Origin of the sequence: Microbacterium murale (genome assembly GCF_014635185.1) — a bacterium.
Taxonomy (GTDB): domain Bacteria; phylum Actinomycetota; class Actinomycetes; order Actinomycetales; family Microbacteriaceae; genus Microbacterium; species Microbacterium murale.
The window spans coordinates 110,017-225,359 of the sequence record NZ_BMCM01000001.1; the positions used below are offsets into that span (position 1 = coordinate 110,017).

Annotated in this window: 92 protein-coding genes (2 of these 92 only partly in view); 34 read left to right on the plus strand and 58 right to left on the minus strand. The window is 67.5% G+C overall.

Going from position 1 to position 115,343, the window contains the following annotated elements:
- From IEV67_RS00600 to IEV67_RS00625, 6 genes are all read right to left on the minus strand, one after another.
- Window positions 1-279 carry the start of a sugar phosphate isomerase/epimerase family protein gene (locus tag IEV67_RS00600; RefSeq protein WP_188434596.1) on the minus strand. The gene continues 669 nt to the left of window position 1, outside the view, so the window shows 279 of its 948 coding nt (coding positions 1-279); its start codon is at window positions 277-279; its stop codon lies off the left edge, out of view.
- A 106-nt stretch (window positions 280-385) separates the two neighbouring features.
- Window positions 386-1,108: a GntR family transcriptional regulator gene (locus IEV67_RS00605; RefSeq protein WP_188434597.1), complete on the minus strand. Its 723-nt coding sequence runs from the start codon at window positions 1,106-1,108 to the stop codon at window positions 386-388.
- A gap of 27 nt (window positions 1,109-1,135) precedes the next feature.
- Window positions 1,136-1,876: a triose-phosphate isomerase family protein gene (locus IEV67_RS00610; protein WP_188434598.1), complete on the minus strand. Its 741-nt coding sequence runs from the start codon at window positions 1,874-1,876 to the stop codon at window positions 1,136-1,138.
- A gap of 14 nt (window positions 1,877-1,890) precedes the next feature.
- Window positions 1,891-2,346, minus strand: a complete 456-nt coding sequence (locus IEV67_RS00615; protein ID WP_188435692.1) for a ribose-5-phosphate isomerase — start codon at window positions 2,344-2,346, stop codon at window positions 1,891-1,893.
- Window position 2,347: 1 nt separating this feature from the next.
- Complete coding sequence (locus tag IEV67_RS00620; RefSeq protein ID WP_188434599.1) at window positions 2,348-4,069, minus strand: dihydroxyacetone kinase family protein; 1,722 nt, start codon at window positions 4,067-4,069, stop codon at window positions 2,348-2,350.
- A 134-nt stretch (window positions 4,070-4,203) separates the two neighbouring features.
- A complete protein-coding gene (locus tag IEV67_RS00625; RefSeq protein ID WP_188434600.1) occupies window positions 4,204-4,803 on the minus strand; it encodes an NUDIX hydrolase family protein in 600 nt (199 codons plus the stop codon).
- A 77-nt stretch (window positions 4,804-4,880) separates the two neighbouring features.
- Between IEV67_RS00625 and IEV67_RS00630 the strand changes: the two genes are divergently transcribed.
- Window positions 4,881-5,534, plus strand: a complete 654-nt coding sequence (locus IEV67_RS00630) for an alpha/beta hydrolase (protein ID WP_373284402.1) — start codon at window positions 4,881-4,883, stop codon at window positions 5,532-5,534.
- On the opposite strand, the gene IEV67_RS00635 is transcribed toward IEV67_RS00630, so the two are convergent.
- Entirely contained in the window at window positions 5,523-5,810 is a 288-nt protein-coding gene (locus tag IEV67_RS00635; RefSeq protein ID WP_188435787.1) for a glycine zipper domain-containing protein, read from the minus strand. The genes IEV67_RS00630 and IEV67_RS00635 overlap by 12 nt on opposite strands.
- 70 nt (window positions 5,811-5,880) lie before the next feature.
- Entirely contained in the window at window positions 5,881-7,137 is a 1,257-nt protein-coding gene (locus IEV67_RS00640; RefSeq protein ID WP_188434602.1) for an endonuclease/exonuclease/phosphatase family protein, read from the minus strand.
- A 291-nt stretch (window positions 7,138-7,428) separates the two neighbouring features.
- Here IEV67_RS00640 and IEV67_RS00645 point away from each other — a divergent pair, with 291 nt between their 5' ends.
- Window positions 7,429-9,039 (plus strand): ABC-F family ATP-binding cassette domain-containing protein, encoded by a 1,611-nt coding sequence (locus IEV67_RS00645; protein ID WP_188434603.1) that lies wholly within the window; start codon window positions 7,429-7,431, stop codon window positions 9,037-9,039.
- 38 nt (window positions 9,040-9,077) lie between these two features.
- Here the strand turns inward: IEV67_RS00645 and IEV67_RS00650 are convergent, their stop codons facing one another.
- Complete coding sequence (locus IEV67_RS00650; protein ID WP_188434604.1) at window positions 9,078-9,722, minus strand: nucleotidyltransferase domain-containing protein; 645 nt, start codon at window positions 9,720-9,722, stop codon at window positions 9,078-9,080.
- 45 nt (window positions 9,723-9,767) lie between these two features.
- Complete coding sequence (locus IEV67_RS00655) at window positions 9,768-11,084, minus strand: HNH endonuclease signature motif containing protein (RefSeq protein WP_229702589.1); 1,317 nt, start codon at window positions 11,082-11,084, stop codon at window positions 9,768-9,770.
- A gap of 168 nt (window positions 11,085-11,252) precedes the next feature.
- On the opposite strand from IEV67_RS00655, the gene IEV67_RS00660 reads away from it, so the two are divergent.
- Both IEV67_RS00660 and IEV67_RS00665 read left to right on the plus strand, forming a co-directional pair.
- Window positions 11,253-11,627: a hypothetical protein gene (locus IEV67_RS00660; protein WP_188434606.1), complete on the plus strand. Its 375-nt coding sequence runs from the start codon at window positions 11,253-11,255 to the stop codon at window positions 11,625-11,627.
- A 103-nt stretch (window positions 11,628-11,730) separates the two neighbouring features.
- On the plus strand, window positions 11,731-16,308 hold the full coding sequence (locus IEV67_RS00665) for an ATP-dependent helicase (RefSeq protein ID WP_188434607.1): 4,578 nt from the start codon (window positions 11,731-11,733) through the stop codon (window positions 16,306-16,308).
- A gap of 16 nt (window positions 16,309-16,324) precedes the next feature.
- On the opposite strand, the gene IEV67_RS00670 is transcribed toward IEV67_RS00665, so the two are convergent.
- The gene (locus IEV67_RS00670; RefSeq protein WP_188435693.1) at window positions 16,325-17,143 is read right to left on the minus strand and encodes an alpha/beta hydrolase; all 819 of its coding nucleotides are present in this window, start codon (window positions 17,141-17,143) and stop codon (window positions 16,325-16,327) included.
- A gap of 173 nt (window positions 17,144-17,316) precedes the next feature.
- Here IEV67_RS00670 and IEV67_RS00675 point away from each other — a divergent pair, with 173 nt between their 5' ends.
- On the plus strand, window positions 17,317-18,297 hold the full coding sequence (locus tag IEV67_RS00675; RefSeq protein ID WP_229702590.1) for a LacI family DNA-binding transcriptional regulator: 981 nt from the start codon (window positions 17,317-17,319) through the stop codon (window positions 18,295-18,297).
- Window positions 18,298-18,305: 8 nt separating this feature from the next.
- On the opposite strand, the gene IEV67_RS00680 is transcribed toward IEV67_RS00675, so the two are convergent.
- Entirely contained in the window at window positions 18,306-21,551 is a 3,246-nt protein-coding gene (locus tag IEV67_RS00680; protein ID WP_188434609.1) for an alpha-L-rhamnosidase, read from the minus strand.
- Between the two features lie 176 nt (window positions 21,552-21,727).
- On the opposite strand from IEV67_RS00680, the gene IEV67_RS00685 reads away from it, so the two are divergent.
- The 6 genes from IEV67_RS00685 to IEV67_RS00710 all read left to right on the plus strand — a co-directional run bounded on the left by IEV67_RS00685 (window position 21,728) and on the right by IEV67_RS00710 (window position 31,648).
- The gene (locus IEV67_RS00685) at window positions 21,728-23,080 is read left to right on the plus strand and encodes an ABC transporter substrate-binding protein (RefSeq protein ID WP_229702592.1); all 1,353 of its coding nucleotides are present in this window, start codon (window positions 21,728-21,730) and stop codon (window positions 23,078-23,080) included.
- A gap of 166 nt (window positions 23,081-23,246) precedes the next feature.
- Entirely contained in the window at window positions 23,247-24,098 is an 852-nt protein-coding gene (locus tag IEV67_RS00690) for a carbohydrate ABC transporter permease (RefSeq protein ID WP_188434611.1), read from the plus strand.
- Window positions 24,098-24,925, plus strand: a complete 828-nt coding sequence (locus tag IEV67_RS00695) for a carbohydrate ABC transporter permease (RefSeq protein ID WP_188434612.1) — start codon at window positions 24,098-24,100, stop codon at window positions 24,923-24,925. The genes IEV67_RS00690 and IEV67_RS00695 overlap by 1 nt, the downstream gene beginning before the upstream one ends.
- Before the next feature lie 56 nt (window positions 24,926-24,981).
- Window positions 24,982-27,525, plus strand: coding sequence for a family 78 glycoside hydrolase catalytic domain (locus IEV67_RS00700; RefSeq protein ID WP_188434613.1), 2,544 nt, complete (start codon window positions 24,982-24,984; stop codon window positions 27,523-27,525).
- Window positions 27,522-30,305, plus strand: coding sequence for a glycosyl hydrolase (locus tag IEV67_RS00705; RefSeq protein WP_188434614.1), 2,784 nt, complete (start codon window positions 27,522-27,524; stop codon window positions 30,303-30,305). The genes IEV67_RS00700 and IEV67_RS00705 overlap by 4 nt, the downstream gene beginning before the upstream one ends.
- On the plus strand, window positions 30,302-31,648 hold the full coding sequence (locus tag IEV67_RS00710; protein WP_188434615.1) for a GH1 family beta-glucosidase: 1,347 nt from the start codon (window positions 30,302-30,304) through the stop codon (window positions 31,646-31,648). Before IEV67_RS00705 ends, IEV67_RS00710 begins: the two co-directional genes overlap by 4 nt.
- A 45-nt stretch (window positions 31,649-31,693) precedes the next feature.
- Here the strand turns inward: IEV67_RS00710 and IEV67_RS00715 are convergent, their stop codons facing one another.
- The 6 genes from IEV67_RS00715 to IEV67_RS00740 all read right to left on the minus strand — a co-directional run bounded on the left by IEV67_RS00715 (window position 31,694) and on the right by IEV67_RS00740 (window position 41,703).
- Window positions 31,694-34,696 (minus strand): DUF5722 domain-containing protein, encoded by a 3,003-nt coding sequence (locus IEV67_RS00715; RefSeq protein WP_188434616.1) that lies wholly within the window; start codon window positions 34,694-34,696, stop codon window positions 31,694-31,696.
- 95 nt (window positions 34,697-34,791) lie between these two features.
- Window positions 34,792-36,258, minus strand: coding sequence for an ABC transporter substrate-binding protein (locus IEV67_RS00720; protein WP_188434617.1), 1,467 nt, complete (start codon window positions 36,256-36,258; stop codon window positions 34,792-34,794).
- A 109-nt stretch (window positions 36,259-36,367) separates the two neighbouring features.
- Entirely contained in the window at window positions 36,368-37,240 is an 873-nt protein-coding gene (locus IEV67_RS00725; protein ID WP_229702595.1) for a carbohydrate ABC transporter permease, read from the minus strand.
- Complete coding sequence (locus tag IEV67_RS00730; RefSeq protein ID WP_229702807.1) at window positions 37,237-38,199, minus strand: carbohydrate ABC transporter permease; 963 nt, start codon at window positions 38,197-38,199, stop codon at window positions 37,237-37,239. Before IEV67_RS00730 ends, IEV67_RS00725 begins: the two co-directional genes overlap by 4 nt.
- A 151-nt stretch (window positions 38,200-38,350) precedes the next feature.
- Window positions 38,351-41,551 (minus strand): family 78 glycoside hydrolase catalytic domain, encoded by a 3,201-nt coding sequence (locus IEV67_RS00735; protein WP_188434618.1) that lies wholly within the window; start codon window positions 41,549-41,551, stop codon window positions 38,351-38,353.
- On the minus strand, window positions 41,548-41,703 hold the full coding sequence (locus IEV67_RS00740) for a hypothetical protein (protein WP_188434619.1): 156 nt from the start codon (window positions 41,701-41,703) through the stop codon (window positions 41,548-41,550). The genes IEV67_RS00735 and IEV67_RS00740 overlap by 4 nt, the downstream gene beginning before the upstream one ends.
- A 59-nt stretch (window positions 41,704-41,762) precedes the next feature.
- Between IEV67_RS00740 and IEV67_RS00745 the strand changes: the two genes are divergently transcribed.
- On the plus strand, window positions 41,763-42,752 hold the full coding sequence (locus IEV67_RS00745) for a LacI family DNA-binding transcriptional regulator (protein ID WP_229702598.1): 990 nt from the start codon (window positions 41,763-41,765) through the stop codon (window positions 42,750-42,752).
- 8 nt (window positions 42,753-42,760) lie between these two features.
- Here IEV67_RS00745 and IEV67_RS00750 read toward each other — a convergent pair whose 3' ends face one another.
- Window positions 42,761-45,772, minus strand: a complete 3,012-nt coding sequence (locus IEV67_RS00750; protein ID WP_188434621.1) for an MGH1-like glycoside hydrolase domain-containing protein — start codon at window positions 45,770-45,772, stop codon at window positions 42,761-42,763.
- 142 nt (window positions 45,773-45,914) lie between these two features.
- Here IEV67_RS00750 and IEV67_RS00755 point away from each other — a divergent pair, with 142 nt between their 5' ends.
- From IEV67_RS00755 to IEV67_RS00765, 3 genes are all read left to right on the plus strand, one after another.
- Complete coding sequence (locus IEV67_RS00755) at window positions 45,915-46,661, plus strand: EI24 domain-containing protein (RefSeq protein WP_188434622.1); 747 nt, start codon at window positions 45,915-45,917, stop codon at window positions 46,659-46,661.
- Window positions 46,654-47,427 (plus strand): DNA-formamidopyrimidine glycosylase family protein, encoded by a 774-nt coding sequence (locus IEV67_RS00760; protein WP_188434623.1) that lies wholly within the window; start codon window positions 46,654-46,656, stop codon window positions 47,425-47,427. The genes IEV67_RS00755 and IEV67_RS00760 overlap by 8 nt, the downstream gene beginning before the upstream one ends.
- A gap of 80 nt (window positions 47,428-47,507) precedes the next feature.
- Window positions 47,508-47,915, plus strand: coding sequence for a transferase (locus tag IEV67_RS00765; RefSeq protein ID WP_188434624.1), 408 nt, complete (start codon window positions 47,508-47,510; stop codon window positions 47,913-47,915).
- Between the two features lie 37 nt (window positions 47,916-47,952).
- Here the strand turns inward: IEV67_RS00765 and IEV67_RS00770 are convergent, their stop codons facing one another.
- Genes IEV67_RS00770 through IEV67_RS00780 form a run of 3 tightly spaced genes read right to left on the minus strand, consistent with a single transcriptional unit; the run spans window position 47,953 to window position 51,659 of the window.
- Window positions 47,953-49,782 carry a PhnE/PtxC family ABC transporter permease gene (locus IEV67_RS00770; RefSeq protein ID WP_188434625.1) on the minus strand — a complete coding sequence of 610 codons (1,830 nt, stop codon included), beginning with the start codon at window positions 49,780-49,782 and terminating at the stop codon, window positions 47,953-47,955.
- A complete protein-coding gene (phnC, locus tag IEV67_RS00775) occupies window positions 49,779-50,675 on the minus strand; it encodes a phosphonate ABC transporter ATP-binding protein (protein WP_188434626.1) in 897 nt (298 codons plus the stop codon). The genes IEV67_RS00770 and phnC overlap by 4 nt, the downstream gene beginning before the upstream one ends.
- 39 nt (window positions 50,676-50,714) lie before the next feature.
- A complete protein-coding gene (locus IEV67_RS00780; RefSeq protein WP_188434627.1) occupies window positions 50,715-51,659 on the minus strand; it encodes a PhnD/SsuA/transferrin family substrate-binding protein in 945 nt (314 codons plus the stop codon).
- A 168-nt stretch (window positions 51,660-51,827) separates the two neighbouring features.
- Here IEV67_RS00780 and IEV67_RS00785 point away from each other — a divergent pair, with 168 nt between their 5' ends.
- A complete protein-coding gene (locus IEV67_RS00785) occupies window positions 51,828-52,559 on the plus strand; it encodes a substrate-binding domain-containing protein (protein ID WP_188434628.1) in 732 nt (243 codons plus the stop codon).
- Between the two features lie 20 nt (window positions 52,560-52,579).
- The gene (locus IEV67_RS00790; RefSeq protein ID WP_188434629.1) at window positions 52,580-53,296 is read left to right on the plus strand and encodes a glutamine amidotransferase-related protein; all 717 of its coding nucleotides are present in this window, start codon (window positions 52,580-52,582) and stop codon (window positions 53,294-53,296) included.
- A gap of 10 nt (window positions 53,297-53,306) precedes the next feature.
- Here IEV67_RS00790 and IEV67_RS00795 read toward each other — a convergent pair whose 3' ends face one another.
- Window positions 53,307-55,847, minus strand: coding sequence for an ATP-dependent Clp protease ATP-binding subunit (locus IEV67_RS00795; protein WP_188434630.1), 2,541 nt, complete (start codon window positions 55,845-55,847; stop codon window positions 53,307-53,309).
- A 70-nt stretch (window positions 55,848-55,917) separates the two neighbouring features.
- Window positions 55,918-56,379 (minus strand): glutaminase, encoded by a 462-nt coding sequence (locus tag IEV67_RS00800; RefSeq protein WP_188434631.1) that lies wholly within the window; start codon window positions 56,377-56,379, stop codon window positions 55,918-55,920.
- 83 nt (window positions 56,380-56,462) lie between these two features.
- Here IEV67_RS00800 and purU point away from each other — a divergent pair, with 83 nt between their 5' ends.
- Window positions 56,463-57,308, plus strand: coding sequence for a formyltetrahydrofolate deformylase (gene purU / locus IEV67_RS00805; RefSeq protein WP_188434632.1), 846 nt, complete (start codon window positions 56,463-56,465; stop codon window positions 57,306-57,308).
- Between the two features lie 27 nt (window positions 57,309-57,335).
- Here purU and IEV67_RS00810 read toward each other — a convergent pair whose 3' ends face one another.
- From IEV67_RS00810 to IEV67_RS00820, 3 genes are read right to left on the minus strand one after another with little or no spacing between them, the layout of a single operon-like run.
- A complete protein-coding gene (locus IEV67_RS00810; RefSeq protein ID WP_188434633.1) occupies window positions 57,336-58,064 on the minus strand; it encodes an amino acid ABC transporter ATP-binding protein in 729 nt (242 codons plus the stop codon).
- A complete protein-coding gene (locus tag IEV67_RS00815) occupies window positions 58,061-59,539 on the minus strand; it encodes an amino acid ABC transporter substrate-binding protein/permease (RefSeq protein WP_188434634.1) in 1,479 nt (492 codons plus the stop codon). Before IEV67_RS00815 ends, IEV67_RS00810 begins: the two co-directional genes overlap by 4 nt.
- A 53-nt stretch (window positions 59,540-59,592) precedes the next feature.
- Entirely contained in the window at window positions 59,593-60,663 is a 1,071-nt protein-coding gene (locus IEV67_RS00820) for an NAD(P)H-dependent flavin oxidoreductase (RefSeq protein ID WP_188434635.1), read from the minus strand.
- A 45-nt stretch (window positions 60,664-60,708) separates the two neighbouring features.
- Here IEV67_RS00820 and IEV67_RS00825 point away from each other — a divergent pair, with 45 nt between their 5' ends.
- On the plus strand, window positions 60,709-60,996 hold the full coding sequence (locus tag IEV67_RS00825; RefSeq protein WP_188434636.1) for a DUF6412 domain-containing protein: 288 nt from the start codon (window positions 60,709-60,711) through the stop codon (window positions 60,994-60,996).
- A gap of 65 nt (window positions 60,997-61,061) precedes the next feature.
- Window positions 61,062-61,811: a YidC/Oxa1 family membrane protein insertase gene (locus IEV67_RS00830; RefSeq protein WP_188434637.1), complete on the plus strand. Its 750-nt coding sequence runs from the start codon at window positions 61,062-61,064 to the stop codon at window positions 61,809-61,811.
- A gap of 1 nt (window position 61,812) precedes the next feature.
- Here the strand turns inward: IEV67_RS00830 and IEV67_RS00835 are convergent, their stop codons facing one another.
- From IEV67_RS00835 to IEV67_RS00850, 4 genes are all read right to left on the minus strand, one after another.
- Window positions 61,813-62,901: an alcohol dehydrogenase catalytic domain-containing protein gene (locus tag IEV67_RS00835; protein ID WP_188434638.1), complete on the minus strand. Its 1,089-nt coding sequence runs from the start codon at window positions 62,899-62,901 to the stop codon at window positions 61,813-61,815.
- Between the two features lies 1 nt (window position 62,902).
- On the minus strand, window positions 62,903-63,613 hold the full coding sequence (locus IEV67_RS00840) for a phosphonatase-like hydrolase (RefSeq protein WP_188434639.1): 711 nt from the start codon (window positions 63,611-63,613) through the stop codon (window positions 62,903-62,905).
- Complete coding sequence (locus tag IEV67_RS00845) at window positions 63,610-64,776, minus strand: TIGR03364 family FAD-dependent oxidoreductase (RefSeq protein WP_188434640.1); 1,167 nt, start codon at window positions 64,774-64,776, stop codon at window positions 63,610-63,612. The genes IEV67_RS00840 and IEV67_RS00845 overlap by 4 nt, the downstream gene beginning before the upstream one ends.
- Window positions 64,777-65,251: 475 nt before the next feature.
- Window positions 65,252-66,394: a sensor histidine kinase gene (locus IEV67_RS00850; protein WP_188434641.1), complete on the minus strand. Its 1,143-nt coding sequence runs from the start codon at window positions 66,392-66,394 to the stop codon at window positions 65,252-65,254.
- A gap of 227 nt (window positions 66,395-66,621) precedes the next feature.
- Between IEV67_RS00850 and IEV67_RS00855 the strand changes: the two genes are divergently transcribed.
- The 4 genes from IEV67_RS00855 to IEV67_RS00870 are packed head-to-tail and all read left to right on the plus strand — an operon-like array spanning window position 66,622 to window position 70,671.
- Window positions 66,622-67,281 (plus strand): response regulator, encoded by a 660-nt coding sequence (locus IEV67_RS00855; protein ID WP_033105982.1) that lies wholly within the window; start codon window positions 66,622-66,624, stop codon window positions 67,279-67,281.
- 53 nt (window positions 67,282-67,334) lie between these two features.
- Entirely contained in the window at window positions 67,335-68,618 is a 1,284-nt protein-coding gene (locus IEV67_RS00860) for a M18 family aminopeptidase (RefSeq protein ID WP_188434642.1), read from the plus strand.
- A 35-nt stretch (window positions 68,619-68,653) separates the two neighbouring features.
- Window positions 68,654-70,105, plus strand: a complete 1,452-nt coding sequence (locus IEV67_RS00865) for a purine-cytosine permease family protein (protein ID WP_188434643.1) — start codon at window positions 68,654-68,656, stop codon at window positions 70,103-70,105.
- The gene (locus tag IEV67_RS00870; RefSeq protein WP_188434644.1) at window positions 70,102-70,671 is read left to right on the plus strand and encodes a cysteine hydrolase family protein; all 570 of its coding nucleotides are present in this window, start codon (window positions 70,102-70,104) and stop codon (window positions 70,669-70,671) included. Before IEV67_RS00865 ends, IEV67_RS00870 begins: the two co-directional genes overlap by 4 nt.
- A 19-nt stretch (window positions 70,672-70,690) precedes the next feature.
- On the opposite strand, the gene IEV67_RS00875 is transcribed toward IEV67_RS00870, so the two are convergent.
- Window positions 70,691-71,401, minus strand: coding sequence for an MBL fold metallo-hydrolase (locus IEV67_RS00875; protein WP_188434645.1), 711 nt, complete (start codon window positions 71,399-71,401; stop codon window positions 70,691-70,693).
- A 101-nt stretch (window positions 71,402-71,502) separates the two neighbouring features.
- On the opposite strand from IEV67_RS00875, the gene IEV67_RS00880 reads away from it, so the two are divergent.
- Genes IEV67_RS00880 through IEV67_RS00900 form a run of 5 tightly spaced genes read left to right on the plus strand, consistent with a single transcriptional unit; the run spans window position 71,503 to window position 76,321 of the window.
- Complete coding sequence (locus IEV67_RS00880; RefSeq protein ID WP_188434646.1) at window positions 71,503-72,057, plus strand: TetR/AcrR family transcriptional regulator; 555 nt, start codon at window positions 71,503-71,505, stop codon at window positions 72,055-72,057.
- Between the two features lie 51 nt (window positions 72,058-72,108).
- On the plus strand, window positions 72,109-73,194 hold the full coding sequence (locus IEV67_RS00885) for an alpha/beta hydrolase (protein ID WP_188434647.1): 1,086 nt from the start codon (window positions 72,109-72,111) through the stop codon (window positions 73,192-73,194).
- Window positions 73,195-73,246: 52 nt separating this feature from the next.
- On the plus strand, window positions 73,247-74,134 hold the full coding sequence (locus IEV67_RS00890; protein ID WP_188434648.1) for a tryptophan 2,3-dioxygenase: 888 nt from the start codon (window positions 73,247-73,249) through the stop codon (window positions 74,132-74,134).
- Complete coding sequence (locus IEV67_RS00895; RefSeq protein ID WP_188434649.1) at window positions 74,134-75,093, plus strand: amidohydrolase family protein; 960 nt, start codon at window positions 74,134-74,136, stop codon at window positions 75,091-75,093. The genes IEV67_RS00890 and IEV67_RS00895 overlap by 1 nt, the downstream gene beginning before the upstream one ends.
- A 1-nt stretch (window position 75,094) precedes the next feature.
- Window positions 75,095-76,321 (plus strand): kynureninase, encoded by a 1,227-nt coding sequence (locus IEV67_RS00900; protein ID WP_188434650.1) that lies wholly within the window; start codon window positions 75,095-75,097, stop codon window positions 76,319-76,321.
- Here the strand turns inward: IEV67_RS00900 and IEV67_RS00905 are convergent, their stop codons facing one another.
- The 10 genes from IEV67_RS00905 to IEV67_RS00950 form a co-directional block, all read right to left on the minus strand.
- Complete coding sequence (locus tag IEV67_RS00905) at window positions 76,322-76,807, minus strand: FBP domain-containing protein (protein WP_188434651.1); 486 nt, start codon at window positions 76,805-76,807, stop codon at window positions 76,322-76,324. It abuts the gene before it with no gap.
- A 189-nt stretch (window positions 76,808-76,996) separates the two neighbouring features.
- Window positions 76,997-78,088, minus strand: a complete 1,092-nt coding sequence (locus IEV67_RS00910) for a histidinol-phosphate transaminase (RefSeq protein ID WP_188434652.1) — start codon at window positions 78,086-78,088, stop codon at window positions 76,997-76,999.
- A complete protein-coding gene (locus IEV67_RS00915) occupies window positions 78,088-79,269 on the minus strand; it encodes a M20 metallopeptidase family protein (RefSeq protein WP_188434653.1) in 1,182 nt (393 codons plus the stop codon). The genes IEV67_RS00910 and IEV67_RS00915 overlap by 1 nt, the downstream gene beginning before the upstream one ends.
- A 182-nt stretch (window positions 79,270-79,451) precedes the next feature.
- Window positions 79,452-81,224, minus strand: coding sequence for an MOSC domain-containing protein (locus IEV67_RS00920; RefSeq protein ID WP_188434654.1), 1,773 nt, complete (start codon window positions 81,222-81,224; stop codon window positions 79,452-79,454).
- A 24-nt stretch (window positions 81,225-81,248) separates the two neighbouring features.
- On the minus strand, window positions 81,249-82,025 hold the full coding sequence (locus IEV67_RS00925) for an ABC transporter ATP-binding protein (protein WP_188434655.1): 777 nt from the start codon (window positions 82,023-82,025) through the stop codon (window positions 81,249-81,251).
- Window positions 82,022-83,848, minus strand: coding sequence for a dipeptide/oligopeptide/nickel ABC transporter permease/ATP-binding protein (locus IEV67_RS00930; RefSeq protein WP_188434656.1), 1,827 nt, complete (start codon window positions 83,846-83,848; stop codon window positions 82,022-82,024). The genes IEV67_RS00925 and IEV67_RS00930 overlap by 4 nt, the downstream gene beginning before the upstream one ends.
- Before the next feature lie 8 nt (window positions 83,849-83,856).
- Window positions 83,857-84,879: an ABC transporter permease gene (locus IEV67_RS00935; RefSeq protein WP_188434657.1), complete on the minus strand. Its 1,023-nt coding sequence runs from the start codon at window positions 84,877-84,879 to the stop codon at window positions 83,857-83,859.
- A gap of 10 nt (window positions 84,880-84,889) precedes the next feature.
- The gene (locus IEV67_RS00940) at window positions 84,890-86,482 is read right to left on the minus strand and encodes an ABC transporter substrate-binding protein (RefSeq protein ID WP_188434658.1); all 1,593 of its coding nucleotides are present in this window, start codon (window positions 86,480-86,482) and stop codon (window positions 84,890-84,892) included.
- Window positions 86,483-86,538: 56 nt separating this feature from the next.
- Window positions 86,539-88,113, minus strand: a complete 1,575-nt coding sequence (locus IEV67_RS00945; RefSeq protein ID WP_188434659.1) for a hydantoinase/oxoprolinase N-terminal domain-containing protein — start codon at window positions 88,111-88,113, stop codon at window positions 86,539-86,541.
- Window positions 88,110-89,216, minus strand: a complete 1,107-nt coding sequence (locus IEV67_RS00950; RefSeq protein ID WP_188434660.1) for an S-methyl thiohydantoin desulfurase family protein — start codon at window positions 89,214-89,216, stop codon at window positions 88,110-88,112. Before IEV67_RS00950 ends, IEV67_RS00945 begins: the two co-directional genes overlap by 4 nt.
- A 73-nt stretch (window positions 89,217-89,289) precedes the next feature.
- Between IEV67_RS00950 and IEV67_RS00955 the strand changes: the two genes are divergently transcribed.
- Window positions 89,290-90,765 carry a PucR family transcriptional regulator gene (locus IEV67_RS00955; protein WP_188434661.1) on the plus strand — a complete coding sequence of 492 codons (1,476 nt, stop codon included), beginning with the start codon at window positions 89,290-89,292 and terminating at the stop codon, window positions 90,763-90,765.
- 95 nt (window positions 90,766-90,860) lie between these two features.
- Window positions 90,861-92,000, plus strand: a complete 1,140-nt coding sequence (locus IEV67_RS00960) for a CaiB/BaiF CoA transferase family protein (RefSeq protein ID WP_188434662.1) — start codon at window positions 90,861-90,863, stop codon at window positions 91,998-92,000.
- 19 nt (window positions 92,001-92,019) lie between these two features.
- On the opposite strand, the gene IEV67_RS00965 is transcribed toward IEV67_RS00960, so the two are convergent.
- Genes IEV67_RS00965 through IEV67_RS00985 form a run of 5 tightly spaced genes read right to left on the minus strand, consistent with a single transcriptional unit; the run spans window position 92,020 to window position 100,274 of the window.
- The gene (locus IEV67_RS00965; protein ID WP_229702600.1) at window positions 92,020-93,600 is read right to left on the minus strand and encodes an amidohydrolase; all 1,581 of its coding nucleotides are present in this window, start codon (window positions 93,598-93,600) and stop codon (window positions 92,020-92,022) included.
- A gap of 13 nt (window positions 93,601-93,613) precedes the next feature.
- Window positions 93,614-95,086, minus strand: a complete 1,473-nt coding sequence (locus IEV67_RS00970) for an amidohydrolase (protein ID WP_188434664.1) — start codon at window positions 95,084-95,086, stop codon at window positions 93,614-93,616.
- A gap of 45 nt (window positions 95,087-95,131) precedes the next feature.
- Window positions 95,132-96,160 carry an ornithine cyclodeaminase gene (gene ocd, locus IEV67_RS00975; RefSeq protein ID WP_188434665.1) on the minus strand — a complete coding sequence of 343 codons (1,029 nt, stop codon included), beginning with the start codon at window positions 96,158-96,160 and terminating at the stop codon, window positions 95,132-95,134.
- Entirely contained in the window at window positions 96,157-96,789 is a 633-nt protein-coding gene (locus tag IEV67_RS00980) for an FMN-binding negative transcriptional regulator (protein ID WP_188434666.1), read from the minus strand. Before IEV67_RS00980 ends, ocd begins: the two co-directional genes overlap by 4 nt.
- An 11-nt stretch (window positions 96,790-96,800) precedes the next feature.
- Window positions 96,801-100,274 (minus strand): bifunctional proline dehydrogenase/L-glutamate gamma-semialdehyde dehydrogenase, encoded by a 3,474-nt coding sequence (locus IEV67_RS00985; protein WP_188434667.1) that lies wholly within the window; start codon window positions 100,272-100,274, stop codon window positions 96,801-96,803.
- Between the two features lie 131 nt (window positions 100,275-100,405).
- On the opposite strand from IEV67_RS00985, the gene IEV67_RS00990 reads away from it, so the two are divergent.
- Window positions 100,406-101,296, plus strand: a complete 891-nt coding sequence (locus IEV67_RS00990; RefSeq protein ID WP_188434668.1) for a LysR family transcriptional regulator — start codon at window positions 100,406-100,408, stop codon at window positions 101,294-101,296.
- Window positions 101,297-101,325: 29 nt separating this feature from the next.
- Here IEV67_RS00990 and IEV67_RS00995 read toward each other — a convergent pair whose 3' ends face one another.
- From IEV67_RS00995 to IEV67_RS01010, 4 genes are read right to left on the minus strand one after another with little or no spacing between them, the layout of a single operon-like run.
- Complete coding sequence (locus IEV67_RS00995; protein WP_188434669.1) at window positions 101,326-102,144, minus strand: FAS1-like dehydratase domain-containing protein; 819 nt, start codon at window positions 102,142-102,144, stop codon at window positions 101,326-101,328.
- Window positions 102,141-103,370 (minus strand): CaiB/BaiF CoA transferase family protein, encoded by a 1,230-nt coding sequence (locus IEV67_RS01000; protein WP_188434670.1) that lies wholly within the window; start codon window positions 103,368-103,370, stop codon window positions 102,141-102,143. The genes IEV67_RS00995 and IEV67_RS01000 overlap by 4 nt, the downstream gene beginning before the upstream one ends.
- The gene (locus tag IEV67_RS01005) at window positions 103,367-104,362 is read right to left on the minus strand and encodes a hydroxymethylglutaryl-CoA lyase (RefSeq protein ID WP_188434671.1); all 996 of its coding nucleotides are present in this window, start codon (window positions 104,360-104,362) and stop codon (window positions 103,367-103,369) included. The genes IEV67_RS01000 and IEV67_RS01005 overlap by 4 nt, the downstream gene beginning before the upstream one ends.
- A complete protein-coding gene (locus tag IEV67_RS01010; protein ID WP_188434672.1) occupies window positions 104,359-105,630 on the minus strand; it encodes a hydroxymethylglutaryl-CoA reductase, degradative in 1,272 nt (423 codons plus the stop codon). Before IEV67_RS01010 ends, IEV67_RS01005 begins: the two co-directional genes overlap by 4 nt.
- A 193-nt stretch (window positions 105,631-105,823) precedes the next feature.
- On the opposite strand from IEV67_RS01010, the gene IEV67_RS01015 reads away from it, so the two are divergent.
- On the plus strand, window positions 105,824-106,687 hold the full coding sequence (locus tag IEV67_RS01015; protein WP_188434673.1) for an alpha/beta fold hydrolase: 864 nt from the start codon (window positions 105,824-105,826) through the stop codon (window positions 106,685-106,687).
- A gap of 33 nt (window positions 106,688-106,720) precedes the next feature.
- Entirely contained in the window at window positions 106,721-108,688 is a 1,968-nt protein-coding gene (locus IEV67_RS01020; RefSeq protein WP_188434674.1) for a helix-turn-helix domain-containing protein, read from the plus strand.
- A 5-nt stretch (window positions 108,689-108,693) separates the two neighbouring features.
- Here IEV67_RS01020 and IEV67_RS01025 read toward each other — a convergent pair whose 3' ends face one another.
- The 7 genes from IEV67_RS01025 to solA all read right to left on the minus strand — a co-directional run.
- Complete coding sequence (locus IEV67_RS01025) at window positions 108,694-109,119, minus strand: cupin domain-containing protein (RefSeq protein ID WP_188434675.1); 426 nt, start codon at window positions 109,117-109,119, stop codon at window positions 108,694-108,696.
- A 9-nt stretch (window positions 109,120-109,128) separates the two neighbouring features.
- Window positions 109,129-109,902, minus strand: a complete 774-nt coding sequence (locus IEV67_RS01030) for an ATP-binding cassette domain-containing protein (RefSeq protein WP_188434676.1) — start codon at window positions 109,900-109,902, stop codon at window positions 109,129-109,131.
- On the minus strand, window positions 109,899-110,768 hold the full coding sequence (locus IEV67_RS01035; protein ID WP_188434677.1) for an ABC transporter ATP-binding protein: 870 nt from the start codon (window positions 110,766-110,768) through the stop codon (window positions 109,899-109,901). The genes IEV67_RS01030 and IEV67_RS01035 overlap by 4 nt, the downstream gene beginning before the upstream one ends.
- Window positions 110,769-110,852: 84 nt before the next feature.
- Complete coding sequence (locus IEV67_RS01040) at window positions 110,853-112,430, minus strand: ABC transporter substrate-binding protein (RefSeq protein ID WP_188434678.1); 1,578 nt, start codon at window positions 112,428-112,430, stop codon at window positions 110,853-110,855.
- On the minus strand, window positions 112,427-113,410 hold the full coding sequence (locus IEV67_RS01045) for an ABC transporter permease (protein WP_188434679.1): 984 nt from the start codon (window positions 113,408-113,410) through the stop codon (window positions 112,427-112,429). Before IEV67_RS01045 ends, IEV67_RS01040 begins: the two co-directional genes overlap by 4 nt.
- Window positions 113,407-114,354: an ABC transporter permease gene (locus IEV67_RS01050; protein WP_188434680.1), complete on the minus strand. Its 948-nt coding sequence runs from the start codon at window positions 114,352-114,354 to the stop codon at window positions 113,407-113,409. The genes IEV67_RS01045 and IEV67_RS01050 overlap by 4 nt, the downstream gene beginning before the upstream one ends.
- A 146-nt stretch (window positions 114,355-114,500) precedes the next feature.
- Window positions 114,501-115,343, minus strand: the 3' portion of a protein-coding gene (gene solA / locus IEV67_RS01055) for an N-methyl-L-tryptophan oxidase (protein WP_188434681.1). It continues 288 nt past the right edge of the window; 843 of the gene's 1,131 nt are visible here — the last part of the coding sequence; its start codon lies beyond the right edge, outside the window; the stop codon is at window positions 114,501-114,503.

The window sequence follows — 115,343 nt, forward strand, 5'->3', positions numbered from 1 at the left end:
GCGCTGCACGTGCACCGAGACGAGCTGCACCTGGTGTGATGCGGCGATCGCCTTGAGCTCGTCCCGCCGCTCGGGCGTGAGGTCGGACGGTCGGATGTGGCTGTCAGCGATCTCGATCGCGGTGAAGCCGAGTCGGGACACCCGGCGGAAGACGCCGTCCCATGTTTCGGCCGATGCGTCGTGCAGGCGGGTGCCATCGGCGGCGACGGGAGCGATCCCGTGCATGCAGGCGGCGATGGGCCAGTTCTCGCTGGTGAGAGGGTGCGGCGTTGCGGTCATGACGACTCCGTTGACGTGTTCATCCCGGGAAAGGGATCGAATCTTCATAGATCCTATAGGAAATAGGAGAAGAGTCAAGGCCGCCTCATGGCCGGCGAAGAGGGCGTCAGCCGCGTTCGAGATCCAGCGAACGCGCGCGCACCTGCTCGATGTGACGTCGCATCAGACGCTCCGGAGCATCCGCATCGCCACTGGCGAAGGCGTCCGCGATCGCCTCGTGCTCGGCGATGGCTTCGCGTACATCGGTCACGCCGTGCAGCACGGATTGCCGCATCCGGTGCAGCTGCGCACCGAGAGAATCCGACATGTCGATCAGATAGCGATTGCCGCAGTGCCGCAGCACCACGCGGTGGAAGTCCGCGTCGGCGGCGAAGTACGCCGTGGTCGCCTCGAGATCCGTGCTTCCCGATCGCATCGCCGTGATCACCCGCTCGCCGATGCGGCGGTGCTCCTCCTCGGCTGCGCTGAGTTCAGCGAGCATCACGGGGGTCGCCGGGGTCGCGAGACGGGCCGCGTGAGATTCCAGCATGATGCGTGCGTCGAACAGTTCGCGCAGCTGCTCGGCGCCGATCGGCGGTGCCACCCGGTAGCCCTTCAGCGCCTCACGGGTCACGAGCCCGGTGCGCTCGAGCTGCACCATCGCCTCACGCACGGGGGTGGGCGAGACGGAGAGCTGTCGGGCGATGGTGTCGATCGAGAGTCGCGACCCTGGAGCCGCCTCACCGCTGAGCAGGAGCTGCAGGATGCGGTCGTAGACGTGATCGCGCAGGCCTCGGCGTTCGATCGTCGAGTCCAGCCCGCGCAGGCCGCCATCAAGGTCTGTGACCATGTCTTCTCTCCCTCGCGCGTCGGCGCGTCACGCCGACAGTGCGCCCACTTCATCGAGGATGTCACGAACAGCGGAACTCTCGTGCACGAAGCGCCCGAGGAACAGCCCGTCGACGCTGTCCGCGATCTGCGTCAGCAGCCCTGGCCTCGCGCTTCCCCCGTAGATCACAGACGTCTGTCCTGGCACGTCCGTCAGGTGTCGGCGTAGTACGGCGCACACGCCGCGGATGTGATCCGGATGCGCCGGCTCTGGCGCACCGATCGCCCAGAGCGGTTCGTACGCGATGACGAGATCCCCCACGATGCCCGCCGCGGATGCCGCGCTGAGACCCGAGCGGATCTGACGGATGCAGACCTCCGCGGCGTCGGCCGGCTCGAGCCGCTCTTCCTCGCCGACGCACAGGATCGGGGTGATGCCGTTGCGCACGGCCGCATGGACTTTGGCCGCCACCACCTCATCCGTGTCGCCGAACATCCGGCGCCGTTCGGCGTGGCCCACTTCGACGAACCGGCATCCCAGCTCCGCCAGCACCGCGGCCGACACCTCGCCGGTGAACGCCCCGGCATCGTCGGTCGCGACATCCTGCGCGCCGACGGCGAGATCGCCGGCAGCATCCAGGCATGCCGGAATCGACGGGAACTGCGGGATGACGAGGGCGGTGACCGCTTCTCTCACCGGGTGCCCTGCGAGGATCGCCGCGACTTCCTCCACCCATGCCACCGTCCTGGCATGGGAGAAGTACATCTTCAGGCTCACTCCGACGATCATGCGGTGATCGATCCTCAGGAGCCTTCGTAGGCGCAGATCTCCTGCACCTTCTCGGCGGAGGCGCTGGTCGGGTCGAAGGTGTAGGTCAGCCACTCTGATGCCAGGCGCCGCGCCAGCTCGATGCCGATGACCCGCTGGCCCATGCAGAGCACCTGCGCGTCGTTGGAGAGCACTGAGCGCTCGACGCTGAAGGAGTCGTGCGCGGTGACCGCGCGGATGCCGCTGACCTTGTTCGCCGCGATCGCGACGCCGAGGCCGGTGCCGCAGATCAGGATCGCGCGATCGGCATCGCCGGCGGCGACCTTCTCGGCCGCGCTCGTCGCGATCCGCGGGTAGTTGGTGTGCCCGTCCGCGTCGACGCCGACATCCACGACGGACTCGACGAGCGGGTTGGCGACCAGATCAGCCTTGATGCGTTCCTTGTAGTCGTAGCCCGCGTCGTCCGAGCCGATAACCAGTCGAAGTGCCATGTCAGTCATTCCCCTTCAGGGTGTCGAGAACCGTGCGTGCGATGAGTGCGAACGAGACCGCGCCGGGGTCGGGTGTGCCGATGCTCTTGTCGCCGTGCGCGCGGGCGCGGCCGAGCTTCGCCGTGAGGTCGGACGTGGCCTTGGCAGCCGCGTCGGCGGTGCCGGCGGCGTCGGTCCAGGCATCGACGAGCTCGGCGCCAGCGTCGACCAGCTCCGCGAGCCGATCGGCGAACGGGACGATCGCGTCGATCATGGTCTTGTCGCCGACCGTGGCCTTGCCGAAGGACATCACGGCGTCCTTCATGGCGGTGATGCCGGCGGCGACGCGCGCGGTGTCGACGTCGTCGTCATCGCCCAGCGTGGCGCCGAGTGCGACGAGCATCTCGCCCCAGATCGCCCCGGATGTGCCGCCGCCCTTGTCGGCCCAGGCGTCACCGGCCTGCTGCAGAGTCGTGCGGGCGCCCGCTCCGTCGGCCACGACTCCGGATGCTGCGGCAGAGGCCGCGCAGCTTCCACGCTGCATCCCGATCCCGTGATCGCCGTCACCGGCGATGCGGTCGATTCTCCCGAGCTCGTCCGCTTCGGCATCCAGCATCGCGGCCATCGCGCTCAGCGCGCGATCGATCACGGCCGCCGCCCGCTGGGAACTGTCGCTCGCCGGGCCGATGACGACCTCTTCCTCGACGACCTCGACCGCGTCGACGGCGATGCGCCCCTCGACCGCACCGCGCCGGAAGGCCGCCGTGTCGCACGATGCATGCCAGAGCGGCTCGAGCTCGTCGTCGAGCCACAGCAGCGTGAGCGAGACGCCCGCCATGTCGAAGCTCGTGCAGAACTCCCCCACCTCGGGCGAGACCACGACGAGGCCGGCCTCGGCGAGAAGCCGATCGACTTCTGCGTAGACGACGTACAGCTCCTCGTACTTGACGCTGCCGAGTCCGTTCAGGATCGGCACGACCCGCGCGCCTTCCTGGTCGATCCCGTCCGGGATCTCCGCCAGGAGCGAGGTCACGAACAGCTCGGCCAGACCCGCTGCCGTCGGCACGTCGATCTCGTCGATGCCCGGTTCGCCGTGGATGCCCAGGCCGACCGCCATCCGCCCCTCCGGCACGGTGAACAGCGGCTCGTCTGCCCCCGGCAGCGTGCAGCCGCCAAAGGCCACGCCGAGAGAGCGCGTGCGCGAGTTGGAGAGCGCGGCGAGCCGCTCGACGTCGTCGAGATCGAGGCCGGCCTCGGCCGCTGCCCCAGCGACCTTGAACACGACGAGGTCCCCGGCGATGCCGCGGCGCTTCTCATGCTCGCCCGCCGGAGCACTGGAGATGTCGTCGGTCACGACGACGGTCCGGCAGTCGATACCCGAGGCACGCATGCGCTCCTGCGCCTGGGTGAAGTGCAGCACGTCGCCCGCGTAGTTGCCGTAGCTCAGCAGTACGCCTCGTCCTTCATGCGCCGCGGTGGCGACGGTGTGCACCTGGTGCGCGGAGGGCGAGGCGAACAGGTTGCCCATCGCCGCGCCGTGCGCGAGTCCTGGACCGACGAGTCCCGCGAACGCGGGATAGTGTCCGCTCCCGCCACCGATCACGACCGATACGGTCGGCTCAGCACCGCGGGTGGAACGCACGACGCCTCCGTTCACCGGGCGCACCCACCGGGCGGATGCCGCGGCGAAGCCGGCGGCAGACTCGGCGGCGAAGTCATCCGGATCGTTGAACAAGCGCGTCATTGCGGTCTCCTCTAGGCGAAAAGGGGCACACGTGCGACCCACTCATTAATCCTATAGGAAATTGGATCAAAGAGGACATCGAAGTCCGCACACCGCAATCCGTCGCCGTCTCGCGAAGGATGCAGCGGGTTGCCTCAGCGCAACAGGCCGAGGCTCGCGAGGGCCATCCGCACGAGGGTGCCGCGGCCGCCCTCCATCTCGGCGGCCACCGCGTCCGATGCCGCCTCCTCCGGAGAGAACCAGGTGATCTCGAGGGCGTCCTGACGGGGTTCGCACGTGCCGGTGACCGGAACCACGAAGGCGAGCGAGACCGCGTGCTGGCGGTCATCGTGATAGGCGCTGACACCGGGAAGCGGGAAGTACTCGGCCACAGTGAAGGGCAGCGGCTGCGGCGGCAGCAGCGGGAAGGCCATCGGGCCGAGGTCGTTCTCGATGTGCCGGAACAGGGCATCGCGCACGGTCTCGCCGTAGCGCACTCGTCCGGACACGATCGTGCGCGTCATCTCACCGATCGGTGTGGAGCGCAGCAGGATGCCGAGTTCGGCGACCTGTCCTGTGCCGTCAGTGCGCACCGGAATCGCCTCGACGTAGAGCATCGGCAGGCGACGTCTGGCCTCGGCGAGTTCGAACTCGCTCAGCCATGCCGGATTGTTCGCGTCTGCGGGCAGCTCGCTGAACCGGGAGAGGTCGTCGTCGCCCCCCTCGGGGTCAGGATCAGGTGTGCGCACCGACATGCCTCATTTCTACCAGTGTCTGCGCCTGCGCAGTTCTGCGCCTGTGCATGTCGGTGCCGACTGGCAGGATGGATGGTGTGAGCGAGGAACTCAGAATCGACGCCGCTGCCACGCGCTGGGCACCCGAAGAGCGCGCCGGTCTGCCGTTGCTCGTGCTGCTGCACGGGTACGGTGCCGACGAGCACGACCTGTTCGGGCTCGCGCCGTTCCTTCCCGACGGCGTCGCCGTGGCCTCTGTCGCCGCTCCCCTGGCTCCGCCGTGGCCTATGCCGGGCCGGTCGTGGTACGCGATCGATGGTCTGGACGGGCGAGATCCGGATGCTGTCACCGTCGCCGCGCGCACTTTTCTGCGGTGGCTCGACGCCGCGGCAGGAGACGCGCCGGCTGTGGCGCTGCTCGGGTTCTCGCAGGGCGCCGCAGTCGCGCTGCAGGCGCTGCGCCTCGACCCCGACCGTTTCGGGGCCGTGGTCGCGCTCAGCGGCTACGCGTCACCCGGCGACCTGCCGGAAGACGAGGCGCTGCGCGAGGCACGGCCCCGCGTGTTCTGGGGCCGCGGCACCAACGATGATGTGATTCCGGCGGCGCTGGTCGCCCACACGGCGCAGTGGCTGCCAGATCATTCGGAGCTCACCGGGCGCGTCTACCCCGGGCTGACCCACAGCATCTCCGAGGACGAGCTTCTCGACGTGCGCGTCTTCCTGGAGAAGTGGCGAGACGCCTCAGCGGGCTGAATCGGCGTCGCCACCGGCATCCTCATCGTCTTCGCCTTCTTCGCCTGGCTCTGCTGCGACGTCGTCTTCTTCGTCCTCTGCCGGACGCTTGCGGCGCCCCACCGCCCCCAGCGCGATCGCGAACACCACCCCGATGGCGACTCCGAAGGTGATGCCGAGGCCCATGTCGTCGAGTGCGGATCCCAGGGCGACGCCGACGCCCATGCCGAGGGCGATGCCGACGCCCCAGCTCATCCGCTGCCGGGCCTCGTGTCCGCTCATTCGATCGTCAGGCATAGCTCCACGTTAACCAGCGCCGATGCCCGCGGCATCCCCCGTGGGACGGATGCCGCAGCGCCTCAGCGCCTCAACGCTTACCACCAGGGACGTCGACGTCGGCCCAGACGAGCCTGTGGTCGCTGGAGGGGAACGGGTAGACGCCGGTGAGGCGGGAGAGCGGGTCGTCGGATGCCGGCCAGAAGACTCCCGAGTCGAGAATTCGGATCTGGCGACTGGGCAGCACGTAGTCGACGCGAATGTTCCCGGGAGGCTCGGAGAAGTCGGCGGTGTCCTGTGCGGGGTCGCCCGCGTGCTCGAGGTTGACGCCGCCCTGCAACTCGGTCGCCTCGACTGCGCCGGGGCTGGTCGGCACGGATGCCGTGTTGACGCGAGGGCTCTCGAGGAGCTGGTGGATCGCACCCTCGGTGGAGTCGCCGTCGTTCGGGTCGGCGTTCTGGTCGCCGGCGATCACGAAGAGCTCATTGCGACCGAGCCCTCCGCTCTCGCCCTGATCGTCGACGATGTACGAGGCCGTCTTGCCGCCCGCGATGTAGTCGGCCCACAGGCGGATCTCGTCGTGGTTGCGTCGGCCATTGCGATCCTCTGCACCGTCGAAGGTCGGCGGAGTCGGATGCGAGACCAGGAAGTGCACGGTCTTGTTCTTCGAGACCTCGATCGGCACGTCCCAGTGCGATTTGCTCGAGAGCGGGAACTGGGCGAGCTCCTCCGCGGAGTAGAAGTCGGCGGGCTCCGCCGTTGCGGGGTCGTCAGGGAGAAGCGCGCCCGGCATGTCCGCCCAGACGAGGTTCTGGAAGGTGCGGATGGCTTCCTGATCGATCGGATACTTCGAGTAGACCGCCATCCCGTACTGGCCGGGGAAGAGTCCGAAGCCCCAGGCGTCGTCACCACCGGAGACGGTGCCGTCGTTGTTCAGGTCGAACCCGCTGGGCACCCCCGTGTTGACCGGGGCGGAGTATCGGTAGGCGTATTCGACTGGCTTCGCGTCGCCGTGCGGCACCGACAGATAGTTCTCCTGGAACAGTCGCAGCGCCTCGCCGCCGGCGTCATAGTCGAACTCGTTGATCAGCAGCACGTCGGGGTGCGAGTGCTGGATGATCTCGGCGACGGCATCCGCCTGTGCGTTGCCGGGCGCCGAGAGATCGGCGACGAGCGCTCCTTCGGTGCCGCGATTGAGCGAGGCGTTGAACGTGGCGAAGCGCACGTCGGAACCACGCTGCGCGTGATCTGGCGGAGCGGCGATGGCCGGAGCCGCGGTCGTGGCGCCGACTCCGACGACCAGGAGGGCTGCGAGAGCTGCGGCGCGGACGCGCTGATGCGTGATCATGCGCGCCAGGCTAGCCCGGAACCGTGACGTTCTGAAGACCGATCGGTGAACGGATGACGGCCGCGACACGCCCGGAGGTTGCGCCCTTCGACACGCCCGGGTATCGTCGTGACGTCCTGTCCGCCGTGTTTGGAAGTTCATTGATCTGATCCGTCGCCTCCGCGCTCTTCTTTCAGCGCGCTGCCACGGATCCTTCCTACGGTTCATCTCCGCCTTTCGTCGTCGGCCGTCGATGGGCTCAGCGACCGGCGACCCGTGTCAGTGCATCCGCACATCCTCGGGAGACACCCCATGTCATTGCAGAACACCCATGCATCGGTCATTCTTGACCGCCTCACCTTCACCTGGCCTGACGGCTCGAACGCCCTCGACGGCGTCACCGGCTCGTTCGGGACCGGCCGTACCGGCCTCGTCGGTCGCAACGGCTCAGGTAAATCGACGCTGCTGCGCCTCATCGCCAACGAGCTGACTCCTACGTCGGGTGCGATCCACACCACCGGTGACGTCGCCTACCTACCTCAGCGGTTGACGCTCGACGTCGATCGCCGCGTCGTCGAGCTGCTCGGGGTCGCACGGGCGCTGGACGCTGTCCGCGCGATCGCCGCGGGTGACGTCGACGCTGCGCACTTCGAGGCAGTTGGTGACGACTGGGACATCGAGGCGCGCGCGGAGGTGTCTCTGGCCGAGGCCGGGCTCGATCCGTCGTTCCTGGATCGCACCGTCGGCGAGCTGTCCGGAGGCGAGGCGGTGCTCGTGGCGATCGCCGGCATCCGCCTCCGTCGCGCGCCGATCACGCTCCTCGACGAGCCGACCAACAATCTCGATCGCGACGCCAGGTCGCGCCTCGCCGATATGGTGCGCTCCTGGAAGGGCACGCTCGTCGTGGTCAGTCACGACGTGTCGCTGCTCGAGTTGATGGACGACACGGCCGAGTTGTATGCGCACGCGCTGAGCGTGTTCGGCGGTCCGTACTCGCAATGGCGGGCGTGGCTGGACGGCGAGCAGGATGCTGCGCGGCAGGCAGAGCGCGATGCCAAGCAGTCGCTCAAGAAGGAGAAACGACAGCGCATAGAGGCCGAGACCAAGCTGGCGGGCCGAGCGCGCATGGCGAACAAGGCGTTCGTCGAGAAGCGGGTGCCGAAGATCATCGCGAACGGCCGGAAGATGGCGGCCCAGGTCTCGGCCGGGAGGCTGCGCACCGAGGTCGCCGAGAAGGAGAGCGAGGCGAGGGCCGTGCTCGACGAAGCAGGCCGGAGAGTGCGCGGAGACGCCTCGATGAAGATCGAGCTTCCGGATCCTGATGTGTCGAGCTCGCGCCGCATCGCCACGATCGGCGACGAGGAACGCTCCTGGATCATCCAGGGGCCGGAGCGCGTGGCGCTGATCGGCCGCAACGGCGTCGGCAAGACGACGCTGCTGGAGCGACTGGTGGCGGGCACCACGGATGGCACACCCACCGCGACCGGGCACACCGATCGCATCGGATACCTGCCGCAGCGCATCGACGGGCTCGACGAGTCGCGTTCCGTGCTGGACAACATCGCAGAGGCGGCTCCGACGATCCAGGAGAAGGAACTGCGCAACAGGCTCGCACGGTTCCTCATCCGCGGGGACACGACGGATCGCGCCGTAGGGACGCTGTCTGGCGGCGAGCGCTTCCGCGTGGCGCTCGCCAAGGTGCTGCTCGCAGATCCGGCACCGCACCTCGTGGTGCTGGACGAGCCGACGAACAACCTCGACCTTGACACGGTCGACCAGCTCGTCGAGGCGCTGCGCGCCTACCGCGGCGCCGTGCTCGTCGTGAGCCACGATGATGCGTTCCTGGAACGGCTCGAGCTGGATCTGACGCTGGAGATAGACGCGGAGGGAGCGTTCACCGAGGTGACGATCGGCGTGTCGTAGGGATGCTGTCTGGCGAGGTCGCTGTCTGGGCAGGAGTTTCAGCCCGGCAGGTGATCGATCCAGTCGTGTCCTGGAATCGTCCGGATGAGCGCATGGCGCAGCCACGCGCAACGCTCGTCGTCGAGGAAAGGCAACGTCGCTGCGAAGTCGGCGTCGTCCTTCGGGCGTTGTCCCTTCGCCTTGTACAGCAGTTGGATCTCGGGTTGCAGATACCGGATGCCGTCGCGCTCCCAAAGGGCGTCCGCGAGCGGCATCCGCAGCGCCGCGTCTCGCTTGTACACCCATTCGTGGGCTGTTCCCGGGCTCAGCAGAATGTCGTACTCCCACGGCTGCGCGGCTCCGACTCGCGTCCAGAGCTGCCCGCACCCGCTCGGCAGGATGTCGTCAGCGAGGGCGTCGGGCCGATCATCGGGACGCAGTGGGCGAAGTGCTCCCGAGAACGCGGACCATGCGTCGAGTCGGCCCGCGAGGTGGCGGCGCAGCAGAGGCAGCTCTTCGCGGAGCACTGCGGGGTCGATGTCTTCGTGGTGACGCTGCACGCCGGTGAACGCCTCGAGCGCCCAGCCGCCGGCGATCCACCAGGTGCCGGGATAACCACGGAACAGCTGCGTCGCGTCAGCCGGGGTACGAGGACGCCACGCCCCGTAGAGCCTCTCGAACTCGGCATCCTCATCACTGCTCATGATCGAACAGGCTATCGGTCGCCATGATCGGACAGGCCGCAGCGATCAGAAAGGCGCCTCGGACGGCATCCGGTCGGCGACGTCTTCGAAGGTGACATATGTGGCGACGCCCGGCGGGCGATCGACGTAGATTCTGCCGGTGGGACTGGTCCATTCCAGCACTCCACCGCCGAGTTGTCGCACTTTCCATGGTGTCTCGTGCTTGGTCACGTGATGTCGTCGGCAGAAGTCGGCCAAGTTGGCGAGCGTGGTCGCGCCTCCGCGCGCATGGTCGATCGTGTGGTCTCCATCGCACAGCCTCGCCAGGAGTCTGCACCCTGGGAACCTGCAGCGCCGGTCTCTCGCCTTCAGATACCGGCGCATCTCGGCCGACGGACGGTATCTGTCCACCCCGAGCACCATTCCTGACGCCGGATGTGTGAAGACCCGATCGAAACCCGGTGCATTACCGGTCAGGATCCGAGCCGTCGCGGGGTCGACCGGCCCGACTCCCTCGAGATGCGCAGGAGAGGCGATCTCGTCGGGGTCAGTAAGGCTCAGCGCCGGGACCGTGATATCGATGTGCGCGCGGATCTCCCCGAGCAGCCCGTCTTCGGTCTGATGGCCGGTGGGCGTTCCGGTAAGCACGAGATCGGCGAGCAGATCGAATCGCAGTTGATTCAACGTACGCTCATCCGCGAAGTCATCTGCCGAGGCATCCGACGCAACGCCACCGGCCAGTTTTGCGGCCCGAGCGTTCTCCGCCTTCACCTTCAAACCCATCTGCGTCGCTCTGTCGTGCATGCCGTTGACGATCGCGCTCGGTCCGAAGAGCGTGAGCTCGCTCATGCCGTCGTCGCGTCCTCTCACCCACGTCCCGCGCTTCTCGCGCGCCTCGCGGTGCCGCTCGGTGAACGACGTCGCTCGAAAGCGTTCCGCCGTCTGCGCGGCGAACGGACGCAGCCGGTTCGGGGATTCAGCCTCGGCACGCGCGACGACGATCGCTTCGTAGCCGGCCCTGTCCTCAGCATCCTCGATCTGATCCCCAGCATCCATGATGACGCGCACATGCGCCTGTGAGATGCGACCGGCACCGTACGACGCCGCCGTCGCAGGGAAGCGCTCCGCGAGTCGTGCTGCCGTACCCATGTGCGATTCGATCGTCCGATCACTCAACCGCAGCGCCGCGCCGATCTCAGTCGCGATCGCGCGCTGTGACATCTCCCGCGATTCGACCGAGTCGAACGGCTCATCATCGGCGATGCGCGAGGCAGTCGCCAACAGCGCGGACTTCGTCGCCATCAACTGATTGATCGTCTGATCCACCGACGAGAGCGTGGTGACGACATCTTCGAGCAGCGCGTTCAGCGCCGGAGAAGTCATCGTCGAAATGTTCATATCTTCATTGAACTACTACCCTCAGACATTCACTCATATGTCTTCCGACGCCAGCTCTTCTCCCGCTGCCCCGTCGAGAACTGAGCTGCGAACACGCGACTCGCCGCAGACGCCCGGGACGTAAGCGCGCGCGTCACCCGCCAGTATGGGTCTGTGCGGATCATCGGCGGTGTTTCCCTGGTCATCGCAGCGACGCTTCTTGGCCTGTTCGGCGTTCTCATGCTCGGGGTGTCCGGGCTCAGTTGGGCGGGCCCTGGGTTCACCATCATCCAGTACTCCGATTCGGATGACACCGAGCGGTCCATCGGTATAGGGATGGGCATCATCGCCCTCGTGGCGTGGTTCCTGCTGCTGTTGTCCGCTTCGCTTGTGGGGCTGCGTGGCGGACGTCCTACGCGCGCGCGACGCGTCGCGGTCTGGATTGTCGTAGGGATGAGCGCCGTCCTCGTGCTGGGGCTGACGATCGTGGTGCTGTCCACGCCGCCGCCCCCGAGCGAGTATCCGCTGCCGGAGTGGAACCGCGCGTGACCGGGCTCCACAGCCCGCCCGGTGCCCGACCTCACGTTTAAGACCGCACCCACCAAAGCTGGGAGACAGCCCCGATGTCCGATCCACCGGCGATGATGGAGTGATGAGCGATGTGCTCGAACGCTTCACCCCTGCCACACAGGACTGGTTCCGGGGTGCGTTCAGCGCGCCCACGCCGGCACAGGCGGGCGCATGGGATGCGATCTCTGCCGGCAGGCATGCGCTCGTCGTCGCCCCGACCGGCTCGGGCAAGACCCTCTCGGCCTTCCTCTGGGCGATCGACCGCGTCTTCCGCGAGAGAACGGATGCCGGCGATGCCGCCCCCGCGAAGGGCACAGCGCGCACGCGCATCCTCTACATCTCACCCCTGAAGGCGCTGGGCGTCGACGTCGAGCGCAACCTCCGCTCCCCGCTGGTCGGCATCGGGCAGTCCGCCCGCCGGCTGGGGATGGCAGCCCCGTCGGTGAGCGTCGGCGTCCGCTCCGGCGACACCACCTCCAGCGACCGCCGCAAGCTCGTGTCTGACCCGCCCGACATCCTCATCACCACCCCCGAGTCGCTCTACCTGATGCTCACCAGCCGCGCCGGCGAAACGCTGCGCGACGTGCACACCGTGATCATCGACGAGGTGCACGCGGTCGCTGCGACCAAACGCGGCGCACACCTCGCGGTGAGCCTCGAGCGCTTGGATGCCCTCCGGCGCACCGGCGGTACGGAAAAGCCCGCACAGCGCATCGGCCTCTCCGCCACCGTGCGCCCCATCGACGAGGTCGCACGCTTTCTCGGCGGATCAGAGCTCGTCGAGATCGTCGCCCCGAAAGCATCCAAGACATTCGACCTCTCGGTCGTCGTGCCGATGGACGACATGACCAACCCGCCTCCCCCACCCGGCGCACCGCCAGCGAGCGACGACCCCGCCGAGTACACCGAGGTCACCGGATCGGTCTGGCCGCACGTCGAAGAGGCGATCGTCGACCGCATCCTCGAGAACAAGTCCACGATCGTCTTCTCCAACTCCCGACGTCTCGCCGAGCGCCTCACCGGCCGACTCAACGAGATCTACGCCGAGCGCATCGGTGTACCCGTCCCGGAACCGGCGGGGCCGCCTGCCGCGATGATGGCGCAGGCCGGATCCACCGCGGGCGCAGAAGCCGTGCTCGCCAAGGCGCACCACGGCTCGGTCTCGAAGGAGCAGCGGGCACTCGTCGAGGAAGAGCTGAAATCCGGCATCCTGCGCTGCGTCGTCGCGACGAGCAGCCTCGAACTCGGCATCGACATGGGCGCGGTCGACCTCGTCATCCAGGTCGAGGCTCCGCCGTCCGCGGCATCCGGTCTGCAACGCGTCGGTCGCGCCGGTCACCAGGTCGGCGAGATCAGCCGCGCCGCGCTCTTCCCCAAGCACCGCGGCGACGTGCTCCACACCGCGATCGTCACCGAGCGGATGCTGGCGGGCAAGATCGAGGCGATCGCCGTGCCGCGCAATCCACTCGACATCCTCGCGCAGCAGACCGTCGCCGCATGCGCGCTGGCACCGATCAGCGTCGAGGAATGGTTCGAGACCGTGCGGCGCAGCGCGCCGTTCCAGTCGCTCCCCCGGTCCGCCTACGAGGCGACGCTCGACCTGCTCGCGGGCCGGTTCCCGTCGGACGAGTTCGCCGAGCTCCGTCCGCGCCTCATCTGGGATCGAGATGCCGGCACGCTCACCGGACGCCCTGGCGCACAGCGGATCGCCGTCACCAGCGGTGGCACAATCCCCGACCGCGGACTGTTCGGCGTCTTCGTCGCCGGTGAAGGCGCCGGCCGACGCGTCGGCGAGCTCGACGAGGAGATGGTCTACGAGTCACGAGTGGGCGACGTGTTCACGCTCGGCACGACGAGCTGGCGGATCGCGGAGATCACCCACGACCGCGTCAATGTGCTGCCCGCGTACGGGCAGCCGGGCAAGGTGCCGTTCTGGCACGGCGACGGCATCGGCCGTCCCTTCGAGCTGGGCGAGGCGCTGGGGAAGTTCTCCCGCGAGGTGTCGGCCGCCACCCCGGAGAAGGCGGCGCAGCGCCTGATCGAGGCGGGCCTCGACGAGCAGGCGCGCACCAATCTGATGGCGCATCTCAGCGAGCAGCGCGAAGCCACCGGCACCCTCCCGACCGACCGCACGCTGACGGTCGAGCGCGGCCGCGACGAGGTCGGCGACTGGCGCGTCATCCTGCATTCCCCATACGGCATGAAAGTGCACGCGCCGTGGGCGCTCGCGATCAATGCGCGGATCAGAGAGCGCCTCGGCGTCGAGGGTTCGGCGGTCGCGAGCGACGACGGGATCATCGTCCGGGTTCCGGATGCCGACGCCGAGCCGCCCGGCGCCGAACTGTTCGTCTTCGACCCCGACGAACTCGAGCACGTGGTCACCGAGGAGGTCGGCGGCTCCGCCCTGTTCGCCTCGAGGTTCCGCGAGTGCGCCGCACGTGCCCTCCTGATGCCGCGCATGAACCCGAACAAGCGCACCCCGCTGTGGCAGCAGCGCCAGCGTTCAGCGCAACTGCTCGAGGTCGCACGGCGCCACCCCACGTTCCCGGTGATCCTCGAGACTCTGCGCGAGGTGCTGCAGGACGTCTACGATCTGCCATCGCTGAGGCGGCTCACGAACGCCATCGCCGAGCGCAAGGTGCGCCTCGTCGAGACGGAGCCGGCGCAACCGTCGCCGTACGCCCGAGACCTGCTGTTCGGCTACGTCGGCGCATTCATGTACGAGGGCGACTCTCCGCTCGCCGAGCGTCGCGCCGCCGCACTGTCGGTCGATCCGGCTCTGCTCGGCGAGCTCCTCGGCACGGTCGAACTGCGCGAGCTGCTCGACCCCGACGTGCTGGCCCAGTGGGAGCAGGAGGCGCAGCGCCTCGACCCCGAGCGCCGCGTACGGGGCCTGGAAGGCGTCGCCGATCTGCTGCGGATGCTCGGACCCCTTGATGCCGCTGAGGTCGCCGCCCGACTGGATGGCGAGAGCGGTACCGCGCAGGAACATCTCGACGCCCTGATCACCACCCGCAGGGCGATCCCCGTCACGATCGCCGGCATCCCTCGCGTCGCCGCCATAGAAGACGCGGGTCGCCTTCGCGACGCGCTGGGCGTCGCGCTGCCCACCGGCATTCCGGTCGCGTTCCTCGAGCCGTTCGCCGACCCCCTCGGCGATCTGGTCGCCCGTTTCGCGCGCACACACGGCCCTTTCACGACGGATGCCGTGTCGCTCCGCTTCGGCCTCGGCTCTGCCGTCGCCCGTCACACGCTGCAGCGGCTGGAGAACGCCGGCCGCCTCACCAGCGGATACTTCCTGCCGGAGGCGGCAGGAAGCGGATCCGAGATCGAATGGTGCGACGCCGAGGTGCTGCGCCGGCTACGGATGCGCTCGCTCGCCGCCATCCGCGGCAGCGTCGAGCCGGTCTCCCCCGAGGCGTACGCCCGGTTCCTGCCCGAATGGCAGCACCTCGGGCGCCCGCTCGAGGGACTCGACGGCGTCGTGTCGGTGATCGAACAGTTCGCCGGCGTACCGATCCCGGCGAGCGCATGGGAATCGCTCATCCTGCCCTCCAGGGTCCGCGGCTACACGCCTGCGCTGCTGGATGAGCTCACGGCCAGCGGCGAAGTCATCTGGTCCGGACACGGCACGCTTCCCGGCCGCGACGGATGGGTGTCGCTGCATCCTGCCGACCTCGCGCCCTTCACGCTGCCCGAGCCCGAGGACGAGCTCGCACCCGACTCCCTCGAATCGCAGCTGGTGAGCGCGCTGAGCGCCGGTGGCGCCTACTTCGCCGCACAGCTGCGTGAGATGACCGGAGCCGAGAACGAGCAGTCGGTGCTCGAGGCACTGTGGAACCTCACCTGGTCGAGCAGAGTCACCAACGACACGTTCGCTCCCATCCGGTCGCTGCTCGCCGGCGGCTCGCAGGCGCACCGGGTGACCCGCCGTGCGCCTCGCACGCGCACGTACCGCGGCATGTCTCTGGCGCGCACCCCCGCCAGGCCGGCAGCGGTCGGCGGGCGCTGGTCGCTGCTACCCGCGGCGGAGACGGATGCTGCGCGTCGCGCCACCGTGAACGCCGGTCTGCTGCTCGACCGCTACGGCGTCGTGACCCGCGGCGCCGTGCAGGCCGAGGGGACCCCCGGCGGGTTCGCCCAGGCATACCGGGTGCTGGCCGGGTTCGAAGAGGCCGGGCACTGCCGACGCGGGTACGTCATCGAGAAGCTCGGGGCCGCGCAGTTCGCGGCATCCGCCACCGTCGATCGCCTGCGCACCTTCGTAGCCGTCGCCGATCCGCCGCCGCGCAAGGCCGTCACGCTCGCCGCGACCGACCCTGCGAACCCTTACGGTGCGGCGCTCGCATGGCCGCGGCGCGAGGGTGTGTCGCATCGACCGGGACGAAAGGCAGGCGGCCTCGTCGTACTCGTCGACGGGTCGCTCGTGCTCTACCTCGAACGAGGCGGACGCACAGTGCTGGCGTTCGACGATGATCCGGAACTGCTGCGTGCCGCGGCATCCGATCTCGTCTCGACCTCACGCGCACGCAGGCTCGAGACGCTCACCGTGGAGAAGATCAACGGCGAGGCGATCTACGGCACCGACTTCGCGATGGCGCTGCAGGAGGCCGGATTCGTGGCGACTCCGCGCGGCTTCGCGCTCCGCAAGGCCATCTAGCGGCGAGAACGCACCATCACTGCGGCAAAAAGCCGCGTTCGATCCAGCGCGCGACACGTTCGACGGAGTCCGTAGCCGCCTGCTCCTCCGGCCGATTCAGATGACCGTGCAGGACCGCGGGCTCGGTCGCGAGCTCGAGCGGGATGCCGGCGGCGGCGAGTGTCTGGGCGAACACCTCCCCGGAGAGCCGCAGAAGGTCGATCTCGGAGTTGATCATCAGCACCGGCGGGAACCCGGCGAGATCGGATGCCGCGGCCCGCCCGGGCACGACGGCCAAAGGCGCATCGTCGACGGGGCCGCCGAAGAAGTTGCGGTACATGTCGGGCACATAGCCGGGCGGGTGGAGCGCCGAAGGGTTCGCGTCGAGCAGCGCCAGCAACGCGGCATCCGGCGCCGGCTGATCGGCGAGGAGCGTCGGGTAGGCGAGGAAGACACCCGCCGGCAGCGGCAGAGGGCTCACGTCGCCGGCGAGCAGGCGCAGCACAGCACCCGTCACAAGGTTGCCACCCGCACTCGCGCCGCCGATCGCCGTGCGCCCGATGTCGATGCCGAGCTCCTCGGCGTGCTCGACCGTCCAGGCCCACGCGGTGATGATGTCGTCGGACGGCGCCGGGTAGTGAAAGCCTCCGCCGAGGTGCCGATAGTCGACGGAGATGACGGTGACACCGCGTGCGGCGAGCGCGCCGGAGGTCCAATGCGCCTCCGGCATGTCCAGGTCACCGCCGCGAAAGCCTCCGCCGTGCGCCCAGACCAGCGCCGGCGCGGGGCCTTCGATCCCTGACGACGCCGGATACACGCGCAGCAATCCATCGGCCGCGCCATAGGGCTCTGTCATGCTCATGGCCTCCTTGGCCTGTCGTCGCGTGCATCCGCAGTCTGCGCGTTACGATACATGAATCGTTTCAAGACGCGCAAGGCGGCGACCGTGATCCATATGATGGATCTCACCGCGCGCCGCGCGACCAGCCAGATGAGGTGCATGTGACCGGGCCAGTAGGAATTCGTGAAGTGGCCGAGCGCGCGAACGTGTCCGTCGGCACCGTCTCCAACGTGCTGAACAAGCCCGAGCTCGTCTCGGCCCGCACCCTGGCGCTCGTGCAATCCACGATGGACGAACTCGGCTTCGTGCGGAACGACCTCGCCCGCCAGTTGCGGATGGGTGGCGGCACCACGCTCGGCATGATCGTGCTCAACGTGGCGAACCCGTTCTGGGCCGAGCTCGCCCACGCGTGCGAGGCCGCCGCCGAGGCACAGGGGCACACGGTGATCTTCGGCAGCAGCGATCAGCTCGACGGACGCGAGGACCGCTACATCGACCTCTTCGAGGAGCAGCGGGTCCGCGGAATGCTGATCGCCCCGCTCGATGGTGCGACCGAACGCATGAACCGGCTCACCCGGCGCGGCATGCCGCTCGTCCTCTTCGACATCCACGCCGCCGGCGGCGACGTCTGCTCGGTCGCCCTCGACGGCAACGTCGGTGGCCACCTCGCCGTGAAGCATCTCCTGGACACCGGCCGCCGCCGGGTCGCGTTCCTCGGCGGACCGCTGCACCAGGTCGAGGACCGGTGGGAAGGTGCACAGCGCGCCATCTCCGAGGTGGCTGACGCGACACTCACCCACTTCGACACCGCCGACCAGACGATCGCCGACGGGCGAGCGATGGGCGAGCTGATCGCCGCCCTTCCCGAGCAATCACGCCCGGACGCGATATTCGGCGCAAACGACCTGCTGGCGCTCGGCGCCATGCAGTCCCTCGTGCTCGCCGACGACGTGCAGGTGCCCCGCGACATCGCCATCGTCGGCTACGACGACATCGACTACGCGGCGTCGGCGATCGTGCCGCTCACCACCATCCACCAGCCGCGACAGGCGCTTGCGACCGAGGCGGTGCGGCTGGTGCTCGACCACGCCGCGACCGGCGGAGCCCACGAGCACGAGCACCTGTTGCTGCCACCCCGACTCGTCGTGCGGGAGAGCACCGCCCGCTGATCAGCCGATCACCACGTCGGGCGCCGGATGCTGTACCCCACCTCGCCGAGATGGAAAGCGAGCGGTGTGACATCGGCGGCGTCGTACGGCCCGGCATTGGATGCGTCGGCACCAGAAGCTCGCACACGGATGCCGACCTCCACCCCGATGATCGCGGTGCGTGCGACCAGGTCGGCGACGTCGACCGTCACGCGGTTCCAGCCCGCGGGCCAGAGGACTCCGGCGTGCTGCACGCTCGTGCCGTCCGCTCCGTGGACGATCATGATGCTCTCGAGCGCACGAGGCGGGTTCGGGGTGCAGAGATCCAGGAGCGCATAGATGAAGCGCGCCTGTGGCAGGGCGCGGCCCGCCCCGGGATCCAGGTCGCCCGGTGGCACCCGCAGCGTGAGGGCGCTTCGCCCATCAGAATCGGATGCTGCGACGGTCGGCGCACGCACCAGGACAACGGGACCCATCGGCTGCTCATGCGGCACAGGCATACAGCGGATGCCGTCACTCAGCACCTCGATCGTCTCGGCCGCTGTACCAGCCGCTGTCTCGGCGATCGTTCCCGCTGCGATGCTCCTCGCGAGCCAATCGCGCTCGCCGTGGACATCGGGCGAAGGCATCGGCCGGAACGGCGGCGTCCACGCCTTCTCGTCCGGCGTCGTCGACCGACGCTGCGCGTGGCGAACCGATGAGACAGGGAGCGTGCGCTGGTGCACGCCCGACCCGAGCGTCTCCTCATCGCGCCCGGGCAGACGCACCGCACCGAGAGCGCCGACCGGCACGGTGAGAGTGAGGGTCAGCGTCTCGCCTTGCACCCGGTAGCTCAGTGCGACGACGCCGCGTATCGTGCGCGAAGACAGAGTCAGCGAGTCCACGCCGTCGACGAACTGAGGCTCGGCGACGAAGGTCGACCAGCCCGCGCCGGTCGGGCGGACACCTGCGAGCCACTGCCATGCCCAGCCGGCGAACGGCCCTCCGAGTCCGATGTGATCGAGGGAACCGGTGCCCGTGTTGAGCGGGTCGATCCACCAGCACTCCCAGAACGTGCCAGGACCATGATCGAGCATCGCGCCGATGCCCGGTTCGGCGGGCTGATGAAGCGCGTCGAACACGGTCTGCGAACGGCCGGAGCGCGCCAGCGCGCGCACGACCGTCCGCGTTGTGGCGAAACCCGATGTCACGCGGTTCCCGTGGGCTCGCACATCGCCCGCGATGCGCTCGGCCGCCCGTTCGCTCTCGGCAGGGAACAGGATCTCCCCCTCGATACCGATCGCGTCGGCAGCCTCGGTGCCGTTACCGAACACGTCGCGCTCGTCATCGAAGAAGGCGGCACGTGCGGCGGCGCGAAGCTCATCCGCCGCCGCGCGACGCAGCGCCGCAGCATCCGCCTGCCCGACTGAATCCTCAAGAATCGCCAACGATTCGAGACAGTCGATGGTCGCCAGCGTGTGATGCAACTGCGGGGGCGTCTGCACGAGCGCGAGCCAGTCCGACCCGTAACTGATCGGCGCGAGGCCGATCACACCATCCGCCGTGCGCAGCGTCAACTGATAATCGGCCCATCGTCGCAGCGCGGGAAGCGTGTCGCTCACGACGCGTGCATCGCCATAGTGCAGCCAGTGGCCGAGCAGCACCCTCTGGAGGGCTGCACCCCACACCGGGTCGGGAACGATCCTGGGCTCGCGGAGGTCGGGCGAGATCGCCGGAATGCTTCCGTCCGGCAACTGGCTGGTGCGCAGATCGCCGAGCCACTTCGTGAAGAAGCCCTGCATGTCGAAGGCCGAGAAGTCGAACTCTGCGGCGGACGCGGTGTCACCGGTCCACCCGGACTGCTCACGAGTGGGGCAGTCCTCGGGAATGCCGTGCACGTTGTTGAGCAGGGTGCGCCTGGCGACGCGGACCAGCGCGTTCACCTGCGCGTCGTCGGTCTCCAGGTCACTGTTCGGCTCCAGATCGGAGTGAAGGCTCCACGCCTCGAGTTCGACCTCGGCGTCGACGGGCAGGCCGAGCACTTCGACGTAGCGGAACCCGTGATAGCAGAACCATGGCGTGAGAGCCGAATCGCTCTGCCCGTCGACGACGTACTCCACGGCCTGGCGCACGCGTCCGCGGTCGTACGGCATCGTGAGGTTGGTGGTGTCGATGCGACCGTCTGCGCCGAGATGCTCGCCGTGGACGAGGCGCACCACGCTGCCGGCCGGCAACCGGGTCTTCACCGTGAGTCCGGTTCGCCCCGCGATGTTGGTGCCGACGTCGTACACGCGATAGTCGCCCGTGCGCGCAAGGAGCGTAGCGCTGTGCGCAGCCACCCGGTGCACCGCCGGCGACGGATCAGGGGCGACGTCGAGCGGCGGCGACTGCGGCGATGACGGCGAGGCGGCCGGATCGAGCACCCGAGCGGAGGATGCCGGACGGAAGTCGGGAGGCGTCGACGCGAGCTCGTGCCGCTCGAGATAGAACGGCTCTTCCACCGTCACAGGGCTTGCAGCACTGAGCATCCCCGCGCCCGTGCCGGCGCGCAGCACGCTGCCGTCCTCCAACTGCACCACCACTTCGGCGAGCACCCGCGGATCCAGCCCTGTTCTGCCCCACTCCCCCGACGCGAGGACGAGATCGAGTGCGTTCGAACCGGCCTCGCCGTCGCCGAAGCGAAGCAGATCGGTCACGTCATAGCTGCGGTACAGCGCGCGCGCGATATCGGTGCGCGACGGGTCGGACGAGGCCGGGTTGACCGCGACGCCGTTCACGGACGCCCGAACCAGTCCCTGCGCCGTGAGGTGGAGCCGGGCGGAGCGGATCGGCGTGCCGACGTGGAACTCACGTCGAAGGATCGACAGCGGCGGATGCGACACCCACTGCGCCGTCCAGTCGGAGTGTTCCCACGGCCCTGTCTCCATGCGGGAGGGGATTGACCAGTCCGACCAGTCTCCGAATTCGTCACGCACTCGAACGACCCAGGCGTACGTGGAGTCGGGATCGAGCGGGGTCTCCAGCTCGACGAACGGATCGCCACCGGCGACATCCTCAACCGCCTCCACCGCGAACCGTGCGGCATCCGGACGCCGGGGATCTGCATCGCCCCGCGACACCCGCACCTCGAACGCCGCCTGCGCCTGTCCCGACCGCAGCAGCGGCACTGTCCATGAAAGTCTCGGACGACGAAGTGAAGCGAGCCGCACGAAGCGATGATCGCCCAGGCCCCGGTCGGTCTCCGCGGTCGGCGAGTGCCCGTCGACACGCAACGCGCTGGGTACCGGACTCGTCACTTCGCTCCTCCTTCGTCCATCTTCGGCCGCCTGAAGAGTTGAAACGTATCATAATCGTGACCAGCGATTCGATGCCTCACGCTTGACAAGCGGAATCGTGTCGCACATCATGATCTGAAAGGTTTCAATACCCTGCTCCATCCACGTGCACGGCAATCACATCCATGAAAGGAACGATGACAATGATGTCTCAACAGGCGAGGAAGACTCGCAAGGCCCTCTTCGGGCTCGCGGTCGTCGCCACACTCCCGCTGTTCGCGGCCTGCGGTGGCTCTGCCGGCACCGGCGAAGGCGCCGCGGGCGAGGTCGAGGACAGCTCGATCATCCTCAACACCATCACCGGCCTCGAGCCCCAGTTCCAGCAGTACGCCGACGCGTATATGGAGGCATTCCCCGATCGCAAGGTCGAAGTGCGCAGCACCACGGACGATGCTGCGGAGTACGCCCAGGGACTGGCCACCGCCCGGCTCAGCGGCGAGTTGCCCGACGTCTTCTTCAACGTCGACTTCCTCGCAGACACGCTCGCGACGAACAACGTCACGCTCGACTTGACCGAAGGACTGAAGGACGGAAAGCTCGGCGACCTCGACGCGGATTCCTTCCTCCCGCAGTTCGTCGGCCAGTACCGTCCCATCGACAACCCCGACGCCATCACAGGGCTCCCGGTCAGCGCCGATTCCGTGGGTCTCTACTACAACAAGACCGCATTCGAGAAGGCCGGCGTCACCGAGTACCCCGAGGCCGACTGGACCTGGGACGACATGTACCGGGTCGCCGAGGAGATCCAGACGAACAGCGGCGGCAGCATCACCGGTCTCGCCGCACCGCTCAAGGACGGTTCGGAACAGATCGTCTTCGGACCGGTCATCGAGGCGTTCGGCGGCAGCGTGTACGACCCGGAGACGAACAAGTCCGGCATCGGGCAGCCCGAAGCCCTGAAGGCGTGGGAGTTGCTCCTGAGCGCTTATGGCACGGCGTCCGGCCCGTACACGACGACCACGGACGACCCGTCGCTCAAGTTCGACTCCGGCAATGTCGCCATGGCGATCGCGTCACGCGGTGCCGCGCCAGGACTCAAGGAGACCATGCCCGACGACAACTGGGACGTTCAGGTGCTTCCCACGATCGACGGCAACTCGACGGCCGGCGGCGGTTCGTACGGTCTCTCCATCGCGCAGACCAGCGAGAATCAGGATGCCGCCTGGGCGTTCCTGAGCTGGTTCTACGACACCGACGCCGGCATGAAGGTGGCGCAGGAAGTCGGCGGCGTCATCCCGCCGACCGACGACGGCATCGACAACGGCACGTGGAAGGACGGCACCCCGCCGCCGGCCAACATCGAGATCTTCGGCGAGTCCGCACGCACCGCCGTGCTCCTCACTCAGATGCCGGGTTCTTCCTCCTCGACTCTGACCGAGGCGACGAAGAAGGCGACGCAGGAGGTCCTGCTGAACGGGAAGTCCATCGAAGAGGCCTTCGGTGAGGCGGAGCAGACCGTCAACGACGCCATCGAGAAGCAGAGCAAGTAATAGGAAGTCCGGGGTGGGACGCCGCGCGTCCCACCCCGGGTCCCGATCATCGGAGATCGCAGTGTCCACCCCCATCGTTGATTTGCCATTACCCAGACAGGGCGAGGAGAAGCGGCCCATCCCGGCCGAGAGACCGGGAAGTCGGCGGGCCAAACGCGCCGACGCGTTGACGGCCGCTGCCTTCCTCACGCCGGGGATGCTCGCATTCGTGGCGTTCGTCATCCTCCCGGCTGTCGGAGGGCTTGTCCTGACGTTCTTCGACTGGGATCTCTTCGGCACGCCGCAGTGGGTAGGGCTCGACAACATCATCCGCCTGTTCGGCGACGCGGCCATGTGGCAGGCTCTCGGAGTCACCGCCATGTTCGTCGTGATGGGTGTCATCCCGACGATCCTGATCGGCTTCGTCCTGGCCGTCCTCGTCAACACGAAGCTGCCCGGGATCGGCGCGATCCGGGTCTTCTACTTCGCGCCGATGATCGCCTCGGCGGCTGTCGCGTCGCTGATCTGGGTCAACCTCTACGGCCAGAAGGGCCTCATCAATCAGGCGCTCTCGTGGTTCGGAGTCGATGGGCCGATCTGGCTCTCAGACCTCGTCTGGGCGCGGCCGGCTCTCGTCATCATGATGATCTGGGGCGGCCTCCCGATCGTCATCATCCTGTACATGGCGGGACTCCAGCGGGTGTCCGACGACATCTACGCCGCGGCATCACTCGACGGCGCGAGCAAGTGGCGTCAGATCTGGTCGATGACCTGGCCGAACGTGTGGGGCACCACGATCCTCATCGCCGTCCTCCAGGCCGTCAGCTTCGTGAGCGGTTCGTTCGAGATCGCGCTCATCATGACCGACGGAGGCCCGCTCGGCACGACGCAGTCGATCGCCCTCTACTCCTACAAGGTCGCATTCTCCGAGCGCGACATCGGCTATGCGAGCGCGCTCTCGCTGTTCCAACTGGTCCTCATGATCGTCATCGTCCTGCTCGTGCGCGTGATCGTGCGAATCCGAAAGGAGCGCAGCTGATGCGTACCTCTCCTCTGCACGCCACGCTCCGCTACGCGGCGATCGTGCTCTGCGGTCTCATCATGGCCGCACCGTTGCTGTATATGATCTCCGGATCGCTCCAGTCCGCGGCGGAGGTATCGGCGTTTCCCAAGCCGCTCCTTCCTGAGACGCCGATCTGGCAGAACTTCGTCGATGCCTGGAACTTCCTCACCCCTCAAGTGATCGCCAACACGTTCATCTTCAGCCTCGGCATCGTCGGTCTTCAGCTGCTGCTCTCCCTGCCCGCGGCGTTCGCACTCGCGAAGATCCCGTTCAAATGGTCTGCGGCCGTGATGGCGACGCTGATCGTGCCGATGTTCATCCCCGGCAACCTCACGCTCATTCCGCTCTTCATCGTCACCTTCCAGCTGGGGTGGCTGAACACCTACGCCGGACTCATCATCCCGATGGCCGCCCAGTGCGCCTTCGCGATCCTGCTCTTCCGGCAGTTCTTTGCGACGATGCCGGCTGGTCTCATCGAGGCAGCCCGCATCGACGGGGCGAGCTGGGGCCGCGTACTCACCTCCATCGCCCTCCCCCTGGCGAAGCCGGCGCTCGCGACCTTCTGCTCGATCAGCTTCCTGACCGCGTGGAACATGTACATCTGGCCGCAGGTCATCGCGCCGAACCCCGCGAACCGGGTCATCAACGTCGCACTGGCCCCGCTCGCCGGCGGCGAGAACTCCATGATCTCGCCCGCGGTCGGTCTCGCCGGTGCGGTGATCTCGATGCTGCCCGTGCTCATCGTGTTCATCGTGTTCCAGAAGTGGTACCTCAAGGGCATCGCCGGAACGGGGCTCGAGTGATCCAGCGGCTGGAAGAGTCGGCTGACGCTTCACCACGGGCACGGGAATCCCCGGCTGTGCAGAGCACCACCGTCACACGATTGCGCGCCGAGTATCAGGATGATGCGTTCGGAATCGGCACGGCGACTCCTCGTCTGTCGTGGAGAGTCGAGGATGCCGGCCCCGAATGGCACTCGGATCGATACGAGCTGACCCTCGAACGCTCCAGCGGTGTCGATTCGGTCGTCGTCCACTCCCCCGAGCAGCTCTTCGTTCCTTGGCCGTTCGCCCCGCTGGAATCGCGCGAGCGCGTTCGGCTGCGCGTGCGGTCGGGAAGCGGACCCGACTGGTCGGCACCGAGCGAGTGGCTGGACATCGAAGCCGGCCTGCTCGAGCAGGGCGATTGGGTGCGCGATCTCATCAGCCCTGCGACGATCGGCGGACTCTCCGACGGCGCCCCCCTGCTCTTCGGCGAGGCCGACCTCGCGGCTGCGCCCGTCTCCGCGCGCCTGTACCTCACGGCACACGGGATCGTGGAGTTCACCATCAACGGACAGCGCGTCGGCGACGACGTCTTCGCCCCAGGCTGGACCGCGTATGAGAAGCGGCTGCGCTATCGCAGCTACGACATCGCCGAGCACCTGCACGCCGGCCCCAATCGTCTGCAGGCGCTGCTGGGCAACGGCTGGTACCGCGGGCAACTCGTGTGGCCGCAGAACCGCTCGAGTTACGGCGACCGCCTGGCGCTCCTCGCGCAGATCGAGGTGACGTACGCCGACGGCACCCGCGCGATCTTCGGAACGGACGCCGGATGGGGAGCCGTCAGCAGCAGCATCCTGTTCGACGACTTCTATGACGGCCAGCGCCGTGACATGCGCATCACCGACTCCCCCGTCGGGAAGACGATTGACGGCGTCGAGGTGCGCGGCGCAGCATCCGAGCGAATAGTCGCACCCTCCGGCCCGCCGGTGCGCGTCACCCAGACGCTGCCCGCCGTCCAGCTGATCACCTCGCCCTCGGGCAGGACGATCGTCGACTTCGGCCAGAACCTTGTCGGGTGGGTGCGCCTGCGTGTCAGCGGCACCGCCGGCGGCGAGGTGACGGTGCGGCACGCCGAGGTCCTGGAGCACGGCGAGCTCGGCGTCAGGCCGCTGCGCAGTGCACTGGCGACCAGCACGTACTTCCTGTCCGGTCGACCGGACGAGATCCTGCAGCCCACGTTGACCTTCAACGGCTTCCGCTATGCCGAGATCAGCGGGGTGCCTGACCTGTCACTCCCCGACGTCGACGCGCTCGTTCTCGGCACCGATCTGGAGCGTACCGGCTGGTTCGAGTCATCCGATGCCCGGCTCAACCGACTTCACGACAACGTCGTGTGGAGCACCCGCGGGAACTTCCTGGCCGTGCCGACCGACTGTCCGCAGCGCGACGAGAGGCTCGGCTGGACCGGCGACATCCAGGTGTTCGCCCCCAGCGCCACGACGCTCTTCGACACGGCCGGATTCCTGTCGGAATGGCTGGAAGACCTGGCGGCGGAGCAGAAGCCCGATGGCGGTGTGCCCTTCGTGATCCCCGACGTGCTGCGTGATCCCGATCCGGCAGCCGCTGCGTGGAGCGATGCCGCCACGATCGTCCCCGACGCTCTCCATCTCGCGTATGCCGATGTCGGAGTGCTCGAACGTCAGTACGCATCCATGCGGGCGTGGGTCGAGAAGGTGCGCGGCATGGTGGGTCCGGACCTGCTGTGGACGACCGGCGGCCCCTTCGGCGACTGGCTCGACCCGACCGCCCCGCCGGAGGACGCGGCACAGGCACAGGCCGATCCGGATGTCGTCGCCACGGCCTACTTCGTGCGCTCGAGCGGAATTCTCGCGAGGACGGCGGCTGCACTCGGACGTCAGGACGACGCTGCCGACTACGCCGAGCTCGAACGCCGGGTGCGCGCGGCGTTCGTCGCGGCGTATGTCGACGCCGCTGGAATCGTGCGCAGCGACTGCCAGACGGTATATGCGCTGGCGATCACCGGCGACCTGTTCGAGACAGAGCGTCAACGCGAGGGTGCAGGTCGGCGTCTGGCAGAGCTGGTGACGGATGCGGAGTACCGGGTGAGCACGGGCTTCGTGGGCACGCCTCTGATCCTCGATGCGCTGACCATGGCCGGTCGCGAAGATCTCGCCCACCGGATGCTTCTCACCGAGTCCCGGCCTTCGTGGCTGTACGCGGTCTCGATGGGGGCGACGACGATCTGGGAGCGCTGGGATTCGATGCTGCCGGACGGCTCCATCAATCCGGGCACGATGACCTCGTTCAATCACTACGCCTACGGCGCGGTGGCCGACTGGATGCATCGCTGTGTCGCAGGGCTCGCGCCCACATCGCCGGGCTATCGAACGATCGAGGTGCGTCCGCGGGTGACGGGAGATCTGTCTTCGGCCTCGGCCCGGCATCTTTCGCCGTACGGAGAGATCGCCGTCGCCTGGCGTCTCGAGAATGACACGACAGACCTCTCGCTCTCGGTCCCCTACGGCGTGACCGCCGACGTCTGGATGCCGGGGGCCTCCGCGCCGACGACCGTCGCGCACGGAGAGCACGAGTTCAGTTCCGTACTGTCCGCGCCATGACGAAGCCGCTCGACCCGGACCGTTTCACCGAGCCGCACGGTGACGATCGTCCTGGCGTGCGCTGGTGGTGGCAGAGTGCGGTGCCGGTCGAAGATCTTCTCGACCAGCTTCGGTCCATCGCCGACGCCGGCTTCCGCGAGGTGGAGATCGCGTTCAGCCGCGAGTTCTGGGGTGACGGGGCGCAGCGCACTGCACTCACCGCCGTGCTGAAGGAGTCGGAGCGGTTGGGCGTCGGGGTGGCGATGACGCTGGGCGCCGCGTGGCCGCTCACGACGCCGAACACCGCGACGGGAACGCCCTTCTCCACCCGTGAGCTGCAGTACGGGTCGACGTTCCTCTCCGGCGAAGGTCCGGCGCTCGTGCCCGTGCCGGCGGCGTTCGACGATCCGGAGGGGAAGCGCGCCGCGACGCTCGTGGGCGTCACCGCCGCGCGCGTGCGTCATCGCAACGATCCACCCCTCGTTGCCGGCGTCGAGGACGAGAGGACGTCACCGCGCGGGTCGATCCGCCCACCGGCAGCATCGACCGTGCTCGATTCGACGTCGCTGGTCGATCTGACATCCGAGGTCGTCGACGGGGTCGTCAGATGGCAGCCCCGCGGCGGCGACTGGGTTGTCTTCGCCTTCTGGATGCGCGAGTGCGAGCAGGGAGTCACGAACTTCCTGGATCAGGATGCGACGGCTGCCGCTGCCGCGTACATCGAAGAGCACCAACTGGGCCCGGAGAACATCGAGCTGCTGCGCCGCGTCGGGACGGACTTCTTCGAGGACTCATTGGAGCTGCACGCCGACTCGCTGTTCTGGGCGTCCGACCTGATCGAACGCTTCACCGAGCGTCACGGCTACGATCCGACGCCGTACCTTCCGCTGCTGTTCGCCCACGGCATGTCGCACTTCTGGCTGCCGAACGAGGAGACCGTGGCCGACTTCGAGCTCGACGGCGACGTCGTGCCTGGGATCGGGCACCGCGTGCGGCAGGACTATTACCGCCTGTTGACGGACCTCTACATCTCGCGTCGGCTGCTGCCGCTGCAGGAATGGTCCGCCGGTCACGGGCTGCGGCACAAGGCGCAGGCCGCCTACGGGCAGAATCTCGAAGCGATCCGCAGCAATCGCGACTTCGTACGTGCCGGCGGTCGCGCCGAGGGCGAATCGCTGAACTCAGGGGACAGATTCCCCATCAACCGCAAGGATGCCACCTGGCACTTCGCCCTCGACTGGCAGCGCTGCGTCGTGGGCGGAGCGCACCAGGGCGGAGCCGTGCGCATCAGCACCGAATTGGGCGCGCAGTTCCGTGCCGCCTATGCGGTCACTCTCGGCGACCTGCAGCGGATGCTGGCGAAGGAGTGGGCGGCGGGCATCACGAAGCCGTTCCTGCATGGCGTCGCTTCGCAGGCACGTGACGCGGATTGGCCGACCCAGACCCGTTTCCAGCAGATCGTGTCGGACAGCTGGAACTGCATCCATTTTCCCGAGTGGGCGAACTGGCGACCGCTCACCGACTACTGGGCGCGCGGAACAGTCGTGCTCGAGACCGGAGTGCCCCGCACAGACGTCGCCATCCATCGGGACGGGTTCCTGACGATCGCGGCGCGCGGCGTGCGCGACCCCACGGCAGATGCCACTGCTCCTGCCCGGCTGGCCGACACCGAGGCTCTCGAATGGGCCGGGTTCAGCGTGCAGTTCATCGATCCGCTCGGCATCGTCGAGGGTGTGGGCGAGGGCCCCGTTCTCTTCGCAGACGGCCCCGGCTATCGCGGACTCGTCATCGACGAACGGATGCTGCCGCCGGAGACCGCCGAGGCGATCGCCGACGCAGCTGAACGGGGACTGCGCGTCGTCGTGGTCGGCGATCCGCCGTCTGCCGACTCCGGGCATTCGCACGACTCGGACGGCGACGAGCGCGTGCGCGCCGCGATGGCACGTGCGCTGTCGACGCCGACGACGGCGCACGTGCAGACGATGTCGGACGCCTCCACCGCCTTCACGAGACTCGGACTCACGCCGAGGGTGAGCACCGACGGCGGTGGACTTCTCACGCAATGGCGTGAAGCGGGCAGCGTCCGCTATCTGCTCGTCTACAACACCCTCGCGGATCCGGTCACGGCGCGGCTGTCCCTGGAGGGAAGCGGTCGGGTGCGTGAACTCGACCTGTGGACCGGAGGCATCGTTCCCAGTGCACATGCCGCTCAGGGCGACCGCACCACGGTTGCCGTCGGCATCCCGGCACTCGGAGTGCGCGTGTTCGAGCTCGACACCGGCGCGGAACCGGGATCGGCTGCTGAAGCGCCGAGAGGTATCGATGCGGCGGCGACTCTCGAGTCATGGCGACTTGACGTGATCAGCGAAGAGCCTGGTGGACCGCGCACCATCGAACTTGACGGCGTCGGCCCCGGTGACTGGCGAACGATCGATGCACTCAAGGGCGTCTCCGGCACCGGCCGCTACCGGGCACGAGTCGTCTTGCCGGAGGAGCTGCTCGCCGGCGCACACGCGAAGATCGACCTGGGTGTTCTGGCGGGATCGGCCGTCGTCCGCATCGACGGCCGCGTCGTGGGCACGGCCTACCTCGACGACACCGTCATCGACCTCGGCGGTTCGGTGGCGAACGGAACCGAGGTCGAGATCGAGGTCAGAACCGCACTTCGCAACGCGGTCGTCGAAAGTGGGATCGACGTCTTCGACGAGGAACCGCTCCGCCCGCACGGCCTGCTCGGGCCGGTGAGAATCCTGCTCCAGCATCCGATATCCTCCGCACCTCAAGAAGGGCATGCCCCATGAGCCTCCTGAATCTTCCCGACTCCTTCGAGTTCGGGGCCGCCACCAGCGCCTTCCAGATCGAGGGGGCGTGGGATGCGGACGGCAAGGGCCCGTCGATCTGGGACGCCTTCGGACATACCCCTGGCAAGGTGCTCGACGACATTCCCGGTGACGTCGCGTGCGATCACTACCATCGCTACCCCGAAGACATCGAGATCATGAAGTGGCTCGGACTCGACAGCTACCGTTTCTCGCTGAGCTGGTCGAGGATCATGCCCGAGGGAGTGGGCCGGATCAATCAGAAGGGCCTGGACTTCTATCGCAGGCTCACCGACTCGCTTCTGAATGCCGGCATCACCCCGAACGCGACGCTCTATCACTGGGACCTGCCGCAGGCGCTGGAAGACCGCGGCGGGTGGCCGAACCGTGATGTGGCCGACTGGTTCGCCGAGTACGCCTCGGTCGTCTTCGATGCGCTCGGCGACCGCATCGGCCGCTGGGCGACCGTCAACGAGCCGATCTCCACGTGGGTGGGCTATGCACTGGGTGCGTTCGCGCCTGGCCGACGCGACGAGCGCGCCGGCCGCCAGGCCATGCACAACCAGATGCTCGCCCACGGCAAAGCCGTTCAGGCGTTCCGCGCGGCAGGGTCCCCGGGAGACATCGGCGTGGTGCTCGACATCTGGAAGCGCCAGCCCGCCACAGACTCTCTCGAAGACCTGGCACTGGCGGCTCAGGGTGAGGACGACGGCTTCCGGTTCTTCCTCGACACGCTTCGAGGCGGCGGCTACAGCGATCGGCTTCGAGAGCGGCTCGAGGCAGACGGAACTTTCCCGGAGGTCCATGACGGCGACCAGGAGATCATCGCATCGCCGGTGGACTACCTCGGTCTGAACGTCTACTCCCGAGTGGTGGTGAACTCGAAGAATCAGGATGCGACCGGCTGGGCGGAGAGCGACCCTCCCCCCGGCGGCAACTTCCTCGACGACGGCTCGGAGTTCTACCCGCGCGCCGTCTACGAGGCACTGCAGATGGTCCGCGACGACTACGGCTGGGACGGGCCGATCTACATCACCGAGAACGGACTCCCAGACGGGCCCGCCGATCCCGGCGCCGATCCGCTCCATGATCAGGAACGGATCCGTTACGTCGGCGGTTTCCTGGAATGGATCGACCGCGCCGTCGCGGAGGGATCCGATGTGCGCGGGTACTACCTGTGGAGCCTGATGGACAATTACGAATGGGGCATGGGCTTCAGCAAGAAGTACGGCATCGTGCAGGTCGATCCCGACACGCTGGTGCGCACGCCGAAGGACTCGGCGCACTGGTATCGCGACGTGATCGCCGCGCACCGTGCGCGGTGAGAAGCGGGACCGGGATCGATCAATCGGTCCTGGCCCCGCTTTCGACTACTCCGTGAGATACCCGACGTCGTCGATCTGGAACTTCGGAACCCAGTTGGGATACGTGGTGCCGATCGCCGCGAACGAGACCTCGAAGGAGACCACGGCGTTGCGAGAGTCCCAGCCGCTCACATCGATCGACAGCTCGTTCCACTTGTCCGGCGAAAACTCGGTGTTCAGAGTCGTCACTGTGGTGCCGTCGGCGGCGGTCAGGGTGAAAGTGGCCACGTAGCCGGTGGCACCAGGGGCACCTCCGTATGAGTCCGCCCACACGTGCACCGACGTCGCCGCGCTCAGATCGACCGCCTTCTCCGGTGTCGCCGAGATGACGCGCGGGGACGTCGCCGGCGCAGGCCGACTCGTCGCCTCGAGTGCTCCGACGCCACCATGGGGCGTGCGAGGGCCGTTGGCGAAGCTGGTGACCCTGGCGATCGAGTCGACGTTCGCTCCGGCTTCCCATCCCTGCGTATCGATTTCGAAGTCGTATCTGCCGTTCGGGGCGGGTGGAGGCGTTGTCACTTCCACCTCGACAGTGTGACGTCCCAGGCTCACGCAGAGCGTGCTCGCGTCACCGCGCACTGCACTCACGGTGAACTCCAGTGCGGCAACGCCACCTGTTGGCGTCTCGGGGATCCGCGCAGCATCCCGACTCACATCGATATCGCCGCAGTCATTCGGGATGCGTACGGCACCGCGAAGCGCATCCACATCCAGATTGGTGAGAGACACGGTCAGCGTCGACCCGACGAGGTCGGCGCTATCCGCTGCCGCGGCAACCACGACATTCGGAGACTGGGAGGTCGCGACCGACTTCGACAGCGAGACGGACTCGAGATCGAACGAGGTCACCGGCCTGGATGTCCCGGTGCCGCGCACCATGACCTTCACCCTGACCAGCGTGTCGCCGGCCACCGCTTCCGGCAACTGCAGTGCAGCGGAATGGAACTCTCCATCCGCCAGAACCCTCGCCTCGCCTTCGATCACCTGGCCGGAGGATGTCGTCGCTCTGATCTGCACGAACGTGTCCGTACCCAGTTCGGTGTCGACCGGCAGCCGCACAGATGCAGAGAGCCAGCCCCTGGCCGCGATCGCATCGTCCGCCGTGAACGATTTGGCGACGCTTCGCCACTGCTTGGCGTACATGCCGGGAGCGTCGACGACGTGCAGCACTCCCTCGCCGGCTGTCGCCTCGGCCACGTTGTCCGATACTTCCCAACCGTTCTCGTCGACGTCGAATGCGCCCAGCAGAGCGGAGCCAGTCACCTGCCCGTCCACGCGTGTTCCGACAGTCGTCGTGATGCGCCTTTCGTCGAGAGCATCCGGATCGAAACCGTCGATCACATCAGCCCAGTCATCGATCCCGATGATCTCCTTGGCGAAGTCGGTGACTTCGAGTGAGCGCGCGGTGTCGATGTACTTGAACACGTCATAGCTGTACTTGTGACGCAATGGCGCATCGGGCTTGTCCGCACTGGGGTCGTATGCCCACAGTCCGAGATTCAGTCCACCCTCCAGCTGGTGATCGACATGGCGATGCAGGATGAAACTGTCGATCGACGGCAGGAAGCGAATCTTGTAATAGGCATACGCGAAGCACGCCGCCTGCAGCTTCTCCGCATCGAGCGTGAGATTGCTACCAGGGCCTGGAGTGTGGCAGCCCTGCTCCGAAAGGATGATCCTGCGAGGTTCACCCTTGTACAACAGCTCGTCCGCTGCCAAGTACTCCGGAAGCACCTGAATGTTCTTGAACGTGATCAGCTTCGTATCGATGGTGTCTGTCGCATCCGTGTCATTCCAGAAGTCCGGGTGGAAAAGGTCTTGGGGATACGGGTGGTACGCGATGAACCAGGGAAAGTCGCCGCCTGCCTTCGAGAGCGCGTTCAGCTTCTCGATCACGTCTTTGGACGGATAGAAGCGGTTTGAATTTCCGCCGGCCGGAACCGTCCAGTGCTGCGTCAGCGAAGTATACGTACGCGCCTGGTCGTAGTACTTGCGCGAGGACAGCGACATGATGCGCAGCGCGCGCGAGTAGTCGTTCAGGAACTCATCGATCGTCTTCTCACCCGAGTTCGACCAGATCCACTGCGTGTTGACCTCGTTGCCGACGATGAAGCCGACCGCACGCCCGAATTGCTCGTCGGTACGCGACCAGCGGCTCGCGATGAACTCCATCGCGGCTGTGGTGTACTTCACGCCTTCATCCGTGACCGTGTTGAACCCGAACACCGGCCCGGCGCCGGGTTCGCGCGAGGCGTCAGGGTGGATCAGGATGTTCGCCGCACTGTCGGGTTCGTCGTCGTGCTCGTAGAGGAGCACGATCAGGTTGACCAGGGCGCCGTTGTCCGACACCGCCTTGATCTGGGTGTCGAGTGCTTCGACTTCGGAGGCGTCGAAGTAATACTCCTGGCCGCCACTGGTGAAGGGGATGTTGTCATCGCTCGTCTTCTTGTTGAGCATGATCCCGGCCAGGTCGAGGTTGATCGCCGCATGCTGCACGCCGAGGCTCTCAGCATCATCGGACAGCGCTACCTGAAGGCCCTTCTTATCCAGCACCTGAGGAAACTCCGCCGTACTCGCGGCGGTCAAGCGCAGGTCGTCCGCGAAGTGCGGCGCACCGATCGCATCGCCGTCGACGGCCGCGGTGAACTGCCCGTAGAGGTTGTCTGTTCCGTCCGCCTGAAGGCGTGGACCCTCGACAGAGAACGAGCCGTCTGCGCCGGCGACGGCAGTGCCGAACTCCTGCGCGTCGTCGACCCCCGCGGCCGAGTGTGCGCTCGAGACGGATACGTCGACGTCGGTGCCGGCGTTCTCGGCGCCGGCAAAGCCGGTGATGGTGACCATCTCGTCTGCCACAGCGACGGATGCGATACCGGCGCTCGACTCGACAACCGGCAGTTCGGCCGGCCTCGGCGACGCGATCGCGGCCCCGGCGGAGACACCGCTCAAAAGCAGGGCGGCCGTCGTCGCAATCGCCGCGATCCCGCTGAATCGTTTTCTACGGATGGGCATGACACTTCCTCTCGTAAGGCACAGCTGTTCTGTCGGCGGGCCGATGGCGAGCGCCATCGACCCGCCATCGGATCGCGGGCGGTGCGGCTTGCGGACTACTGAGCCCAGTCCTCAGTCCACTTCGCTTCCACGGCCTGTTCCTTTGCCCAGGCGACGGCGTTGTCATTGAGCTTGATCAGCTCGTCCTCGAGCGACGTCGTACCGAGGAGATAGCCGGTGCGCGTGTTCTCGGCGGAGACCGCCTTCGGCCCCCGCCACAGGCCGCCGTTCTGTCCGCCGAGCGAGAGCGTCGCCCACGCGCCGTCGTTCATCGCCTCAAGGCCGGGAGGGGCAGTCAGCGCGGACACCGCGGGAATGCCTCCCGTCTCGTCGAGCCAGGTCTGCACCTTGGGGCTCGAGACGTACTGCAGGAACGTGATCGCCGCATCCAGCTGCTCGCCCTTGATGTACGCCGGGATCATGTAGGCAGTTCCGCCGTTGTTGACGCCGAACTGCGCCGGCTCACCGGTCGCCTGATCCGAATCGCTCTTCGTGAGCGTCGGGAACGGGATCGTGCCGTACTCGAAGTCCACCGTGCTGAGCTGCGTGGAGGCGAAGTTGGTACCCCATGCCATCGCGGCCTTGTTGCCGGGGAAGTCCGTCCCTCCGGTGAATGCCCCCTCCGAACTGATGCCGGACCAGTTCGGTGTCGCGCATTCGTCGTAGAGCGTCTTGAGCGACTCGAGAACGGCGGCGAAACCGGGGTCCTCCGACATGTTGATCTCGTCGGTGAGATAGCCGTGCGCCACGCTCTTGACGGTCACTGGCGAGCTCGTACCCGCTTCACCGTCCGCACCGAACTGGTTGACAGCCTCGGTCTCCGGTACGAGCAGCATCGACGACAGCGCCGTCGACGCCCAACCGACCGGCAGATTGCCATTGTCTGTCGCGAGAGGGATGTAGCCGGCATCCGTGATCTGCCCGCATGCGTCGAGGAACCCGTCGAAAGTCGCAAGGTCATCGACGTCGACACCGGCGTCATCGAGGATGTCCTTGTTGAAGTAGATGCCGACCGACACCAGGTTGAACGGGATCGACTCGTAGTGACCCGCGGTGTTCTGACCCAGACGGTCCTCACCGCCGAAGTACTTCGAGTTGAAGTCCTCGATCCACGGCTTGCCGGTGTCGGAGAACTCGTTCGGCTCCGCCAGCGCCTCATCGAGCGAGACGACCTGGTCGGGGGCATGAGTCGTCTGGTTGAAGATCAACTCCGGCGCGGTGCCGGCCGTCAGCTGCGCGGCCGATGTCTGCGACCACGAGCTGAGCGGCAGCACGTTGGTCTTCACCTTGATGTCGGGATTGTCCTTCTCGAAATTGCTGATGAGCTCGTCCCACGCCGGACCGAATGTCTTCGTGTCGCTTGTGAACTGGTTGGGTCCGGAAAGGGTGATGGTCACCGTGTCCGAATCGCCCCCGCCGGGGGCGCATCCGGCGAGCGCTGCGATTGTGCCCAGCGTCGCCACTGACGCGATCACGGCCAAACCGCTCCGGCTCGGACGCAACGTCTTCGTTGAATTGAGCATGTTTCCTCTTTCTCACTTGTCGATGTTCGGGACTGATGTGGTGCGAGAGTAAATCGTTTCATTCGACGACCGGCCGATCCCCACCTCCTGTTGCACCAGGGGAGCCGATTCAGTGCGCGCCAGGAACGCCGCCCTGCACTCCGGCGAGGAAGTACTTCGACAGGAAGGTGAAGAGCAGGACGAGAGGCAGGCTGGCGATCAGGTAGCCGGCCATCAGAGGACCGTAGTCCGTCGCGTTCTGACCCTGGAAGAACTGCAGCCCGACCGACACCGTGCGCAGATTGTTGTCAGAGATCACGAGGAGCGGCCAGAAGAAGTCATTCCACACCTCACTGACCGTGAGCAACGAGATCGTTCCGAGAACCGGGAGCGAGAGCGGAAGCATCACGGACCAATACATCCGCGCGCCGCTGGCGCCGTCCAGGCGAGCCGCGTCGAACAGCGTCTGAGGAATTCCCTCGACGAAGTTGCGAATGAGGATGGTTCCGAGCACGCTGCCGCCGACCGTGTACGGCACCACCAGCACGATGTACGTGTTCAGAAGTCCCAGATCCTTCATGATGATGAAGAGCGGGATCAGATTGGCCAGGCCAGGCACCATCATCAGTACCAGGACCGCACCGAAGATGAGCCCCCGGCCAGCGAATCGATAGCGCGCAAGCACGAAACCGGAGATCGATGCGATCAACAGGATCAGCACGATCGAGATCACCGCGACTATCGCGGTGTTGAGCAGATACGGCTGGATCTGCTCCCACGCCACCGAGTAGTTCTCGAAATGGAGCGGGAACGCGACCTGCCAGAAGCTGTCGGCGAACTGCTGGTTCGTCTTGAAAGACGTCACCACCATGAACAGGTAGGGCGCGAGTGCGACGGTCGCGATGAGGATCAGCACGGTCTTGATGCCGATCTGCCGCGACCCCCGTCCGGAGCGCCTTCTCGTCGCACCGGTGATCTCGCTGCGGGACTGGACGACGGTCACATCGCACCTCCGTCGGTCGTCGATGAGTCACGTCTGCGCGCCACGACCACGACGGCGCTGATGATGATGGTGATGATGAACAAAGTGGTGGACAGGGCTGCGGAGTAGCCCCAATCACCGCCTTGGAAGGCGACGTTGATCATTCGCAGGATGGGCACCATCGTCGCGTTGTCCGGCCCGCCGGAGGTCAGCACGTATGCGACGAAGCCGTATTGCAGGGTGCCGACGATCGCGAGGAACACGAGGATGCGAACCTGGCTCGCCATCAGGGGCAGGTCGATCTGCCAGAACCGGGCGAAGCGCCCCACGCCATCGAGCTGAGCCGCCTCGAGCACCTCGGTCGGGATGTTCTGCAGGCTCGAGTAGAAGATCAGGAACGGCAGGCCTGCGATGAACGGGAAGCCGACGAAGAGCAGCGAGAGCAGCGCGGTGCTCGCCTGCCCCGTCCAGTTCTGTGCCAGCGATTCCAGCCCGAGCGCCTTGAGCGCCTGGTTGATCACGCCGTCGTTCGGGCTGTAGAAGAAGCCCCACACCAGCGCTGTCACCACACCGGGGAAAGCCATCGGAACGATGAGGAGCGTGCGCATCGTGAACTGCCAGCGTGCACTTCTGAGCGAGATGAGCAGCTCAGCAGCGAGCAGTGGGAACACCCATGCGACCACGGAGAACAGGAAGATGATGCCGAGATTCCTGAACGACGACCACCAGATCTGGTCGCTGAACATGGTGATGTAGTTGTCGAATCCCAGGAACGTCGACTCCGCTGCCGGCTGCCAGTGGAAGAACGACCAGAAGATGGCGGAGACGGCCGGGTAATACGCGAAGTATCCGATGAGCACGGCGAGCGGCAGCAGCGCGAGATAGAGCCACCAGCGCACCACCCGCTTGCGCGGTGCGCGCACCGTGTTCTGCGAATCCGACGGTACCGACGTGCTGAGCGCAGACGCATCGACTGTCACGACCAAGATCAGCCCCTCATCATCGAGTTCGAATCGGAAGCAACTGGAGCAGCCGCTTCGACATGAAGATAAAACGTTTCATTATGATCGCGGTATATCGCCATGTATGTCAAGTGTTTCCAAGTAGAAATCGATTCATTCTCTGCCCCGCTCACCATGTGCGAGCCACCGTGCTGAACCCGATCTCGCTGAGATGAAATCCGGAAAGGATGCCGGGTTGAGCCGGATAGAGCGCCAGCGCGTTGCCCGCAGCGTCACGCCGGTACTCGAGGCCGACCTCCATCTCGGTGACCGCGAGCTCGTCGTCGAGATCAGCGACGTCCACCGCTACACGGTTCCAGCCGGCCGGCCACAGCGCACCGGAGCTCGATCGCGTCTCGCCGTTGCTCAGACGCAGCCGGAAGAAGGGAGTCGCGACCCGATCCGGACCAGCGAGGCATTGATCGATCAGTGCGTAGAAGAAGGTGACCCCGGCGACCGGAATCGGGGCTGCAAGCGCGAGCAGCACGGTCGGAGCGCCGATGCCGCCGGCCGTGGCGACGATCTTCTGCACCGAATGCGCAGGCTGTTCGTGCGGAACCGGCATGCATCTCAGACGGTGAAGCGACTCGATCGTGGGGGCGGCACGCCCCGGAGAGAGCCGCGCGGGCTCCAGTAGGGCACGCGAACCCACGACATCCGCTGCGAGGAGATCGCGACCGTCGATCGCCGCGCCTCGGGATGAAGTCGATGTGCCTCGGGACGAGGGCGATGCGCAGGAACGAAGGGCGTCGGCTGACGGCCGCACCGTGATCACATGTGTGCCCGGAGAAAGAACGGCATCCGCCCGCCCCGCGATCACCAGGGTGCCTTCGCTGCGCGGCGGCACCGTGACCGTGAGCACCGTGACCTCGGATCGCGTACCGGCGCGCTCACGCGTGTAACCGACGGCCACTTCGCCCCGCACCGTCTCAGTGCGAAGCTCGAGCGTGTTCACTTGCGCGACGAACTGCGGTTCGATTCGGAACGTGGAATACCCTGGCGCCGTCGGGCGCAGACCCGCCAGTCCCTCCCACACCCAAGCCGCGAACGGCCCGCCGAGGCCGACATGATTGAGGGAGCCGGTGCCCGTGTTCGCCGGATCGATCCACCAGCATTCCCAGAACGTGCCCGGACCCGAGGTCAGCATCGCACCGACGCCGGGGGCCTCCGATTGCGAGAGGATGTCTGCGACGGTCTGGGATGCCCCGATCATCGTCAGTGCCCGCACCACACTGCGCGTCGTGGCGAAGCCACCCGACACGCGGTTGCCCCGCTCGCGCACGCGTTCGACGAGCCGCTCGCCGGCGCGGTGCGCCTCTTCACCTGTCAGGATGCCGGTCTCGATGGCGACGGCGAATGAACCCTGGGACCCGTTGCCGAAGGTGCCGGATGTCGGGTCGAAGAACTGGCGCCTAGCAGAACGTCGCAGCGCGTCTGCGGAATCGCGGCGGCGGATTGCGGCATCCGTATCGCCGATCGCCTCCTCAAGATCCGCGAGCGCCAGCAGACAGTCGATCACGGCGCCGGTGTGGTGAATGGGCGGCGGCGTCTGCTCGAGCGCAAGCCAGTCGTGGCCGTAGCTGATCGGAGAGCGGGAGACGATGCCGTCCTCGTCCACACAGCCCAGTTGGAAGTCCGCCCATCTGCGCAGAGTCGGAAGCGCGCGTCGAACCAGGCTGAGGTCGCCGTAGTGCAGCAGGTGGCCCCGCAGCATGCGGTGAAGTGCGGAACCCCACACCGGGTCCGAGGGCATGCGGCTCGCGTGCATGTCCGGCGCAACCGCGGGAAGCTGCCCGTCAGGCTGCTGGCTCGTCTCGAGGTCGGCGATCCATTTGTCCAGGAACGCCGCACTGTCGAAGGCTGCCAGCTCATATTCCGCGACCGATGCTGTGTCTCCGGTCCACGCGGCCTGCTCACGCGTCGGGCAGTCCTCCGGCACGCCATGCACATTGTTCAGCAGCGTTCGCTCCGCCATCGTCAGGAGGCGATCGATCACCGTGCTGTCAGTGGACACGTAGCCGGATCGCGCAAGGTCGGTGTGCATCGAGTGAGCGGTGACTGTGACGGATGCATCGGACGGAAGGCCTCGAACCTCCAGGTAGCGGAAGCCGTGGTAGACGAACCATGGTTCATACGCCTGCCCTGCATCGCCGTTCGCCACGTACTCGATCAACTGCCGCTCGCGGCCGTCGTCGAAAGGCATGGTGAGGTTCGTCGTGTCGATATGACCGTCCCCGCCGATGTGTTCGCCGTGCAGCACGCGGATCATCGTGCCCCGCGGGACCCCGCCATGCACCACCAGTCTTGACCGGCCGGCAATGTTCACGCCGACGTCGAAGAGCCGGGACTCGGGAGTCCGCTCCAACTCGGTCGGTGTGAAGACGGCGACCTCACGCACGGGTGGGGTCCCGTCCGAGGCGATCATCGACGGTGGCGTTGCCGGCGACTCCGGCAGGTCCGCAGGTTCGAGGATCTGGATGGTCGACGGCGAGATCCCGCGCGAGACGGCACCCTGATCGTGCCGCTCAAGATAGAACGGCACATCGTCCGTGACCTCGGACGAGCTGATCCCAGAACCGACGCCCGGACTCACACGGGTGATGGAGCCGTCCTCATGCCACACTACGAGCTCAGCCAGCAGCCGAGGCGATTCGCCCGTGCGCGCCCACTCCCCCAGCCCGGCGACGAAGACGAGTGCATTCTGCCCGTCAGAGAGGAGATCAGTGACGTCATAGGTTCGGTAGAGCGCTCGAACGAGGTCTGTTCGTGTCGGATCCATCCGGTCCGGATTGACGACGGCGTCGTTCACCCATGCCCGCACGACCCCCTGGCCGGTGAGATACAGACGCGCCCTGCTCACGGTGGAACTCATCCGGAAGTGCGTCACGACGCGAGCGAGATGCGGAACCGACAGCCAGGACGCCTTCCATTGGGCATAGTCGAACGGACCGGTCTCCATGCGCGAGCGCGCCCACTGCGAGCGCCGCCCGTCGCTGTCGACGATCCGTACCCGCCAGTCGTACACCCGCAATGGCTCGAGGTCACCGTCCACGACCACGTGGTGGTCGGCGGACTCCACGGTCCCCGACGTCCACACCGGTCGACCTGAGTCGTCGCTCATGTCGACCTCGAATCCGACGACGTCCACCGACTGCGGTGAGGACGCCGACTTCCAAGCGAGAACGGGGTTCTTCGACGACACCGTGGGCACGAGACGATCGTCGATCGTCCGCAGGGCAGGGCGACGGTCGACGGTGAGCGCGAACGGTGCGGCGAGGTCTTCCTCCCCTGGAGCGACGGTCTGCGCGGGGGCGATGCCCGGTCGATTCATCTGTCGTATCCCCCGGTCACCCTCGACGCCATCATCAGCAAACGCTGCACGCGGTGAAACGTATCATAAGCAAAGGCAAGATCCGAGAGATCAATTGCTGCCATATCAACGAACCAAGGCTGGCAATCGATATGATCATCAGTCAGCGACACTTTCGGATCCAGGACGATCCGCGACAGCGGGAGCGATTGATATGGTCAGTATTCGAGATGTGGCACTCCGTGCAGATGTGTCGATCGGCACGGTCTCCAAGTATCTGAACACTCCGCTTCGCGTCGCCCCCGGCACGAAGAAGCGAATCGCGAAGGCGATCCGCGACCTGGGATATGTCCGCAACGAGGCCGCCCGCCAGTTGCGGGCGGGCGCGAGCAAGACCCTGGCGTTCGTGGCCCTCGAGCTGAACAATCCGTTCTTCGGCGACGTGGCTGAGGCGATGGAGCGACGCGCGGCCGAGAACGGACTCTACCTCTTCATCGTCAGCAGCAACGGTGATCCAGAACGCGAAGGCCGCTACATCGAGATGTTCGTGCAGCAGCGCGTGTACGGCGTGATCCTTGCATCCGGGATGACGAGGCAGCGGGAACTCGACACCCTTTCCACGCGGCGGATCCCCACCGTTCTGGTCGACGCGTACGGTCCCTCGGATCGTTTCTCGTCGACATCCGTGAACGATTTCCTCGGCGCCGAGCGGGCTGTCACGCACCTGATCGAACAGGGTTGTCGATCCATCGCGTTCGTCGGTGGCGAGATCCAGATCCACCAGATCTCCGAGCGGCTGCGTGGCGCTCGTGCCGCCGTCGCTGCGCACTCCGGCGTCGCACTCGAGGTCCTCCCCACGTCGGAGCGGTCGGTTCAGGCGGGTCTGGCAGTCGGCGAACAGTTGCTGAGCAGGCCGAGGAAGCTCTGGCCTGACGGCATCTTCGCGGCGAACGACTCCCTGGCGATGGGGGTCATGCAGGCCATCTCCTCCGGCTCGGACGTGCGCATCCCCGAAGACATCGCTCTCGTCGGCTACGACGACATCGACTTCGCTTCGACAGCGGCCGTGCCGCTGTCGACCGTTCGAAGGCCTCGAGAGGTGTTCGGCCGGAGTGCAGTGGACCTCGTGAAGGATCAGGCTGAATCCTCGGAGGCGCTGCCGGTGCGCAGCATCGTGATCCAGCCGGAGCTCATCGTGAGGGCGAGTTCCCAGCGAACCTGACTGCCCGATCACCCTCCCAGCGACAGCTGCGAGGGCTCGATCCGCACGGAGTCGCCGGCCGCGTACGGCTGGGAGAATGCCACGCCCTCACCCGTGAGCGACACCGTGTCGGTGGTGACCAGGATCTCCAGCGGCTTTCCGCGCCAGACGAGGTGACGCACACCAGCATCCGTCAACGCCGTAGGCAGATTCGGGGTGATCACCAGCGCATCCGGCTCCGCCTCGACCCCGATGAAGGCGTAGAGGAAGCTCGCGGGGGCGAGCCCGCTCTCGGGGAACGGGATATCGGTTCCGACCGAGGTGGCACCCGGACTGTTGACCGTGCCCTCGCCCCGGAACAAGGGGGATCCACCGCTGATGTGGTCCGGTTCGCTCCAGCGATCCAGCATCGCGGTCATCCGCGCCCACGCATCGTCCGCACCCCGGTAACGGGCGCGCGCCATGACATCGAACCCGGACGTGTACAGGATGGCACCGCCGTCCTGCACCTCGTCGCCCCACGGCGTCGTCAGATGCGTCAGGAAGAACCAGTAGCTGTTGCGACGGGTCGTCGAGCGCGGCGCGAACACCCACTTCGAATAGATGTCAGCCGGACCCTCGAAGTACTCGCCCAGGGCGACGAGGAACCGGGACGAGGCGTTGGGATCGAGCGCACCGTCGAAGTACGCCGCGCCGCCCGGAGCGCCATTCGCTGATGACCACCAGGCGAGCGCACCGGTGACGTTCGACACCTCGAGGTAGTACACGCCGGGCGACTGCTTGGGAACCTCGATGTGCGCGACCCGCCCGTCCGACCAGTCGGTGAACTGCTTCTCGGCGACCTTGACGGCGCTCGCGCTGTACGGCGTCCCCGCGAACAGCGTCATCGTGAACGCCGCCCCACGCGCTCCGTACGTCGGGAAGCGCGCGGCCACGCTCACGAACGCGGTGTCGGCGGTGAAACTCTGCGCCATGCTGTGCCCAGGCTCGATGCTCGGAGCCAGACCACCGCTCTCGATGAGGACCACGGCGTCCTGCAGCTCGGTGTGGCCGTTGTCGAGCCAATCGAAGATCTTCGCCGCCTGCTCGTCGGTGGGGAGGCCGAAGGATGCGGCCTCGAGGTTGACGTACGTCGAACCGTAGTCATGAGCGACCCCGTCGACGTCGACAGCCTGCACGTACCTGCCGGCGTCCTTGTTCCAGAACGTGTGGCCGTAGCGCTTCTTCGTGATCTTCCGCACGCCTCTCAACCGTGCAGCCCTGCCGCTGTCGCCGCCGTGCTCCTCGAGCTGGGCGAGCGCCTCCAGCGCACCATAGAAGTAGGCGTTCAGGAACGCGTCCCGGTATCCGAACGAGGTGACATCCCAGTAGTTGGAAGGGAGGGATCCGTCGGTGCCGTCGTGGTCCGGCGAATCGATCGTGACGATTCCGCTTCTGCCGTCGAGAGAGTCGAGGTAGAAGTCCATCGCCCGCCTCACACGGGGCATCATCGTGGCGAGGAACTCTTCGTCACCCGTCCACGAGTAGTAGCGCCAGGTGCCGAGGATGTACATCGCGTTCGAGGTGAAATGCCTGGCGTCGAAGAGCTTCGGGTCAGGGAACGGCCAGCCCTGCGAATCGGGCCACGACCAGACGTAGCCATCGTCGTCCTGCTTCGTGTTCAGGAGTGAATCCGCCTGGGCTCGCGAGCCGGCCGTTCCCGTCCAGTCGAGGATGCGACCGTTCCAGTCCGCCCAGTCCATCGCGTGTCCGTCGAATCGGTAGCTGAAAGCCCGCTCCCAGTAGAACGTGGAGACCTGCGCGGCTCTCGCCTGATCGGATGCGACGAACACGGGGAAGATCGCAGGAAGCTCGTCGGTGTGCGCGATGAGACCGACATCGATCGCACGAGAGATCGTCGCTTCGGCGTCAGCACTTCCTGAGGAGAGTGCCAGCGTCAACGAGTCGACGGCCATTGTTCCGGCAAGAGCCGGCTGTTCCCCGCTGAACTGGAGGTCGTAGGGCCCGGTGCCGGTCGCCGTCACGGTCGCCGCGCCCGTCACCGGGTTCGTCCACGCGTCACGCCGCTTCATCTGCTGGGCCGGCAGATACGCCCCCTCGTCTCCGTGGAAGCGACTGAACAGGATGCCGTCCGCATAGTCGACCGAGTAGCCGTCCTTCACCCAGGAAGTGATCAAAGTCATCCCCGGGTCCTCACGCGCCGCTCCCTTCCACTGGACCTCGTAGCTCATCGCCATCTTGGGGCCGTCGAGCCGCAGATCCCAGGATGCGACGCCGTCGACGTTGAAGCCGCTCACATCGAGCGTCATCGTGCGATTCTGCTGTCGCTGCCTGTTGTTGTACGCGACCCCGCCGAGATCGACCGTGGTGCCGTCGAGGCGGCTCCACCATCCAGGTGTGCCGATGGCGGCGGAGATCTCCAGGTAGTACACGCCGGCTGGCTGCGCGGGGACATCGAGGTACGCCCAGCCGTTGTCCTGAACCGGCTCGACGTCCTTCGCGGCGATCTCGGTGAGGCCCGTCTCGGGGCTTCCCGAGTAGAGCGTCATCGTGACCTTGGAACTCGAGCTGCTCCACGTGGGGAACTGCCCGCCGACCCGCGTGAAGCGGTACATCGCTGTCGTGAAGGTCTGGCCGAGAGTACTGCCGACCGGAAGCGGGACCGGTGAATTCAGCTGTTCCTGCTTGAGCGACGCCGTCGACGGGAGCTGAATCCCTGTCAGGCCCATGGCGCCGTCTGCGCTCTGGAATGCGACGTCGCTGTTGAAACTCGCGGTGAAGAAATCAGTGGCCCCGAGGAACACCCCTCGGAAGGCTGCGGGTTCATAGGCTCCCGCGCCCGTCGGATCGCAGACCACTTCGGTGAGCTTGCCGTATGCCCCGGTCAGGCGGAAGAAACCGTTCTCGAGCCGGTACGTGTCCTCTTCACCAGCGAGTGCGGCCGATGGTCGCACGAACGAGCTGGCTGCGGCGAGCACGAGCCCGCCGCCTGTGCCCTGGAGAAATCGACGCCGCGTCGTCATGAACTCGCTGATCTTCATTCGAAATCTCCATCACCGTTGATATTGAAACCTTTCATATCAGCCTATTCACAAGCCGCCGACTGTGTCAACCGCCGGGCATATCTCCCCTCACCGGCGGCTTCTGCTTGACTGGCAGCATGATGCAAGAGCGGCGCACCCGGTGATCCGAGAGTTCTTCGCCGGCATCCGAATCCTCGGTCGAGGGTTCGGGCTGTGGCGGACGCATCCGAAGCTTCTGGCGCTCGGGCTGATCCCAGCGATCATCGCCTTCCTGCTTCTCGCCGGCGCGCTGATCCCCCTCGGATTCGCTCTCGGATCGATCACCGACTGGGTCACGCCGTTCGCCGACAACTGGGTCAGCCCCTGGCAGGAGCTGCTGCGCTTCAGTCTGGGCGCGGTCATCCTCGTCGCGGCGCTCGCGCTCAGCGGCGCCGTGTTCACCGCGCTCACGCTGACGATCGGCGACCCCTTCTACCAGCGCATCTGGCGCGGTATCGAACGCTCGCTCGGTGGCCCAGAACCGACCGGCGACACCGGATTGCTGACCACGATCGGCGAGGGCATCCGCCTTGTCGTCCTCGGTATCCTGGTGGCGCTGCTCACACTCGTCATCGGATTCATCCCCGTCGTGGGCGGGGTGCTCGCGTCGGTCATCGGCGTGATCCTTTCCGGTCGGCTGGTCGCACGCGAACTCACCGGCCGGGCGTTCGACGCTCGCGGACTGACCGCCCACTCGCGCTCGGCACTGCTGCGTTCCGGCCGGGCGCGAGTCATCGGCTTCGGCGTCGCGACGCAGCTGTGCTTCCTGATTCCGCTCGGCGCGATCATCACGATGCCGGCCGCGGTCGCGGGATCCACGATCCTCGCGCGATCACTCACCGAGCGGGCGGCACCGCCTCATGCCTGAAGGCGACACCGTCTTCCGCACCGCTCTGCGTCTGGATGAGGCGCTGGCGGGCGGAATCGCCACCCGATTCGATCTGCGCGTTCCGGCCTTCGCCACCGCCGATCTGAGCGGCGACACCATTCACGGATGCGTTTCGCGCGGCAAGCATCTGCTGCTGCGCGTGGGCGAGATGACGTTGCATTCCCATCTGCGCATGGACGGCGCGTGGCTCCTCTACCGACCGGGCGAGAAGTGGAAGCATCCGGACTTCAAGGTCCGCGCGATCGTCGGAACTGCCGATCGGCAAGCCGTCGGAGTCGACATCGCAGAGGTCGAGCTCATCCCGATAAGTGCCGAGGATCAGCTGCTCGGGTATCTGGGCCCCGACCCTCTTGCGGATGACTGGGACCCCGCCGAGGCGGCCCGCCGACTGGGCGCCGATGGCCGCAGCATCCACGTCGCACTGCTCGACCAGCGCAACGTCGCGGGCTTCGGCAACGAGTACGCGGCAGAACTGCTGTTCCTCCGCGGAATCCTGCCGACGACGCCCGCCCCCGAGGTCGACGTTCGAGCGCTACTCGACCTGGGCGCACGCACGATCCGCGCCAACCGGCTGCGAGTGAACCGCACGTTCACCGGTGTCGATCGGCCGGGACGGAGCACGTGGGTCTACGGCCGCGCGAACCGGCCGTGCAGGCGATGCGGAACGCTCATCCGTCGCGGCGAACAGGGCGCCGATCCCACCCGTGAGCGCGTCACCTTCTGGTGTCCGAGCTGCCAGCGGTGACCAGCATCCCCGTTCGGGAATGAATCCGCACCTCTCGTGGTTGTTCATATATCCGGAGATGTCCGGACACGGGAGGAATCTTGGGTAAGAACTACATCGATATCGAAGACGACCAGGGCTCGACGCTGCGTTATCGCAAGCACGTGAACGGTCGCGGTCTCGTCGCGCATGGCGCGAAGGTGCACCCGAAGGCTGTTGTCGAAGCCGGCGCCTATATCGAACCAGGAGCGCGCATCGGCGCGGGAGCGAAGGTCGCCCGGGGCGCGTGGGTCGAACCGGATGCCGTGATCGGCGACAACGCCTACATCGACGCGCACGCGCACATCGGCCAGGGCGCCGCGGTCGGAGACGGCGCGCACATCGGCGTCCGCACCGAGATCGGCGCGGGGGCACGCATCGCCAGGGGCGCGCGCATCGGCTCCGACGAGATCGTGGCCGCCGGCCTGCGCATCGCGACAGACCGCAAAGGCCTCTGGCTGGCGGCCTGAGCCCGGCCTGGGTCCACCGGGGTCTCAGTAAACGGCGCTACTTCAGAGCACGCCGAATGAGGATCGACGCCGCCTCGACGATCACGACCATGCCGATGATCACGAGCACGTACGCGAGCACCTCGTCGAAGTGACGCCCCTGCAGCGCGTTCAGCAGCAGGAATCCGATACCTCCTGCCCCGACGATGCCGAGCAGGGTCGCTGAGCGGATGTTCTGCTCCAGCAGGTACATCAGGTGGCTGACGAGCGCCGGAACAGACATCGGCACGGTCGACGAGAAGAAGACCTGCGCACGGGTGCCGCCCGCGGCGGCAAGAGCGCGCTCCGGGCCGTTCGGCACCTCCTCCATCGAGTCGCCGATGAGCTTCGCGAGCAGTCCGACGCCGCCGATGCCGAGCGCCAGGGCACCGGCCTGCGGCCCGATGCCAGCGGCGATGATGAACAGGATCGCGACGACGAGGTCGGGGATCGCGCGGATGACGAGGGCGATGCCGCGGAACAGGTTGCGCACCGTGCTGTTCGGTGCCACGTTTCGCGCTGACAGCGGTCCGACGATCGCGGAGATGATCGTCGCCATGAGCGTCGCGGCGAACGCGATCTGAATGGTCGTCACGACTGCCGCGAGCACATCCGACCAGTCCCTGCTGCCGAAGTGCGGCGGCCAGATCGCGCGGTCACGTGTCGGATCCACGATCTCGTTCCACGCGGGGGCGAACATCTTCGTCACATCCGGCGCGGTGTAGAGGAATGCGCCGACGACCGCGGCGATGCCGAGCCAGATCCACAGCGTGTTGCCGACCCGAGCCCGATCCCAGGGGCGGTGCATGGCCGCCTCGATCCGCACGTGCCGCTCCTGTGTCGTGGCCGATGTCGCGGGCTGCGTGTCACCCGCACGCGCACTCCTGCGCGCGACGGCGCGAGCCACCGTGTCGCCCACGCTCTTGCCCGTGGGCCGGACGTTCAGCAGCCTGGTGCGCAGCAGCGAGGAGACGATCTCGAACAGCACGCACAGCGCGATGATGATCACGACGAGAGGGATCACGCGCCGCATGCCGGCAGGTCCGCCGTGCAGCGCGTCGTCCAGCTCGTAGCCGATGCCGACGACACCAACGACCCCGAGGATGACCGTCCCTCTGAGGTTGATGTCGGCACGGTGCAGCGTCACCGCGACCCATGCCGGAAGCACCTGCGGCACGACGCCAGACCAGAACTGCTGCGCCTTGGTACCGCCGGCAGAGCGGATCGCGAGTCGCGGGCCCTCATCGATCTGCTCGATCGCGTCGGCGAACATCTTCGAGATCATGCCGACCGAGTGGATTCCGATCGCGACGATCGCGGGGAGAGTCCCGGAGTTGAACCACAGGAAGGCGAGCACGACGACGAACACCACATCGGGAATCGCTCGGGCGACGACGCCGATCCCGCGGCATACGGCCATCACTGCGGTATTCGGGGTGGTGTTGTGCGCGGCGCCGTAGGCGACCGGGATCGACAGCACGGCGGCGAGCGCAGTACCGGCGATGACCAGCGCGAGCGTGATGACGATGGTGAGGAACATGTCCCAGATCGGCTCGAACCCGACCCATGTCGTCACGAAGACCTTGGCACCGCCGGCCTGCACCTCTGCTGTGACGTCCCAGCCCGGCCACTGCATCGGCGTCGCCATGCTGAGGAACCGTGAAAGATTGGTGCCCGTGGTCTCCAGGCTCTTCAGGCTGTAGTCGAGACCGATGAACGACCAGACGCCGAGGCCGAGGATCGCGACGATGACGCCGTACGAGACGACGGAGGACAGCCGCGGCGCGGGGCGCGGAACCCGCGACATGCGCTCGGCGAGGGCGACGGGGCGCTCTGCGAGGGTGGTCACGCCGGCTCCTCGTTCGCGAATTCCTCGGCGAGGTTCTCGCGGGCGTTCGCACGGCGCATCTCCTGAGTGAGCACCTGCTCCCGCGCCTCGGCGAGCTCGCTCTCCAGCGCGGCGATCTCGCTCGTGGTCGTGGCCACACGGCCGTAGATCTCCATGACCTCTTCGCGGGTCAGGTCGTCGGTGCGAGTGTCGAGAACGACGCTCCCGGCGCGGAGCCCGATGATGCGATCGCCCCAGCTCAGTGCGAGATCGACCTGGTGCAGCGAGCAGATGACCGTGAGCGAGCGTTCTGCTGCGATCTCGCGGATGAGCGACATGACCTGGCTGCTCGACTCGGGGTCGAGCGATGCGACGGGTTCGTCGGCGAGCAGGATCTCAGGGTCCTGCATGAGTGCGCGTGCGATCGCGACGCGCTGCTGCTGGCCACCGGAGAGGTTGTCGGCACGCTGGTAGGCGAAATCGAGCAGTCCGACACGGTCGAGATGGCCGAGCGCCTTCTCGCGCATGCGTCGCGGGTAGCTCAGGCTGCCGACGCGCGGACCGCGGAGAGTGGCCAGGCCGCCGGTGAGCACGTTCTCGATGACGGTCAGAGCGCCGACGAGTTCGAACTGCTGGAAGATGAATCCGATCCGCCCTCGCAGCGCGCGCAGCGCCTGCCCGCGCAGTTCGGGCACCGCCTGGCCGAGCGAGACGACCGAGCCTGTGGACGGCGTCTCCAGGCCATTGACGTGACGGAGCAGGGTCGACTTGCCCGAGCCGGAGAGGCCGAGCAGGACGACGATCTCGCCCGGCACGACAGACAGCGACACCCCCTCCAGAGCCGGCGCGGCGGCTCCGGGATAGGTCTTCCCCAGATCGGTGATCCGGACTGCGGGGGCGTCGCTGTTCGTCATGTCATCTCTCCTGTGGTGCGTACGAGTCGGCTGAGCGGATCAGGCCTGGCAGGCCTCGACCTCGTCGGCGATCTCGGTGCACAGGGTGCGGATGAGGTCGTAGTACGCGTCGTCCACGGCGCCGAATCCGAACCAGCCGTCGGTGAGGAACTCGTTGAGTTCGATGCCCGCGTCGGTGAGGTCGGACTGCGTGCTGTCGGCGAGCGCCTCGACGAGCTGGTCCTGGACGTCCTGCGGCAGAGCCGCCTGCATCACGATCGGAGCGGCGGGAACCTGCACTCGGGTGACTTCCTCGAGCTCACCCGACTCGATCAGCGGGTCGGCGTCGATGTCCTGCGCGAAGCCGACCTGGCAGTCGGTGCCCTCGGCGACCTTCTTGGCGTTGAGGTCGTGCTCCTCGCCGAACAGGCGGTTCTCATCGGAGACCGTCACGCCGGCCTCGAGCAGTCCGCCCATGGGAACGGCGAAGCCGGAGGTGGAGGTCGGGTTGACGAAGCAGACGGGCTGATCGGCGAAATCCTCGAGCGAGGTCACGTCCGTGGCGGCCGGGTTCTTGACGGCGACCGAGAAGTAACCGGGCTCGGCACCCTCCTGGGTGATCTGCGCACCGATCGGCACGATGTCAGCGCCGGCGTTCTGCGCCTGGTAGTAGGTGAAGGCCGAGATCTGAGCGATGTCGATCTGGTCTGCGGCGAGGCCCTGCACGACGGCGGTGTAGTCGGTGGCCTGGAAGAGCTCCACCTTCTTGCCGGTGATCTCGGCGATCCAGTCGGCGATCGGCTGAGCGTCCTGGTCGGCGCCCTCATGGTCGGGGAGCACGGCGAAGACGAGGGTGTCCGAGTCGCCGGAGGCGAAGGTGCCCTCTGCGGCGGCGGCATCGCCTTCGGTGTCGGAGGAAGCCGGGGTGGCTGCACAGGCGGCGAGGCCGAATGCGAGGGTGAGGCCGGCGGCGACGGCGAGGCCGCGCTTGAGGGTGGACTGCATGGGAAGGACCTTTCGGTGACTGTGCAGGGTGAGGATCGGCGGGACGGCCGACTTCGACATTCAAAGCGCGCGAGGAGACGCCTGCTGATCGAGAACGCAAAGCTCGCGTGAACGCGAAATGAATTCGCCGTGGCACGGGTTCCGGTGGCGCACGGGTAGCCTGAACCCATGGCGAAACAGCGCGGGCGCGGGGGCTCGGCGAAGCGCCCAGCGGCAGGAAAGGCCTCATCGCGCAATACCCCGCAGTCGCGGAAGAAGGCGAGCGCCCCCACCAGGAAGATCGTGTTCGACACGCCTGCCGTCGTCGACGAGCCGCGTACCTTTCGCCTCGGCGCCGTCCCCGGTGCCACGCCCGGCAGGTGGATCGACACGTGGAAGCAGCGCATGGCGCACGTGACGCTGGAACTCGTGCCGATCGATGCCGCTACTCAGCGCGCATCGATCGACGAATTGGATGCCGCGCTCATCCGCCTTCCCCTGACCGACGACACTCTTCACCTCATCCCCCTCTACGATGAGATCGCCGTGGTCGTGGCATCCGCGGAATCGCATCTGCTGGTCGTCGATGAACTCGACGCGGCGGATCTGGCCGGCGAGGTGCTGATCACTCCGCGCGACGATGTGCTCGGACCGCTCGATATCCCCGGCACCCTGACGCCGGAGTTCCCCACGCTGGAAACCACCGCCGATGCGATAGCCACGGCCGCCACCGGCGTCGGCATCGTGATCGTGCCGATGTCGCTCGCGCGTCTGCACCAGCGCAAGGATGCCGGTCACAGGCCGCTGCGCGGCGGTCCGACCTCCACGGTCGCACTCGCGTGGCCCCGGGATCGCACGACCGCAGACATCGAGACCTTCGTCGGGATCGTCCGCGGGCGCACCGCGAACTCCTCGCGCTGAGCGGCGATAGGTTTATCTGCATGGCTTCGCTTCTCTACGTGTGCGTGCGCCCCGAGCGCGGCGCGGCAGAGGCGGAGCACGTCTCCTTCCAGCGAGGGCTCGCGGTAGAGGAACTCGACCAGTTCGATCTGCTCGCAGGGCCCCTCACCGATGAAGTACTCACCCGTCACGACGGTTTCGTCATCGGCGGTTCGCCGTTCAACGTGACGGATGCCGTGAAGTCGCCGTTGCAGCAGCGCGTCGAGGCCGACCTCGAACGCATCGCCGCCCGTGCGCTCGCAAGCGATGCGGGCGCCATGTTCACCTGCTTCGGCATCGGCGTCGTGACGCGCATGCTCGGCGGCACGCTGACCCTCGCGTATCCCGAAGCCACCCGAGCCACCGAGATCAGGACGACGGATGCGGCGGCCACCGACCGCATCTTCGGCCCGAGCGCACCGTCGCTGAACGTGTTCACGGCGCACAAGGAGAGCGCGGCCGCCGTGCCGCCGGATGCGGTGCTACTCGCGACCAACGACGACTGCCCCGTGCAGGCCTATCGCGTGGGCACGCACCTGTACGCGACGCAGTTCCACCCTGAGCCGAGTCCGCGGGACTTCGCCGACCGGATGACGTTCTACCGGGGCAACGGATACTTCGACCCGGAGGCGTTCGACGCCGTGGAAGCAGAGATCCTCGCCGCCCAGGACGTGGGCGGCGAGGATCTGCTGCGCAGGTTCGCGGAGATGTTCGCCTGAGCGAGACGCGCTAGACGACGGCGTGCACCGCCGCCTCCACGACGAGAACGTCGTCTGCGGCATCCACCCGTACGACGCCGCCGTCATCGAGAGCACCGGCGACCAGCAGGTCGGCGATGCGGTCGTCGACCTCGCGCTGGATCAGACGGCGCAGCGGACGGGCACCGAACTCTGGCTCATAGCCGTGCTCGCCGAGCCAGGCCACCGCGGCATCCGTCACGTCGAGGCGCATGTCGCGCTCCGCGAGACGAGCCGAAGTCGCGCCGAGCATGAGGCGCACGATGCGCGCCAGTTCGTCGCGAGTGAGCTTCTGGAACAGCACGATCTCGTCGATGCGGTTGAGGAACTCCGGCCGCATCGCCTCACGCAGCTTGCCCATCACCCGGTCGCGCAGATCCTTCATCGACGAGAAGCCGTTCGCCGAAGCATCCTGCGACGAGACGAAGCCGAGCGCACCGGAGCGCGAGGCGAGGAACTCGCTGCCGACGTTCGAGGTCATCACGATCACCGCGTTGCGGAAGTCGACCGTGCGACCCTGCCCGTCCGTCAGCCGTCCGTCGTCGAGAACCTGCAGCAGCAGGTTGAACACGTCGGGGTGCGCCTTCTCGATCTCATCGAACAGCACGATGGAGTACGGGTTGCGGCGCACGCGCTCGGTGAGCTGGCCCGCCTCGTCGTAGCCGACGTATCCCGGAGGAGCACCGACGAGCCGCGACACCGTGTGCCGCTCGCCGAACTCGCTCATGTCGAAGCGGATCACGGCGTTCTCGTCGTCGAACAGGCGGTCGGCGAGAGCCTTGGCAAGCTCGGTCTTGCCGACGCCGGTGGGGCCGAGGAAGAGGAACGAGCCGACCGGACGACGTGCGTCGCCCATGCCGGTGCGGCTGCGCCGGACGGCGCGTGCCACTGCGGTCACGGCGTCTTCCTGGCCGATGACCCGCGCGTGAAGGTCGTTCTCCAGGTCGCCCAGACGCTCACGCTCGCCTTCCGTCAGCCGGCTGGCCGGGATGCCGGTGGCCCGTGCGATCACCTCGGCGATCTCGCGCTCGTCGACGACCGCCGAGGTGGTGGCCGATTCGCCGGAGCTCACCGCGTCGATCCGGGCCTGCGTCTGCACGATCTCGTCGCGCAGAGCCGACGCCTCTTCATAGTGCTCGGCGCCGACGGCCGCGTTCTTCTGCGCCTCCAGATCGGCGAGTTCGGTCATGAGCGCCGAGGTGTCAGCGGGCAGGCCCAGCTTCAGGCGCAACCTGGCGCCGGCCTGATCGACCAGATCGATCGCCTTGTCGGGCAGCACGCGGTCCGGCAGGTAGCGGGCGCTCATGGTCACGGCGGCGCGCAGCGCGGCATCCGTGTAGGTCACGCGGTGGTGGTCCTGGTAGGCGTCCGCCAGCCCCTCGAGGATGAGCACGGCGTCTTCGATGCTCGGCTCGTCCACCTTCACGGGCTGGAAGCGGCGCTCCAGCGCCGGGTCCTTCTCGATCTGGCGGTACTCCTTGAGCGTCGTCGCGCCGACCATGTGCAGGTCTCCCCGGGCGAGGCGGGGCTTGAGGATGTTGCCCGCGTCCATGCCGCCCTCGCCGGATCCGCCGGCGCCCACGACCGTGTGCGCCTCGTCGATGAACACGATGACCTCGTCCTTGTGGGCGGCGATCTCGTCCATCGTCTTCGTCAGGCGCTCTTCGAAATCACCGCGGTAGCGAGTGCCGGCGAGCATGGCCGGCAGGTCAAGTGCGATCACCCGGCGGCCTTCGAGCTGAGCCGGGACCGTGCCGTCGACGATCGCCTGGGCGATGCCGTCGACGATCGCCGTCTTGCCGACGCCCGCCTCACCGATCAGGACGGGGTTGTTCTTCGTGCGGCGGCTGAGGATCTCGATGGTCTGCTCGATCTCGTCGCTGCGACCGATCACGGGGTCGAGTTCACCGGCGCGTGCGCGCGCTGTCAGGTCGATGCCGTACTTGTCGAGCATTCCCGAGCCGGCTGCCGGCGCCTCCGCACTCGCAGGCTCACCGCCGACCGGTGCGTCCACGTGCTCGCGTGCGGCATCGGTGAGGGCATCCGCCGTCACGCCGATCTGCGCGAGCACCTGACCCGCCGGCACATCCTGGCCGAGCACCAGCGCGAAGAAGACGTGCGCCGGCTCGATGTAGGTCGCGCCGGAGGAGCGGGCCACCTGGTATGCGTGGAAGAGCGCGCGGCTCGCGCTCGGCGTGATCGTGGCGGCATCCGCCTCGGCACGCGCGCCGGGCGCAGGCAGTCGGGTCTCGACGGCGTCGACGATCTGCTGCGGCGTCACGCCGATGCGCTCGATCGCCTGTGCGACCGTGGCGTCTTCGACGATCGCACGCAGAACGTGCAGCGCGTCGAGTTCGGTCTGGCCGCGTTCGAGTGCCAGACGGCCCGCGTTCTGCAGGATCTCCTGCGTGCGCGCGGTGAGGAACCGGCTGAGGTCGATCGACCGGGTCTGCCGGGCTCGCTCGCCTGCGAGATAGCGCGAGAGGAACTCATCGAACGAGTTCGCGCCGTTGTCGCTGAAGTCGTTGGGCATTGCATTCTCCTAAAGTTGAGCGTGCTTCACTCAACTTCAACGCGCGGAATACCGGAGTATTCCCAGCCCCTCAGATATTGCGCAGCAGATCGATCCGCTCGCGCAGATACGCCTCCAGCGGCATGTACGCGCCGGCTCCCGACCACCGGACGGACGGCACACCATCGCGCAGCGCGAGCGGACCGGACGAGCCTCCGGCATCCACAGCATCCACATCGATGACCGACCAGCCGATGTGCACGACGTCGCCCTCGTCGAAGCCGCCTCGCAGCGCCAGTTGCCGCCGCGCCGCCCTCGCTCGCGCCGATTCGGCGGTGTAGCCGCGGCGCCCAGGATCAGCAGCGCGCAGCACCTCGGCAGTCGCGAGCACATGCTCATCGGTGAGCAGCAGCACTCCGATGTGCCAGGCCTCGCCAACGCGCACGATCCGTTCGCCGCGCCAGCGCGATGAGCGCTCCTCGCCGAGCCCCTCCTTGGGTACGTCGACGAGCTCCGCCCGTGCGGCAGCGAGCAGTCCGGCGGCAGAAGTCACCACATCAGGGTACGCGCCGGTGTCGATTCGTCACCGCAGGCGCTCACGCGAGAGAATCTACGAACACCCTGCAAGGAGCATCCATGTCTCAGCCCGACACCGCACGTCTGCTCATCGCCTGCGACGACCAGCCCGGGATCGTCGCTGCCGTCGCCGGCGTCCTCGCCGAGCACGGTGCGAACATCATCTCGCTCGATCAGCACTCGACGGATGTCGGCCGCTTCTTCCAGCGCACGGTGATCCAGCTCGCAGGACTCTCGGCCGCGCGTCCGGCACTCGAGGCGGCGATCGGCGAGGTCGCCGAGAGGTTCGGCATGGAGTGGTCGCTGCACGACGTCGCCAAGCGCAAACGCGTCGCGATCTTCGTCTCGAAGTACGACCACTGCCTGATGGAGCTGCTGTGGCGCACTCAGCGCGGTCAGCTCGACATCGACATCACCATGGTCATCTCGAACCATCCTGACCTCGCCGAGTCGGTGCGCACTTTCGGCGTGCCCTTCGTGCACATCCCGTCGGCCGACAAGGCCGCGATGGAACAGCGTCAGCTCGAGCTGCTGCAGGGCAACGTCGATCTCGTGGTCCTCGCACGCTACATGCAGATCCTCACCGACGACTTCATCGTGAAGGTCGGTGCCCCCGTCATCAACATCCACCACTCGTTCCTGCCGGCGTTCATCGGCGCCAACCCGTATGCGCGGGCCAAGGAGCGTGGCGTCAAGCTCATCGGTGCGACCGCGCACTACGCAACGGCCGACCTCGACGAGGGACCGATCATCGAGCAGGACGTCACGCGCGCCTCGCACTCCGACTCCGCGGCCGATCTGCAGAGCCGCGGCGCCGACGTCGAGCGCCAGGTGCTCGCCCGCGCCGTGCAGTGGCACGCCGAGGACCGAGTGATCGTGCACGGGCGCTCGACCGTCATCCTGTAGGTCGACCGCCCGCGCGCGGCAGGCGCCTCAGAGCACCTTCGAGAGGAAGTCCTTCAGCCGGTCGCTCTTGGGCGCTCCGAACAGCTCGGCGGGCGTGGCCTCTTCGACGACCACTCCGGCATCCATGAACACCGTGCGACCTGACACCTCACGGGCGAAGCCCATCTCGTGCGTCACGAGCACCATGGTCATACCGCCCTCGGCCAGGTCGCGGATCACCTGCAGCACCTCACCGACCATCTCGGGGTCGAGGGCGCTGGTGGCCTCGTCGAACAGCATGATCTCGGGGTCCATCGCCAGCGCGCGAGCGATGGCGACACGCTGCTTCTGCCCGCCGGAGAGCGACGCCGGCTTCGCGTCCGCCTTCTCCGACAGCCCCACCCGGTCCAGCAGTGAGAGCGCACGATCGCGCGCCTCGGTCTTCGACAGCCGGCGGAGCTCCGTCGGCGCGAGGGTGATGTTCTCCAGCACCGTCATGTGCGGGAACAGGTTGAAGTGCTGGAACACCATGCCGATGCGCTGACGCACCTCGTCGAGCTTCACGCTCTTGTCGGTGAGATCGACACCATCGATGATGACGTGGCCTGACGTCGGCTCCTCGAGCTTGTTGAGGCACCGCAGCAGGGTCGATTTACCCGAGCCCGACGGCCCGATGACCGCGACGACCTCGCCGTCATCGACTGTGAGGTCGATCCCCTTGAGCACCTCGTTGTCTCCGAATGACTTGTGCAGGTCCCGGACTTCGATCTTGCTCATGCGTTGAACTTCCTCTCCAGACGATCAGCGAGCAGTGTCAGCAGAGTGATCACCACGAAGTAGATGACGGCGACGATGGTCAGCACCTGGGCCGACAGGTAGGTGGAGGCGATGATCTGGCGCGACTGGAAGGTCAGCTCCGCGAGCCCGATCACGCTGAGAAGTGACGTGTCCTTCAGCGTGATGATGCCCTGGTTCACGAACGACGGGATCATGATGCGGAACGCCTGCGGCAGCACGACCTTCTGCATCGTCTTCCACTGCCCGAGGCCGAGGGAACGCGACGCTTCCGTCTGGCCGGGGTCGACGGCCTGGATACCGCTGCGGATGATCTCGGTCATGTACGCGCCGGTGTTGAGCGACAGCGTGATCGCGCCGGCCACGAACGGATTGAACGTCAGCCCGGGGAACAGCTGCGGGATGGCGAAGAACACGAAGAACGCCTGCACGAGGATAGGCGTACCGCGGAACACATAGACGTACGCGGTGGCGAGCCAGCGGTAGAGGAAGAAGCCGGAGAGCCGCCCGAAGCCGAAGACGAGGCCGAGGATGAACGCCGCCACGATCGCGATGATCGTCGCGAGGATCGTGAGCCACAGGCCCTCCATCAGCGCAGGCCAGTACTGCACCGCGACCGAGATGATGTCGGTGGGCTGCGTCGACTTCTCGCCGCCACCGAGGTAGGTGTCGACGATCTCGTCGTACTCGCCTGATTCCTTGAGGTTGGCGAGACCCGCGTTGATCATCTCGAGAAGTTCGGGGTTCTCGCCCTTGTTGACCGCGACGCCGTACTCGCCGCCGAGCTCCGGCTCACCGATCAGACGGAAGCCGGATCCCTGCTGGATCCCGTAGGCGAGCACCGGGAAGTCCTCGAAGTAGCCGACAGCCTGGCCGGCCTTCACGGCGTCCACCATGTCGGTCGTGTCCTGGTACGGGTCGACGCGGAAGCCGTATTCGTCCTTGTTGTCGTCCGCGAAGGTCTGCCCCTGCGTGCCGGTCTTGACCGCGACGGTCTTGCCGTCGAGGTCGTCCAGGGACTGGATGTCGCTGGCCTCGAGCACGCCGAGCTGGATGCCGCTGGTGAAGTACGGGTCGCTGAAGTCGAAGGTCGCCTTGCGCTCGTCGGTGATCGACATGCCCGCCATGACGGCGTCGACCTGGTTCGACTGCAGCGCCTGTACTGCGGCGTCGAACCCGAGCTGGCGGATCTCGACCTCGAAGCCCTGGTCTTCGGCGATCGCACGGAGCAGGTCCATGTCGATGCCGACCAGGTCGCCGTTGGAGTCGGTGAACTCGAACGGCGCGAAGGTCGTATCGGTGCCGATGACGTAGCTCTCGGTGTCGTCGGCGGCGACGGCCGCGGGTGCGCCGCCGAGCAGCACTCCGGCCGCGACGAACGCGGTCAGCGCCATCGCCCCGGCTGTGCGCCCGAGCGTGCGCAGGCGCGCGATCGCTGGAGAAGGATTTCGGATCACGACGGATGCTCCTCGGATCGGATCATGCGACCGGACAGCCGCGGTGACCCAGCCTAGCCTTGCCGGTCGCTGAGCCCGTCGAAGCGTCCCGGCAGCCCCGCGACCAATTCATCGAAGACAGCGGTCGCGTCGTCCAGCACGGCGAGCGGCGCAGACTGTCCGAGCCACAGCGATTGCAGCTCACCGAGGTTCTGCTCCCCCGCCGCGGCGCGGAACCTCCCCGTGAGCCAGTTCTGCATCGGGAACGGCGCGATCGTGCCGCTCGCCTCGATCGCGCGCACAGCGCGGTTGCGGGCGCCACGGGCCAATCGACCGCTCATCGCCCTGGTCAGCACGCTCGCATCGGCCGCTGTCTCGCGGATCGCCGCCCGATGCGCGTCGGATGCCGCCGACTGCGACGTGGCGAGGAACGCCGTGCCGACCTGCACGCCGTCGGCGCCCAGCGCGAACGCCGCCGCGACCCCTCGACGATCGGCGATGCCGCCCGCCGCGATCACCGGCACGGAGACGGCATCCGCCACCTGTGGCACGAGTGCGAACGTACCGACCAATGAGTCGGCAGCCGACCGGAGGAACGAGACGCGGTGGCCTGCCGCCTCGGACCCGGACGCGATGATCGCATCCACTCCGGCGGCGTCCAGCGCGACCGCCTCGGCGACCGTCGTCGCCGAACCGACGACGCGGATGCCGCGCCGATGAGCCTCTTCGACGACGTCGGTCGACGGCACCCCGAAGACGACGCTCAGCACGGCAGGGGCCGCGTCCCAGATCGCCTCGAGCTGCTCGTCGAGCGTCGGCAGATACCGCTCGGGCCGTGCGGGCACGTCGACGCCCACCGCCTCGTAGAACGGCTCGAGCGCCTGCGCGAACACCGTGTGCTGCGGACCCGGGTCGACCTCGTCGCCGGTGGGCAGCCAGATGTTCAGCGCGAACGGCTGATCCGTCGCCTCGCGCAGCGCTGCCGCCGTGGTGCGGATCCGCTCGCCGTCGTACCCGTAGAGCCCGTACGCACCGAGACCACCCGCATCACTCACCGCGGCGGTCAGCGAGATCGACGACAGTCCGCCGAAAGCTCCCAGAAGGATCGGATGCCGGACGCCGAGGATCTCACGCAGTTCGCTCATGCCTCCGAGGCTACGCTTCAGCAGCCCGCTGATATCCTCGATGACATGACGGACTGGATCGAGCAGCTCATGCAGCTCGTGCTGTCCGCCCTCGGGCTCTTCAACATGCCCGACCTCGCGTCGCTGGATCTCGCGGCGTTGAGCCTCGCCGTCGCCCTGCTCGCCGTCACTGCCCTCGTCGTCGCCATCACGCTCGGCGTGGTGCGGACAGGACAGGGGTCGGCTCCGCATCCGCTTCGCGCCATCGGCCGATCAGTGCTGCTCTCGCAGAGCGATCCGGATGCCGCAGGCCATCCCCGTCCCAGGGCACCGGGAGTCGTGCGCGCCGCGTGACCGTCCGTTCGTGACGGGAGCGCGGCACTCCGCCGACCCTCCCGCACACTCTGAACGGACCTCTCTTGGACATCTATGCCTTTCCGCCGATCGCGGCGATCCTCGACGCCGCATACGGCGTCCTCACCGGCCTCGCCGATCTGCTCGCACCGTTCGCCGGCACGGCGGCGGCTGCGGCCGCCGTCATCCTCATCACCCTCATCATCCGCGCACTGCTCATCCCCGTCGGCATCTCTCAGGCCAAGGCCGAGCAGACCCGCGCCCGGCTCGCGCCGAAGCTGCGTGAGATCCAGAAGCGCCACAAGAAGAATCCCGAGCGTCTGCAGCGCGAGACCATGCAGCTCTACAAGGACGAGAACACCTCGCCGTTCGCCGGATGCCTGCCAGTGCTGCTGCAGGCGCCGGTGATCGGCATCCTCTACACCCTCTTCCTGCGCACCGATATCGCGGGGCACCCGAACGACCTTCTGACGCATGATCTGTTCGGCGCCTCACTCGGCACGAGCCTCGTGAGCACGCTGACCACCGGCCCGTTCTCGCTGCCGACGCTCGTCGTCTACTGCGCGCTGATCGCGATCATGATCGTCGTCGCCGAGATCACCCGCCGCGTGTTCCGCCCCGTGCCCGTCGACGACTCCCCGATGTCATCGCCAGGGATGCTGCGCATGATGAGTGCGCTGCACTATCTGACCGCGGTGTTCGCCGTGTTCGTGCCGTTGGCTGCCGGGCTCTACCTCACCGTCACGGTGGCGTGGACGCTCGTGCAGCGGGTGATCCTGCGCCGGCGATACCCGTTGCCGGTCAGCGTGAGTTGAGTCAGCGTGGGTTGAGCGCGACGCGAAGCGGCGCACCGGGTGCCGCCGCTGCGGCGACCGCCGCATCCACATCATCCAGCTGGTGCACAGCGCCGACCACGTCGGCGAACGGATAGGCGCGCCCCCGGCCGGCGAGGAACCCGACTGCGGCTGCGAGCTCGGCGCCGGTGTAGTTGTGCACGCCCGTCACCGTCAACAGCCGCCGGACGACGCTCTCGGCGTCGAGGGGAACCGGATCGGCGGGGAAGACGCTGCCCACCAGCACGACGGCTCCGCCGACGTCTGCCACCGCGATCGCGTCGGCGACGGCGTGACCGGATGCTTCGATCACGATGTCCACCGGCGCCGTCGCCTTCACGGCCGAAGTCGCTCCGAACCGCTCTGCGAACGCCCGCCTGGATGGGGCGGGATCGACGACTGTGACATCGGCTCCTTCGTCGGCCGCGATAGCCGCGGCCGAGAGCCCGACGAGTCCCGCGCCGTACACGAGCACCCGCGTGCCCTCGAGGCTGCGGCCTGCCGCACCGCGGGCGACGGCAGCCCATGCCGTGGCCGTGGCGCACGAGGCCGGCGCGAGCACGGCGGCCGGAAGCGCCTCCGGCACCCGTACGATCGTGGTTCCCGCACGCAGGTGCACATGGCTCGCGAAGCCGCCGGTCAGCTCCCACCGAGGGCCGATCCGCTCGTGACCGTACTTCGCCAACGTGCGACATTTCTGAGTCAGTCCCGCTGTGCACCGATCGCAGGTGCCGCACGACACCGTCACAGACCACACCGCGCGATCGCCGATGCGCAGAGCGGCGCCGTCTGCCGCCGTCGCGCCCCCTTCGCCGATCGCGATCACCCGGCCGACGCTTTCATGGCCGAGCACCAGCGGCGCCGGCGCCGACCTGTGCCCTTGGACGGTGTGCACATCGGAGCCGCAGATGGTCGACAGCTCGACAGCGATCAGCACGTCTCCGTGCCCGAGGCCCACTCCCGGCACCGCGACGGTCTCATGCTCCTGGCCGACGCCGAGCCAGACCTTCGCCGTCGCCGCGGGTCTCAGCGTCACGTCCTGCCGTTCATCGTGCGGCAGTAGGGTGCGCATGTCAGGAGGTCCGCGCGAGGGCGGTGCCGAGAAGTGCACGCTCGTGAAGAGTCGGCAGCAGCGCGGTGACATCGTCGAGCACAGCATCCGCCCCTGCGCGCTCCAGAGTCGCGCGATCATGCGCACCGCTGAGGACGCCCGCGACGAAACCGGCGCCGGCACCGCGACCGGACTGCACATCACTGCTGGTGTCGCCGACGACCGCCACGGCGGCGACGGCGGACGTCCCCGTACGCAGCAGCGCGGTGAGCACCAGGTCGGGTGCCGGACGGCCGCGACCGGCGTCGACCGGCGACAGGGCGATGTCGATCAGACCGTGCCAGCCGAGTCCGTCGATCAGTGCGTCGCGGGTGACCGGCGCGAAGCCCGTCGTCAGCGCGACCTTGAGACCGGCATCGCGCATCTGCGCGATGGCCTCTGCCGCGCCGGGGATCTCCGCCACGCCCTGCTCAGCGACGATCTCGGAGTACGCGCCCTCGAACGCAGCGGTGGCGGCCGTGGCTGCGGCGACATCACCACCGGAAAGGTGCGTGAAGACGTCGATCTTCGACATCCCCATGGTGTCGCGGACATACTGCAGGGCCTCCGCCCACGGCATCCGCTCGGCAACGCCGGTGCGCTCCGCCGCGCGCTGGAAAGCCTGCTCAACGACACCGTCGTCGAGCACGGTCGTTCCAGCCATGTCGAGGACGACGAGTTCGATAGCGGTCATGGGGTTCCTCCCTGTACGGGCAGCGATGCCCGGTCGAATGCAGTGTCAAGAGTGCGCTCCGCGAGGCCGAGCCCCGTCGTCATCCCGATCCCCGTGGTGGCGGCGATCACGTGCAGCGCAGGTTCCGGCTGCTCGATGAGGAACTCGGAAGCGGCGGATGCGTAGACGCCCTGCCAGCGCTCCAGCACCCGGAATTCGTCGACATCGAAGAGCGCCGACGCCTCATCGAGGAACGCGTCGAAGGCCGCCTCGGGCTGGAACGGTCCTGGTTGAATCGCCTTGGCGTGCGAATCGCCCAGGATGAGCGAACCGTCTGGCAGCTGCGTGTACATCTGGTTCAGATCGAGCGCGGCGAGCTCCGGCCGTTCGGCGTGCAGCCGCTCGCGCAGTGCCGTGGTCTCGGCGAAGGCGGCGAAACGCCCGTAGCGCAGCAGCGACCAGGCGGTCAGCAGCGGCGCATCGAGAGCATGCTTCAGAGGAGCCGAGACGCGCATCATGTCGAGCGCGCAGCGGACCACGCCCGCACTCTCCGCGAGGTCGGGCAGCAGCTGGTCGATGTCGTGACCGGTGGCGACGACGACGAGGCCAGCGTCGATCACACCGCGTGTGGTCTGCACACTACCGGATGCCACGACTGTGGCCGCTGTGCGGAAACGGAACTCGACGCCCAGGGATGCAAGATGACGGACGATCGCCCCGGCTGCCTCGCGCGGGTCGGTCTGCAGATCGGGCGTGATGAGTGCACCGCCGATCACAGCGTCGCGACGCAGCGGCGCTCGATTGAGCAGCTCGTCGGCGTCCAGCATCCGGATGTCGGCATCCGCTCCCTGCGCGTGTGCAGCCCGTTCCAGCACGGAGAGTTCGTCCGCCTGTCGTGCGGCGACCAGCGTGCCCGATTCGCGCAGCCAGAACCCGGCATCCGTCGCAAGACGCAGCCAGATGTCGCGCGACGCATCGGCGAACTCGCGGGCGAGTCCCGACTGCGCTCCGATACAGATGTGACCGAAGTTACGGATCGTGGCGCCGACCGGCCCATCGGTGCGATCGAGGACGATCACGCTGAGACCCCGGCGGATTCCCGCATACGCGGCACCGAGACCGATGATGCCAGAGCCCACGACGACGAGGCCGGCGGCTTGGGAGGCCACAGGATGACGCGTCATGATGGCCTTTCCAGGTGTGGGGATCTGAACCACTGTGACACCCGGAAAACTCACATGACGGCCGAAAGTGTGAACGTTCGACGCGCGTTCACCACCCCGACTTCCGGGTTAACGTCAGGCAAACTCGCTCGCTGGGCAGCGACGACGTCCTGGTCTGAGCGAATGCAACGCGATCGTGGCGATGCAAGAGGTGGGCGAACTCGAATCGCGCCGGAAAAGAATGAGTATCGCTGGCGGCCATAGGCAACACGAGCGACTCAGAAGATCAGCGACCGCGAGCGCGACAACTTTTAACACCAGAATCGCGCTCGCGATCAAGCGCTGGGGACGCTTCTTCAGCCCAGGCGCTGGGGACGCCTACTTTGGGTGGTTCTCAACCTACCGAGACCCTTACAGCGCGAGAACGCCCAAAGGTCGAAAGAGTATTGGACTTTCGTCCAGACTCTGACCGGAGGGCACGTGGAACCTTCGCTCTTCAGCCGATCGGCAACGAGGCCGACACGATCCACTGGCCGTCGACAGCGCCGGCGTCGAACTCGCCGCTTGCACCGACGACACGCTCCGCCATCCTGTTCACTCCGGTACTACTGGAAGGAAGATCTCGCCTTGGCGTCTCCGGTAGCGGACTGCTGATCGCCAGCCTCAGCGCCTCGTCGTCGACATCGAGTCTTATGCTCACGTCGCCGGGCCCCGCATGCTTCAAGATGTTCGTCGCCGACTCGCGCATGATGCGCGCGAGGATGATCTCACCGGCGCGGTGAATGCGCTCATCGCGTGGGTCTCCTTCGCAGATCACCGGATGGCCCGCGGCCTCGATCTCGCCGCGTGCCTCTTCGATCGCCGTCGCGAGGTCGCCGGAGTGCACTGCGGACGAGCGCGGCCCGTCGTCTGCGAGTTCGATCACGAAACGCAGATCCGTCATCGCCGTCTTCGCGGCGACACGAATCGCCTCCTGCGAGTCACTGCTGCGTTCAGCATCGTCGAGCATCTGAACATGCAGCGCGACGACGGTGAGGTGATGCGCGATGCTGTCATGCAATTCGCCGGCGATCCAACGGCGTTCCGCGAGGACCGCTTCGCGCTCGTGTTCTGCGCGCTCCGCGAGCTCCTGCTCCAGTCTTCGCCCCTTGTCCAGGGCGATTCGGAGAGCAAAACCGATCGCTCCCGCCACTATCGCGATGATCAGGTAGGCGCCGACGGTGACCGGGACGTTCGTATCGCCGTATGCGACGATTACGGTCGCCACCAGGAAGGCAGCGATGTAGGACAGGACGAGCGCGGTTCGACCCAACCGCATGACGAGTCCTACCGCCACAGCGGCGGCGAAGATCGACTCGGATTCTGTACCCGCGACGAACGACAGCGCGAACACGATTCCGAGCGAGATTGTGGCCACCCATGGCGACCAGAGGTACAGCGCGAACACGATCGAGGTCGCGATGCTGAGGACGGATTGGAAGAGGCTGGGGCTGTAGGAGAAGACGAGGCTGGAGACGTCGACGGCGATGACGCCGCCGATGACCACGAGCATCACGACACGCTCGAGAGTGCTCAGCGCCCCGGCTCGCGTCAGTCGAAGGAAGCCAGAGCCATCCGGGAGTAACCGACCGAAAGCCATGGTTCAGTATCTCCTATTTGCCAAATGCGCTAGCCTTAGAAACCGAAGGCCTTCGCCATCATTTGCCAGAAAGTCATAGTATTCACCACCAAGATTAGGTCTTACGTCGAATGTCTAAACTCATCTTCTCGGTGAACAAGCCTCAGCACATCTGACTACTGGACAGTCTTTTTTGGCCAAAGGTCTAGGGCATCCGCGACAACCCTCCTGGCGGTTAGGCTTCTCCCATGCCGGAAATCCGTGTTCTCATCGTCGATGACGATCCGCTGGTGCGCTCAGCGCTCTCGCACTTCGTGTCGCGCGACGCAGAGATCGAGGTCATCGGCGAAGCCGAATCCGGTCTCGAAGCGATCGCCTTCGTGGAGCAGGACATGCCGGACGTGATCATGATGGACGTGCAGATGCCGGAGATGAACGGCATCGAGGCGACCGCAGCCATCGCGCAGCGCTGGCCGGACATCCGCATACTGGCCGTGACCACCCTCGAAGGAAGCGACACCGTGCTGCCGATGCTGAGCGCCGGCGCCTCCGGGTACATGCTCAAGGACTCCAGTGCCGCGAGCATCGTCGCTGCGGTCCGGGAGGTCCACAACGGTGCCAGTTCCCTCTCCCCACGGATCGCGTCCATGCTCATCGAACACGTTCGCGCGACCGAATCCGTTGGGTCCGACCAGGCCGAGCCTCTCGTTCCGCTCACCGAGCGCGAGACAGAGGTGCTGCAACGCCTCGCGGAGGGCATGTCGAACGCGGAGATCGCGCGCGCACTGATCGTTTCCGAGGGCACGGTGAAGGCACATCTCGGCAGCATCATGTCCAAGTGGCATGTCCGCGATCGGGTGCAGATCATCGTCGCCGCCGCACATGCCGGGCTGGTCGCCTTCCGCTGACCTCTTCCTTCGCGCGGCTAGGATCGAAGGGCCCCGTAAGCAGAAAGTCCCCCATGCCCGTCACTCCGGTCGCTCTTACCCACGCCGAGGATCTCGCCGACTTCGTCGCAGCCTCGCCCTCCAGTTACCACGCCGCAGAAGAGGTCGCACAGCGCCTGGAATCGGTCGGATTCGCGCGACTGGATGAGGGTGACGCGTGGCCGACGCAGGCCGGTGGTCGCTTCGTCGTCGTGCGTGACGGGGCAGTGATCGCGTGGGTCGTGCCGAAGGATGCTGCGCCCACCACCCCGTCGCAGATCTTCGGCGCACACACCGACTCCCCCGGCTTCAAGCTCAAGCCACAGCCGACCACGGGTTCGCGCGGCTGGTTGCAGGCCGGCGTCGAGGTCTACGGCGGACCACTGCTGAACTCCTGGCTCGACCGCGAGCTGCGCCTGGCCGGACGCCTGGCGCTCGCCGACGGCCGCGTCGTGCTCGCCGACACCGGTCCGCTGCTGCGACTGCCGCAGCTCGCCGTTCATCTGGACCGCGGAGTCAACAACAACGGACTGGCACTCGACAAGCAGAACGAGACGCAGCCGGTGTGGGGCCTCGGCGATCCGAGCGCGGAGGACCTGCTGGGCGAACTCGCCGCATCGGCGGGCGTGAACGCCGCCGACATCCGCGGATTCGATGCCGTCGTGGCCGACTCCGCACGAGGTGCGATCTTCGGCAAGGACAACGCCTTCTTCGCGAGCGGACGGCTGGATGACCTCGCGTCGGTGCACGCCGGCGTCATGGCGTTGGCCGGGCTTTCGTCTGCACCTCGCGGGATCGCCGTGCTCGCGGCGTTCGACCACGAAGAGCTCGGCTCCGAGTCCCGCTCGGGAGCGGCAGGACCGTTCCTGGAAGACATCCTCGCGCGCATCTACGCCGGGCTCGGCGCTGATGCCACCGAGCAGCGCCGCGCGCTCACGGCGTCCTGGCACCTCTCCAGCGACGTCGGGCATTCGGTCCACCCGAACTACGCGCAGAAGCACGACCCGGTGGTGCAGCCTCTGCTCGGATCCGGCCCGATCCTGAAGATCAACGCCAATCAGCGCTATGCGACCGACGCCATCGGAGCCGCTGCATGGGCCGGATGGTGCGAGAGCGCCGGCATCGCGTCACAGGAGTTCGTCTCGAACAACGCCGTGCCGTGCGGTTCGACGATCGGTCCGATCACGGCCACCCGTCTCGGCATCCGCACGGTCGACGTCGGCATCCCGATCCTCTCCATGCACTCGGCACGCGAACTCGCCGGCGTCGCCGACCTGCATGCACTCGCGCAGGTCGCGGAAGCGTTCTTCGCCGCCTGACCCCGCAGGCACCGGCGCGGTGCCAATATGGGGGCATGTCAGAGAAGATTGCGGCCGCGCCGGCGCTGATCGAGCGCGCCGGCATCGAGATCATCCCCGAGTCCGAGCGCACCGCGAAGCCGCGCGACCTGTTCTGGCCGTGGTTCGCCGCGAATGTGTCGGTGTTCGGTATGTCGTACGGATCATTCGTGCTCGGCTTCGGCATCTCGTTCTGGCAGGCGACGATCGTATCGATCATCGGCATCGTGGTCTCGTTCCTGCTCTGCGGCCTGATCGCGATCGCCGGCAAGCGCGGCTCGGCGCCGACCATGGTGCTCTCGCGAGCCGCGTTCGGTGTGCAGGGCCAGAAGGTCCCAGGCATCATCTCGTGGCTGACCTCGATCGGCTGGGAGACGTTCCTCGCGATCCTGGCCGTGCTCGCGACTGCCACCGTCATCACGCAGCTCGGCGGAGACGGCGAGAGCATCGCCCTGCGGATCATCGCGACCGTGATCGTCGCCGCACTCATCGTCGTGGCATCCGTCCTCGGGTATCACACGATCATGAAGCTGCAGTCGGTGCTCACCTGGATCACCGGCATCGTGACGATCCTCTACGTGATCCTCGCGTTCTCGCACATCGACTTCGAGGCCGTGCTGTCGCGCCCCGACGGCAGTCTCGGTCAGCTCATCGGTGCCCTCGTCATGGTCATGACCGGGTTCGGACTCGGCTGGATCAACATCGCCGCCGACTGGTCGCGCTACCAGAAGCGCACCACCTCCGACGGTGCGATCGTGTTCTGGAACACCGTCGGCGGGTCCGTCGCACCTGTCATCCTCGTGGTCTTCGGCCTGTTGCTCGGAGCCTCGGACGAAGACCTGTTGAACGCGATCGCCGCCGACCCGGTCGGTGCGCTCGCGACGATCCTTCCGATCTGGGTGCTCGTGCCGTTCCTGCTCACCGCGGTGCTCGCCCTCGTCTCCGGCGCCGTGCTCGGCATCTACTCCTCCGGGCTCACACTTCTCAGCCTCGGCATCCGCATCCCTCGCCCTTCTGCTGCCGCGATCGACGGCGTGATCCTCACGATCGGCACGATCTTCGTCGTCTTCTTCGCGACCGACTTCCTCGGGCCGTTCCAGAGCTTCCTCATCACGCTCGGCGTGCCGCTGGCGTCGTGGGCCGGCATCCTCATCGCCGACATCCTGCGGCGAAAGAAGGACTACGACGACGACGCGCTGTTCGACTCGAAGGGCCGCTACGGCGCGTGGGACTGGACCTCGATCATCACCATGGTCGTCACCAGCGTGATCGGATGGGGCCTCGTCGTCAACAACTTCGCCGCCGACGCGCCCTGGAACAACTGGCAGGGCTACCTGCTGTTCCTGATCGGCGGACGCGACGGCGACTGGGCGTATGCGAACCTCGGCGTGTTCTTCGCACTGGTGCTGTCGTTCCTGGTCACCTACTTCGCCCGCGCGGCGAAGATCCGTCGTCAGGAGCAGGCGTGAGCGATACGCCCGGCTCGGGGTCCGACCCCTGGCTCGTCGTCATCGACCCGCAGAACATCTTCGCCTCCCCTGACTCGGCCTGGGGATCGCCGTTCTTCGCGGAGGCGATGCCGCGCATCCGTGCGCTGGCGGATGCTTTCGGCGATCGCGTACTCGTCACCAGATGGATGCCGACGGCCGACCGCTCCACCTCATGGGGTGAGTACTTCGCGGAGTGGCCGTTCGCCGATCAGCCGCCGACCGATCCGCTGTTCGACCTGGCTCCGGATGCCGCAGGTCTCTCGAATAGGCCCACCCTCGATCTGCCGACCTTCGGCAAATGGGGCCCGGAGATCGAACAGATCGTCGGGCACGGCGCATCGATCGTGCTCGCCGGCGTCTCGACCGACTGCTGCGTGATCTCGACGGCGCTGGCCGCGGCGGATGCCGGCGCTCACGTCACCGTCGCCACCGACGCCTGCGCAGGGTCGACGGCCGAGAATCACGCCGCAGCCATCACCGTGATGGGCCTGTATCCGCCGCAGATCACCCTGGCGACGACGGACGAGGTGCTCGCGAGGGCGTGAGGGGCTTCGACTCGGGCGGTCAGGCGGCGGAGCGGACGGCGGCGGCGATATCGGCGGGCGTGCCGTGCCACGGGGCGCCATGGCCGGGCAGAACCCAGGATGCCGATACCTCGGCGAGGCGATCGAGCGAGGCGTCCGCACCAGAGGGATCGTCGGTGAACGGCGCCGGCTGGGCACCGTCGTGTCCGGTGAGGACGTGCCTGGTCGTGAGAGCGTCGCCGACGAACACGGCATCCGCCATCGGAATGTGGACGGCAACACTTCCCGGCGAGTGCCCCGGCATCCCGATGATCACGGGCGCTCCTGGCAGGTCGAGCACGTCGCCGTCGGCGACCTCCGTCACCTCCTTGACGTAGATGGGTCGCAACGCCTTCTTACGGATGCCGTAGGCGAAGAAGCCCAGCATCGGCCCGAGCTTCGACGGTCCCATCGGCGTCTTCGGCTTCTCCCCCGTCCGCGCCCGCTCCGCGTCGGCGGCATGCACGAAGATCGGGACGCCGTGCTCGCTGCGCAGCCGCTCGGCGAAGCCGATGTGATCGCTGTCGCCGTGCGTGAGGATGAGTCCCTTGATGTCGGAGAGCGGCCTGCCGAGGACCGCCATCTCCTCCTGCAGGTCTCGCCAATGCCCCGGCATCCCCGCGTCGATCAGGGTGACGCCCTCCGGCGCATCGACGAGATACGAGGCGACGATGTCGTTGCCAAGGCGGTGCAGATGCGGTGCGAGCTTCATGGTGTCCTGCCGATCGGTGTGCGGTGTTTGCGATGGCTACATTACGTAGCTATCATGGCTAATGTCAATAGCCTTGCTGACTCACGACCGGAGATATCGCCATGCCGACGCCCGAACGCACCACGTCCGCCGCGATCGTCGCCGCAGGACGTGAGGTCCTCGAGGCCGCAGGTCCATCCGGATTGACGATGCACGCTGTCGCGATCCGTGTCGGGGTGCGCGCCCCCTCGCTGTACAAGCGGGTGCGGGACCGGGATGCGCTGGTCGCGGCCGTCGCGGAGTCGGTCGTCGACGAGCTGTCGGCCGAACTCGAACGCGTCGAGCAGGACGATGCGCGGCCAGGCAAGGTCGACGACCTGCTGACCGGCCTCGCTACGACGTACCGCGCGTTCGCTCGTGCACATCCGGAGGGATTCCGCCTGATGTTCACGGCATCCGTTCCGCTGTCGTCCCTCGACCGCGCGGCCGGCCCGGTCCTCCGCGCGAGCGCTGCACGCGTCGGCCAGGACGACGCACTGGAGGCCGCCCGTCTCCTCACGGCATGGATGACCGGATTCCTGCAGATGGAACTCGCCGGCGCGTTCCGCCTCGGCGGCGACGTCGACCTGGCGTTCGACTACGGCCTCAGCCACCTGCTCAAGGGCCTCGACGGCTGAGTTGCTCGTTCAGGTCGCGTTACTGCCACACTGATCGGTGGAGGGGATCCCATGACGACGATCGCGCCTGAGAACGACGCGCACGAAGACCGCACCCACGACGACGGCAACCGCCCCAAGAAGGCGCATCGCCGATGGTTCAAGACTCGAGTCACGCTCGGGATCATCATCGCCGTCGCCCTGATCGTGGCGATCATCGGCGCGATCACACCCTGGCCGTCGGCCATGGTGATCCGAGCCGTCTTCACGCAGGGCGGAGACGCGACCGCCGCCGAGATGGACAAGCACGTCCCCGACACGAAGCTCACCGAGACGCTCGATGTCGCCTACGCCGATGAGGGCGTCGACACGACGATGGACGTCTTCACACCGGCATCCGCCACTGGTCCCCTGCCCACGATCGTATGGATCCACGGCGGAGCCTGGATCTCGGGCTCGAAGGAGAACGTCGATCCGTACATGCGCATCCTCGCCGCTGAGGGTTACACGACGATCGCCGTGAACTACACACTCGGACCGGAGGGCTTCTACCCGAAGGCCGTGCATCAGATCAACGATGCGCTCGGATACATCGACGAGCATGCTGACGATCTCAACGTCGACAGCACGCAGATCGTGCTCGCCGGAGACTCCGCCGGCGGGCAGCTGGCGAGCCAGATGGCGACGCTCATCACGAGCCCCGACTACGCCGAGATCATGGACATCACACCGAAGATGTCCGCCGACCAGGTCGTCGCCACCGTGCTCAACTGCGGCGTCTACGACCTCGCCGCACTGGCACAGCTCGACGGCATCGTCGGCTGGGGCTTCAAGTCGTCGATGTGGGCGTACGCCGGTACGAAGACGTGGGCCGAGGATTCGTCGGGCGCGACCATGTCGACCGTGAACTGGGTCACGGAGGACTTCCCCACCACCTACATCTCCGGCGGGAACGGCGACGGCCTCACCTGGCTCCAGTCGATTCCGATGGCCGATCGTCTGAACGAACTCGGCGTCGATGTGACGACGCAGTTCTGGCCGGCGCCGCATGAGCCGCAGCTTCCGCACGAGTACCAGTTCCACCTCGACATGCCGGATGCCCAGACCGCTTTGCAGAAGACGATCGACTTCCTCGGAGCGCACACCACCCAGCCCTGACGCGCGACCAGCCCTGACGCCTGACCGATCGTTCGGGATATCCTCGGGGATCATGGGCACAGACACGACTGACTCGGCCGGCACCACCGATCCCGCCGGAAACGAGCGGCCTCTGGAGGACACGATCGTCACCGACCTCTCCGGTCGCATGACGTACGGGTCGTACCTGGAACTCGATCGACTGCTGTCGGCGCAGCATCCGGTCAGCAGTCCAGAGCATCACGACGAGATGCTGTTCATCATCCAGCACCAGACCACCGAGCTCTGGCTGAAGCAGCTGCTGCACGAGATCAGCTCTGCCCGCACACTGCTGGCGAGCGACGACCTGCGCGAAGCGCTGAAACGCGTCGCGCGCGTCAAGCGCATCCAGGACGTCATGACGCAGCAGTGGTCGGTGCTGGCGACTCTCACCCCGACCGAGTACGCGCAGTTCCGCGGGGCGCTGGGCAACTCCTCCGGATTCCAGTCCGTGCAGTACCGTGCCGTCGAGTTCGCCCTCGGCAACAAGAACGAGCGGATGCTGTCGGTCTTCCGCGACCACCCGGCGAACCTCGCGCTGCTGAAAGTCGAGTTCGAGCGACCGACGCTGTACGACGAGTTCCTGCGCTTCGCGGCCCGACGCGGGCTGCCGATCCCCACCGAGATCCTTGAGCGTGATGTGCGGGAGCCGTACCGCCCGCACCCCTCGCTCGTGCCGGCGATCCGCGAGATCTACGAGAACCCGAACACCCATTGGGATCTCTATGAAGCGTGCGAGGATCTCGTCGATCTCGAGGACAACTTCCAGTTCTGGCGCTTCCGGCATCTGAAGACAGTCACCCGCACGATCGGGATGAAGCCGGGCACAGGCGGATCGAGCGGGGTCGGGTTCCTGCAACGCGCGCTGGAGCTGACCTTCTTCCCCGAGCTCTACACGGTGCGCACCGAGATCGGCGGCTGATGCGGGCCGCGGTCTGCTGGTTCGACGGCGAGGAATGGCGTGACGGCGTCGTCGCCGCTGGCGCGTCCGGGCCTCGCCTGCTCCCGGATGCCGACAACAACGGCCTCCCGCGCCTCAACGGCGTGATCACCGGCGGTTTCACGGATCACCACGTGCACCTGCAGCTCGTCGAGCTCGCGCCGCTCGCCGGTTCGACTCTCGGACGGGTCGTCGACCTCGGCGGTGATCCGGCGGTGCTCGAGGAGCTGCGGCCTCTGGAGGGCGTCGAGGTGCTGTACGCCGGGGCGTTCCTCACCCCGCCGGGCGGCTATCCGTCGAACCGTTCTTGGGCACCGTCCGGATCGGTCCGCGAGGTCGCCGACGAGGATGCCGCCGAACGTGCGATTGCCGAGATGAAGGATGCGGGTGCTGTGCGCATCAAGGTCGCGAGCAACAGCACGGCCGGCCCGGTGTTCTCCGACATGCTGCTCCGCGCGATCATCTCCATCGCCGCATCTCATCGCGTTCCGATCGTCGTGCACGCCGAGGGGCGAGGAGAGGCGCAGCGCGTCGTCCGGCTCGGCGCGGAGCGGCTCGCCCACGCGCCGTTCTCGGAGAGACTCAGCGATTCGGAGATCAGCGGGCAGGCAGCATCCGCCGCATGGATCTCCACGCTCTCGATCCATGACGGCGAGACCTATGACATCGCAGTCGACAATGTCCGCCGCTTCCGCTCCGCCGGTGGCACCGTGCTCTACGGCACCGATCTGGGAAACGGTCCGATGCCCGTCGGATTGAACCCACGAGAGATCGCCGCTCTGCGAGAAGCCCGTGTCGACGGCTCGGACCTGCTGCAGGCACTCGCGCCGTTGGATCCCACGGCCCCCGGATCGCGTCTGCTGTTCTTCCCCGGTTGCACACCCGACACGGCCAACCCGCTCCTCGCCCGACTGCTCACTCCCGCTGATCTGGAGGCCTGACATGACCGATCTCCTCGCCGAGGCCCAGGGCCTCGACGGCCTCGACCCGCTCGCCGTCCATCTGGATGCCTTCGTCGACGCTCCCGGCGTCAGCGCGTACCTCGACGGCAACTCCCTCGGCCGGCCGCTGCGCTCGCTCCCCGAGCGCCTCGCGGAGTTCGTGCGGGACGACTGGGGCACCCGGCTCATCCGCTCCTGGGACGAGCAGTGGATGGATCTGCCGACCGAGCTCGGCGACCGCATCGGCCTGGTCGCGATCGGCGCCGCGGCGGGCCAGACCGTCGTCGCAGACTCGACCACTGTGCTGCTGTACAAGCTCATGCGCGCGGCGGTGGCGGCGCGGACCGACCGCTCCGAGATCGTCATCGAGGAGGGGAACTTCCCCACCGACCGTTTCGTCGCCGAGGGCATCGCCGCCGAGCGCGGGTTGACGGTGCGCTGGCTCGCGGCCGATCCTGTGCACGGCGTGCGGGTCGAGGACGTCGCGAGTGCGGTCTCGGAGCAGACCGCCCTCGTCGTGCTCAGTCACGTCGACTACCGCTCCGGCGCGCTGGCCGACATGAAGGCGATCACGGATGCCGTGCACGAGAGCGGCGCGCTGATGCTGTGGGACCTGTGCCACTCGGCCGGCGTGATCCCGATCGAACTCGACGCGTGCGGCGTCGACCTCGCGGTCGGCTGCACGTACAAGTACCTGAACGGCGGGCCGGGCTCCCCCGCCTTCGCCTATGTGAACGAGCGTCATCATGGCGTGCTGCACCAGCCCATCCAGGGGTGGATGGGCGCCGGAGACGTGTTCGCCATGGGATCCGCGTATGCGCCGGCCGACGGCATCCGGCAGTTCATCAGCGGCACGCCGCCGGTACTCGGAATGCTGGCCATGCAGGGAATGCTCGATCAGATCGAGACTGCGACGATCGACGGCGTGCGCGAGAAGTCGAAGACCCTCACAGACTTCGCAGTGCGGGCGTTCGATGAGCTGCTCGCACCGCTCGATGTAAGACTGCTGAGCCCGCGGGATGCGGGCAAGCGCGGCGGCCACGTGACGATCGGCCACCCGGACTTCGCCGAGGTGACGAAGACGCTGTGGGCCGACGGAGTGATTCCCGACTTCCGCTTTCCCGACGGCATCCGCCTCGGCCTGTCGCCGCTGAGCACCTCGCATGCGGAGGTGCTCAGCGGCGTGCTGGCCGTGCGCGACGCGCTGCGTGCGCGCGCAGACGGATAATCAGTCGGCGACGGCGCGCAGGAACCCCGTCACGTTCTCCTGCAGACGCAGGATGCGCAGTTCGCGCGCCGTCTCGCGGTCGAAGCCCTCGTAGGCGAGCGGCGGCAGCCGCCGCACGGTGCTCGAGCAGCCGAACTCGGCGCACACCAGCGTGCCGATCGTGTCGCCCTTGCGGCCGGCGGCGCCGGCTTTGCGTGCCGAGTACAGCTGGACGTCGTGGCGGAGCGTGACGTCTTCGCACCACGAGCACTGCGCACGCGCGAGCACGCGCTGCTCGGCACGCTGCAGGAGCGCGCCGGTGAGGACGCCGTCGACCTCGGTGACCACGTACGCGCGCCGCGGGAACTTCTGGTCGGACCAGCCGAGGTAATCGAGCCGGTCGAAGTCGATCTCGGCGAAGTCCTGCGGAAGAGAAAGGGAGGAGACCTCTTTGCGGGAGGCGTTGATGAAGGACGCGCGGATGGCGCGCTCGTCGATGGGACGCATGGAAGAGCTGCTTTCTGGAGTGTGGTGAGAAGGTCACGGCATCCGTCAGATGGATGCCGGGTATCACGAGTCACCGGCGACGGGGGTTCCGCCTCCGGCTCGCACTCAGCCTCTGCCGCCGGCGCTCGACGCGCCTGCAACCGCCTTCCGCGCCCTCAGGGCGCTCATCGAGAACAGCACCCGGCGAGTTTACACCCGTGCGCCGAGCTCGGCGAGTGATGCCGCGATCCGCACGATGGGCGCGAGAGACTCTTCCTCGCCGATGGTGATGCGGATGCCGTCCTCACCGTATCCACGGACGATGAGCCCCGCGTCGGCGAAGGCCGCCACCGCGCGGGCGGTGCCGAGGCCGGTGGGCAGCCACACGAAATTCGCCTGCGATCGGGGAACAGTCCAGCCGCTCTCACGAATCGCCTGCGCGAGCCGGTCGCGCCGCTCGGCGATCACGCGCACGCGTTCGAGGAGGGCGGGCTCGGCGTCGAGGCTGGCCAGCGCCGCCTCCTCGCCGTGCGCAGTCACGGAGAGCGGGATGCCGGCGATGCGCGCGGCCTCGAGCACGCGAGGGTGCCCGATAGCGTACCCGACCCGCAGCCCGGCCAGTCCGTACGCCTTGGAGAACGTGCGCAGCACGACGACGTTCTCGTGTCCGGCGGCGACGACGCGTCGCCCGTCGACGACGCCGGCATCCGTCGCGAACTCGGCGTAGGCCTCATCGAGCAGCACGAGCGCACCGGGCGGCACCCTCGCGAGGAACGCGTCGAACGCCGCCTGTGTCACAGCGGTTCCCGAGGGGTTGTTCGGGCTGCACACGACGATGAGCCGGGTGCGCTCTGTGATGGCGTCCGCCATCGCGTCGAGGTCGTGACGCTCATCCGCATCCAGGGCCACCGCGATCGGCACTGCCCCGGAGACGTCCGCCATCCAGGGATAGCCGTCGAAGGATCGCCAGGCGAAGAGCAGCTCGTCTCCCGGTTCGCACAGCGCCAGGGCGAACTGCTGCAGCAGCGATGTGGAGCCCGCGGTCACGTGCACGGCATCCGCGCCGACGCCGAAGCGCTCCGCGAGCCGCGCGCGCAGCCGTGGCGCCGACGCGTCCGGGTAGCGATTGAAAGAGACGGTCCGGTGCACGGCATCCACTACCCCCGGGAGTGGGCCGAAGGGATTCTCGTTGCTGGAGAGCTTGAACGCGTCCGCTCCCGCCTGGGCGCCCTGCTGGTACGCGGATCGTGCGGCGATGCGTGCGCGTGCCGCGATCGGCGGCGTAGCCGACCACGACCGCATCAGACGCGCTCCAGACGTCGCCATGCGAGTTCGGCGAGCACTGAGGCCTGCAATCCGAGCACCGAGTCGTCGAACACCGCACGTTCGGAGTGCAGCGGCCCGGAGTCCACGTCGGGCGCAGCGCCGAGGAACACGAGCGTTCCAGGGACCTCTTCGAGCACGTACGCGAAGTCCTCTGATGCCATCGACGGCACCTCGAGGCGAATGACACGCTCGGCCCCGACCAGATCGTCGAGCACGTCGAGCACGAAGGCGGTCTCAGCGGGGTCGTTATAGGTCACCGGGTACGAGGCGATGAACTCGGCGTCCAGCGTGCAGCCGTTCGCTTCGGCGATTCCCGTGAGCATCTTCGGCAGCTGTTCACGGACTGTCTCCAACGTCGCCTTCGAGAGCGTCCTGATGTTCGCCTCCAGCTGCACCTCGGCCGCCAGCACGTTACTCGCGGCAGAGTCGCTGCTGAGGCGAGTGATCGAGATCACCGCCTGGTCGGTGGCGGGAAGACGGCGCGCGGCGAACGTCTGCACCGCGAGGATGAGCTGCGCCGCCACAGGGACGGGGTCGATGCCGTTCTGCGGGAAAGCGGCATGCCCGCCCGTACCTCGCAGTGTCATGCGCAGCGCGCTCGCGCTGGCCATCATCGAGCCCTGCCGGGTGACGAGCTGCCCGCGCTCGAGCGTGCATTCGACGTGGATCGCGTATGCCGCGACGGGGCGCTCGCCCGCGACCTCCAGCACACCCTCGTCGAGCATGATCCGGCCGCCGGCCTGCCCTTCTTCCCCGGGCTGGAACATGAAGATCACGGTTCCGGGGAGTTCGTCGCGACGTGCGACCAGGAGACGGATCGCACCCAGAAGACCCGCCATGTGGAGATCGTGCCCGCACGCGTGCATGCGTCCGGACGTCGAGGCGTAGTCGAGGCCGGTGGCCTCGCGCACCGGCAGGCCGTCCATGTCGGCGCGCAGCAGCACGACCGGCCCTGGTCTCACACCTCGAAGCACGGCGGTCACCGAGGTGAGGGCGGTGCCGGTCGTGATCTCCAGCCCGAGTCCGGCGAGTTCGCGCAGGAGGACCTCTTGCGTGCGCGGCAGATCGAGACCGAGCTCGACCACCTGGTGCAGCTCGCGCCTGACCGCGATCAGGCTGTCCTGCAGTACCGCGGCATCCGCCTCGAATCGCGTCATCAGAACTGCATCCTCTCGCCGAGCACTGGCACCGCGTCCAGGTGGTCACTGGCACCGCGTCCAGGTGGTCACTGGCACCGCGTCCAGGTGGTCCGAGCGTATTCAGCGAGAAGGATCCGCAGAATGTGCGCCGATCATACGGATGGCTGATTCCGGTGTGCGAATCCCCCAGAGCGAAGTGATCAGGCTTCGGAGTCGGCCGGCGGCTCGACGACCACGAGATCGGAGAGCGGATAGGCGATGCACAGAAGCGCGCGACGGGTGCCGTCGACGGCGACGGACTCTCCTCTGTCGATCTCGCCGAAAAGCAGTCGCGCCTCACACGTACGACAGGTGCCGGCGCGGCAGTCGGAAGGCAGTTCCAGTCCGCTGTCCTCAGCGAGCTCGAGGAGCGTCTGCTCCCCGGTCGCGACCCAGGTCTTCTCGAGTCCGCGTGATGCGTAGACGACGGTCGCGTCCGCCTGGCGCCGAGGTGCCGACGGATCGACCGCGCTCGGAGCGAACTCCTCCGCGAACACGTGATCCGGGTTCGCGCCGGCAGCGATCAGCCCTTCCTGCACCGCATCGTTGAACTCGACAGGGCCGCACACGTACATGTCGCTCTCGAACCAGGGGATGCTCGCCCTGCCGTCGGGCACCGAAAGATAGTTTCCCCGCATCACGTCGATGACCCGCTCGGCGGTGATCCGTCCGCGGTGCACTGATGCGCGATCGGGCGCCGCGGCCTCCGGCACGGCGTCATCTGGAGCAGCGGAATAGAAGTAGTGCAGGTTCAGATCGTCGTGCGCTCCGAAGAGCTCGTCGAGTTTTTCGCGGAAGGCGGTGTGCTCAGGCGTCCGCGACGCGTAGAGCAGCCACAGCGGCGGCACGTGCCCGCGCGCGAGATGGGATCGGATCATCGCCATCATCGGGGTGATGCCGATCCCCGCAGCGATGAGGACCACCGGCCGGAAACTGCCGCGATCGAGGCGGAAACGACCCGCCGGCGAACGCAGTTCGACGTGAAGCTCGCCACGCGCCGCCCGGAACAGAGCACCGCTGCCCAGACCGCCGGAGAGGCGCTTGACCGTGATCCGGAACCGGTCGGGTTCGCCCGCGAAGTCCGAGAGGCTCCAGGTCCGCACGATCGGCTGCGCGCCGGGAGCGCTCAAGCGCACGACGACGTGCTGTCCGGCGCGGAATGCCGGAAGGATGCCACCGTCCGAGGGCTTGAGCGAGAAAGAGCGCACATCGGCGGTCTCCTCGACGATCTCGTCGATCTCGAACGGGCGCCATCCCCTCCAGGCACCGGGAGAATTCCGCGCATCCCGATCGAGTCCCGCCAGCTTGAGCGTCAGAGTACCCCGCACCGTCGCGCTGAGGTGCTCGGATGCGAGCGCCCTGTCGATCGTCTCGCGCTGCACGGTCGTCACCCCGGTACCGGAGTCGCACAACAACGACAGGTCTGCGACCGAGGGCATCCCCTCGCCCCCACCGAGCAGGACGAGATCGTCTCCCGGGCGGACGACTCCCGGCTCGATCACCCCGAAGTAGGCTCCTGAGCGGCCGGACAGACGGAAGCGCCGCATGAAGGTCTTCGGCTGTCCGAGCCGCCACGTGAGCTTCCAGCACGGCACTCTCGGACCGGTGACGACGATCGTGGCGGTGCCCAGCCGATATCGGTCACCGACTCGCAGCTGCGTCTGATCGAGCGTGTCCAACGTCAGATTCTCCGCGAAATGACCGTCATCCCAGTCGTCGCGCGCAACGCCGAGCTCCTCGGACCAGTAGTCATAGCTTTCGTGGTCGAAGGCGTACAGGTGGTCGCTGTGCACCGCGACCTCGTCTCCGGCGGCTCCGGTCGTCGTGATGACCCACGGTTCCGGCACCGGCGACTTCACGTATGCGGTGCGAACGTTCTCACCATCGATCAACTGGGTGCGGATCTTTCCCGCGCTGAAGGCGATGAGGTGCATCAGGTGCGCCCCGGCCCTCCCGCGTCAGGCATCTTCGAACTCCATCTTCCGGCCGAGGACCGGAACCGCGGTGAGCAGCTCCCGAGTGTACGACTCCGACGGTGCCTGCAGCAGAGATTCCGTCTCTCCTCGTTCGACGATCCGCCCGTCGCGCATCACGGCGATCTCGTCGCTGATGTAGCGCACGACCGCGAGGTTGTGCGAGATGAACAGCATCGTCAGGTCCAGCCGCTGCTGCAGATCACGCAGCAGGTTCAGGACCGTGGACTGCACTGAGACGTCCAGCGCGCTGGTCACCTCGTCTGCGATGAGAATCTCCGGATCGCCCGCGAGCGCCCTGGCGATGGTGATCCGCTGGCGCTGGCCACCGGAGAAGGACTTCGGCAGCTCCCCCGCCCTGGCCGGGTCGAGATCGACCTGCCGGAGCAGCTCGGCGACGCGGTCGCGACGAGCCTGGCGGGAGAGGTCGCGACCCGTCGCTCTCAGCCCCTCCGCGATGGATTCGCCGATCGGCATCCGCGGGTCGAGTGCGGAGAACGGATCCTGGAACACCATCTGGATGCGCCGACGGGCGGTCCGCGCCTCGCGTCGACGTCCGACCGAGCTGACACCGTGCACGCGGATGTCGCCCGAGTGCACCGGGGCCAGCCCCACAGCGGCGTTCGCGATCGTCGACTTACCGGAGCCCGACTCGCCGACGAGCCCGAGCGTGCGTCCGGCCGGCACCTCGAGGGACACCCCGGATACGACCTCTCGCCGCCCGTACCGAACATGCAGATCGTGGAGTTCCAGTGCGCTCACGCGGACACCTCCTCAAGCTCAGAATGCGAAAGATCACCGATGACGGGCAGCGGGCGCGTGCGGTCCGAGCTCATGTCCGGAAGGCAGGCGATCAGCGCCCGCGTGTACGGGTGCGTGGCCTGCTCCTTGATGCGCGCAGCATCCAGTTCTTCGACGATCTCGCCGTCTTTCATCACGACCACCCGATCGCAGAAGCCGGAGACGAGGGCGATGTCATGAGAGATGAAGACGATGCCCGCGCCGGTGGCGTGCTGCGCCCGGCGCAGTACGCCGAGCACTTGACGCTGCACCGTGACGTCGAGCGCCGTCGTCGGTTCGTCGGCGATGATCAGACGCGGATGTCCGGTCAGCGCGATGCCGATCATCGCGCGCTGCCGCATCCCGCCGGAGAACTGGTGCGGGTAATCGCCGAGTCGTGCGGACGGATCGGGGATGCCGACGGCATCCAACCCCTCGACAGCGCGGGCGCGCGCCTGCGCCCTGCTCATACCGAGATGCTGCTGAGGCACTTCGGTCAGCTGGCGTCCGATCGTCAGCGCCGGGTTCAGCGAGGTGAGCGGATCCTGGAAGATGACGCCGAGTTCGACACCGAGACGCTTCCGGTCGGCGGACGTGAGCTTCGCAGCGAGGTCGATGTCGTCGAAACGACGCACCTCGGCTTCGACGATGGCCGGCGCTTCCAGAAGACCCGCGAGCGCCATCGCTGTCAGGGATTTTCCCGAGCCCGACTCGCCGACGATGCCGACGACCTCACCGGAGCGGACCCGCAGACTCACACCGCGGACACGCTCGACGATCCCGCCGTCGCCATCGGGGTAGGAGATGTGGAGGTTCTGCACCTCGGCGAGCGCCGTATCGCTGTCGTTCGTGGACGCAGGAGCTGCCGCCGTCGACCGGGATCCGACGCGTGTGAGCGCCGCCAGCCGGCTCGCACGGGCGACCGCCCGCAGCCCCTGACCAGGCTGTTCGGCGATCGTCTCAGCGATCATGGTGAACACGAGCCCCGAGAAGACGATGGCTATGCCTGGGCCGATGGCTGCCATGGGGTTGGTGTAGAGATGCCCGAGACCTTCGTTGAGCAGTCGACCCCAGTCGTATTCCGGCGCCTGCACGCCGAGTCCGAGGAACGAGAGCCCGGCGAACGCGAGCAGGGTGACGCTGGCGGATGCCGCGGACTGCACGAGCAGCGGGTTCGCGATGTTCGGCAGCACATGCTTGAACATGATCCCCAAGGGGCCGACACCGACGACCCGCGCCGCACGCACGTAGTCCTGATCGGCGACGGACGACGCCATGTTGTAGACGAGTCTCGTGATGCTGGGGATGCCGGCCAGGCCGATCGCCAGCATCGCCCCGGTCGCCGAAGCGTCCCAGATCACCGTGAAGAACAGCACGAGCAGCAGCCACGGGAACGCCAGCAGCATGTCCATCACCCAGATCAGCGCCCGTCTGGCGTGCTTGGGGAGAATGGCCGCCGTGAGCCCGATGATGAGGCCGCCGCCGATGAGCATCGCCGTGGCTCCCGCGGTGAGCAGCAGCGAGAGGCGCGCGGCGACCATGACCCTGGCGAAGATGTCGCGGCCGATGTCGTCGGTGCCGAAGACGTGCTGGGCGCTCGCGCCGGACCATCGCTCGGCGATGTTGCGTTCCGTGGCCGCCGTCATCCACGTGTCGGGGCCGATGATCGCGATCGTGACCAGCACGGCGATGCCGATCAGTGCGGCGATGCCTGGCACGCTGATCCAACGCGATCGGCGCCGCGGCTTCTCGGGTACGGTGCTGATGAGGTCGGCATCCGGATTACGGGGAACGATCGTCGTCATCTCGACACTCACCCTTCTGCGATCGTGGTGCGCGGATCGATCGTGATGAGGATCAGATCGACGACGAGGTTCACGGCGAGGACCATGGCGGCATACACGAGCACCATGCCCTGCACCATCGGGTAGTCCTTCGTGCCGACGGCTGCGACGAGCGTGCTGCCGGTACCGGGGATCGCGAACACGGTCTCGATGATGACCGTACCGGCGACGAGCCCGGAGAGAAGGAGCCCTCCCACGGTCAACGTGGCGGTGATGATGTTCGGCAGCGCGTGCCGGAGCAGGATCAGCCGCTGCGGCAGGCGCTTCGCCCGTGCGGTGGCGATGTAGGTCGAATCCAGCACCTTGATCATCTCCACCTGCACGATCCGCGCGAGGTAGGCCATCGGACCGAGCGCGAGCCCGAGCACCGGCAGCACGGCGTTCGGCGCACCACCCCATCCGGCCGGGGGGAACAGCCCCAGCCACATGCTGAACAGGGCGATCAGTCCGACCGAGAGCAGGAAATCCGGTACGGCGATGAGCACACCGAGCAGACCGGACACTCCGCTGTTGAGCGAGCGACCCCGACCGGTGCGTGCGAGCAGCGCCGCGCCCATGCCGATCGGCAGCGCGCCGATCACGGCGACGATGAAGCCCAGCGCGGCGAGGCTCAGCGTGGTCGGAAAACGAGACACGATCGTGCCGGTGACCGAGAGACCCGACTGGATCGACGTGCCGAGATCTCCCTGCAGCAGTCCCGCCAGGTAGTCGAGGAGCTGCTGAGGTACCGGCTTGTCCAGCCCGAGGTCGGCCCGAGTGCTCTCGACCAGGGCCGCCGGGGCGGTGGGCCCGAGGGCCGCCCGCACCGGATCACCCGGGACGAAGTGGATGAGGAAGAACGCGGCGAGGACCACGACCAGAAGACTGACGATCAGCCGTCCGATCCGCCGGATGGCGAAGTCGGTGCGCGGCGAGCGCCGCTGCTGCAGTTCTCGCAGTTGCAGCAGCCGTCCGGTGACGGGTGTTCCCTGACGGGGCTCGGTCGTGGTCATCGCCTGCGGCTCACTCGGTCATTCGGATCGTGACCGGCTGGAGGTAGTCGGTGATCTCGAACGTTGCACCGGACATGTACGTCGGGCGGATGGTTCCGGTCAGCAGCAGCGTGTGGAAGTTCTCCACCACGGTCTTCTCCGCCTGCTGCCAGTATCCGCAGGCCTCGTCGGCATCTGCCGCTGCACGAGCCTGATCGGCGAACGCGTTGTACTCCTCGTCATCGACGCCCATGAAGTTCAGGCCGCCTTCTTCGGGGAAGGCGCCTCCGTAGAAGAGGTCCTGCGTCACGGGGCTTCCGACGCCGATCTGGATCCAGCCGGTGTCGTAGTCGAAGGTCTCGTAGAGATACTCCGACCAGCTGGCACCGTCCATCGCGATCAGCTCGGTAGTGATGCCGAGCTCGTCCCAGTCCTCGGCGACGAGTTCAGCCGCCGACGCATGAGCGGTGGAGGTGGCGTCGTAGATGAAGTTGATGGTCAGCGGCTCGCCGTCCTTGCTGCGCTGTCCGTCGGCGCCTTCCACCCAGCCCGCCTCGTCCAGCAGTTCGGCTGCGCGCTCCGTGTCGGAATCCGGACGGTCCCAGACCGGCTCCTCGCTGAAGCAGGTGAACGGCGCGTCGGTGATCCAGGAGGTCAGCTCGACGGGGCGACCGCCGCTGACGACCTCGGCGGTGTCCTCGTGGTTGAAGCCCAGGATGAGCGCTTCACGGACCAGCGGGTCGTGCGTGGGCCGATCCGCTCGCTCGTTGAAGAGCATCTGACCGATCGGATTGATGATTCCGGCGAACTCGTAGCCGGCGGCCTCGATGCGATCCTGGTCCGGCCCCTCGACCGCAGCCGCGTTGAGCTCGCCGGAGAGCAGCAGGTTCGTGCGGGTTGACGTGTCCGTGACGACGCTGATCTCCAGGGACCCTGGCAGACCAACGGTGTCGGAGGTGACGTCGTTCGGTCCCCAGGTGTAGTCGTCTCGTGCCTCGAAGAGATAGCGATCCGCCTTCACGTCCGTCAGCTCGTAGAGCCCGGTTCCGTTGGAGGCCTCCTCGAGGCTCGACGGGTTCTCGAGCCCAGCCTCGCCGACCATCATGATGCTGCCGACGATGCTCGCCAGGAACGGGTCGGAGGCGTCTGCCGTGACCTCCAGGGTCGACCCGCTGCCGGTGGCCTTGAGGCCCGCGGGCAGGACGTCCGCCAGCACTGTGGCGTTGGCGGGGTCGGCATGGTAGTTGAGGTTCGCGGCCGCGACTTCGGCGGTGAACTCCGATCCGTCGTGGAAGGTCACGCCGTCCTTGAGTTCGAACGTCACCGACTTCCCGTCGTCTCCCAGCTCCCAGGAATCGGCGAGCCACGGCGATTGCTCGCCCTCGGCATCCGTATAGATCAGGGTCTCGTAGGCGTAGGTGTTGATCTGGATCTCCTGCGGCTGCGTGGCGGTCATCGGGATGATGCTGCCCACCTCCGGGAAGATCGCTTGGGTGAAGGTTCCACCGGAGACGTAGTCTCCCTCGGGCGACCCTTGGCCGCCTGCGGAACCCGAGCATGACGCCAATGTCATGGCGAGGACGACGAGTCCGGCTCCCACCGGTACTGCGATACTGCGTTTCATTGCAATCTCCTCTTTCGGGTGATGATGTCCATCGGGTGTGGTGCAGGGCTGGTGCGTCAGCCGGAGATAGCTCCGGCTGTGAGTCGGGCGAGCGGTCCGGCCGCCTTCACGGAGACGTTCACGGTCGGCTGCGCCGTATAGGGCACATGGGTCTCGAGGATCTCGACGACGGAGACCTCGAGCGGATCGGCTCCGGCCTGGATGGCCTTGGCGATGGCCGCTTCGGATGCCTGCTCGATGGCCGCCTCACGCTCACCCATCGGCGCCATCTGATCGGCACGTCCACCGGCGAGCGAGATCGCCGCGCCAACGGCGTTGGCGACGCCGCCGTGATCCGGACGCAGCACTTCTCCGGCACTGGGAAGACGATCGGGAACGAGGAATCCTCCGCCGCCGACGACGACGAGCGGGATATCGGCCCGGCCGAGCGACAGGCGCTCGACGGCGGCATCCAGTCGATCGGTGATGATGGCGAGGGCCGCCTCAAGTGCGGCTGCCGTGGCGGGCGGCAATGCGGGGAGCCGGCGACCGGCCACAGGGCTGCTGATGAGTGCAGCGGCGTCCGTCAGCGTCGGCGTCGAGCCGCCGAACAGCAGACCCTCCCGATCGATCCGGTAGCCGACCGACTCCGGTCCGACGCGACCGGTGGCGACATCGACGATCGTGCCGCCGCCGATCCCCACGGAGAGCACGTCCGGCATCCGGAAGTTCGTGCGCACGCCACCGATCTCGCGGGGCAGCGTCGACTCACGGGGGAACCCGCCGACCACGACGCCGAGGTCGCTGGTCGTGCCGCCCACATCCACGACGATCGCGTTGTCGTGGCCGGAGAGGTATGCAGCGCCTCTGATCGAGTTCGCCGGACCAGAACCGATCGTGAGCACCGGGTACTGGGCCGCGTAGTCGAGCGACATGAGCGTGCCGTCGTTCTGTGCGAAGAAGGTCTGCGCGTCGAGTCCCTCCTCAGCGACGACGGTGACGAGAGCATCCGTGACCGCGAGCGCGACGCTGTACAGCGCGGCGTTGAGCACGGTGGCGTTCTCGCGTTCGAGCAGCCCGGTCGGGCCGATGTCCTGGCTGAGGAAGACGCGCGTGTCCTGGCCGAGGTGATTTCGCAGCATCTCTGCGACCTCGAGCTCCTGCTCGGGCGAGGACGGGCTGAAGATCCCGGCAACGGCGATCGCGTCGAAGCCGCCCAGTCCGTCGACGAATCGGCGGATTCCGTCACGGTCCAGCGGCGAGATCGGCGTGCCGTCGACCATATGGCCGCCGCCGACCATGGCAGAGCCGGCGAGGACCATGTCGGCGAGGTCCTGCGGCCACCCGGTGAGCGGAGGGAACTCCGTCGCCGCCGGCGCGCCGAGGCGGATCATCGCGACCCTGTCGAGGCCGCGACGCTGCACGATCGCGTTCGTCGCATGAGTGGTGCCGAGCATGACGCGGGAGACACGGCTGCGCTCCGCGCCGACCGCCGCCAGCACGTCGGCGATACTGGCGCGGATGCCGCCGGTGACGTCGTCGGTCGTCGGTCGCTTCGTCTCGGCGAGGACGGTGCCGTACCCGTCGAGGATGACGGCGTCGGTGTTCGTTCCACCGACGTCGACGCCGAGGGCGAGATCACGGGCGGTCATCGGGCTGCTCCCTCGAAAGGCGTGTACGGAAGGTCGTAGCCGAAGGCGGCTGGTCCCGCGAGCTCAAGACCGCGCGGAGTGCGCCACACCGGATCGCATGGCCACGCGAGCACGGAGACCCGTTGCCCGAAGCGGAGCATCTCGGTCGTGATGGCATGCCCGGTCTCGGTGTCGATGATGGTGATGAGATCCGGCACGCTGACGAGCACCTCGCCGTCCTCGAGCACCAGGAGGTTCTCGTTCTGCAGCTCCAGCCGCTGCAATCGACCGCGGTCGTCGCCGATGCCGGTGATCGTCACCGATCCGCGGACGAATCCGCCGACGGTGCGACGGTCGAGATCGGTGATCTTTCCGCTGAGGAGCACCCGGGCGTCCAGCTCGGCGGCGATCGCCGCCACGGGCTCCGATGCGCTCAGGAGAGCGTGGCCCACACGGATCGCCGCGCTCACGGTGCCCTCGATGACGGCGCCGCGCACGGTGTCGGCCGTCATCGGGTAGTGGGCGCCGATGCAGATCGATCCACTCGCGACCGTGAGCGCGCGCGCATGCCGCTCCAGCCAGTGCAGGTCGACCGTCTTCATGACGGTGATGTTGCCGACAACGTCGCTCTGCACCGCCCAGTCGCAGTGCACTCCCGCGACGTTCATGGCCATCATCGCGGCATCCGGGAACGCGCGGCCCATGCCGTCGGCGTCGAGCACCTGCAAGCCCAGCTGCGCGGCCCAGCCGATCGGACGGACACCGTTGCTGCCGCCGATCTCCGCCGCCATCAGCGTCGTGACAGGGCGACCGAGGAGCCGCTCGGCCTCTTCCAGAAGAGCGTGGATCTGCCCCTTCGAGGACAGCATCTCGATGCCGACCGTCGGTGCGCCGATGCCGGACATCAGGATCACGACATCGTCCGGCCCGAGGTCGTCGACGGTCACGAGCCGGACGGGGCCGTGCGTACGAAGTTCGCGTTCGACCATGGTCTGTGCGCCGTACACCTCACCGCCCCCGCCGGTGCCGAAGATCGCCGTGCCGATGCCGAGGGCTGCGATGTCGCCCTCGGTGATCTCGGTGATGCGCACCGCTGTCTGCGGAGCGGGAGATGTCTGAGCCATGTCCCCACCGTACGGAGGGCATTGCCTACCGACAATGTCTTGAGCATCCAGTGATTCCTGCCAGACTGTGCTCATGGCACAGTACTCGATCGAGGATCTCCGAACGGATGCCGAACGCCTTGGCCTGCGGCATCAGGCCGGCCCCGTCGATGATCGAGCGATCGAGCGCGTGGACCTCGTCGCCGTCGACGGCCTCAGTTCCACGGCGGCCGGCACCCTCGTCATCATCACCGGCGACGAGCAGCCGCCGCCGTTCCGCATCGATGTGGCGCTGCGCCAGGCGAGCGCGAGGGGCCTCGCCGGTGTCGTCTTCGCCTCCGACCTCGCGCTGCCGGAGACGGCGGCCGTCCTCGCCGGCCGCGCCGGCGTCCCGGTGTTCGCCGCGCCGGGCACGAAGGCCGCCGACCTCGCGAAGGCGATCGACAGGGCGATCGCCGGCGGCGCCTCCGAGGCCATGATGCGCGGAGCGCTGGCGGTGGAACGGGCGACAGCCGCCGCCGCATCCGACGGCACGATCGACGCGATCCTCGCCGCCGCGTCCGCAGCTCTGGGCATCGAGGTGGCGCTCGTCGAGGATCCGTCCGTCTCCTGGTCGCAGAGCGATGCCGTCTGCATCGGCGAGGTGCCGATCGGCCGCGTCGTCGCCTCCTCACCGGATGCCGCCACAGGTGTCGCCGTCCCCGTGATCGCCTCGCTGCTCTCACGCGCGGTGCAGCGCAGCACCCGCGACCGCTACGCCTCCACGCAGTCCCGCGCCGACCTGCTGATCGAGCTCGTCCTCGCGGAGTCCTCACGCGTGGAGGGGTTCGTCGGACAGGCCGCACGGCTGGGGCTGCCCCTGCAGCAGTCGCACGTCGCGGCATGGCTGGCCCCGACGAGCGCGGCCGATCCCCAGGCTCGTGCCCCGCGCACTGTGCAACCGGCACTCGAACTCTTCGCGCTGCAACTCGTCGAAGCACGCGACGAGATGTGGCACCTCGCGTTCCTGCAGGACGATCTCATGCTCGTGTGCACCGAGGAGCACGGGGCAGCCGACCACCAGCGCCGGGTGCGTGAGGTCGCCGTGCGCATCCAGGAGCAGGCGCAGGTGCTCGGTGGGCCCGGCTGGGCGTACACCCTTGGTCTCGGCACACCGCAGCTGGGCGCGATCGGTGTGCGTCAGTCCGCCGCAGAGGCGCGGATCGCTGCGGAGTCGGCCATCGCGGCTGGGCGCTTGGGCGGGGTAGAGCTCACCGATGTCACTGGACTGCGCCGTGTTCTGCTGGACGTGTACGCCTCCCCGATCAGCAGGGATCTGCTGCACGACATCCTGCATCCGCTCGACGCCCTCGGCCCGGAGCGCGCCCTCACCGCGGTGCGCACACTGCAGGTGTATCTCGCCCACGGCAGCTCGCTCGTGCACGCCGGTCGCGAGCTGATGATGCATCCGAACGGCGTCGGCTACCGGATGCGGCAGATCCGCGAGCGCCTGGATGTCGATCTGGATGACCCCGACACCCGCTTCGCCGTCGAGCTCGCCTGCCGGGTGCGACTGCTCGGCGCCGTCTGAGCGTCGCACCGGGTGGGCTTCGGAACCAGTCACCGCCGTCGGGCATGTGCCGATCGCCCATGAGACTTGTCGATCCGACTCGATAGCGTGACCGCATGCCCGGTGAGCCGAATGAACCAGAGCCGTTCCAGCCGTTGCGCGGCATCCGCGTCATCGACTTCACCCGACTCCTCGCGGGACCCTACGCGACCATGACGCTCGCCGAGCTCGGCGCCGACGTCATCAAGATCGAGAAGCCGGATGCCGGCGATGACACCCGCGCATGGGGCCCGCCGTTCGTGGGCGAGGACAGCGCCTACTTCCACGCGATCAATCGCGGCAAGCGGAGTGTCGCGCTCGACCTCACGGTCGCCGCCGATCGAGAGAAGGCCATCGGCCTGATCGCCGATGCGGATGTCGTCGTCGAGAGCTTCCGCCCTGGAGTCGCCGAGCGGCTCGGCGTCGGCCCCGGCGTGCTGACGGAGCGGTTCCCCCATCTCATCTACGCGTCGATCAGCGGCTTCTCCCCCGTCGGCCCCATGTGGGCGGAGCCGGGGACGGCCGTGACGGTGGAGGCGGAGTCCGGGCTCATGCAGTTGACCGGCTACGCGGACAGCGGACCGGTGCGCTCCGGCGTCGCGATGGTCGACATCGCCACCGGCATGTCGATGATCAACGGTGTGCTCGCCGCACTCCTGGAGCGCACCCGTACCGGCAAGGGGCGCCGTATCGAGGTCTCGCTGTTCGCCACCGCGCTCTCCTCTCTCGGCACCGTGATCGCAAGCGTCTCGGCCGGAGGCCCCGCTCCCCGGCCGTGGGGCAGCGGGCATCCGTCGATCGTGCCGTACCGCGCCTTCGCCGCCGCCGACGGGCATGCCGTGCTGGGCGCGACCAACGACCCGATGTTCGCCCGTCTCGCCACAGCGCTCGACATGGAGGATGAGCTCGGCCGCGAGCAGTGGCGACGCAACGAAGGACGCGTGCGAGACCGCGACACACTCGAGGCACTGCTCGCGGAACGGCTCGCGCTTCTCACCGTCGATGAGATCGCCGAGCGGCTGCAGCGGCATCGTGTGCTGATCGCCCGCGTGCGCCCGGCTGACGAAGCGGCTCGCGGCGCCCAGGCCACTGCCATGGGCATGGTCTTCGAAGACGAGGGCGTACTCATCGCCCGCTCCGCTCTCGGAACGAACGGCACCGCCGTGCTCGGCCGCGCTCCCCTGCTGGGCGAGCACAACGAGGAACTGCTCGGCTGACGCGCGGGTGCAGTTCGCCTCAGCGCGTGAACACCCGTTCCCCGCGGATCCACGTCTCCGCGACACGCACCTCGGAGATCTCCTCCGCCGGCACCGTGAACACGTCGCGCTCGAGCACGGCGAAGCTGGCGTCGAACCCCGGCGTGATCTCGCCGACGTGCTCCAGCGGCGACAGCATCCGCGCCCTGCCGGTATAGAGCACCAGCGCCTGCGCGGCCGTGATCGCGGCTGCGGGGCCGAAGTCGATTCCGTTGTAGGTGCGCCGACGCACGGCGGCCTCCACCGAGAGCATGACGTCGTCGGCGCCGCTCCATGCCGTGGCCGGGCGGTCCGACGACAGCGCGAGCGCCTCGACGCCCGCGTACAGCCTGGCGATGGGATAGGCATCCGTCACCTGCTCGGCGCGCAGCGCCTTCTCATAGCCGTCGTACTCGGCGAAGAAGAACACGGTGTGCGTGGCGATGCCGAAACTCATCCGCGCATCCCGCAACCGGCGCACGTAGTCGTCGCTCACGATCGTCGCGTGCTCGATGCGCACCGACGGGATGCCGGTGAGCCAGGGTTCTTCGTCTGCGAACAGTTCGACGACGCGGTCGAGCGCCTGGTCCCCCATCGCATGCACGGCCAACTGCACGCCGTTGCGGCGTGCCCAGTCCGCCGCCGCACGGACGTCCTCATCCGCGACGAGGCGCAGGCCGTGATCGCAGGACTCAGGGTACGGCTCGTGGACCCAGGCCGTGCGGTTCGAGTACGCCCCGTCGAGCACGACCTTGACTCCGGCGATGCGGATCCGCCCCTCGCGGTCGTCGTCGTGGAGATCGGCCAGAGGCTGTTCCGGATCCCAGCCCGGGTACAGCGCAACCCGCAGGCGGAGGCCGCGCTCCGCCGCGGCACGGAAGGTGGTGAGCGGCTCGGCAAGACGTGTGGAGAGCAGATCGCACACGGCGACGATGCCGCGCGATGCGAGCTCGTCACCGAGTGCGATCAGCGCGTCGATCTGCTCGTCGCGGCTCGGTGCGGGGATGAATGCGGCCACGTCGCCGACGGCCGCGATCTCGGTGAGCACGCCGTTGGGCGCTCCGTCGGGGTGGCGTTCGAAGCGGGCCCCGTCCGGGTCGGGAGTGGCCGCCGTGATGCCGGCGAGCTCGAGCGCCTTCGTGTTGCACACCGCGGAGTGCGCGTCGCAGCGCCAGATGAGCACCGGCCGATCGAGTGACACCCGGTCGAGGTCGGCCGCGGTCGGCATGCGGCGCTCGGGGAACTTCGTGTCGTCGAAGCCGCGGCCCAGGATCCAGGCACCCTCTGCGGTGACGGTCTCCGCGTGCGCCCGCATGACCTCGACGAGGTCGTCGACGGAGGTGACCGCCGGCGGGAAGCACTCGGCCGCAGCGGCCGTGCCCGCCATCAGCGCCGGGTGCGTGTGGCTGTCGATCAGGCCGGGCAGCACCGTGCGTCCACCAAGGTCGACAGCATCCTGTCCGTCGACGTCCGTGGCATCGCCGACCCAGTCGAAGACACCGTCTCGGATGCGGAAGGCGGACGCGAAGTCGTCCTCCCCCGTGCCCGTGAAGACCTTCGCGTTCGTGAAGAGCTGCTCCATCGTCATCCGTTCCTCAGATCGTCCGCCAGGTGAATCGTCCGCCCAGCAGCGTGGCCGCCACCGGCATGTCGCGCAGCTCGTCCCGATCGGACGCGTAGGGGTCACGACCTGTGATCACGAGATCGGCCGGCTGCCCGACGGCGAGCGTCGAGCGAGTGGATGCCGCGAGCGCGACATCCAGCGGAACCTGCTGCTCCGGGTGCCAGGCTTCCCGCTCACCCCGACTGCGGGCGGTGGCGGCGCCGATCGAGATCCAGGGATCCAAGGGCGCGACCGGAGCATCGGAGCCCAGCCGCAACTCGGCACCGGCACGGTGCATTGAACCGAACGCGAACGCGCGGTCCGTGCGCCCTGCCCAGTGATGATCGGCGACGTCACGGTCGTCCATGGCGTGCTCCGGCTGCACACTGGCCACCAGGCCGAGTTCGGCGAAACGGGCGAAGTCATCCTCGCGCACCAACTGCGCGTGCTCGATCACACCGCGCATGCCGAGCTCGGCGAACGTGTCGAGCACCTCGCTGTTGGCGCGGTCGCCGATCGCGTGCACGGCGGCGTCGATCCCCGCATCCCGCGCACGCTCGAGCAGACGGCGAAGCTCTGAGATCGGCACGCTCTCCATGCCGCAGGCGAGCGGATGGGACGGGTCCATGCCCGGGTACGGGTCCCAGCACCACGCGGTGCGGGTGTTGAGCGATCCGTCGACCACGACTTTGAGCCGGCCGAACCGCACCAGGCCCTGGTCGTCGATCGGGTCGCCGGTGCGCCACCCGTCGGCGATGACCTTCTCCAACCGGTCGGGCCAGACGGCGCCCTCGACGCGCAGGCTCGTGACGCCGCCGTCCACGCGGGCTCGCCATTCGGTCACGTTGTCGGCACTCTCGAACTCGACGACGCCCACCACCCCACGGGATGCGGCGGCATCCGCCGCTTCGCGGTACGCCGATAGCGGCAGAGCATCGGTCTGGTCCATCGAGTGGTGCACCTCGATCCAGGGTCCCTCGCGCAGCAGGCCGGTCTCATCGAGGTCGACACCGAGACGCGCGGCAGCGGCGCGGTTCATCCAGCCGCAGTGCAGATCACCACTGACGAGAATGACGGGCACCTCGGGTATGGCCGCCTCGATCGCGGCGAGCGAGGCCGGTTCCTCCCACAGCCCGTCGCGGAAGCCGTAGCCCATGAGCATGCCGTTCAGCAGCGGATGTCCCGAGTCAAGGGCACGGCGGGCGGTGGCGAGCACGTCAGCGGCACTGGTCGTGCCGGTGAGATCGACCCGGCTCCGCCGGATCACGTGCTGCGTGAAATGCACGTGCGAGTCCCACATGCCCGGCCCGATCCAGCGGCCGGAGACGTCGACGGTCTCGCCCTCGACGGTTCCTTCTCCGGACAGTGAGCCTGCGGGGACGATCTCGGCGATCAGGCCATCACGGATGACGATGTCGACGGGGTCTCCGCCGAAAGGTCGCGCGCCGAGGAGGGTGAGGGACATGATTCTCCGGTTCTGGTTCGGGTCAGGCGACAGGAGGGCAGACGATCAGGCGACGGGCACGGGAGCGGTGGCGAACCCGAAAAGATCCTTCGGGTCTTCTGGTGCTGCGACGAGGTCGATCTCGTGAGCGAGTGACGTACCGGCAACACTCTCGCGCAGATACCGCAGCGCGGAGAAATCCTCGATCGCGAAGCCGACGGAGTCGAAGATGGTGACCTGCTCGGCAGACGTGCGTCCTGGAGCAGTCCCGGCGAGCACCTTCCAGAACTCCGTCACCGGGAAATCTGCGGCGACGTTCTGGATCTCGCCCTCGATCCGGGTCTGCGGCGGGTACTCGACGAACACGGGTCCGCGATCGAGGATGCGCGGATCGAGCTCGGTTTTACCTGGGCAGTCCCCGCCGATCGTGTTGATGTGCATGCCGGGAGTGACGTCGGCGTCGGTCAGCACCTGCGCCACCGCCTTGTCCGCCGTGCACGTGGTGACGATGTCGGCACCGGCAGCCGCCTCGGATGCCGAGGAGCACACCGTGATGTCGAAACCGCGCGAGCCGAGATTGCGCACGAACTTCTCGGATGCTGCCGGGTCGACGTCGAAGATGCGCAGCTTCTCGATGCCGAGCACCGCGTGGAAGGCGAGCGCCTGGAATTCCGCTTGACTGCCGGCGCCGATCATCGCCATCACCTGCGAGTCCGCCCTGGCGAGGTGGCGGGCGACCATGGCCGATGTCGCCGCGGTGCGCAAGGCCGTCAGCACTGTCATCTCGGCCAGGAAGACCGGGTACCCGTTGTGCACATCGGCGAGCACCCCGAACGCGGTGACCGTCTGGTAGCCGCGAGCCGGATTGAACGGATGCCCGTTGACGTACTTGAACGCGTAGAGGTCGGGGTCGCTGATCGGCATCAGCTCGATGACGCCGAAGGGGGTGTGGCTGGCGACCCTGGCCGACTTGTCGAATGACTCCCATCGCCGGAAGTCCTCCTCGACGGCATCCGCCATGCCCGCCATGATCTCGGCCGCGCCATGCTGCGCGATCCACCGCACCATGTCGGAGACGCCGACGAACGCGGTCATGCCGACACCTCGTTGACAGCCCGCATACGCGCGGCGAGGGCGGGGTTCTGATACGGCCCTGGCTTGCCGAGTGCGTCGATCACGCGGCCGATGACGCCTGCGGGTTTGTCCTGGCTCATCTTGTCCTTCGCCTCGAAACGGGTGACTCTCATTCGGAATCCGACGGTGCCGTGCACGATGCGCGCCGCGTAGTCGGCGTTCTCCAGCGTGCGGTTCATCAGATAGGGCTCGGGCAGCGGGTGCTCGAAGTGGTCGACGAGCCGCTCCAGCACCTGGAGGTTCTCTTCGTCGGAGAGGAGCTCCGGCGTGCCGTACAGGTGGGCGACGGCGAAGTTCCAGGTGGGCACGGCCGGTGACGCGTCGTACCAGCTCGGTGACACATAGCCCTGTGGTCCGTAGATGATCACCATCGCCTCATGGCCGCCGAGCTCGTGCAGACGCTCGTCTGGACGACCGACGTGGCTGAGCAGCACGATGCCGTCGGCGTCGTCATCCAGCAGGATCGGATAGTGCGAGGCGATGAGGCCCTTTCCCGGCACGAAGCTGACGATGCTCGCCCATGGGTTCTCGCGTACGAGCTCGCGGATCGTCGCGACGTCGTCGAGCAGGTAGTCGGTGTTGGGCCTCATCGTTGTTCTCCTCAGGCGGGGTGCGCGACGAGCGCGGCGATGTCGTGACGGTGCGGGGTGCCGAAGCGGTGCGATGAGATGGACACGGCCTGCTCGCGCAGGAACGGGAGCAGCTCGATCCTGCCGGCGGAGAGCACTGGGCCCGCGTACACGGCGACGGCGGGCGAGCCACCCGTCGCGGCGGCGGTTGCTGCGAGATCTCCACCGACGAGGCGGATGCGACCGCCACCGGTCTCAGCGAGACGAGTGGCACGTGCAGCCCATCCGGACGCGTCCTCCACGGCGATGACGACACCGGCCTCCTGCGCCCAGCGCGCGACCGAGGCGGGGAGCTCGGATGCCGTGCTGACATTGACGCGGCCACCGGGGCGGAGCCCGGCGGCGATCACTCGGACCGCCTCGGCGACGCTCGCCTGCTCCAGGCGGAGCGTGACCGGGACGACGTCATAGCGCAGGGCGTTCTGCTCGGTGGTGAGAGCGGTGACGTCGCGCACGGCGCCGAACTCGCCCTGCCAGGCGGAGACATCGGTCGAGAGGGCACCCTGCAGCCAAGAGCGATCAGCTTCGGCATCCGCCTTCGCGAGCGCCGCGAGCGCGGCGCGGGAGAGAGCGTCCGTCGGTGCGTCCGCCGTGACGGGCGCGTCCTCCCAGTCCGAGAGTCCGATGAGGTAGCTCGGGCCGCCGGCCTTCGTACCAGCGCCGACGGCGGCCTTCTTCCAGCCGCCGAACGGCTGACGCTGAACGATGGCGCCGGTCGTGCCGCGGTTGACGTAGAGGTTGCCTGCCTGCACAGACGCGAGCCACTGCGCGATCTCGTCGTCATCCAGCGAGTGCAGGCCGCTGGTGAGTCCATAGTCGATCGCATTGACCATCGCGGTCGCCTCATCGAGCGAGTTCGCCGTCATGACGCCGAGCACCGGACCGAAGTACTCGGTGAGGTGGAACGGGCTGCCTGCGGCAACACCCTCGCGGATGCCTGGGCGCCATAGCTTTCCCTCGTCGTCGAGCTTCTCGGGCTCGATGACCCACGTCTCACCCGGCTCCAACGTCGTGAGCGCGTGCAGCAGCTTGCCTTCGGCCGGTCCGATCAGAGGCCCGATGCGTGTGGAGCCCTCCCACGGCTCGCCGACACGGTAGGAGCCGACAGCATCGATGAGCTGGCGGCGGAATCGCTCGCTGCGCGCGACGGATCCGACGAGGATCACGAGCGATGCCGCGGAGCACTTCTGACCTGCGTGCCCGAATGCCGAGTAGGCGACATCCTTCGCGGCGAGGTCGAGGTCGGCGCTCGGCGTGATGATGATGGCGTTCTTGCCACTCGTCTCAGCCAACAGCGGCAGGTCGGGACGGAAGCTGCGGAACAGCTCGGCGGTCTCGTAGCCGCCGGTGAGGATCACGCGTTCGACGGCAGGACTGCTGATGAGCTGCGTGCCGAGCTCGCGCCCGTCCAGCTGCACGTACTGCAGCACGTCACGCGGCACACCGGCTTCCCACAGCGCTTCGATCATGACGGCGCCGGAGCGACGAGCCTGACGCGCGGGCTTGATGATCACCGGGGAGCCGGCGGCGAGCGCGGACAACGTGGATCCGGCGGGGATGGCGACCGGGAAGTTCCACGGCGGCGTGACGACGGTGAGTCCGACCGGCTTATGGGTCGCCCCGTCGATCTCTTCGATGCGCTTGGCGCTCTCGGCGTAGAAGTGCGCGAAGTCGATCGCCTCCGACACCTCTGGGTCGCCCTGTTCGAGCACCTTGCCCGCCTCGGAGCCCATGACCTCGAGCAGATCGGCGCGACGCGCCTGGAGGGCGTCGCCGGCGCGGTGCAGGATCTCCGCCCGCCCCTCGGCGCCGAGCGCCCGCCAGCTCTCACCGGCAGCCACGGCGGTGGCGATGACCTCGTCGAGGGCGCCGGCATCCGACAGCGTGTTCGCCTGGACCGTCTGGTCGCCGAGGGTGGAGGCTTCCATGCGGGAGCGGATGCTGTCGCCCCACGTGCGGTTGGCCGCGAGGCTCGGATCGGTGTCTGGAGTGTTCGTGAACGAATCGCGCGCGGCGGCGGGCTGCTCGGCGGTGCGGTCCTGGGTGCGGTTGGACGCCGGGACGTCCGTGGGCATCGACCGGATGGATGCCAGGAACCGGTCGCGTTCGCGAGCGAACAGCGCTGGTTCGTCGTCGAGTTCGAACACGGCAGACATGAAGTTGTCCGTCGACGCTCCCTCTTCGAGTCGGCGGATCAGGTAGGCGATCGCGACATCGAACTCGGCGGGGTGCACGACGGGCGTGTACAGCAGCAGCGAGCCGACGGTACGGCGCACGACGGATGCCTGGGCGGTGGCCATGCCCAGCAGCATCTCGAACTCGATGTCCTTGGTCGCTGAACCAGCGACGATCCCGCGCTGATTCGCGAGCAGCCAGGCGAGGGCGATGTCGAACAGGTTGTGACCGGCGATGCCGATGCGCACGTTCTTCACGTGCTCCGGGCGCAGCGCGTAGTCGAGCACGGCCTTGTACGAGGCATCCGACGCCTGCTTGCTGTCCCAGGTCGCGAGCGGCCAGTCATGCGTCTCGGCATCCACACGCTCCATCGGCAGGTTCGCGCCCTTGACGACGCGTACCTTGATCGGTGCGCCGCCATCCGCCACCCGGGCGGCAGACCACTCCTGCAGACGGATCATGGCGCCGAGGGCATCCGGCAGGTACGCCTGCAACACGATGCCGGCTTCGAGCGCCTTGAACTCATCGCGGTCGAGGATCGAGGTGAAGACCGCGATCGTCAGATCGAGGTCTTTGAACTCCTCCATGTCGAGGTTGATGAACTTGCCGCCGCGCGTCTTCGCGATGCGGAAGAGCGGTACGAGCGCCTCGGCCGCGTGCTCGACGGCTTCGTCGAATGCCCACGGGCTGTGCGGCGCGACCGTCGAGGACACCTTGATCGAGACGTAGTCGACGTCGTCGCGCTCGAGGAGTCGGCGGGTGCCGGCCAGCCGCCTGGCGGCCTCGTCCTCGCCGAGGATCGCCTCGCCGAGGAGGTTGATGTTCAGGTGCACGCCGTCATCGGAGCGGATGCGGCGGATCGCCTTGCCGAGCTTGGCGTCGGTGGCGTCGACGATGAGGTGCCGCACCATGCCGCGCAGCACACGGCGGCTGATCGGCACGACGATGCCGGGGAACGCCGGCGCGAGCGCGCCGCCGAGGCGGATGAGTCCGCGCAGCGCGGCAGGCAGGAACTTCGGGGTGAGGGGCACGAGGTCACGCAGGTTGTGCGCGGCGACCTTCAGGTCTTCGGGCCTGACCACGCCGTCGACGAATCCCACGGTGAAGTCGAGCCCGTTCGGATCGCTGAGCACACCGGCGAGCCGAGCGGCCGACGTGTCCGTCGGCACCTCTCGGCTCTCGACGAGCCAGCGCTGCACGAGCGCGATCGCGTCATCCGCGAGTCCTGCGAGCTCTGCCTGTCCGGTCGGGGCGGCTGTGGCCTGTGTCATCGTGCATCCTCACTCGAGAGCGCGGCGCTGCCGCGCGACCTGCTCTCAGTGTGATGCTCAGCTATCATTCGTGAAAAGCGAGGCTTTACGATGGGTACCATTCGGTTCTGTCGATGTTTTGAAAGGCTGTGATGTTCGAGCTGCGACGACTGCGACTTCTCCACGAGTTGGCCCTGCGCGGCACGATCTCGGATGTCGCCCGGGCACTCTCGTACAGCCCGTCGACGGTGTCTCAGCAACTCGCTCTGCTGGAACGCGAAGCGGGCGTCGCACTGCTCGAGCCCGACGGACGTCGCGTGCGCCTGACCGCGCAGGGGCGGATGCTGGCCGCGCATGCCGCACGGGCTCTCGAGCTCGACGAGTCGGCCCGTGCCGAGCTCTCTGTTTCGCAGGACTCCTCGGCCGTCGTGAGGATCGCCGTGATGCCGACCGCGGCCGAAGCCCTCGTGCCCGCGGCGCTCACGCTCCTCGCCGAACGCGAACCGCGGCTTCGGCTCGAGATGGTCGAGATGCCGCCGGAGGAGGGCCTGTTCGAGCTGCAGGCGCACGCCTTCGATCTCGTCGTCGCCGAGCAGTACCCCGGTTACACGCGGGAACTCCATCCGGGTATCGAGCGGACACTGATCGGACGCGATCCGGTGCGGCTCGTCGTGCCGCCTGACTCGGCCGCGAACGAGCTCGCCGACCTGCACGATGCGGCGTGGGCGATGGAGCCGCAGGGCGCCGCAGTGCGGCAGTGGGCGGTGCAGCAGTGCCGGGCGGCGGGGTTCGAACCCGACGTGCGGTTCGAATCGACCGACCTCACTGCGCATGCGCGCCTGGCTGCCGCGGGGCATGCCGCCGCCATGCTGCCCGATCTGATCTGGACCGGAGACCGCTCCTCGGTGCGGCTGCTCGAGCTGCCGGGAAGCCCGGTGCGGGAGATCTTCGCCGCGACGAGATCGTCTTCGCGCGACGGTGCCGCGGTCGGCGCCGTGCTGGTGGCGCTGACGGATGCCCTCGCCGCCTCCCAGTCCCGGTGAGTCGGGGGCGCGGATGCTCTCGGTGCGGTTCACACCCAGTTCACCTCGGCGAGCGCGAGAACGGTGTCGGCGGCATCCAGGGCGGTCACCGTCGTCGTGTCGGCGACGGTGCGACCCGCGAACCGGATGGGGCGATCCACCAGTACCGGTGCCACCGCGCGGAGGTTCAGCGCCGCGGGGACGCGGTCCGGCGCATGCCGGCGGGCGGCATCCATCAGCAGGATGCGCGTGAGCGGGCCGTGCACGAGCAGGTCGTCGAGACCCTCGACGTCCCTGGCCCACGCACGGTCGTAGTGGATGAGATGGGTGTTGAACGTCAGCGCGGAGAAGCGGAAGAGCTGGCGAGCGTCCAGCGTGAGCTCGTCGATCCAGTCGGCGGATGCCGCGGCATCCGGATCCGTCTTCGGCGGCCGGACCGGCGCATCCGGATCGGCGTGCTCGAGGAAGACGTCGTGCCAGACGCTCCGGATCGCCGTCTCGCCGCCCACGGCATACTCCCGCTCGACGTCGACGAATGTGAGCCGTCCGCTCGAGCCGTTCTTCTCGACCACGCTGCCCAGCGCAGTGATCTGCGTCACCTCGTCGTCAAGGGCGATCGGCAGGAGGAACTCGGTCGTTTCCCCCGCATACATCCGACGCGGCAGATCGATCTCGGGAATCACGCCGTCGCGCGCCGGCGTGCCGTCTGGACGCAGATCAGCCAATGGCGCGGTGAACGGGAAGTACACGCCCTCCCATGCGGGCGGCAGCGCGGCACCGGGATCCCGTGGCTCCTCCACAGCCGCGAACGTGCCGCGGTACGCCTCCGCCTGCTCGGCGGCGATGCGCTCGGTTCGCACCACGCTCACGGCAGCACTCCCGCCGCTCGCAGCTCGGCGATGCGAGCCTCGTCGTATCCGGCGAGTTCCGACAGCACCTGGTCGGCGTGCTCTGCGAGACGGTTGGCGGTTCGTGCCGGAGTGGCCGGCGTCGCCGACAGCTTGATGGGCTGTCCGAACATCCGAAGAGTCCCGAGGTCGCCGTAGTCGGCCTCGACGATCATGTCGCGCTCGGCGGTGCCGGGATCGTCCACGACCTCGCCGATCGTCTTGATCGCCGTCAGCGGCACGACGTCGCCCGCCATCTCCTCCAGTTCGGCCTTCGTGTGGCCGGCGAGCCAGTCGACCACGATCGGCTTGACCTTGCGCTCGTAGACCTCCGGGACGAGACGCTTGCGCATGGTGTCGATCTCCGGGTCGGCCTTGACCTCCGGAGTGCCGAAGAGGTCGCACGCCGCGTTCCAGAGCTTGTCGGTGTACGCGCCGAAGAACACCTGTCCGTCCGCGCAGTCGAACAGCTCATACGGCTTGACCCAGGAATGCTGGTTGCCCGCGGGCTGCGCGACCTTGCCATCGACCGTGTAGTCGACCACCGCGGTCTCGGTGAGCGCCATGATGCTGTCGACCTGGGCGACGTCGACGAGCTGCCCCTCCCCCGTCGCCTCGGCGTGACGCAGCGCGGCCAGAGTGCCGATCACGGCGAACAGCGTCGCAGAGAGGTCGCCGATCGTCACCCCGACGCGCACCGGCGGCTGGCCCGGGTAGCCGCTCATCGACCAGAGTCCGCCGGCCGCCTGCGCGGTGTTGTCGAACGCAGGGCGGCGACTGCGCGATCCCGTCTGGCCGTAGCCGGAGATCGCGGTGTAGACGAGCTTCGGGTTGATCTCGTGCAGCACGTCGTAGCCGACGCCGAGCTTCGCCATCGTGCCAGGGCGGAAGTTCTCGACCAGGATGTCGGCGTTTCGCACCAGGTCCTTCAGGACCTCCTTGCCCTCGTCACTCGCGAGGTCGAGTCCGACGCCGAGTTTGCCGCGGTTGTACTGGGCGTAGTAGGCGCTGAACTCCTCGTCGCCGTCGGTCAGGTACGGCGGGAAGCCGCGCGACACATCAGGGTCGCGCGGGTTCTCGATCTTGATGACCGTGGCGCCCAGGTCTGCGAGCATCTGGGCGGCATAGGGGCCGGCGAGCACGCGTGAGAGATCGAGCACGGTCACGCCGTTCAGAGAACCGGGAGCGGGAAGAGTGGTGTCGATCATGCGTTCGTCGCCTCCTGAGTGCGAGTGTCGTTGCCTGCTCCGGCGGCGGCGAGTGCGGCTGCGACGTTCGACGGCGCCTTGACGCCGCGCACACGTGACAGCCAGAGCGTCGTCGCGGCGAGAGCCGTGAGGTCGAGGCCGGTTTTGATGCCGAGTCCGTGCAGCATCCACACGAGATCCTCTGTCGCGAGGTTACCGGTCGCGCCCTTCGCGTAGGGGCATCGGCCGAGTCCTCCTACCGATGCGTCGAACTCGGCGATGCCGAGGCGAAGCGCCGCATGCACGTTCGCCAACGACTGACCGTAGGTGTCGTGGAGGTGCAGCGCGATGCTTCCGACCGGCACTCCGGCGGCCAGCGTCTGCTCGACGACGCGCGTGGTGAGCCCTGGGGTGGCGACGCCGATCGTGTCGCCGAGGGCGACGGTGCGGCATCCGGCCTGGTGCAGCACCGATGCGGTCTCGACGACCACGTCGGTGTCGACCTGACCCTCCCATGGGTCGCCGAAGGCCATCGAGACGTACCCGCGCACCGGGATGCCGTCGGCGGTCGCCGCCGCGATCACCTCGGTGGCACGGTCGATCGCGCCTGCGCGCGTGTTGTTGAGATTGGCCTTCGCGAACGACTCGGTGGCGCTGACGACGACGGCCACTTCGCGGATGCCGGAGTCGATCGCCCGCTGTAGACCCTTCAGATTCGGGACGAGGGCGACGGAGCGCGCGCCGGCAGGCACGTCGACGGATGCCACGACCTCTGCCGCGTCGGCGAGCTGCGGGATCCACGCCGGCGGCACGAAACTCGTGATCTCGAGGTTGCGCGTGCCCGCGGCGAACAGCCGGCGGCACAGCTCGGCCTTGACGGCCGCCGGGATGATGTCGGCCTCGGCCTGCAGTCCGTCACGGGGTCCTACCTCGTACACGGTCACGCGCTGGGGCAGGCCGGGCTCCGGTTGCACACGCGGCGCCGGCATAGTGCTCATCGTGCCGGTGCTCATCGTGCGGCTCGCAACTCGGTCAGCACCTCGCGGGCGTACTCGACCCGGATGCGGCGATCGGCCACGATGCGCGCGGCGACGGCGCCGATCTCATCGACTTCGGCGCCGGCGCTCGCGGCGATCGTGCGCGCGTGCAGTGTCATGTGCCCTCGTTGGATGCCCTCTGCGGCGAGCGCACGGCACGCCGCGAGGTTCTGGGCGAGGCCGACGGCTGCGATCACGCTCGCCAGCTCTCTGGCCGTCCCCACGCCGAGCATCTTCACTGCGGCCTGCGCGGTCGGGTGCACGCGGGTGGCGCCGCCGACGAGGCCGACCGCGAGCGGCACCTCGAGTGTGCCCACGAGGTTGCCATCGGCGTCCTTCTCGAACTGCGACAGCGCCGAGTACTGCCCTGTGCGTGCCGCATGCGAATGGCATCCGGATTCGACGGCCCTGGTGTCGTTGCCCGTGGCCAGCACCACCGCGGTGATGCCGTTCATGATGCCCTTGTTGTGCGTCGCCGCACGATACGGGTCGGCTTCGGCGAACGCGCTCGCGGCCACGATGTCATCGACGACCTGTGCGCCGCCGAGGAGCCCGGCATCGAACACGGCACGCGCCCGCGTGACGCGCAGTTCTGCCTTGTTCGTGAGGATGCGCAGCAGCGTGCGGCTGCCGGCGACCTCCGCGATGCGGGGAGCGATGGCCTCGGCCATCGTGTTGACGGCGTTGGCCCCCATGGCGTCTCTGACGTCGACGTGAAGATGGGCGATGACCTGGGTGCCTGCACGGGTGGGCAGGACACGAACGATGATGTCGAAGGCGCCGCCGCCGAGGGAGACGAGCATCGGGTCCTGCTCGTTGGCGAGTGCGAGGAGCTCGTCCTTCGCCTCGAGCAGCGCGAAGCGCGTGCCGTGCGGGTCGACGGAGTCGAGCACCTGGATCTGCGCGATCATGACATCGCCGGTATAAGAGGTGGTGAACCCGCCGTGATCGCGCGCCATGCGAGCGGCGTTCGAAGCCGCGGCGACGACGCTCGGCTCCTCCGTGGCCATCGGGATCAGCCGGTCCTGGCCGTCGATCGTGAAGTTCGTGGCGACGCCCACCGGGATCGAGAGCAGCCCGACGACGTTCTCGATCATGTGATCGGCCTGGGCGAGGGAGAGTCCTCCGTCCGGCCCCAGAGCGGCGAGCGCATCCGAGTCGACGGCTGCGCCCTCGGCCACGAGAGCGAGCCGCTCTTCCGGTGTGTGATCTCGCAGTCCTGAGATGCGGCTGTTGACAGGCATCGGCTACCTTCCCTCATAGGCAGCGGCCGGCTTCTGGCGCTGCGGTCTAGGAAACACTATGAGGGGCGCTCGCAGCCGACGATGGGCGCATCACCTATTGGGTGCCCGCTGGTGTATGTCCATGTCACATCACTGCCGCTCGGCACCCGACCTAGACTCGCAGCACGCATCCGATGCACCCGAGGAGACCCAGATGCCTTACACCGAGCCCGACGGAGCTCGCCTGTACTACGAGACGTTCGGCGCTGAGACGGACCCGCTGCTGGTGCTGGTCTCCGGCGGCGGTGCGCAGCTGCTGAGCTGGGATGAGGAGTTCATCGCGCATCTGACGTCAGGGGGGCTGCGGGTCGTCCGCTTCGACAACCGCGACACCGGGTTCTCCGAGCGCTTCGGCGGCGAGGACGACGTCGACGGCGGCTACGACCTGGCCGATATGGGTGACGACATCGTGCGCATCCTCGATCATCTCGGCGTGGAATCGGCGCACATCGCCGGGCACTCGATGGGCGGGATGATGGCGCAGATGGTCGCGATCCAGCATCCTGAGCGCGTCCGCAGCCTCGGGCTGCTCTCCACGATCCCCGGCCGCAGCCCGCGGTGGGTCCTGCACGGCGAACGCCCGGAGCTGCTCCAGCCGCCGGTTCGGGTGACGCGAGAGCAGGCCGTGGCCTTCGCCGAGCACGCCGTGTCTTCCGCCCCTCCGACGCGATATGACCCGCAGGCGGCGTGGCATGTGGCCAAGGCGGGCGAAGCGTACGACCGCGGATACGCGCCTGAGGGGTTCTCGCGGCAGTGGGCCGCGCTGAGGCGTGCGCCGGAGCGCCTCGAGGACCTGCGGACAGTGACCGTGCCGACCCTGGTGTTCCACGGTCGCGATGACGACGTGCTCAGTTGGCTCTCGGCGGTCGACATCGCCGAAGCGATGCAGGGCGCGGAGCTGCAGGTGCAGCCGGACATGGGCCACCTCATCCCCCACGAGCTGTGGCCGGATCTCGCGGGGGCGCTGCTGCGCACCGCCAGACGGGCTGAAGAACGACTGGCCGAGGGATCCCGCTGACCGAGGACGCCCACGTTGATCAGGGAACCTGACATGCTCGACACTGGAGTCGTGCGCATCACCGCGCCGCTCGGCGAGGAAGGAGTCCGGGTGAGAGAGGATTCCGAGGCGATCGCAGCTCTGCTCGATGCTGCCTACGACCCCGACCTGGTCGGTCCCACCGCCGTCAGCGACGCCCTGCGCCTGATCGGAGCGTCGGACGACGATGCCGCCGACCTCGCCGACCGTGTCGGCCGCTCGCAGCGCGAACTGTCGCGACTGCGACGCAGGGAGCACGAACTGTCCGCGCTGTTCTCCAGCGCCCGCGAGCTCGCAGAGCTCCGCGACAGCGACGCCGTCCTGGCCAGACTCGTGCAGCGTGCTCACGAGATGATGGGCGTGGATGTCGCCTACCTGTCCGAGTTCGATCCAGAGACGCGCGAACTGCGAGTGCGGGAGACGAGCGGCTCGGTGAGCGCCTCGTTCCAGTCCCTGCGGGTTCCGCCAGGGCGGGGTCTCGCGAGCGTCGTGGTCGAATCGCGCACGGCGCAGTGGGTGTCGGACTATTCCGCATACGCCGCGGAGCGGCACGACTCCGGCATCGATGACGCCGTATCCTCCGAAGGTCTGGTGGCGCTGCTCGGCGTGCCGATGCTCACGAGCGACGACGTGCTCGGAGTGCTGTTCGTAGCGAACCGCGCGGCGACGCACTTCAGCCCGGAGGAGGTCGCGCTGCTCTCCGCGGTCGCAGACCATGCCTCGGTCATCCTGCAGACCACCCAGACGCTGCGCAGTCTGCAGGAGTCGGAGGACGCCAGCCGTCGGACGCTGGAGAGCCTGACGGCGCATCTCGTGGAACGCGACCGGGCCAACACCGTGCACCAGGAACTCGTCCAGGCGGTGCTCGCGGGCGGTGGTTTCGCGCCCGTCGCCGAGACCCTGGCATCGGCCCTGAACCGGGCCGTCGCGATCCTCGATGCACAGGAGCACGTGATCGCGGCGGCAGGGCTCCCGCTCGCCCCGCGAATGCTGGCACCCGATGCAGCGACTCGTGAGGCGATCGCGGAGAGCCGACGCTCAGGGCACTGCGTCGCCGTCGACGGGCCCGGAGTGCGAGCGGTCGCCGCCCTCACGGCCGGCAATCGGCACTTCGGCGCGCTGCTGCTCGGCGACGGAGACTTCGAGCTCGGCGCCGTCGACTTCCGCACAGTGGAGCGCGCCGCACAGGTGGGGGCTCTGCTCGAGCTGCAGCAGGAGGCGGCCTCCGGTGCAGATCACCGGGTGCGCAGCGAACTCATCGCGGATCTTCTCGACGATGTCCCTGAGCGGCGTCCGGATGTCGAGCGTCGGGCCAGGCGACTGGGCGTGGACCTGCACACACTGGATTCGCTGCTGCTGCTTTCCGTGCCCGGAGATCAGCAGACCGCAGCCGCGCGGTCACTCGGCCGCCAACTCGACGACCGGACGCTGGTCGGCGAGTACCGTGGCTTCGTCGTCGCTGCGCACTCCTCGGCGCGTGACGCGTTCGATCCGGAGCGACTGCGGAGGCAGGTGGCCGCGGCGATCGAGCATCCGGTCGCCGCCGTCATCCCCCGTCGGTCTCCCGGCTCCCTGTCGGAAGCGTTCCAGACGGCGATGCGCACGGCACGGCTGCTGACCGCGCTGGAGATCACCGACGTCACCGCCAGCGTGGACGACTTCCTTCCCTACTCCGCGATCCTCGACACGGACTCGCAGGCGCTCAGCGCATTCCTGCGCGATACGATCGGCGCCGTGCGCGAGTACGACGCCGAGCGCAATGCCGACCTGCTCGGGACGCTGCGCGCGTTCATGCGCAACAACGCCAGCCCGACGCGCACGGCCAGGGCGCTGAACTTCCACACGAACACGATCCTGCAGCGCCTCGACCGTCTCGATCACGTACTCGGTGCGTCATGGCGCGATGACGAGCGGATGTTCCGCCTCGGCATCGCCGTGCGTCTGGACGAACTGCGGGAGCGACTGCAGTCGCGTCGGTCCTGATCGGCTCAGCGGTCAGTCTCGACGTCGAACTTCTCCTCGCCGGTCTGGTTGAAGGGGTGCGGGCCCCGTGGGCCGAAGACCAGGATCAACTCTGCCGGAGCATCCGATTCATTGCGCACGCCGTGCCGCACCCCTTCCGGGGCGTAGAAGGCATCCCCAGGGCGCAGCACACGCCGTTCGTCGTCCGAGCTGAAGACCACCTCGCCGGCAGTGACGACGTAGATCTCGTCTGAGCTGCCGGGAGAGCAGCTGTCCCCGGAGCCCTCCAGGTGGATGTGCTGGCCCTCCTCGGCACCGGGCTCGAGGTGGTAGAGCATCACGGAACTCGGCAGATGCGTCGTCTCCTTGAAGTACCACTCGATGCCGATGCGTCCCGCGCCGCGGTACAGCTCCCATTCGTGGGCGTTGTCGCCTCGCCTCTGCATCCGCATGTCTGCTCCTCAGGTGCGATACAGCACCGGCATCGACTGCAGCAGACCCTGGGTGTACGGATGCTGCGGAGCAGTCATCACCTGCTCGCCGGTGCCCTCTTCGACGACCCGGCCATCGTGCATGACGGCCACCCGATGGGCGATGTGGTGCACGACCGCGAGGTTGTGGGTGATGAACAGGTACGTGACGCCGGTCTGCTCCTGCAGCCGCACGAGGAGGTTCAGCACCTGTGCCTGCACCGAGACGTCCAGCGCAGACGTGGGCTCATCGAGCACGATGAACTCCGGCTCGGCGGCCATGGCGCGGGCGATCGCGATGCGCTGGCGCTGCCCGCCGGAGAACTCGTGGGGATACTTGTTGACCGCGTCCGACGGGATGCCGACCTGATCCAGCGCCTCGTACACGCGCATCCGTCGTTCTGAACTCGCCATTCCGGCCGCCACCAGCGGCTCAGCGATGGAGCGTGCGATCGTGAACCGGGGATCGAGGGAGTCGTTCGGATCTTGGAAGACCATCTGGATCCGCCGGCGGTGCCGGCGCAACGACCGGCCGCGCAGTCCGGTGACGTCTTCGCCATCGAACTCGATGCTGCCGGCCGTCGGGCGACGCATGAGCAGGATGGCTCGAGCCAGGGTGCTCTTGCCGGAGCCGGACTCGCCGACGAGCCCGAGCGTCTCTCCGCGGCGCACGTCGAGGCTCACGTCATCCAGGGCGGTCATGGTGTTCTCGCCATGGCCGAAGCGCTGGGTGATGTTCTTCACCCGCAGGACGTCGTCGGTCATGAGACCTCCTCCAGAACAGCCGGAACCTCATGGAAGTCGTTGTCGGCGGGTATGACCGCCAGCGGCGAGCGCACAGGCACGGACGGTCGCGGGATGCTCTCGAGCAGAGCCCTGGTGTACGGATGCTGCGGGTCATCGAGGATGCGTTCGGTGGATCCGTACTCCACGATGCGGCCGCGATACATCACCGCGATGCGCTCGCAGAGCTGACCGATGACGCCGAGGTCGTGACTGATGAAGAGCACCCCCATCCCTGTCTCGTCGCGCAGCGCGCGGATGAGGTCGAGGATCTGCGCCTGGACCGTGACATCCAGCGCGGTGGTCGGCTCGTCGGCGACGAGAAGGGCTGGATCGGCGGCCACGGCGATCGCGATGACGACGCGCTGGCGCTGTCCGCCGGACAGCTGGTGGGGGTAATAGCCCATGCGGCGCTCGGCGTCTGGCATCTGGACGAGCCGGAGGATGTCGAGGGCTTTGGCGCGAGCCGTCCTCTTGTCGGCGACGCCGTGGATGAGCAGCACCTCTGCGATCTGCGCGCCGATCCTCATGCACGGATTCAGCGCCGACATCGGCTCCTGGAACACCATCGAGGCGCGGACGCCCCGCACGCGGCCCCAGTCGCGCTCAGAGGCGTTGTTCATCTCGGAGCCGACCACAGACATGGTGTCTGCGGTGACGGTCGCGGAATCGGGAAGCAGCCCCATCATCGCCAGTGCGACGCTGGACTTGCCACTGCCCGATTCGCCGATGACGCCGACGATCTCTCCCTGGCGCACGCGCAGCGAGACGTCGGTCACCGACGCGGGTGCGTTGCCGTAGGCGATGGTCAGGCCCTCCACCCGGAGAGCGTCGGTATCGGTGCTCACTGTGTAAACCAGCTTTCGGTCAGAAATCATCGGAACTGCGGGTTCGGAGAGCGAGGCGACCGCTGCCGCCCCGCTCTCCGGTGCTCACTGTGCGAGCCAGGCGGTGTCGAGACCGGAACGCGAGTAGAACACGTCGTTCTCGTAGCCCTGCAGTTTGGTGCTGTCCCACACTTCGAAGTACACCGGCACCGCGGCGGGCACGAACTCGAGCACCTGCTCGGCGGCTTCCGTCGCGAACTGATCGACGAGGTCGGCGTACTCCTCCGGCGTCGCGGCCGCCTTCGCCTGGATCAGCAGCTCGCGCGCCTTCTCGGCGTCGGGATTGCCGTCCCAGTGGTTGTACACGCCGCCGGGCAGCAGTACCGGCTCCATGTAGAACACCGCAGATGCGCGGGGACTGCCCGGAATGGCCACGAGGTCGGTCCATGTCTCGCCCGAGGTGAATATCGGCGCGATCTCCGACAGCGGGGTCGATTCGAGCTTCAGCGTGATGCCGGCCTCAGCGAGCTGCTGCTGCATCATCTCGTAGACCGGATGGTGTGCCGCGGCGACATCACCCATGTAGCTCAGTGTGATCTCGGGGTTCGGCTGACCGGCCTCTTCCAGCAACTTCTTCGCCTCATCGACGTCGCGCTGGTAGTACGGCAGGTCGGCAGCGTCCGGAGCACCGGGGTCGCCGGCCGGCGGCACGAATGAGACGCCGGCGTTGCCGAGCATCGCGGTGTCGACCAGTGCGTCACGGTCGAGGGCGAGTGAGAAGGCGCGCCGCACGTTGACGTCGGCGAGCGGGCCGGCCTCAGGGTTGATGTAGATCGCGAGGTTCTGCCGGAACGCGGCATCTCCGAGCGTGAAGCCGGCGGACTCGGCCTGCTGAGCGAGGCTTCCGTCGATGAACGACGCGGCCTGGACACTCCCCTGCTGCACCGCGGCGAGAAGCGTGTTCTCATCCGGGTAGAACTCGAAGACGATCTTGTCCAGGTACGACTCCTCGCCCCAGTAGTTCTCGTTCTTCTCCAGCGTGATCGACACGCCCTGCTTCCACTCGGTCACCTGGTAGGCGCCGGTGCCGACGCTGAGGGTCTGTCGCTCCTCCTCGGTGGCACCGCCGTACGCCTCCTCACCGACGATGAAGAACGTCTGACGCGCGGACACCGCGTCGAGGAAGGTCCCGTCCGGCTGGCTGAAGTGGAAGGTGACCTCGTGGTCGCCGGTCGCCTCCACGCTCTCCATGCTGCTGAGATACGTGGCGTTGGATCCGCCGTCCTTGCGTGTCTCGAAGGAGTAGACCACGTCGCCGGCGTCGAATGCAGTGCCGTCGGCGAACGTCACGTCATCGCGGAGCTGGAAGACCCAGGTCAGCTCATCGGTCTGCTCCCACTCGGTGGCGAGTGCAGGCTGAATGGTTCCATCATCATCGCGGGTGAGGAGGGTGTCGTAGGCGATCGAGTCGATGACCTCGGCTGCGATCGCCGACGCGACCATCGGGTCGATGCCGCCGGCGGATGGTTCTGCGGGGACACCCCAGGTGAGGGTGCCTCCGGCAACGGGGTCGCCTACCGGTTCTGCAGGGCCGGCAGCGTCGCCGGTCCCGGAGGTGCAGCCGGTGAGTACCAGGACGGCCACGGCGGCGGTCGCCACTCCCGTCAGGAATCTCTTGTTCATTGCTGACTCTCTTCTGTGTCGGTGTTTCGGGTATGTGCTGCTTCTTCGGGTGCTTCGGTGTTACGGGTGGAAGTCGCTTTCGTGCCGCGGCGCTTCTTCACGCCGGTGAGGGAGAACGCCGGCTCACGGCGAGGGGCGAGCCAGTCCTGCAGGCCGTCGGCGAGCAGGTTCCACGCGGCGGAGAGAAGGATGATCACCAGCGACGGCAGGATGATGAGCAGCGGCTGCAGCTGCATGAAGCGGGTGAACTCGCTGATCATCCGGCCCGCCGACGGCTCGGGGGCCTGAACGCCCTGACCGAGGTAGCTCAATGCCGCCTCGATGAGCACGATCTGCGAGGCGACGGAGGCGAACTGCACGAACAGCGGTGTGAGCACGTTCGGGAGGAGGTGCTCGACGACGACGCGCGAGCCGCGGACGCCGCTGAGCTTCGCGGCCAGGACGAAGTCGCGTTCGCGCATCGCGATGACCGGCGCCCGCATGACCCGGGCGAAGCCAGGGGCGAACACGAGGCCGAGCGCGAAGATCAGCGGTATCGGACCGTTGCCGATGATGACGCCGACGACGAGTGCGACGAGGATGGCCGGCAACGCCAGCACGGCATCGACGATGCGCATGATGACGGCATCCACCCACCCGCCGATGTAGCCGGCGATGAGACCGAACGTCGTGCCGACGACAGCGCCGAGAAGCGCGCCCGCCCCGGAGATGATCAGGCTGGTGCGCGCCGCGAGCGCGAGCCGGGTGAACGTGTCCCGGCCGAGGTTGTCGGTGCCGAGGAGGTTCGATCCGCTCGGTCCTGACAGCGGCGTGCCCGCCGTGGCGAGTGGATCATAGGGCGGCCAGAAGGTCATCCATCCGGCGAGGATGAGGATGAAGGCGAGGATGCCGGCTCCGCTCCAGAATGCGGGGCCGAACTTCGGACGGCGACGGCGGGTGCCTGCGCCCTTGATCATGGCGATCTCGCGGGTGACAGTCATGTGTGAACCCTCACTCGTGGGTCGATCAGCGGGTAGATCAGATCGACGATGAAATTGATGAGGACGTAGACCGCGCCGATCAGCAGCACGGTGGCCTGGATGATCGGGTAGTCGGAGGATCGGATGCCGCTGAGCAGCAGCGACCCGATGCCGGGGATGGCGAACACGGCCTCGATCACGACGGTGCCGCCGACGAGCGCAGCGAGCTCGATCCCGATCACGGTGGTAACCGGGATCAGTGCGTTGCGCAGGGCGTGACGGCCGACGAGTCGACCGGGTGAGGCGCCCTTCGCGCGAGCAGTGCGGACGAAGTCCTGGCCCAGGGTATCCAGCAGGGTCCCTCGTGTGTAGCGGGCGATGATCGCCGCGAGCACCAGACCGATGAGCAGAGCGGGAAGCACCAGGACTCCGAGAGCGCGCAGCGGATCGTTCGCCGCCCCGGCGAACCCCACCAGAGGCAGCTTCAGGGTCAATGAGTTGATGAGGATCAGGACCGTTCCGAGTACGAACGGCGGAGTGGCCAGCAGCACGAACGACGCACCGCGCACGACGTTGTCGCTGGGCTTGCGCCACCGGGTCGCGGCGAGGACACCGGCCGGAATGCCCATGGCGACGCCGAAGATGGTGGCGAGCACAGCGAGCATGAGACTGATCGGGAGTCGTGCAGCGATGAGGCTGGATACCGAGCCGGGGATGGTGATGGCCGCGCCGAAGTCGCCGCGCAGCACGCCGAACAGCCAGACGAAGTACTGCGTGAACCACGGCTGGTCGAGGCCGAGTTTGGTGCGCAGCGCATCCAGGGCCGCCGGGTCAGGGTTCGCAGGATCGGCGAAGGCCGCGAGCGGATCTCCGGGGATGATCCGCACCATCGAGAACACGAGGATCGAGAGCACGAAGAGGACGAAGAGCGAGGAGAGGATCCGCGTGATGACGTAGCGAACCATTCAGCAGCTCATCTCTGTCTTCGGTGACATAGCGGTCACGGTACTGGCATCGTCGTCAGCGGATAACGTCAGGTCGGCCCAGGCAATCGGGTACATCATGGGTGAAACCTCCATAGGCTGGGGGTGCGGCATCGCTCGGGTTGCGATCAGCGCGAAGCGGCGGGAGCGGGCGCTGCGAACATCGAGATGTCGTCGGTGGATTCCCCGTCGAGTGCGAGCTCGGCGAGGATGCGTCCGATGGCCGGCGTGAACTTGAACCCGTGTCCTGCGGCGAGCGCGACGATGATGTCGGGGTGCTCGTGCAGAGGACTCAGGATGAAGCGACGATCCGGGGTGAGGGCGTACTGGCATGTCACGGTGCGCATCTCGGGACCCGCATCCGGAATCAATCCGTGCACGAACTCGCCGAGCTGCGTGGTCAGCTCCGGAGACGGCACGTACGTGCGCTCTGCCGGCGTCATCCGATTGAACGACACGTCGCGCGCCGCCTTGATCGTGGGTTCCCCGTACGTCGGGAATCCGTAGTAGCACTCGTCGTCCTCCCAGATCCAGACCGGGAATCGGTCGCTGCCGTGCTCCTCCGGGCTCGCCGATTGAAAGTACGTGACCTGCTCCTGCATGACATCCAGCGGGATGGCCGCGCCGAGCGGCTCGAGGAGCGCATTGGTCCAGGCATCCGCCGCGACGACGACCTTGCCGGCCCTGATATCGCCGCCCGCGGTGCGAACGATCACCCCATCGCCGTCCGGAATCAGCGCCTCGACCTGTGTGCGGTCACGGATGTCGGCGCCGTGCACGCGCGCCCGCATCTGCAGTGTGGCAACGGTGCGCGCCGCGTGGGCGATTCCGGTGTCGGCGGTGTAGACGGTCTCGACGCCTTCCGGCACCCGGAACTGCGGCCAGCGCTCCTGGACCTCTGAAGGACTGAGCAGTTCGTGCGGCACATCGCACTCCTCGAGCGCCGAGGTGAAGTCGGATGCCGAGTAGGG

What these genes read in the sequence shown, in the direction of transcription:
- IEV67_RS00845 (WP_188434640.1), bottom strand. Translation starts at nt 64,776, where the DNA reads ATGACGCGTCATCCTGTGGCCTCCCAAGCCGCCGGCCTCGTCGTCGTG.
- IEV67_RS01045 (WP_188434679.1), bottom strand. Translation starts at nt 113,410, where the DNA reads ATGACTGTCACCCGCGAGATCGCCATGATCAAGGGCGCAGGCACCCGC.
- IEV67_RS00785 (WP_188434628.1), top strand. Translation starts at nt 51,828, where the DNA reads ATGGCGAAACAGCGCGGGCGCGGGGGCTCGGCGAAGCGCCCAGCGGCA.
- IEV67_RS00990 (WP_188434668.1), top strand. Translation starts at nt 100,406, where the DNA reads ATGTTCGAGCTGCGACGACTGCGACTTCTCCACGAGTTGGCCCTGCGC.
- IEV67_RS00905 (WP_188434651.1), bottom strand. Translation starts at nt 76,807, where the DNA reads ATGCGTCCCATCGACGAGCGCGCCATCCGCGCGTCCTTCATCAACGCC.
- IEV67_RS00695 (WP_188434612.1), top strand. Translation starts at nt 24,098, where the DNA reads ATGCGTACCTCTCCTCTGCACGCCACGCTCCGCTACGCGGCGATCGTG.
- IEV67_RS00670 (WP_188435693.1), bottom strand. Translation starts at nt 17,143, where the DNA reads ATGACAGAGCCCTATGGCGCGGCCGATGGATTGCTGCGCGTGTATCCG.
- IEV67_RS00935 (WP_188434657.1), bottom strand. Translation starts at nt 84,879, where the DNA reads ATGACCACGACCGAGCCCCGTCAGGGAACACCCGTCACCGGACGGCTG.
- IEV67_RS00655 (WP_229702589.1), bottom strand. Translation starts at nt 11,084, where the DNA reads ATGACTTCTCCGGCGCTGAACGCGCTGCTCGAAGATGTCGTCACCACG.
- IEV67_RS00890 (WP_188434648.1), top strand. Translation starts at nt 73,247, where the DNA reads ATGGGCACAGACACGACTGACTCGGCCGGCACCACCGATCCCGCCGGA.
- IEV67_RS00850 (WP_188434641.1), bottom strand. Translation starts at nt 66,394, where the DNA reads ATGGCTTTCGGTCGGTTACTCCCGGATGGCTCTGGCTTCCTTCGACTG.
- IEV67_RS00910 (WP_188434652.1), bottom strand. Translation starts at nt 78,088, where the DNA reads ATGCGGTCGTGGTCGGCTACGCCGCCGATCGCGGCACGCGCACGCATC.
- IEV67_RS00640 (WP_188434602.1), bottom strand. Translation starts at nt 7,137, where the DNA reads ATGATCACGCATCAGCGCGTCCGCGCCGCAGCTCTCGCAGCCCTCCTG.
- IEV67_RS00915 (WP_188434653.1), bottom strand. Translation starts at nt 79,269, where the DNA reads ATGACGCGATTCGAGGCGGATGCCGCGGTACTGCAGGACAGCCTGATC.
- IEV67_RS00635 (WP_188435787.1), bottom strand. Translation starts at nt 5,810, where the DNA reads ATGCCTGACGATCGAATGAGCGGACACGAGGCCCGGCAGCGGATGAGC.
- IEV67_RS01030 (WP_188434676.1), bottom strand. Translation starts at nt 109,902, where the DNA reads ATGACCGACGACGTCCTGCGGGTGAAGAACATCACCCAGCGCTTCGGC.
- IEV67_RS00920 (WP_188434654.1), bottom strand. Translation starts at nt 81,224, where the DNA reads ATGCACCTCATCGCCTTCAGCGCGGGAAAGATCCGCACCCAGTTGATC.
- IEV67_RS00865 (WP_188434643.1), top strand. Translation starts at nt 68,654, where the DNA reads ATGTCAGAGAAGATTGCGGCCGCGCCGGCGCTGATCGAGCGCGCCGGC.
- IEV67_RS00790 (WP_188434629.1), top strand. Translation starts at nt 52,580, where the DNA reads ATGGCTTCGCTTCTCTACGTGTGCGTGCGCCCCGAGCGCGGCGCGGCA.
- IEV67_RS01005 (WP_188434671.1), bottom strand. Translation starts at nt 104,362, where the DNA reads ATGAGCACCGGCACGATGAGCACTATGCCGGCGCCGCGTGTGCAACCG.
- IEV67_RS00615 (WP_188435692.1), bottom strand. Translation starts at nt 2,346, where the DNA reads ATGGCACTTCGACTGGTTATCGGCTCGGACGACGCGGGCTACGACTAC.
- IEV67_RS00760 (WP_188434623.1), top strand. Translation starts at nt 46,654, where the DNA reads ATGCCTGAAGGCGACACCGTCTTCCGCACCGCTCTGCGTCTGGATGAG.
- IEV67_RS01000 (WP_188434670.1), bottom strand. Translation starts at nt 103,370, where the DNA reads ATGATCGACACCACTCTTCCCGCTCCCGGTTCTCTGAACGGCGTGACC.
- IEV67_RS00970 (WP_188434664.1), bottom strand. Translation starts at nt 95,086, where the DNA reads ATGTCCCTCACCCTCCTCGGCGCGCGACCTTTCGGCGGAGACCCCGTC.
- IEV67_RS00605 (WP_188434597.1), bottom strand. Translation starts at nt 1,108, where the DNA reads ATGGTCACAGACCTTGATGGCGGCCTGCGCGGGCTGGACTCGACGATC.
- IEV67_RS01010 (WP_188434672.1), bottom strand. Translation starts at nt 105,630, where the DNA reads ATGCCTGTCAACAGCCGCATCTCAGGACTGCGAGATCACACACCGGAA.
- IEV67_RS00980 (WP_188434666.1), bottom strand. Translation starts at nt 96,789, where the DNA reads ATGAGGCCCAACACCGACTACCTGCTCGACGACGTCGCGACGATCCGC.
- IEV67_RS01025 (WP_188434675.1), bottom strand. Translation starts at nt 109,119, where the DNA reads ATGCGGATGCAGAGGCGAGGCGACAACGCCCACGAATGGGAGCTGTAC.
- IEV67_RS00930 (WP_188434656.1), bottom strand. Translation starts at nt 83,848, where the DNA reads ATGACGACGATCGTTCCCCGTAATCCGGATGCCGACCTCATCAGCACC.
- IEV67_RS01015 (WP_188434673.1), top strand. Translation starts at nt 105,824, where the DNA reads ATGCCTTACACCGAGCCCGACGGAGCTCGCCTGTACTACGAGACGTTC.
- IEV67_RS00945 (WP_188434659.1), bottom strand. Translation starts at nt 88,113, where the DNA reads ATGACCGCCCGTGATCTCGCCCTCGGCGTCGACGTCGGTGGAACGAAC.
- IEV67_RS00710 (WP_188434615.1), top strand. Translation starts at nt 30,302, where the DNA reads ATGAGCCTCCTGAATCTTCCCGACTCCTTCGAGTTCGGGGCCGCCACC.
- IEV67_RS01020 (WP_188434674.1), top strand. Translation starts at nt 106,721, where the DNA reads ATGCTCGACACTGGAGTCGTGCGCATCACCGCGCCGCTCGGCGAGGAA.
- IEV67_RS00895 (WP_188434649.1), top strand. Translation starts at nt 74,134, where the DNA reads ATGCGGGCCGCGGTCTGCTGGTTCGACGGCGAGGAATGGCGTGACGGC.
- IEV67_RS00645 (WP_188434603.1), top strand. Translation starts at nt 7,429, where the DNA reads ATGTCATTGCAGAACACCCATGCATCGGTCATTCTTGACCGCCTCACC.
- IEV67_RS00985 (WP_188434667.1), bottom strand. Translation starts at nt 100,274, where the DNA reads ATGACACAGGCCACAGCCGCCCCGACCGGACAGGCAGAGCTCGCAGGA.
- IEV67_RS00750 (WP_188434621.1), bottom strand. Translation starts at nt 45,772, where the DNA reads ATGAAGATCAGCGAGTTCATGACGACGCGGCGTCGATTTCTCCAGGGC.
- IEV67_RS00705 (WP_188434614.1), top strand. Translation starts at nt 27,522, where the DNA reads ATGACGAAGCCGCTCGACCCGGACCGTTTCACCGAGCCGCACGGTGAC.
- IEV67_RS00665 (WP_188434607.1), top strand. Translation starts at nt 11,731, where the DNA reads ATGAGCGATGTGCTCGAACGCTTCACCCCTGCCACACAGGACTGGTTC.
- phnC (WP_188434626.1), bottom strand. Translation starts at nt 50,675, where the DNA reads ATGACGAACAGCGACGCCCCCGCAGTCCGGATCACCGATCTGGGGAAG.
- IEV67_RS00855 (WP_033105982.1), top strand. Translation starts at nt 66,622, where the DNA reads ATGCCGGAAATCCGTGTTCTCATCGTCGATGACGATCCGCTGGTGCGC.
- IEV67_RS00940 (WP_188434658.1), bottom strand. Translation starts at nt 86,482, where the DNA reads ATGAAACGCAGTATCGCAGTACCGGTGGGAGCCGGACTCGTCGTCCTC.
- IEV67_RS00960 (WP_188434662.1), top strand. Translation starts at nt 90,861, where the DNA reads ATGCCCGGTGAGCCGAATGAACCAGAGCCGTTCCAGCCGTTGCGCGGC.
- IEV67_RS00835 (WP_188434638.1), bottom strand. Translation starts at nt 62,901, where the DNA reads ATGCGCACCCTACTGCCGCACGATGAACGGCAGGACGTGACGCTGAGA.
- IEV67_RS00825 (WP_188434636.1), top strand. Translation starts at nt 60,709, where the DNA reads ATGACGGACTGGATCGAGCAGCTCATGCAGCTCGTGCTGTCCGCCCTC.
- IEV67_RS00685 (WP_229702592.1), top strand. Translation starts at nt 21,728, where the DNA reads ATGACAATGATGTCTCAACAGGCGAGGAAGACTCGCAAGGCCCTCTTC.
- IEV67_RS00625 (WP_188434600.1), bottom strand. Translation starts at nt 4,803, where the DNA reads ATGTCGGTGCGCACACCTGATCCTGACCCCGAGGGGGGCGACGACGAC.
- IEV67_RS00860 (WP_188434642.1), top strand. Translation starts at nt 67,335, where the DNA reads ATGCCCGTCACTCCGGTCGCTCTTACCCACGCCGAGGATCTCGCCGAC.
- IEV67_RS00840 (WP_188434639.1), bottom strand. Translation starts at nt 63,613, where the DNA reads ATGACCGCTATCGAACTCGTCGTCCTCGACATGGCTGGAACGACCGTG.
- IEV67_RS01040 (WP_188434678.1), bottom strand. Translation starts at nt 112,430, where the DNA reads ATGAACAAGAGATTCCTGACGGGAGTGGCGACCGCCGCCGTGGCCGTC.
- IEV67_RS00715 (WP_188434616.1), bottom strand. Translation starts at nt 34,696, where the DNA reads ATGCCCATCCGTAGAAAACGATTCAGCGGGATCGCGGCGATTGCGACG.
- IEV67_RS00735 (WP_188434618.1), bottom strand. Translation starts at nt 41,551, where the DNA reads ATGAATCGACCGGGCATCGCCCCCGCGCAGACCGTCGCTCCAGGGGAG.
- IEV67_RS00875 (WP_188434645.1), bottom strand. Translation starts at nt 71,401, where the DNA reads ATGAAGCTCGCACCGCATCTGCACCGCCTTGGCAACGACATCGTCGCC.
- IEV67_RS00880 (WP_188434646.1), top strand. Translation starts at nt 71,503, where the DNA reads ATGCCGACGCCCGAACGCACCACGTCCGCCGCGATCGTCGCCGCAGGA.
- ocd (WP_188434665.1), bottom strand. Translation starts at nt 96,160, where the DNA reads ATGACCGCGTTCGTCGGCGTCTCCGACATGGTGCGGTGGATCGCGCAG.
- IEV67_RS00965 (WP_229702600.1), bottom strand. Translation starts at nt 93,600, where the DNA reads ATGGAGCAGCTCTTCACGAACGCGAAGGTCTTCACGGGCACGGGGGAG.
- IEV67_RS01050 (WP_188434680.1), bottom strand. Translation starts at nt 114,354, where the DNA reads ATGGTTCGCTACGTCATCACGCGGATCCTCTCCTCGCTCTTCGTCCTC.
- IEV67_RS00885 (WP_188434647.1), top strand. Translation starts at nt 72,109, where the DNA reads ATGACGACGATCGCGCCTGAGAACGACGCGCACGAAGACCGCACCCAC.
- IEV67_RS00620 (WP_188434599.1), bottom strand. Translation starts at nt 4,069, where the DNA reads ATGACGCGCTTGTTCAACGATCCGGATGACTTCGCCGCCGAGTCTGCC.
- purU (WP_188434632.1), top strand. Translation starts at nt 56,463, where the DNA reads ATGTCTCAGCCCGACACCGCACGTCTGCTCATCGCCTGCGACGACCAG.
- IEV67_RS00950 (WP_188434660.1), bottom strand. Translation starts at nt 89,216, where the DNA reads ATGGCTCAGACATCTCCCGCTCCGCAGACAGCGGTGCGCATCACCGAG.
- IEV67_RS00720 (WP_188434617.1), bottom strand. Translation starts at nt 36,258, where the DNA reads ATGCTCAATTCAACGAAGACGTTGCGTCCGAGCCGGAGCGGTTTGGCC.
- IEV67_RS00810 (WP_188434633.1), bottom strand. Translation starts at nt 58,064, where the DNA reads ATGAGCAAGATCGAAGTCCGGGACCTGCACAAGTCATTCGGAGACAAC.
- IEV67_RS00820 (WP_188434635.1), bottom strand. Translation starts at nt 60,663, where the DNA reads ATGAGCGAACTGCGTGAGATCCTCGGCGTCCGGCATCCGATCCTTCTG.
- IEV67_RS00610 (WP_188434598.1), bottom strand. Translation starts at nt 1,876, where the DNA reads ATGATCGTCGGAGTGAGCCTGAAGATGTACTTCTCCCATGCCAGGACG.
- IEV67_RS00900 (WP_188434650.1), top strand. Translation starts at nt 75,095, where the DNA reads ATGACCGATCTCCTCGCCGAGGCCCAGGGCCTCGACGGCCTCGACCCG.
- IEV67_RS00955 (WP_188434661.1), top strand. Translation starts at nt 89,290, where the DNA reads ATGGCACAGTACTCGATCGAGGATCTCCGAACGGATGCCGAACGCCTT.
- IEV67_RS00650 (WP_188434604.1), bottom strand. Translation starts at nt 9,722, where the DNA reads ATGAGCAGTGATGAGGATGCCGAGTTCGAGAGGCTCTACGGGGCGTGG.
- IEV67_RS00795 (WP_188434630.1), bottom strand. Translation starts at nt 55,847, where the DNA reads ATGCCCAACGACTTCAGCGACAACGGCGCGAACTCGTTCGATGAGTTC.
- IEV67_RS00780 (WP_188434627.1), bottom strand. Translation starts at nt 51,659, where the DNA reads ATGCAGTCCACCCTCAAGCGCGGCCTCGCCGTCGCCGCCGGCCTCACC.